The sequence below is a fragment of the Chryseobacterium lathyri genome, from assembly GCF_030812195.1.
GTDB classification, from domain to species: Bacteria; Bacteroidota; Bacteroidia; order Flavobacteriales; family Weeksellaceae; genus Chryseobacterium; species Chryseobacterium lathyri_A.
The window spans coordinates 1672471-1787813 of the sequence record NZ_JAUSSF010000001.1 but is presented as its reverse complement, the minus strand read 5'-3'; the positions used below and the strand labels follow the sequence as shown (position 1 = coordinate 1787813).

Below are 115343 nucleotides of genomic sequence, written 5' to 3'. Positions count from 1 at the left end.
CCGTATAGCCATACAGTCAAGCGGGCAGCATAAGGCAAAAATGGGTAAGCCCGATATCTATTTTGATGACCTTAATTTTGATAAAGGATATAACAAATATGTGGCTTATACTCAAAAGCAAGCTGGCAAACCTATTATTTGCGTATGAATTAGACAGACAACTGAAGTCCAATAACATAGATATAACTGTTGTTTCTGCACATCCTGGATATACAAAAACAAATCTTGTAAGGCACTCAGGTTTTTTTGTTCAGTCCATCATTACCAATATACTTGCGCAAAGTGTTGAAATGGGGACATTACCCATATTGAGAGCAGCAACAGATATAAATGCTGCAAGCAGTGAATATTTTGGACCTACGAAAATGAATGACATGCGAGGATATCCTGAAGTGGTGAGGTCAAGTGACAAATCCTATGATAAGGATTTAGCCGGAAAACTTTGGAAAGTTTCTGAAAAACTAACCCAAATTATTTATAATTTTACATGACCATGAGTCCGATAGAAAATAAATTTGTAAAAATAAATTCTGTTTCGGAGCTGCATAAACTCATGCGGCTTCCGAAGCCTAAACATCCATTGGTCAGCCTGATCAACTACAACGATGTTCAATATGATGCTATTGATAGCTCGGTAAAAGCAATACTCAACTTCTACACCGTTTCCATAAAGCATAACGCTGATTGCAAGTTCAACTATGGCCAAAATTATTATGATTTTGATGAAGGTGTCCTGGCATTTATGGAACCGGGACAGATCGCATCAGGCACCCAGGAGGGAAATATTAAGGCAGATGGGTGGCTATTGGTTTTTCATCCAGACCTTATCAGGAATTACCCTATAGGTAAAAATATAAAGAATTATGGTTTTTTTTCATATGCAATAAACGAGGCATTGCACCTGTCTGAGTCTGAAGAGACGATGCTTGGAGAGATTTTCAAAAATATTGAGAAAGAATACAATCATTCGATAGACCAGTTCAGCCAGGATGTTATGGTTTCACAGATTGAGCTGTTACTTAATTATTCCAACCGGTTTTACAACAGACAATTCATTACCCGCAAAACAGCCAGCAGTGACTTACTGACAAAAATGGAAAATTTGCTTGATGAATATTTCGAAAGCGATAAAATAGTTGAATCAGGACTTCCAACCGTTCATTTTTTTGCAGAGAAATTAAACTTATCGCCCAATTATTTGAGTGATATGTTGAGAACTATTACAGGTCAAAGCACGCAACAGCATATCCATAACAAATTAATCGAAAAAGCGAAAGAGGCATTGGCAACTACAAATCTTTCCGTCAGCGAAATTGCCTATCAATTAGGATTTGAGCATCCGCAATCGTTCAGCAAATTATTTAAGACCAAAATGAATGTTTCGCCAATTGAGTATCGGGCATCTTTTAATTAATGAACAAAAAGCCATAACAAAATCTACCGCACTGGAAAAGCATTTTAATGACTTAGCTAATGGTGAAATGAAAGATTTTATAAAAATGATTCCTTTAAATCGTAGGTAAGACAAATGGTTTAAAGAGATTCAGTCTATTCCGAACAATAAAATAACTGTTACCGAGCAAAATTCTTTATAAATCGAAGGATAAGCATAGACTTTTTACGGTGTTTCAGAAAAGTAATTCCCTCCAAATTTCAGAGGGAATTTTGTTTCTAATACCTAACCCTAAACCAGACCTGAGCTAAAATAAAAAAGTCTCTACATTACTGTAAAGACTTGATTATCAATAAGTGAGCGCGAAAGGATTCGAACCTTTGACCGTCTGCTTAGAAGGCAGATGCTCTATCCAGCTGAGCTACGCACCCATTAAATAATTTTGAGAAAAATTACTAAAACAGTCGGGGCGGCAGGATTCGAACCTGCGACCTCCTGGTCCCAAACCAGGCGCGATGACCGGACTACGCTACGCCCCGAGAAATATAGTTAGTAAGAAAAAAATGCGGAGGGTAAGGGATTCGAACCCTTGCGACGCTTGCACGTCGACAGTTTAGCAAACTGCTCCATTAACCACTCTGGCAACCCTCCTTTTTTCTTATTTTTTAATGATCGTTGTTCCGATATTGCGAGTGCAAATATAGAATAGATTTCTTTATTTACCAAATAAAATTCAAGAAAAATTTGTGTATTTTTGAGGAGATAAATGATTAAAAAATTAAACTGATGCGTAAGACATTATATATCATCGGATTAAGTACTTTTGTTTTTTCATGTACTTCCCAACAAAATATTAAGAAAAATACTTACAAGCCAAAAGCCCCGGTATCACAGGCAAAACCTGCAGTTAAAGCTCCGGTAGCCACGACTACAAAACCTAAAATTACCAATGAGCGCGGAGTAGAATTTTTTACAACCAATCTTGCTGATCCTACAAAAAATGACAATACGGCAAGTTACGGTTCCATCGTTTCAGCAAAACCGGCAGGATATAAAGTCGTAAAGACCTATTTCCCTGCCATAGCACAGAATTTTAGACAGCGTTACCTTATATTACATTATACAGCGTTGCCTGATGATAAATCTATTACAGTGCTTACCCAGCAGGGCGTAAGTGCCCATTACCTGGTCAATAATACCGGGGACAATGAGATCTATCAGCTGGTTGACGAAAACAAACGTTCTTATCATGCCGGAGTAAGTAACTGGAGAAATGATAAAAACCTTAACGATACTTCAATAGGAATTGAGATCGTTAATACCGGATATACATCAGAAGCTGAAGGAAAAAAAATATTTGCAGCATTCAGTGATGAGCAGGTAAAAAAAGTGGCCGCTTTGGCTAAGGATATTGTCAACAGATATCAGATTCCGGCAACCAATGTTTTGGCCCATTCAGATATTGCTCCAACAAGAAAGCAGGATCCCGGGCCTATGTTCCCGTGGAAAAAGTTGTATGATGAATACCAGCTTGGAATGTGGTACGATGAACCCACAAAACAGAATTTCTTAGCTCTGGCACAGGAAGAGGTGCCCTTAAAGTATAATGATCCTTCCTTTATCTTTGCCATCCAAACAGCATTGCAGAAATTCGGATATTACCTGGATTTGAGCGGAAAGTGGGATGATGCAACAAAAAGAACCATCGAAGCTTTGCAGTACCATTTCCGTCCGCAGAATTACGATGGAATCATGGATGCCGAAACATGGGCAATTCTTCAGGCTTTAAATCAAAAATATCCAGCGAAATAACTATTAAAACGCATCGGTGAAGGTGCGTTTTTGCTATATTTAAAAATAAAAACAGCTAAAATATCTGTAATGGAAAATTTCAGAAAAGAAAGTGATCTGCTAGGCGAACTCAATGTGCCTGCAGATGCATATTATGGAGTGCAGACGCAAAGAGCGATTGATAACTTCAAAATCTCAGGACAGCTTCTTTCCTCCTATCCGGATTTTATCAAAGGGCTGGCTTTTGTAAAAAAAGCAGCAGCAAAAACCAATTATGAATTAGGGCTGCTTGATGAAAACCTCTATTTCAAAATAGCGGAAGCATGCGATGAAATTGTAGCCGGAAAATATCATGAGCAGTTTCCTGTAGATATGATTCAAGGAGGAGCCGGAACTTCGATCAATATGAATGCGAATGAAGTGATTGCCAACATCGTTTTAGAAAAATTAGGAAAAAATAAAGGTGAGTACGAATTCTGTTCGCCGAATGACCATATCAATCTTTCACAGTCCACCAACGATGCCTATCCTACAGCCATCAAGATGGGTTTGCTACATATGAATATCGGACTTGTTGAAAGACTTGAAAAAATCGTTGAAGCTTTCCGTGCCAAAGGAAAAGAATTTCATGACGTAATCAAAATGGGCCGTACCCAGCTTCAGGATGCTGTTCCAATGACGTTAGGACAGGAGTTTGAAGCCTATGCAGCCACTCTGGAAGAAGATATTTCTAAATTAAACAACAATGCCAGCCTTTTTGTGGAAGTGAATATGGGAGCAACAGCTATCGGTACAGGACTGAATGCTCCGGTAGGCTATGCAACCCTTTGTGCGAAAAATCTCGCTCAGATCACTGGTTTTCCGGTTATTTCTGCACCGGATCTTGTTGAAGCAACACCGGACACTGGTTCTTATGTGATTTATTCTTCCGCTACAAAACGTCTTGCTGTGAAGCTTTCAAAAATCTGTAATGATCTGAGACTGCTTTCTTCAGGTCCAAGAGCGGGATTATTTGAGATCAATCTTCCTCCGATGCAGCCAGGATCATCCATTATGCCAGGAAAAGTGAACCCTGTTATTCCGGAAGTGGTAAATCAGGTTTGTTTTAAAGTATTTGGAAATGATCTTACCGTAACCTTTGCTGCAGAAGCAGGACAGTTGCAGCTTAATGTAATGGAGCCTGTACTTTCCCATGCAATTATGGAAAACATCAATTTCCTTTGCAACGCTTTGGATACGCTTCGCGAAAAATGTATTGTAGGAATTACCGCGAACAAGGAAATCTGCCTGAATATGGTAAAGCACAGCATCGGTATTGTAACAGCACTTAATCCATATATCGGATACAAAAAATCTACGGAGATTGCGAAAGAAGCTCTCGAAACCGGAAACAGCGTTTATAATCTTGTTTTGGAAAAAGGAATTCTTTCCCAGGAAAAACTGGATGAAATCCTGGATCCGAAAAACATGCTGAAACCGCACAACAAATAAAATAATATAAGCGATAACGGGTGGTAAAATGAAATCATCAGTTATCGCTTATTATCCATCTCTATAAATTTAAAGGCTTGAGGTTTTTAATCATAATTCCTGCACATAACGAAGAAGGAAATCTTTCATTCACACTGGATTCTTTACAGCAGCAGAGCTTTAAGGATTTCAAAACGGTGGTGGTTAATGACGGTTCTACAGACGGAACGGACAAAGTGATCAGGCAATATACAGAAAATGATTCCCGTTTTGAAACGGTGAATCTTCAGAAATCTGCCCATCAGCCGGGGTCTAAAGTGGTGAGTGCCTTCAAAAACGGATTAAAGACTCAAAATATAGATGAATTTGATATTATCTGTAAATTTGATGCTGATATTATCCTTCCCGCAAATTATCTGGAAACACTACAATATGCGTTTAAAAACAATCCTGAATATGGGCTTGTTGGTGGTTTATTATACGTGGAAAAAGATGGAATCTGGGTGTACGAAGGAAATTCAAATAAGCATCATGTAAGAGGTCCTATGAAAGCGTATCGCAAAGAATGTTTCGTTCAGATCGGAGGATTGAGGGAAACACTGGGCTGGGACAATATTGATTCCATTCTTTTGGAAAACCTGGGCTGGAAAGAGATCGTGCTTCCAGAATTACAGGTAAAGCTGATCAAGGTAAAAGGTGCGGATTACACGATAAGGCCCGCAGATTATTATGGCAGATATTTTTACTTTCTAGGTCTGAACAGGTTTCTTGCCTACATCGCTTCTTCAAAGGAAGCTGCAAGGAGCAAATCTGTTTCTTTTTTCTTTAAGATCATCAAAGCTTACGAAGCCTGCAAAACAGCCAAGCTGGAGTTGAAGATCTCCAAAGACGAACAGAAAGTCATCAACGATAAACGATGGACAATGCTGAAGAAAAAATGGCTGAAAATGTAATTTACAATCTTATAACTGAAGATAAATTGACATCAATTCAATATTTTACCTTTGCTAATCTCTAATCTCTAATCTCTAATCTCTAATCTCTAATCTCTAATCTCTAATTGAAAAAAATAGCTTATATAGAAATAGATACCCATGCAGAGATTGCACAGGCTTTCATGGATATTATGAAAGATTCTTCAGAATTTAGTGTAGATTATTATTTTTCGAAAAAGATCAAAGATTTGGTTGTGGAGGACGGGGAAGCTATATTTTTATCTGACAGTTCCATGATCATGGAGCAGTTGAAATTAAAAAAATACGATCTGATCATCATTGGAACGGTTCACCGGTATTTCAATACCTTTCATGCATTGGTTCAGAAATATAATGTATCTGTTATTGTTCATAATATGAATTTTGCGGTGGCTTCAAAAAGTGCTTTGATGAAAAGTATTTTCAAGAGAGATATTATCTACCGGTTGAAGCTTTGGTGGAAAGAAGGTCTTTTTTATGCCTCGAAAGCGTACAGAAATGCCCAAAATCTATTGGTATTGGATGAAGAGCTTTCAACAGGTGTATATAAGTTCTTACCTCTTTTTTACAGCAAGGATTTTGAAAACCAGGAAAACCGTGATCTTATCATCGTAATTCCGGGAGGTGTTTCACAAGAAAGAAGAGATTACCATCACGTTTTTAAAACCATTCAAAATTTAAAAGCTGAAGAGAAATGTGAATTCATATTTCTTGGAAAAGCTAAAGGCAATGAACTGAAGCATTTGGAAAAACTGTCCCAAAAACTTCCGGAAAATATTTCTGTACAGTATTTTTCAGACCGGGTTTCCCATCATGATTTTGAAAGTCGGATGCAGAATGCAGACGTTTTATGGTGCCCGATTCAGCAGAAAACAGAATTTTTCAGCGGGGAAGAAATTTATGGGCTGACAAAAATGACGGGAAATCTTGGTGATGCTATCAAATATGGCAAAACAGCTGTTTTTCCTAAAGATTATCCTGCGAAATTAGAATTCATTGTTCCCGAGGCAGACAATATTCTGAAGCAATTTAAAGCTCTTAAAAATACGCGTTTTGATTTTCAGAAAAATTACAGCAAAAAGTTAGTCCTGAAAAAATTGGAAGATGTTCTTTCTGGCCTGATTTCTATTTAAATTTAAAAATACTTTTAATAAATCTTGCATTCAGGTAATCATCGAGCGGAAATACTTTGGTGAAATAATTTCCGATGTAGATCAATATCAGAACAACAGCTGGTTTGTACATCAAGTTGATGAAATTATTTTGGAAGGTTGGTAAAACAATCGCAACCGTAATCGCTAAAGTACAGATAATGGAAACAAAAATCATTTCAATTGTCAGTGGAGAAACTTTAAAAACAAAATAATTGAAAGCGATCTTGATAACATTGTAAGTCGTCAGTGAAATAGCTGTAGATAAGGCGATCCCGATTAGTTTCAGATCTGTATTTTTAATGAAATAATAGTTCAGTCCAACCGTAAGTCCGGCCAGAAGAAGCATGATCAGGATATTGAATCTGTAATATTTGGAAAGCGAGATGATATTCCCATTAAAGCCTGTCGCCAGATCAATTAAAACCGCAGAGCCCCAGATCCATACCACGGGCTCATATTCTCTCAGCATCGTTCCGTTTTTAGGCATGAATTCCGTCAGATAAGGAAAACCTACCATGATGCAGGAAAACAAAACCGCGCCTAAAAAATATAAAGATAATGATGTTTTTTTATGAAACCTGTCAAGTTCCTCCATATCGCCCTCAACCAGTGTTTTGTTGATGATCGGGGCAGAAATGTTGAACAGTCCCAGCTGTGGAATCGAGATCAGAGAGATCAGAGCATAAAGAACAGAATAGATTCCTACTTCTTCCATTCCCATAAACTCACCAATCATAAAGCTGTTGATCGCCAGGTAATTTCCAAAAGTTCCGAGGAATCCGAAAAAGCTGTAATTGAAAAACTCTTTCCAGAAATGGTCTTTCCTGAAATAGTCCGTATTAAAGTTCAGCCTTATCTTTTCAAGCTTGTTCGTGTAGTAAATGTACCCGAAGAGCATCAAGGCAAACATTCCGAAAAAGAAGGCAAACGCTACTTTCTGCGACAGTAAAAAATAAGCAAACAGGCAGAAAGCTCCCAGGTTGGCTATTTTTGGGAAAAGATTGTCAAAAATATTAGACACTACAATTCTCTTATAGTTGGAGGTGTATTTATTAAAAATGGCACAGAAAGAAAGGATGAGAATCAGCGGAAGAATCATTTCCTTTAATTTCCATGCTTCGGAATGTCTGAATTTTGGAAAAAAATAGGGGAGTACAAAAAATACACCTGTAAAAATAATAAAATTAACAAATACTGTAAGCAGGGACAGTGAGAGCATATTCTGTTTCTTGCCGTCTTTTTCAACCCTGTGGAAAAACTTCACGTTGGAGTAAGAGATTCCCAATACTACAATAGGAACCAGCATTTCAGCAGTAGGGAGGATATAGCGGAGCTTCCCGTAAAATTCAAAATTGTACGGAAAAATAAAAATGGCGGATATGGTACCCAGCAGAAAACCAATATAACCTATGATGGAATATTTGAAGCCCTGTCTCGCTACTACACTCATAATGTTTTTTTAATGGTTTTTTGGCGTAAAAATAATGTTGTTTATATAGCTGGTCTTGTTTTTTTCATCGTTGGTGTTGAGTATTAAGATCTCTTCCGTCAGGAGTTCCAGCTTAAAACTGTCACGGTTAAGATACTGTGCTTCATATCCCCAGCTTTTTACTTCGGAAATGTCATTCCAGATCGGGGTTTTGTGGTGTCTCTGTTCCATTTCTACCATCAGTGTCGGAAGGAATCGCTGAATGATTTTTTTGGCGCCACACAAGGTTTTCATTTCATTTCCTTCTACATCTATCTTAATGAAATCCAGTCTGTCAAAATGCTCTATAGCAGCCCATTCGTCCAGTTTGATCACTTTTACTTTTTCCGTATAGCTTTTCTCTTCACCTTTTTCTTTGTAAGATGTATTTAAAGTTCCCCGGGAAGCAATCAGTTTGCCGTTAATCACAGGAACCTTAAATTCAGCTGTTGTATTTTCGTCAGAAAGAGCTAAAGGAAATATTCTCATTCTTGGAAAAAGTCTTTTCAGGCGGCGGTAAAGCTTTTTGTTCGGTTCAAAGCCATAAATATGCTCATGATTCAGCTTATGTTCCAACTGATAAAGAAAAGTACCGACATTGGCCCCGATGTCCAGTATTACAGCATTTTTTGGAAGGTATTCCTTAATCCATACCAGTTCCGGTTCTACATTCCGTGCCGAAAAATTGTCCTTAGTAAGATTGTTTAAATTCTTAAAATATCTTTTTTTATAAAAATCCGGACTTATATATTGTAGTTTTTCTGCAATTTTTTGGTATAAAGACATCCTTAGTTATTTGACGAAAAGCAAAGATAAAAAAAAATGTTAAACTAATGTTAAAAAAAAATAAATATAACCAATTGATTATCAATTTGTAACTTTTTTTAATGTCGTTTATAAAAAATTGAACTTTAACAGGTTGACATTGCTGCTATTAATAGAATTTTGTTTTTGCGTATAAGTAAAGCTGGCCGTTCAAGTTTTTTTAAATTGTTGCTTTTCTGGTTTTCAGTGCTTCTTTTTTTGTGTACAAGTATATTTTAGTATTTCAATTGATTTTTCAAATTTTCTTCCGTTTTCCAATGTGGTTTTTGCTGTTTTAAATTTTATGATATGTATTTTGTAAATACTGCATGTTTTTTTGCGGATAATGAAATGAATTACAATCAGATTTTGAAAATTTTCGACTTATTAGAATGTTAAAATTTACATATTGTTATAATGTTTTTTAAAATATTGATGTTTTGATAAAATTTTGGCAGATGTTTTGATATTGAAACAATACTTATCGATAAGAACATACAAAACTAATAATCACTGATTTTAACAGTTTAAATATTTAATAGTGATGAAACACCTAAACCAAAATCAGGAATTTCGTTTTAACGAAGTTCTTTTTGAGCACCGCAACAAAGAATACGGTGCCTATGTATTAAGAAATGAATCAGATAGATTACTAACCAAAGCGCTTTTTGTGGGTGTAAGTTTATTGGCTGCAATTTCAGTGACGCCGTTTGTAGTTTCTGCATTTGAAACAACAGAAAAGGTTATTATAAATGAACCGATTTATCGTCCGATTGATATAATACCTAATGATCCGCCAAAAGAAAATCCGCCAGTACAAATCCAAAAGCCAGAAAATCCGCCAGAAAAAGTTAAAACTTATGATGCGAGCTTGGGTGAGCCAAAAGCAAATGTTACTAACGAAAAAGTTATAGAAAAAATTGAAGGTGCTGTTGCAGGACCGGAAAATAATAAGGATGGAATAATTGCAACAACAAACTATCATCCTGTGCCTCCTCAGGCAGGAACAGGACCGGCAGTACCTTACATCCTGCCTACACCGCCGGAAAAAGTTTCTGACAATCATATTGCAAGCGGTGATGAACTTGCTTCTGAAGCCATATTTACCGGAGGAATTGATTCATTCAGAAATAAAGTCATTAACAATTTTGACGGTTCGGGATTTGTAGGCAATGGAGACACTATGAAAACAGTGGTAACCTTTATCGTAGAAAAAGACGGAACAATTTCCGGATTAAAGGCGAATGGTAAGGATGTTGAATTTAATAATGAAGCCATCAGAACCATTAAAAATGTTAAGGGATTATGGAAGCCTGCTAAAAATAAACAAGGTGAAGCTGTGAGAAGTTATTTCAAATTTCCAATCACAATGAACTTTGAATAATTGATATAAAAAACAAATCTTAAAATAGTTATCCACAAAGAATTTTTTTTGTGGATAATTTTTTTAATTGTTAAACTGTTTATTAACAATACTTTAACTCAATTTTGAATTTCGCCATTCATACAGAGCAAAGAAAAAAGTGTATTTTTGAAATCTAAAGTTCTAATAATGGCAAAAATCATAGGTATCGCTAATCAAAAAGGAGGAGTAGGAAAAACTACCACAGCTGTAAATCTGGCGGCAGCATTAGGGGTATTGGAAAAAAGAATATTGATCATTGATGCTGATCCACAGGCTAATGCAACCTCAGGGCTTGGTGTGGAAGATGTTCAGTACTCTACATATAACCTATTGGAGCACAGTGCAGATACAAGAACTTGTATCAAAAGGACTGCTTCTCCTAATCTGGATATTATTCCATCACATATTGACCTGGTGGCAGCGGAAATTGAGCTCGTGGATAAAGAAAGCCGTGAGTATATGCTGAAAAAAGCATTGGCAGAAGTGAGAAATGATTATGATTATATCATTATAGACTGCGCGCCGAGTTTAGGACTTATTACAGTTAATGCCCTTACTGCAGCAGATTCTGTGATCATTCCGATTCAGTGCGAATATTTTGCATTGGAAGGACTGGGTAAACTTTTGAACACTATTAAAAATGTACAGAAGATCCATAATAAAGATCTTGGTATTGAAGGCCTTCTTCTTACGATGTACGACAGCAGATTAAGATTATCCAATCAGGTTGTTGAAGAAGTGAATTCACATTTTCCTGACATGGTTTTTGAAACGATCATCAGCAGGAACGTAAGATTGAGTGAAGCGCCAAGTTTTGGAGAAAGTATCCTCAATTATGATGCAGAAAGTAAAGGTGCTATCCAATACATTCAGCTGGCAGAAGAAGTTTTGCTGAAAAATGAAAATTTAGTAAAAAATTAATAGCAGTAAATAGTCAATACATCAATGGTGAAATAGTCAAAACCGATTGTTATCAATTGAATGGCTGATTATCCATTTGTAACTTAGAATTTAAGCCATCATTATCAAATATATTTATGAAGGACAAAAAAAGAGCTATGGGACGTGGTTTGGGCGCTATTTTGAGCGCAGAGTCCAAAGCGAGTATCAACTCCGCTACCGATGAAGGAGCAGATAAGTTTGTGGGGAATATCGTAGAGGTTGCCCTTGAAGATATTTATCCGAATCCGACCCAGCCGAGAACTTATTTTGATGAAAAAGCATTAAACGAACTTGCCCTGTCAATTAAAAACTTAGGAGTGATTCAGCCGATTACTTTAAGGAAAGACGGAGAAAAATTCGAAATCATATCAGGGGAAAGACGTTACCGTGCAAGTAAAATTGCCGGACTTCCGACCGTTCCTGCCTATATCCGTTTGGTAAATGATCAGGAGCTTCTGGAAATGGCTCTTGTTGAAAATATCCAGAGGGAAGATCTTGATGCGATTGAGATCGCTTTGACCTATCAGAGACTTTTGGATGAAATCGGTCTTACCCAGGAAAACCTGAGCCAGAGAGTAGGAAAGGACAGAAGTACCATTACCAATTCCATCAGACTTCTAAGATTGAATCCTGATATTCAGAATGCGATCAGAAGCGGAGAAATCTCTGCAGGACACGGAAGAGCGATCATCAGCCTTGAAAGTGAAGAACATCAGCAAATTTTATTTGATCTGATCATTAAAGAAAAACTCAATGTACGTCAGGCTGAACAGGCTGCTACCGCATTGAAAAACCCTAAATCACCTGCAGCGAAAAAAGTCAATACTGAGCTTTCCAACAATTATAAAAGAGCACAGAAGACAATCGCCGATATTTTGGATGTAAAAGTAGAAATCAAAACCTCCGGAAACGGAAAAAAAGGTAAAATTCTCCTGGACTTCAAAAATGAAGAAGAACTGGAGTATATTTTATCTCATATTAAATAAATGAAGAAATTATTTTTCACATTCTTTTTGGGCATTTTTGCTTTCGCTTACTCGCAGGTGACTCCCAGCGACACAGTTCGTGTAGACCCTCTTCCGAAAGACAGTGTGGTTGTAACTCAAACTGTAAAACCCACAAGAACCGTAAAAACAGAAGCCAAGATCATTGAGGATCTTGAGAACGCAAACGGACCTACAAAGAAAACGATTAAACTGAATCCTACAAGAGCCGGACTGTATTCTGCAGTTCTTCCTGGACTAGGACAGTATTATAATAAAAAATACATCAAAATCCCTATTGTCTGGGGAGCCGTAGGAGCCGGTATAGGATATACAATCTGGAGTAATAACCAGTACAAAAAATACCGGGAATATTATATAGCTAAGCTTAACGGAACACCTAATGAATTTGTAGACAGTCATCCATGGCTTGATAAAAGAGCTTTTGGAAATGCTCAGGACAGATATAAAAGACAAAGAGATTACGCTATCGCCATCACAGGTCTGATTTACATTCTGAACATTGTAGATGCCGTGGTAGATGCGCATCTTTACGAAAGCCGTCACGATCCGGATCTTAGTTTTAATCCTACGGTAATTCAGGATCAGTATGGATTTTCAAACCCAAAAACAGGCTTAAGTTTAAGCTATAGATTTTAAATATAATTTTGAATAACGCTCTTTTGAATTGTAAAGTTCATGGAGATCATAATAAATAAGATATCATGAGAATAGCATTAGTTGGATACGGTAAAATGGGGAAGATCATTGATGAGATTGCACAGAAGAGAGGTCATGAAATAGTGGCCCGCCTCAAAGAAACTCCAACAGCTGAAAATCTTAATAATCCGGACGTAGCCATCGAATTTTCATTACCCGAAGCGGCATATCATAATATCAAAGCCTGTCTTGAAAATAAAGTTCCGGTAATCTGCGGTACGACAGGTTGGCTGGAAAAGAAAGAAGAAATTGAAAAAATAGCTGTAGACAACGATAGCGCATTCTTATATGGGTCCAATTTTAGCTTAGGCGTGAATTTATTTTTTGCCCTCAACGAAAAAGTAGCTGATATCATGAAAAATGTAGATGAATATTCCTGCCAGCTGGAAGAAATTCACCATATCCACAAAAAAGATGCCCCAAGCGGAACGGCAATTTCAATTGCTGAAGGCATCATCAGAAGTAATCCTAAATTTAACGCCTGGAAACTGGAAGAAACCCAAGGCCAGGAACTGGGTATCTTTGCAATCCGTGAAGATGAGGTTCCGGGTACCCACAGCGTATATTACAAAAGCGAAGTTGACGAAATTGAAATAAAACATACAGCCTTCAACAGAAACGGGTTCGCACTCGGAGCTGTAGTTGCTGCGGAATGGATTAAAGATAAAAAAGGAAACTTCACCATGAAAGATGTTTTAGGACTTTAATTTGTAACAAATTCTTTAAATTGCATACCAATAAAATAAGGAATGATGAATAGTAAATTATAAATAGCAGAACGCTGTGATCATTTATTACTCATCATTTATCATTTATCTACTTAGAATAGGCACAAAAAAACTATGAATTATTTTTTAACTTATACAGTATACGTTCTCATTTTGTCTGTATTGATGGGGATTTCCACTTGGAAGCTGTTCAAAAAAATGGGGTATAATCCATTATTGGCATTTATACCTTTCTATAATTACTTCATTATATTAAAAGAAACAAAACACCCGAAATGGTGGGCTATCCTGTCCTATCTTCCAATAGTGGGACCTATTATGATGTCTGTTTTCCATATTTATTTAATGAAAAAGTTTGGGAAAACTCTTTTTCAGCACCAATTGCTTACAGTAATCCTGCCTTTTATCTATATGGCTACAGTGAACTATTCTAAAGATGTAGAAATAGAAGATGAAAATGCTGATGACCTGTTTCTTACAGATGAAGAGAAAAATGAAAAAAAGAAAGATACCTTCCTGGGGTCCATCACTTTTGCGGTTGTTTTTGCAACCATTATTCACGTTTTTGTAACGCAGCCGTTCGGGATTCCTACAGGATCTATGGAAAGAACACTTTTAGTAGGTGATTTCCTTTTCGTGAACAAATGGAGCTATGGATACAGAATGCCGATGCGCCCTGTAGCGATACCATTCCTTCAGGGGACCATTATGGATACAGGACAGAAAGGAAATCCAAAAGATGATCCCAAATCATATGTTGATGGCATAAAACTTCCTTATACAAGAATTTTCCAGTTCAATAAGCCTCAGAAAAATGATGTAGTTGTTTTCAACTATCCTCGTGATTCCGTGCATACAGCGATCGACAGAAAAGATCCATACGTTAAAAGATGTGTAGCCGTTGCCGGAGATACCTTTGAAATGAGAGGTGGAAGACTTTTCGTGAATGGAAAGCCTGAGATGGTTTTAGGAGACCAGGAAGTACAGCACAAATATGTTGTAAGTACAGGAAGTCAGTTGGATATTCCTGCGTTGTATAAGATGTATGGATTTTTACCTGTACAGGAACAGCAAACTAATGAAGGGTTTCTTTATGGTTTTCAAGGACTTACAGATAGAATAGCGCAAGAAATTAAGCAGCTTCCTCAGGTAATTGATATGAAAGAAGATGTCAATCCTAAAGGATATGCCGCAATTGCATACAAAGATGAAGTTGCAAAGAAAATAGATACCACACAATCCATTTTCCCGGTTAACAAACCTTGGAACCAGGATTGGTATGGTCCTTTGAAAATTCCTAAAAAAGGAGATGTGGTAACACTGAATCAGGAAACCCTGCCAGAATACAAATGGATTATTTCTGAATACGAACATAACAGTCTGGAAAATAAAAACGGGAAAATTTTTATCAATGGGAAAGAAACAACCCAGTATACCATTAAACAGGATTATTACATGATGGTAGGTGACAACAGAGACGCTTCCCTAGATGCAAGGTTCTTTGGTTTCGTTCCGGAAGAAAATATTGTTGGAAAACCAATGTTCACATGGATGAGCCTTCAGGGTGCTTTCTCAGACAGTAGTTCTTCCTACCAGGCTCCATTCAAGGTTCGTTGGGACAGAATGTTTAAAGCAACAAACACCGGTGAAGCCAATAAAACTTCTTACTGGTGGATCGCTGCAATGATTCTTATCCTTTTCTTTGGATGGGAGTATTTCATGAAATTGTTCAGAAAGAAAAATACAGAAGAATAGTGTTTAAAAATAAAATATTTAATACAATACTTCTTACAGGAAGTGTCATTGTAACTCTTTTCATTATTGCAAAACTCACAGGAGTTTTGCAATATGCTTTTGTACCCGAAGCCGGAAGTGAACCGACGGTCAAAAAAAGATCATTTGTTGTGATCACTAATATCCTGCCTTATGATAAAAATAAATTGTTGATCTATTATCAGGACAATATTCATGGTAAAGGAATGTATATACAGCGGCTGGTAGGAGTGTATAAAGATAAGGTCCAGATTAAAAATGGAGAATTGTATGTTAATGACATTGCAGTAGATGCTCATTTAAACCTGAAACATTCCTATAAAATAGATCGGGCTTTTGTAAATGAATTAATGATGAAAGGATTTTCAGAAAATGACTTTTTTCCATTTGATCAAAATCATTTCGTGACCAATTTAAGCAAAAACGAGCTTGATAATAATTTTTTTCATGAAAGATTTATCAATACCGGCCCGGATCATGATATCTTCAAAGCATATGGTAAAGATTGGACTGCTGATAATTTTGGCCCTATAATTATTCCGAAAGGAAAAGTTTTTTTTCTTGGTGATAACCGGAATGCCAGTTTAGATTCCCGGTATACAGGGTTAATAAATGAAGAAGAAATAAAAGGAAGAGTTATTTATCCAAAAAATTAAAAATATGCAAAATATATTATTACCGGTATTTTATATGCCCCCGATTTCATGGTTTTCAGTGTTTTTAAATCCTGAAAATAAGATTATATTTGAACAGTTTGAAAATTTTCCGAAACAGACCTACAGAAACAGAACCAATATTTATGGGGCAAACGGGAAGCTTTCCTTAATAATTCCAATCAATCATAATGGGAAAAGAGAATTTAAAGACATTGAGATCTCTTATAGGGAAGACTGGAGAAATCTGCACTGGAAATCTATCAAAACAGCATATCAGAGTTCGCCTTATTTTGAATATTATGAAGATAAATTCAGGAAAATATATGATCTGAAAGAGAAATTTCTTTTGGATTTTAACCTGAAAGGATTAGAAGTTATACAGCAAATCCTTAAAACAGAAAAGGCACAGTCTTTGAATGAAGAATATATCAAAAACCCTGAAAATATTAATTTCAGAGAGAAATTTTCTGCGAAGCTTCCTTCAGAATTTAAGATGGAAGAATATTACCAGACCTTCTCTGATAAATTGGGTTTTTTAGAAGATTTATCGGTTTTGGATCTTATTTGTAACAAAGGCCCTGAATCTCTGACTTATATAAAAAATATTAAACAATCATACTAATATGAAATCGCTGTTAATAAATTCTATCAAGATAACCAATGAAATGGCGATTGCATATGACTTTAGAAAAAATAAATATCAACATATGAAAAAGGTATTATTAGCTGCTGTTTTTCTGGCAGGCTTTAGTTTCTCTTACGCTCAGGAAGCACAGGCTAAGAGTATTGACCCAAAAGAAGATAAAGATCTGATGACTTGGTATCATAAAGATTTTTCTGCAACAAAAGTATACGGAGTAAATACGGCAAACGCTTATAAATATTTAGAATCCAAAGGCCTTAAGCCAAAAACTGTTGTTGTAGGAGTTTTAGACAGCGGTGTTCAGGTTGATCACCCGGGTCTTGTAAAAAATGTATGGTCTAATCCTAATGAAGTTCCCGGAAACGGAAAAGATGATGACGGAAACGGATATATTGATGACATACACGGCTGGAACTTTATCGGCGGAAAAAATGGCAACATTGATATCGACAATATGGAGGTAACAAGAGTCGTTGCCAAGTATCAAACTGTTTTCGAAGGTGATGATTCTGCAAAAAATAAAGCAAACCAGGCGAAAATGCCCGAAGAGTTTGCCATGTATATGAAGTCTAAAGAACTCTTCAACAAAAAGAGTATGGAGGCAAAGCAAGGTTTACAGACCTACACCATGATCAATAGTATCATTCCAAACATGGTGAAATTGTTGGGAGGTAAGCCCGTTACTGCAGAAACTTTGCAGGGAATCAAGCCTCCTACAGATCAGAAAGATGCTATCGCTCTTAATGTTTTAGCTCAAGTTTCTCAAAGCCCTGAATTCAAAGGAAAATCTCCTGCGGATTTCGAAAAACTGATGAAAGAACAGATGAAAGAGGCTATGGATCATTTTACGCCACAGTCTAAGCAATACGATCTCAGCTATGATCCTAGAAAAGAAATTGTAGGCGATAATTATGATGATTATTCTGAGAAAAACTATGGAAATAATAACTACGAAGGTCCAGATGCAGAGCATGGAACGCACGTTGCCGGGATTATTGCCGGTCTTCCTCAAGGCAAAGAAATACAATATGGTATAGCTTCCAAAGTGGCTAAAATCATGTCCGTAAGAACCGTTCCAAACGGAGACGAAAGAGATAAGGATGTTGCAAATGCAATCAGATATGCAGTGGATAATGGAGCTCAAGTATTAAATATGAGCTTCGGAAAGCCTGTTTCACCGGGTAAAAATGTAGTATGGGATGCTTTTAAATATGCTGAGGACAAAGGAGTGCTTTTAGTAAAAGCAGCGGGTAATGAAAACGAAGATGTTGCCGAGCACCTGGCTTTCCCTACTAACTTTAAAAATGTTGCAGATGAAAAACCGTTTGTGAATAACGTATTAGTTGTAGGAGCGAGTACCAACAGAAATAACGAGCTTAGAGCTAGTTTCTCTAACTACAATAAGAAAATGGTAAATGTTTTTGCGCCGGGCGAAGAAATTTACTCTACAGTTCCTAAAAACGAATATAAATATCTTCAGGGAACTTCCATGGCATCACCTGTAGTAGCCGGGGCTGCAGCTGTATTGCTAGCTTATATGCCTAATCTGAAGCCGCATCAAGTCATTGAAGCACTTGTAAAAAGCAGCAATTCAAATGTAGACAATAAATTTCCTGAATATTCTCAGGCCGGAGGGGTTATAGATCTTCAAAAGGCTGCAGAATATGCCTATACCAATTTCTACGCAGGAAAATCTTCAGGCAACAATAAGCCTACGAAATCCGTAAAAAAGGCTGTTAAAAAATAGTATATCTTCCTGTATATAAGAAGAAAACATTTAAAGTCCGAAATTTTCGGACTTTTTTTATTTTTATTTTTCAATTTGGCACGGTTTTTTGTAACTTTATAATAACAAAATAATAAACAACAAAATGAAAAAGTTACTACTTGCAGGGATGATAGGAACATCACTTTTTGCAGTGTCTTGTTCCTCAGTGAAAAAAGCAGAAACGTCACAAAACCAGAGAGCCGAATATTTAAAGTTAAAAGGCGACTGGCAGATTGTGAGTGTAGATTATGAAAAAGGGTTTAAAATCAAGCCTTTTGATGAAGGTGCAGATGCACAGTGTTTTGTAGGAAGTCATTGGAGATTGATTCCAAATAATTACACCGGTGCCTATACTTTAAACGGAGGTGGAGCTTGCCCAAGCCTTACACGTCCAATTAAATTTGAAGTAAAAGATGGCAATACTTTCTTGTTTAAAAAAATCGCTGAGGGAACTAAAGCTAAGGAAAATACTGTAGGATACTCTTTAACGATTACTAACCAGTCTACAGATCAGTTTTCACTTGTACAGAATGTTCCTTTCGACGGAAGTACAGTACAGGTTGTTTACAACTTCCAGAGAACAGGAATTAAATAATTATCAATATAAAAGATTAAAAAATGAAATTTAATAAAACATATATAGGAGCTCTTTTCTTATCGTCAGCATTATTACTAACAAGCTGTGAAGCTGTTCAGAATTCTAACCATCAGCAAAGAGGTACAGCAGTAGGTGTTGCATCAGGAGCGGTGATCGGAGGTATTTTGGGGAATAATGTTGGAAGTGGTAAAAACTCAGCATTAGGAGCAGTATTGGGAGGTATTATCGGTGGTGTTGCCGGTAATGTTATTGGTAACAAAATGGACAAGCAAGCTAAGCAGATTAAGGAAACTTTACCTGGAGCTGAAGTAGAAAGAGTAGGAGACGGTATCAAAATTACCATGAATGAAAGCATTGTAAACTTTGCTTTTGACTCTTCCAATTTAACTTCTATTGCTCAGACTAACCTTGATAAACTGGCTACAGTTCTTGTGGATAACCCGGATACCAATATCAATATTTACGGTCATACAGACAGCAAAGGTGCAGATGCTTACAACCTATCTCTTTCTCAAAGAAGAGCAGACGCTGTAAAAGCTTATCTGTCCGGAAAAGGAATTGCTTCCAGCAGAATGTTCACAAAAGGTGAAGGGGAAGCTATGCCTGTAGCTACTAATGATACAGATGAAGGAAGAGCTAAAAACAGAAGAGTGGAATTTGCTATTACCGCTAATGAAAAAATGATTAATGAAGCCAAGCAAGGGCAGTAATTAATTTAATTATATAAATATTTTCGTAAAAGACCGCCTCGGCGGTTTTTTTTGTATTTTTATGGTGTTAAACTTTGAATTCACTATTTTTGCAACCGAAATAGCATAAATGAAGAAATATCTTAAACTCCTCCGTGTAGAGCAATGGGTCAAAAACCTGTTTGTTTTCGTTCCTCTGTTTTTTTCTGGAAACATTACAAATCTAGACCTGCTTAGTAAAAGTATCTTTGCATTTATCATTTTTTCCCTTGCAGCAAGTGTTGTTTACATCCTGAATGACTATAATGATATTGAGGCGGACAGAAAGCATCCTGAAAAGAGAAGACGGCCTCTTGCCAGCGGAATAATTTCAAAATCCAGAGCTTTGGGAATTCTTACAGGGCTGATTATTGCTGACGTTGCCCTTGTACTTCTTGCCCAGTTTTATTTTCAAGAATCCTTATGGCCATTCGCCACAGTGATCGGACTTTATATTGCAGTCAATCTTGCCTATACCTTTAAACTTAAGCATGTTCCGATTATAGATATTTTTATTATTGCTGTAGGTTTTGTGCTGAGGGTTTTAGCTGGGGGCTATATTACAGAAATAGGTATTTCCCAATGGGCCATTTTACTGACTTTTGTGCTGGCATTGGTTTTAGCGATTGGAAAAAGACGAGGAGAGCTCATTAATGCACAGGTTTCGGGAAAAACAAGGAAAGCACTGGACGGATATAATGTGCAGTTTGCAGATATTGCGCTATCCATTTCGGTTACATTAGCCATTGTCTGCTATCTCATGTTTACCCTTTCGCCTGAAGTTCAGGCACGATTTCATGAGAGGGTCTTTTATACTGTCATATTTGTAGTCTTTGCTTTTTTAAGATATCTTCAGCAGACATTAGTGTATAACAGGACAGAATCTCCCACGAAAATTGTGTACAGAGACAGATATATCCAGATAACTTTAATACTTTGGGTAGCCGCATTCTTAATCCAGATTTATTTTAAAAAATGAAGCCGAATTTCATACAAAAAGTTACAAACTGGGGCAATTTCCCGGTGGTAGAAAAAGAAATAAGATCTGAGGACAGCTTCAAGAAAATAAAGGAATTTGTACTCAATCATAACGAAATTATTGCAAGAGGGAATGGAAGATGCTATGGTGATGCGTCCCTGGGAGAAACCATATTCTCAACAAAAAAGTTAAATAAATTTATCAGTTTTGACCGTCTCAACGGTATTATAGAATGTGAATCCGGAGTATTACTTTCAGATGTACTTGAAATTTCAGTGCCGCAGGGCTATTTTCTTTATGTAACTCCCGGAACAAAATTTATTACAGTGGGAGGAGCTATTGCTTCAGATATTCATGGTAAAAACCACCATGCAGAAGGCTGTTTTTCAGAATATGTCACCGAATTTAAGTTGATGACGGAAAACGGAAACATCATTACATGCTCCAGGGAAGAAAATTCAGATAAATTTTGGGCTACCATTGGAGGCATGGGGCTTACCGGAATCATTCTTACCGTAAAGTTTAAACTTAAAAATATAGAAACTGCTTACATCCGCCAGGAAAGCATAAAAGCAGAGAATCTGGACGAAATTTTCAGGCTCTTTGAAGAAAGCGAAAACTGGACGTATACAGTAGCCTGGATCGACTGTCTTCAGAAAGGCAAAAATTTAGGAAGAAGCATTTTAATGAGAGGTGAACATGCCTTTCAACATGAGCTTCCACAAAATCTGGCAAAACAGCCACTAAGACTGAAGAAAAAACTTCAACCTACCATTCCTTTTTATTTTCCGGGCTTTGTGCTAAATGCATTAACAGTGAAGATCTTCAATCTCCTGTATTATAAAAAACAGGCAAAAAAAGAAGTTAAATCATTCATTGATTATGAAACCTTTTTCTATCCTTTGGATGCAATCAATGACTGGAATAAGATCTACGGAAAAGCAGGCTTTATCCAGTATCAGATGGTTATCCCGAAGGAAACGGGAAAAGAAGGAATGAAACAGATTCTTGAGACCATTGCAGCAAGTGGGAACGGATCGTTTCTGGCTGTTTTAAAGCTCTTTGGAAAAAATAATCCTCAGGCTTATAATTCATTTCCTGTTGAAGGTTATACGCTAGCCCTCGATTTTAAGGTTAATTCAAAGCTGAAAAAGCTTGTTGAGAAATTAGATGACATCGTGCAGCAGTTCGGAGGAAGAATTTATCTTACGAAAGACAGCATGAGCAGATCTTCACTCACAAATTACCTTAAAAATATTCAAAGTTCAAAATTTGTGTCTTTACAGCACAAACGAATCATAAACAACAATTCATAATGATAGTTCTGGGAAGTACATCTGAGGTGGCACAGGCTTTTGTTGAAAAAGCCCTGCAGGAAGGAGAAAAGTTTGAAAAAATATATCTTTTCACTTCAAATAAAGAAACCACTGAAAGATTCGCGAGACATATTGATGTAAAGTTTCTACAGCAGTCTGAAGTGGTTGAAATTGATCTGATGAAAGAGATTGATTATAATACATTTGATCATGTCAGTTCAAATGTATTATTTTGTGCCGTAGGATATCTGGGAGAGGGAACCGAAGAGGGGCTTTATGATAACAGGAATACGGAAAGGATCATTAATATCAATTATTCAAAGCTGGTTCCCGTTATAAATTACTTTGCACAGAAGTTTGAAAGCAGAAGATCAGGAACCATCATCGGACTGTCGTCAGTAGCAGGAGACCGTGGGAGACAGAGTAATTTCATCTATGGAAGTGCAAAAGCGGCTTTTACAGCGTATCTTAGTGGACTCCGTAACTATATTTTTGATAAAAAAGTACATGTTCTTACCATAAAACCGGGGTTTATGGCTACAAAAATGACAGAAGGACTGCCTTTGAATCCTAAATTAACGGCGACACCAAGACAAGCTGCGGACTGCATTTATAAAGCATTCAAAAAACAGAAGAATGTGGCATATGTTTTGCCGGTATGGAGTATTATTATGATGATTATCAGGAATATACCTGAATTTATATTCAAAAAATTAAAGCTTTAGTAAAAAATGAAAAAATTGTATTGTTTTGATTTTGACGGAACCCTGACCTATAAGGATACTATGTTTATGTATCTTAAATTCTATGATTCTACCAAATTCCGGATACAATTTTTAAGACATGTTCCTCTTTTTATCCTGTTGAAACTGAAGCTTGCCGAGACTGAAAAAGTAAAGAAAAGTTTTATAGGATCTATTCTGAAAGGACAGACACAGGAAAAGATCGAAATGAAGTCCAGACAGTTTTTTGAGGAGCATTATCCAAAGATTGTAAGAGAAAATGCTCTTGACTTTATAAAAAATATCGATAGGAATAATACACAGAGCTTATTGGTAACTGCTTCTCTGGATATATGGGTGAAACCTTTTGCCGAAGAACTGAAAATGGAGCTTGTATCCACTCGTGCTGAGTTTAAAAACGGCATTTTTACGGGCAATTTCATTGGGAAAAACTGCAACGGAAAAGAAAAGCTTCTGAGAATAAAAGCCGAAATTCACGACTCTAAATACGATAAAATAATAGCTTTTGGAGATACTTCCGGAGACCGCCAGATGCTGAAATGGGCAAATGAAGGTCATTACCAATTTTTTCACTAATTTTGGATGGTAAAAATGTAAAAAATGAAAAGGCTGCTTATTTTATGTACTGCAATCATTATGAGCTGTGCAGCAACGCCGTCTCAAAAATCATCAGATATGCAGGAAAGTACTGAACTGCTTGTTTCCGAGTCGCAGGGAGGCACGGACAAACCTGGATTTAAGATAATTAAGGATGAACAGGAATTCCGTGATGTCATCAAAGGAAGTTTCGGTTTTGTTGAGTTGGGCAAAGAACCTTCCATAAACTATCCGAAATTTCCCAAAAACAAAAAGGTGGTTCTGTATAATATGGGAAGCTTCAGATCGGGAAGCCATACTGTTGGTACGATAAAAAGTACCTCTGTGAAAAATAATATCCTTTATGTGGAGGTTCCTGAAACAGCGTCAGGTGGAATGGAAATTCAGATGCTTTCAAACCCATGGTTTATTTTCGCTGTTCCTTCAGATTATCAATTTACCTCAGTAGAATTAAAATATTCAAAATAAAAATGAACAAAATATATTTAGATAACGCGGCCACAACTCCTCTTTCAGAAGAAGTCATAGATGCCATGGTTGGCACTATGAAAATGAATTTTGGAAACCCTTCTTCTACCCACAGTTTTGGGCAGGAAGCAAAAATCCTTATCGAAAACGTGAGAAGGCAGGTTGCAGAATATCTTCATGTAACACCTGCAGAAATTATCTTTACTTCGTGTGGTACGGAATCAAACAATATGATCATTAAATCCAGTGTAGAACACATGGGAGTTGAAAGGATCATCAGTTCGCCGCTGGAACACAAATGTGTTTCGGAAAGTATTCTGGATATGAAGGGCAGAAAGGGAGTAGAGGTAAACTACATCCGTCCTGATGAAAAAGGGGATATCGATCTTAATAAACTGGAAGAGCTGTTAAAAGCTTCAGATAAAAAGACTCTGGTAAGCTTAATGCATGCCAATAATGAGATTGGAAATATTATAGATATCAAAAAAATCGCTGAGCTTTGTAAAGCGAATAATGCCCTTTTCCATTCAGATACGGTACAGACGATGGCACATATGAATCTGGACTTTTCAGATATTCTGGTGGATTTTGCCTCATGCAGCGCCCACAAATTCCATGGCCCGAAAGGAGTAGGTTTTGCTTTTATCAGAAAAGCAACCGGAATGAAGGGAATTATCACAGGAGGGCCCCAGGAAAGAAGCCTGAGAGCAGGAACAGAGAATGTAAGCGGTATCGTAGGCCTTGGTAAAGCATTGGAGCTTTCTCTGAACCATATGGAAGAATATAGCAACCATATGCAGGAGATCAAAGACTATGCGATAGAAAGGCTTTCTGCTGTGGTTCCGGATATCAAATTCAATGGAAGAAGTGCAGAGAAGGAAAACAGTCTTTATACAGTTTTAAGTGCTTTACTTCCTTATAAAAATCCTTTGATCGGGCTCCAGCTTGATATGAAAGGAATTGCAATTTCCCAGGGCAGTGCCTGTTCTTCAGGAGCATCAAAGCCTTCCATGGTAATGATGATGGTTCTTACAGAGGATGAAATGGATCATTGTACGCCATTACGTATTTCATTCAGCCATATGACGACGAAAGCAGAGATAGATGCTTTGGCAACAGCTTTGGAAGAAATTTCAAAAGATTTTGCTATAGAAAAAACAAATGTTGAGCATAGATAGTCTTATTGCTTAAATATCGTAATTTTGAATATCCAATTAAGGATAGAAATAGAAATATAATATTAATTTAAATAAAAGAAACAAAATGGCTTTAGAAATTACGGACAGCTCATTTCAGGACACGGTTTTAAAATCAGATAAGCCGGTATTGGTAGACTTCTGGGCAGTATGGTGCGGACCATGCAGAACTTTAGGACCAATCATCGAAGAAGTAGCATCAGATTTTGAAGGAAAAGCAGTGGTAGGAAAAGTTGATGTAGACAACAACCAGGAAATTTCTATGCAGTATGGCATCCGAAATATCCCTACAGTTCTGATTTTTAAGAACGGCGAAGTGGTTGATAAATTAGTAGGCGTAACTCCAAAAGAAGTAATCGCTGAAAAATTAAGCGCACACTTGTAAAAAAATAACTTTGATAATGAATGCCTTCCAGTTTTGGGAGGCTTTTTTTTTACAAATAATTTGCAGGGAATGAAAAAAGGTGTAATTTTGCAATCACAAAAAAGAAACAACGTTCTTTACAATAACAGAAAATGATCCGGTAGTTCAGCTGGTTAGAATGCCGCCCTGTCACGGCGGAGGTCGCGGGTTCGAGTCCCGTCCGGATCGCAAAAGTTTTATAATTTACTTTTAAAAAAATTAGATCCGGTAGTTCAGCTGGTTAGAATGCCGCCCTGTCACGGCGGAGGTCGCGGGTTCGAGTCCCGTCCGGATCGCAGAAGTTTTGTCAATTTCTTTTAAAAAAAATTGATCCGGTAGTTCAGCTGGTTAGAATGCCGCCCTGTCACGGCGGAGGTCGCGGGTTCGAGTCCCGTCCGGATCGCAAGATCTTTCAAACCCCCTTCAAATATTTGAAGGGGGTTTTGTTTGCATAAATTTTATAGACATAAGAAAAAAATTCTACTGAGAAACAATATATTCCACAATAGCTTCACAATGTATTTTCGTAGTATCAAAAACAGGGATTTTAAAATCATCCTGACTAATTAACAACGGGATTTCCGTGCAACCCAGAATAATACATTCTGCACCATGGCTGATAAGATCTTCCACAATGGAGATATAATTGGTTTTAGTTTCAGGATTAATAAATCCTACTCCCAGTTCTTCTTTGACAGTATGCTGAATATAATCTCTCGTTTCCTGTTGTTCCGGAACCAGTGCTTCAAGTCCGTATTCCCGAAGCTTATTTTTATAAAAGTCCATTTCCATGGTGAATTTTGTTCCAAGCAGTCCGACTTTCTTAAACCGGGCTTTACATATTGCTTTTGCTGTTTCTGTCCCAATATGGAGGATTGGCAGTTGTATGGTATCTTGAAGCTCATCTGCAAATAGGTGAGCTGTATTTGCACATAAAACAATGCTGTCGGCTCCAGTGTTTTTAAGATGTTCACAGGCTTTCAGTAATAACTCAAAGGAATTGACCCATCCTTTTGCCTGGATGTCTCCGAAATTTAAAGAATATATCATGCATTCAGCGGCATTCAGACCTCCCAATCTGGCATTGACTCCCTCATTAATGAATTTATAATAATCCAAGGTAGATACCCAGCTTATTCCGCCTACCAGGCCTATTTTTTTCATAAGATTCTGTTATTTGTAGTTGATAATAAATCCAAAGACTTTTGAGCTGTAGCTCCCCTGTCTATAAGATGCCTAAGAAAAATTAAATATTCGTTGCCGTATGCCAGTGTTTTATTATTTTTTCCCGTAGGGTAAAACATCTAAGTACGTCTTCGATAATAAAAAAAATCATGGGGCAAAATTAAGAAAAAACAGATTCGAATCTAATATTTTCCTACAATACAGTATTCAAGGGGTGCAGACATCGAAAGACTTATTTTTTATCTCTATTTTTGTTAAATAACCTATCAATTCAAAATATGATCATAGAGAACAGTAATTATCAGGATATTGAAGAGATTTTCAGACTAAAATGCAGATCCTGCAATATATATTCACTGGATCGCTACCAGTCCTGAATTTAGAGGTCAAAACTTGGTTGCTGAAATTGTAAGCTGGGCAAAAACATATTCGAAGCAAAACCACAAGCAGTTCATAAGGATGGATACTGTTGGTGAAAATACTCCACTGATTAATTATTATAAGAAATGTGGATTTGATTTTCTTGGCTTGGTCAAGCTTGGAAATACTGACGGTCTTCCTGGGCGTTATCATAACGCTGAACTCAGTTTATTTGAAATTGATTTGTCAGATAGAAATTAGTAGCATAAAATCTATAGGCTACTGTCTGGAAGAAAAGTTTTCTTATACCGTTTTTTTACGGTATTTATTATAATGTCTTTTGGAATTCAAATTAAGGTCTGATATTTGCAATGGGTAACCAAACTAAATGACCTGTTTTATTTATGAAAAACATATTTGTGAAAAAATCATTTTTATATGCTCTTTTTTGTGCTGCAATGCTGATTTCATGTAAGAAAGAAATTGAAAAAATAAGTGATACTTTTAAAGATACAGTTTCTTCTTCAGAAGTTTCTGCTGTAGAAAAAGATTCCATTAAGAAAGATTCTGTTGTGGAAAAAGAATCTGTACCGCCGGCAATGCAGGAAAACGGTTTTTATAATGCTCTTGTCCTTCCCAAAGATAAAAAGCTAAGAGATTCCATCTATGCAGAATTCAGCAAAAAATATAGTGAGAAGGAACGTTATGCAATTTTGGCATTAAACAGGCTTGATTCTAAAAATAAATGGAATGCCGATACCTTGGTAGTTCCTGCAAAAATAGACACAACGCTTATGGAATATTCACCTTTTCCAATGCAGCTTGATCTATTGAGCGGGGTGAAAAAATTCGTGATCTTTTCCTATCCTATACAGGCTTACGGAGTTTATTCCAATGGCAGCCTTGTTAAATGGGGCCCAACAAGTATGGGAAAAAAAGCTGCGCAGACCACACGCGGACTTACTTTTGCCAACTGGAAAAAGAAGCTTTCGATTTCAACGGTAAGCAGCGAGTGGAAGCTTCCTTATAATTTTAATATTCATAATATCGGAGGGATTGGATGGCATCAGTATGATCTTCCCGGTTATCCGGCTTCACATTCATGCTTGCGTTTATTGATGAAAGATGCACAGTGGCTGTATTCTTACGCAGATACCTGGATTCTGAACCCCGGAGGTGCTACAACCAAAGCAAAAGGAACGCCTGTTATGGTATTCGGAGATTACAAATGGGGTGGAAGAAAACCATGGAGAAAACTTTTGGATGATCCTAATGCAAATAATATTTCAGTGGAAGAAATGACCAAGCTTTTGGAGCCTCATATTGATAAAATGATCAAGGAACAGGACAACAGGGAAAAGGTATCAGATTCTATTAAAGCAGCTAAAGCTATGGCAGTTCCAATCCAGGATGAAAAACCTGCGGAAGTTCCTGCTAACTGATTTTCTTTTCAAACTGTGACGTAGATTCTTCGGCAAACCTTCTCAGCTTAAGCATCTCTTCTCTGCCTTTGTACTGTCCGAATCTGGCCGCTGCATAGGTAAGAAAGATACAGAACAGCATAACAAATGAAGCGCTCAGGGCCCACGGGAACTCAGCGCTTTTTATCTGATTTTCCACATAATACATCGTAAAAAAAGTCATCCAGAGAATAGAAAAGGAAAAATAAAGGAACATAAAAAAAGTCCACACAGCAGAGCTGGGGCCGAATACTCCCCGTATGGCAGTTTCATCTTCTTCAATTTCTATCCGTAAAGACAGCCTTGGTTTCCAGTAATTGTCATATTCAGTTTTCACGTAGATCGTCGCTACCTCCTTATTTATATTTCCGGAAAATTCATCCTTATGGTCTGCAAGGTATTTTTTCAGGTTTTCCTCGTACTCTTCTTTAGTAAGATGCGTAAACATCTTGAACCTTGGGCGGGTTCTTATTTTATCTATTGTGCTTTCTTCGGTTTTCATATTTTAATCTTGATAGGGTATAGGATCTTCTAATACAAAATTAAAGGTCATTTCCTTATTCTTTCTCTGGATCACCATTGTGATATTTCTTCCTTCATCAGATTTCATCAGCCCTATGATCTTTTCCATGGTCATGTCGGAAGTCCGGCTTCCGTTGATGGTGATGACGCGGTCATCTTTTTTCAGTCCTGCTATAAATGCCGGAGAATCTTTCCTGACCCCTGCAACGGAAAAGATAGGTTTCAATGTAAATTTATATTGAAAATTATTGATTACGGTAGTCTCACTGTTTGTTTCCGATAATTTTTTAGGTTCTATTTTCACCCGGTCTTCCTGCCATTCCAGCCCGTCCTGCTTAAAGTCCAGCCCGCTCATATTAAAATGAAAAGGATCATCAAAGTTTCTGTTTTTTTTCAGGTATAGTTTCTCATCTTTATAATCGAAAACGACAGAAAATCTGCGCATTATTTCGCCCCCTACAGATCCTTTTCTATCTTTTACCAGATTGACATGCTGGATAGAATATTCATCAGGCATTGCTGTAAGTGGCTTTTCAAATTTAAAATCCCCGAGATAAAAATTATGAATACGGCTTCTTTTACCATAAATGTCTCCATTGAACCCGCGGCCCAGATAATCATCAATATTGGGTCTGTTGTACACAAAATCTTTGATAAGGGTAGGAAAGAGCCAAATGGCATCACTGTTACCGAGATCAATCAGCAGTTTTGAGCTTTTCTTTTCCCGGGTCATTTCTACATCAGCATTAATGTAGGGTTTGTCCTTTTCAATACTTATGGGAAGTATATCAAACTTTCGGACTTTTTTTTTGAATGCACTGGCATCCTGGTAGACTGTTATCTTTTTTGAGGTATAATCAATCGAAATAGGATGATTTTTGAAAAAATGATACCCGATAACCCCATTCACTGGAATTCCTATATGAGATGAAATATTAAATTCTTCATCAATGACAATAAACAAAAGCATGGAAGAATTAATAATATGATCACCTATTTTTGCAATATTACGGGCGGATTTAAAACCGTCTATACTTACATTTCCTCCAAGCCCTGAAAATTTGATTTTCTCAATATTCTCCAGCTTGATCTCTTTATTGTCCAGGCTGAAAAGAATGGTTTCTGCAATTCCGGTATCAAGCATAAAGGTAAGCTCAGCACCGTTAACATTGATGGGAATGAAGATAAGATTATTGATAAGTTTGAAAGGAATGACCGCTTTTTTGACGTTCACCAGCTCAAAAGAATTTTGTGCATCTATAAAAATGCTGAAGAATAATGCCAGTAAAAAAAGCTTAAGTTTCATTTACTGAATTTACTGAAATTATCCTTAATATCAATAAAAAAACACTCCAAAAACAGGAATGTTTGTATAAACTGCAATGAAGCAGTAAGATTGATTGAAAAATTATTTTAAATAGGCTGATGTTATTTTGAGAAGAAATCCATCAGATCCATATAGTTCTTCTGATTCACACCATGCCCGCTCATATACTCTCTGAACGTAAAATAACAGCTGAGGTCATAAAGAAGATCTGCCGCTTTTCTTCCCCATTCCATCGGGATAACAGCATCATCTGTTCCGTGTGATACAAAGAAACGGAGTCTTTCCAGCTTCTTTTTGTCTTTTACGATACCATCCAGAAGCTTATCCTCAGGATAGCTGCTTAAACATGCCACATAATTGAACAGATCGGGATGCTTTAAAGCTAAGGCATAACAAAGCATTCCGCCCTGGCTGAAACCGCATAAATGCACCTTGCCTTCGGTTATTCCATAATGATTGATAATTTTCAATATACTTTCGAGTGCTCCGTCTAAGGATTCCTTAGCCTGGGAAATGTCAATAAAGTTTTCAGGATTGTTGAAATCAATGTCAAACCAGGAATATCCTTCAAACTGGGTATCTCTGGGGGCCCTGAAACTTACAATAAGCCAGTCGGCGGGAAGAGTTTCCCTGAAGCTGAAAAGATCCTGCTCATTACTGCCATAGCCATGAAGCATGAAAAGGACGGTAGTATTTTGGGTGATATGTTCCGGTTCTCTTACTATATAATCTAAATTCATACAGCAAATATAATTAATAATTCATATTGTAAATTCAAAACTTAGGTCCGGGTTTTACACTTAATAACTGAGTTCAATACACACTCAAATATAGGCTGCTACTGTAATTGTGCTTTTTATTGATTTGATATTATTTAGAAAACTTTATTGGAAATTTTTCATAAAAGTTATTTTTATATTAATAAAAAACTTATATTTGAAACATTAAAAATCTATTTGGAGAAATGAAGCAATTTTACAAATCAAAAAGTTTACTTAGACTTTCTTTTTTATTCGTTTTATTATTTTCGGTAATTACTGTAGTGAATTCTTGTAAAAAGGATGACGACGACGAAGAATTCAAAGATCATGTTGTCCAGTTTGAAGTGAAAACAACTACCGGAGGAGTTATTAAAGCTATCGTAACACAGGTAGGAACATCTAAAACCGATATTTTCGATCCTGTAGGAACTGTTTGGACTAGTGGTGAATTTTTTGTGAATTCCAGCCAGGCACAGTTAAATCTTGATGCCAAAGCCGATCTTCCGGATGCTGATTCAGAATTGGTTGTAAATCTTTGGATAGATGGCGAAATCGTAAAAACCGATAAAAAAGTAGGAGCAGGGCCTATGGTAGCTTCCATTGATTACAGCTTCTTAGAATTGTAAGATATTTACTTATTATATAAATAGAAACCGCTTTTTAAGCGGTTTTTTTTATTTACTGTTTTCAATCATATTTTGTTGAATAGCAAGGCTGATGAGCTCGGTAGAATTTTTTGCCTGGAACTTCTGTAACAAATTTTTACGGTGAGTATCTACGGTAAGCGGGCTCAGAAAAAGTTCATCTGCAATGATCATGCTGGTTTTACCTTCAGCTACCATTTGTAAAATCTGTTTTTCTCTTTTCGTCAGTCTGGGAACCAGTAAATCATTTTGGGAAGGTTTGCTGATAATTTGCTTAGTCTCATTGCAGAAAACGATATTTCCGGAATAGGCCCCCTCAATACATACCACTAGCTCATTTATAGACGTGTTTTTAAGAATATAGCCGCTGGCACCGTTTTGTATAGACTGCATGATAATACTTCTTTCAGAACGGTTACTGAACATGATTACTGAAGTATCCGGCGATATTTTTTTTATTTCCCTGCAAAGTTCTGTACCGTTGGCATCGGGCAGGGTAATATCCAAAAGGATAATATCCACCCTATGGTTCATAATAAAATCAATGATCTCCGAGCCCGAAGTAAAACTTCCGGAAACAGTGAACCCAAGCTGGCTGTTGAGCATCATTTTTAACCCTTCGATGACAATAGGGTGGTCATCTACAATGACAATATTTATTTTATGAGACTGCATGGGTATTTAATTCAATATTAATAGTTGTTCCTTCATCATCCGAATTGATCTCCATTTTGCCTTTAAGATAATCTACTCTGTTCTTAAGATTATGAAGGCCCATACTTTGAGATTTCCTGTAATCTTCTTCTTTAAATCCTTTTCCGTTATCTTCTACGGTGATCATGAAGTTCTCATCAGATTGTGAGCATTGCAGCAGTATATTGGTAGCTCCCGAATGTTTAACGGAGTTGGCCAATAATTCCTGCGCAATTCTGTAAATATTAAGCTGTATGGATAAAGGAGTATTTTTGCTAATGTTAATAGGCTGAAAATCTACCTTAAGATCTTTTCGGATGTAGAACTCGCATAGATCTTTAAGGGCGGTTTCCAGCCCGAAGCTCAAAAGGGATTCCGGCATCAGGTTTCTGGCCACATGCCTCAGTTCGGTAACTGAATTATCCAGTTGGTTTAAAATTTTGTAGAAATCTTTATGCCGGTCTGCTTCAAGATGGGTTGAAGACCATGTTGAAAAATTTATTTTAACTCCGGCGAGCATTCCGCCGAGGCCGTCATGAAGATCTTTGGCAATACGGGCTCTTTCTCTTTCTTCTCCTTCCAAAATAGCTTTTGTAAGGGCTAGTTCTTCCCTTTGCTGAATTTCTTTTATTTCCTGCTGAAGATTTACTTCGCGCTGTTCCGAAATTTTTTTATTCTTTTTGAAATTTAAAAAACCTAAAATAATAAAGCCTGCTGATAACAGGGAAGCAAGTCCCAGAATCCACATGTATTTGTTTTTTTTGCTGATCTCCAGCTGCTTTTGTACTAATTCTTTATCCCTTTCAGATTTTCTGTATTTTGCTTCAAGAACAGCAATATTTTTATGAATAGAAACAGTATTGAGACTGTCAAAGGAATTTATATATCGTTCAGCATACAGGTTGGCTTTAGTGGTATCTTTTAGTGCGATGTAGTTTTTGGAAAGTTCTTTTAAAACCTCTTGCTTGTTTTTCTGATAGGGAGTACTGGCATAAACTTCTTTAAAAATCTTATTGGATTTGCTATAGTTTTTCAGTTCATTGTTAAGCTGTCCTTCAAACAGCTTTATTCTTTCTGCAATAACTGTATTTTTATATTTTTCGGCATTGCTTAATCCTTTGGCAAAAAGCTTTACCGCCTCCGGATAATTTTTTTGCTTCATGTGGTAATACCCTAAAGTGCAGTAATAGAGTGAATAAAAATTGGATTCCGGATAGTCTTTTATGATGGCATAGGTTTTCTCTAATTCTGCATTTGCCTGAGACATTTTGTTTTCTCTCATCAGAGCATCTGCCTTAAACAAAACAACTTCTCCCTTAATAGCTTTGGACTGTGCTGTTTGTCTTTTCAGTTTATTGATAGAATTTTCAGCTAAGTTCATATATTCTATTGCTTTGGGATAGTCCTTTGAGTTATAGAACAAGATGCCTATACTTTTGTATAAAGCCCCTGTAAGCTCATAATCTTTCAGGGATTTGGCTAGCGGGATTGCTTTATTCGTGATGATGTTCATAGACTCTACTTCCTTATTCTGAATCATCTTGAATAATGCTTTATTCTGAAACATGATGATCCTTATTTTTTTGGCTTCATTACTGTTATATTTTTTCAGAAGTGATTCTATGTTTGTGAAATCTTTTTCAAGAAGATTGACGGCATCGGGCTTTGCATAGTTTATAATGGACTGATAATAAAGCCCTATATCCCTGTACACAGGACTGTTATACGAATTTTCCAGGCCTTGTTTCAGGTATTTTTGATAATTTTCAATATCCTGTTTGGTAAAATAAGTTGCGGCAATCTGATAGGACTTAATGGCTTTTACCGTATCAACAGTTTCATTATTGGCAGCCAGGACCAAACTATCAAAATTATTATTCTTTTTCTCCAGAGAATAAAAATAAAGAGATTGTGCCTCAATATTGAGTATGCCGAAAAACGAGATTAATAATACGAGTAATTCTTTTTTCATGCTTTTTGTGTAATCATGATTTATATTATAAATATTTTATGAATTTATTAAAAAAAACAATATGTGTCTGTAATGTACTTCATTTTTTTAAAGTAGCTATTGGGTGATAAGTGTGAAATACCTAAAAATAGGTAGATCTAAATACTGTTTTCTATGTATTGTTCCTTCCGGGCATACAGGGTAGTTTTGTAATACACATCCGAATAAACTTTGAAGAGTGGAATGGGTGAAATAAAAAAATAAAAACATTGCAAAATTTGATGAAAAAATATAGAAATAAAATGCAGATAAGAATTAGTTTATAAATTAATAATATGAGAATTATGAAAAAAATCAGTTTACACGGAACACTCAGAAATGCAGTTGCTTTTTTAATGACAGCGCTTCTTTTGGGCTTTGTATCTTCATGCAGCAAAGATGATGACGATGGTGATGCAGGAGGAGGAGCTGTAAGTGAGGGCGCCAATTATAAAATAACTGTTACTTTGAATGGGGTAAATTCTACCGATGATTATGTTTCGGTAGTTGCTTCAGGAAGTGATCATCAAAATAACAGTTCCATATGGAAAATTAATGGGACTGTTCAAAACGGACAAACAGCTGTAGGATTAAACGACAATAGTTTTGCCGGTTCTACCCAAACCTATATTATTGAGACCAATTCCCCTATTGCAGCCTTGTCAGCTTCAATTCAGGTTGTCAACTTCAATTCTTCTATTACAGGAACGTATAAAATAGAAAAGAACGGCACAACAGTAGTTAATGAAAACATTAATTTAACGACCAACGGGGCCGATTTTACAAAGCAGTATTCATTCAATTAAATGATTATTTATATACAGTAAGGCTTTAATAATTTTTATCTTTATTTGTTTTCAAAGATGAAGTAACCTTTTCAGATTGAAAATTTTGTATTAAAAAGAGCGGCTTTGGTTCCAAAGCCGCTCTTTTTAAATATTATTTAAAGATTTTTACTGTACTTTCACAATAAAGTAACTTTTCTTACCTTTTTGAAGCAGTAAGAACTTACCGTCGATAAGATCGCCTTCATTGGCTGTATAAGTATCATTTACCTTTTCTTTGTTTACAGAAATTGCATTCCCTTTGATCTCTCTTTGAGCCTCACTTTTAGACTTTAAGAATCCTGATTTCTCTGAAAGAAGATCAACAATACTCATTCCCAGAACATCAGCTTTTGCAATTTCTTTTTGCGGAACACCATCAAAAACCTCCAGGAACGTTTCCTCGTCAAGACTTACAAGGTCTTCAGCTGTAGAACGTCCGAAAAGAATTTCTGAAGCTTTAACCGCTTTTTCATACTCATCTCTTCCGTGTACCCATACCGTTACTTCTTCAGCTAGTCTCTTTTGAAGTTTTCTTTCGTGAGGAACTGTTTTATGTTCTTCAATTAAAGCTTCAATTTCTTCCCTTCCAATGAATGTGTAGAATTTAATAAATCTTTCTGCATCTTCATCCGTAGCATTCAACCAGAACTGGTAGAATTTGTATGGTGATGTTTTCTTTTTGTCCAGCCAATAATTTTCTCCGCTTTCAGACTTCCCGAATTTAGAACCGTCAGCCTTAGTAATTAAAGGGACCGTTAATGCAAACGCTTCTCCCTGGGCTTTTCTTCGGATGAGTTCAGTACCTGTTGTGATGTTTCCCCACTGGTCAGAACCTCCCATCTGAAGCTTCACATTATTATTTTGGTACAGATGAAGGAAGTCATATCCCTGGATAAGCTGGTAAGTGAATTCAGTAAAACTCATGCCGTCTGCTCCGCCATCTCCTGAAAATCTTTTCTTTACAGAGTCCTTCGCCATCATATAATTAACGGTGATGTTCTTTCCTACGTTTTTAGCAAAATCAAGGAAAGAAATATTCTTCATCCAGTCGTAATTGTTGACTAATTCCGCTTTAGTGGGACCATTGCCGTCAAAATCTAAAAATCTTGAAAGCTGGTTCTTTAAACAGTCCACATAATGAAGAAGAGTGGCTTCATCCAGCAGGTTTCTCTCTGCAGATTTCCCTGAAGGATCTCCGATCATTCCTGTAGCACCACCCACCAAAGCGATTGGTTTGTGTCCGTGCTGCTGGAAATGTGCTAAAATTTTGATCTGGATAAGGCTTCCGATATGCAAAGAATCAGCAGTCGGGTCGAAACCAATATATGCAGTAGTTACCTCTTTATTCAGTTGTTCATCGGTTCCTGGCATCATATCGGCAAAAAGACCACGCCATTTTAGTTCTTCTATAAAGGAATTCATCTATAATTTTCTTTAAAATTTTACGATGCAAAGATAGTAAATTCAGGAGTATAGAGAATAGATGTCAGAACGTAAAAAAATTCAAGGATAAAAAGGCCTGTCTGCACCTTTGTGCTTTCACTTAAAAAAATTATATTTGTTAATAATGAACGACGAACAGCTATTTCTGCTTATTCAAAAGGCAAAAGAGAAGGACCAGAAGGCCCAGACAAGACTCATCAATGTATTTTGGGTGGATGTTTTTTCTTTTGTTATGAAAAAAGTGAAAGATGAAAATGATGCAGATGAGATTACGGTGAATGTTTTTTCCAAAGTGCTGTCGAAGCTGGATATGTATGATCCTCATTTTCAGTTTAAAACTTGGATATTAACGATTGCCCAGAATACAGTCATCGATTTCTGGAGAAAAAGAAGCCGTGAAAACCAGGATCCTACCGAAAATCTTGATGAGGTTAAAAATCAGTTTGCAAAATCTCCGGAAGAGCTGATGATCTCCAATGAAGAGCAGAAAAAAATCATCAAGACCATTGAGTCGCTGGATGCCAATTACCAGGACATTATCAAACTAAGATTCTTCGAAGAAAAAAGCATCAAAGAAATTGCAGAAGAGCTCGGAATTTCCGTTGCCAATACCAAAGTAAGGGTGATGCGCGCCAAGAAAGTTCTTGCTGAGCTGCTGAAAAATAATGAATTTGATGATAATTAGTAAGGGATTGGCTCTTCAAACTTAAATTGAAGCTCAAATCTTAATCTTTACAAATAAACTTCCTCCTTTGTTTTAGGAAGAATAATTTTCCTTGGTTCCTTTTGATTCCTGTTCTGCAGATCTATTTTCAATCCTTTTTTAATATAGGTTTCCTGTTTGGATTTACCATATTCAGCAGTATTTTCAACCTCTTTTTTATAATTGAGCTGCCCTGTGGAAAGATTAAAGTCTATATCTGTCCAATAATCTCCCGGTCTTCCATATGTTGAAGAATGGCCAATCAGTTCAAAATGCCCGTTCTGAAATCTGTATTTGTCTGTGTAGTCCCATTTCCAGCTGCTTCCGCCTGCCTGGGTGATATTCAGGATTCCCTTTTCAATAGTTGTTCCCTGGTAGGGATCACCCATCATTCCTCCACCGGCACTTTCAAGAATGGCATTTCTTGATTTACTCAGGATCATCCATGTTCCGCCACTTTTTTTCTGAATCTGGATTTCACGGATCTTACCCAATTCACCTTCATCTGCTGTTGTATAAATAACCACTCTTTCAGGAATTTTATCACCGTCCAGATCGCCTTCCACAGTTTCAATAATCTCTGAGCCGGCAGGCTGAAGTTCTTTCTGAGCAAAGCAAAACGTACTGATAATAACGGATAGAGTAAATAGGATCTTTTTCATGGCTTAAATTTGGTGTTTAAAATTACAATTATATTTTGAATTATCTGTTCCATCAATATTTCCAGTAGATGGTTTCCATTAAAAATTCCTTAACTTTGAGCTTCAATTTTAGAGATGGAAAATTTAGTTCAAGATACTACCGTTCAAAAACCAAAGTGGATCCGCGTAAAACTTCCTACCGGAAAGAATTACAGAGAGCTTAGGACTTTGGTCGACAAATATAAATTAAATACCATATGCCAGAGCGGAAGCTGTCCGAATATGGGAGAATGCTGGGGAGAAGGAACGGCAACGTTCATGATCTTAGGAAATATCTGTACAAGAAGCTGCGGATTCTGTGGTGTAAAAACAGGAAAGCCGCTTGATGTTAATTGGGATGAGCCAGAAAAAGTGGCACGTTCTATTAAATTAATGAAGATCAAGCATGCTGTTCTTACCTCTGTAGACCGTGATGATCTGAAAGACATGGGTTCTATTCTTTGGGCTGAAACGGTAAATGCGGTAAGAAGAATTTCTCCAGGAACCACCATGGAAACACTTATTCCGGACTTCCAGGGGCTTACCAAACATATTGACAGGCTGGTAGATGTAGCTCCTGAAGTGATCTCTCACAATATGGAAACTGTAAAACGCCTGACAAGAGAAGTTAGGATTCAGGCTAAATATGAGAGAAGCTTAGAAGTATTGAGATACTTAAAAGAAGCTGGCCAGAGAAGAACAAAAACAGGTGTAATGCTTGGTTTGGGTGAGACTAAAGATGAAGTTTTTCAGACCATTGAGGATATCAGAAATGCCAACGTAGATGTCATTACGCTTGGTCAGTATCTTCAGCCTACTAAAAAACATCTGCCGGTAAAAAAATTCATTACACCGGAAGAGTTTGATGAACTTGGAGATTTTGCAAGAAGCTTAGGCTTCAGACATGTGGAAAGCTCACCATTGGTAAGAAGTTCCTACCATGCTGAAAAACATATTCATTAAAAATATAACCGCTTCAGAAATGAGGCGGTTTTTTTATCTTTCTAATTAAAATATTAAAATTTCAGCACAAAAAAATCTGTGCTATTCGTGCAATCAGTGTGAATAAAATATTAAATATGAAACGCATATTAGTTTCTCACCTCGATATTCTTCAAATGCTTTTTCCTGAATTCTGACGGTGTTTCACCTGTATGCTGCTTGAAAAGCTTATTAAAATAGGACAGGCTCTCAAAACCTACCTGGAAACAAACCTCTGTTACTGAATAATCCTTTAGCAGAAATATCTTAGCCTGATTGATCCTGTAATTATTAACAAAATCCGTGAACGTCATATTCGTCTGCTTTTTAAAATAACGGCAGAAAGCAGGAGTGCTAAGGCCTACAATCTTTGCAATTTCGTTGACATTCGGTTTTTTATCATAATTTCCGTGGATGTAATCGTAGATAGTTCCCATTCTGATCTTGTCATTAAGAAACCATTTTATCCTGGTATCTTCCTTATTCAGTTCTTTTACTTCATCTGAGTCAGCAAGGATTTGCAGAATTTCAATCAGTCTTATGAGTGAATCAAAAGAGTTTTTATCTTTGATCTCATGAAGTTTTTCGACAACCTTTTTTTTTGTTTCTCCGGAAAATGAAAGCCCTAAATAAGACTTTTCCAGAAGTTTCTTAATGGTATCAAACTCAGGAACGTGAACAATGATATCCTGAAGAAAATTCTCTCTCATCTGAAGCACCAATTGTCTGCATTCCGTCTGGATACCATAATCAAAATTAAGATGAGGGACATTGGACCCTATCAGAAGCAGATCGCTTTCTGTAAAAACAGAAATATCTCGTCCCACATGGCGGATCCCATTAATAGCTTCTACATAAACAAGTTCTATTTCCGGGTGATGGTGCCAGAAAAAACAGTTCTTTAAAGACGGTGAAAAAAGCTTAAAAGACTTCCCGCTTTCAAATTCTATGACTTCTTTCTGGATTTTCATCTTGTTCTTATTTGATTGATTCTGATTTTAAATTTACGTAAAAAGGTTAATATGGAGCAAATTTTTATCATTTCAAGAGAAGTGAAAGCCGATATTTCTTGCGAATTTTGCACTTTCAAAGTAAAGATGGCAAGCTGTTTTTATTTTTCAGAAAAAATCATTTAAAATTAATTCGAAAAAGAAGTTTACTGACAATGAAGATTGATAAAAGAATAATACCGTTAGCCATAGGCGGCCTGGGGATAGGGACTACGGAATTTACCGTAATGGGACTGCTCCCTGATATTGCCAACACCTTAAAAATTACCATTCCCGAAGCAGGGCACCTCATCTCGGCCTATGCGATGGGAGTGGTGATTGGGGCTCCGATCCTGATTGGGTATTCCGTGAAATTTCCGCCTAAAAAAGTGCTGATGGTTTTAATGATCCTTTTCACATTATTTAACGGACTTTCCGCGGTGGCTCCTGATTATACGAGTATGCTGATCATTAGATTTATGTCTGGACTTCCTCATGGTGCGTTCTTCGGAGTAGGAACGGTAGTAGCATCCCGTATGGCAGGGAAAGGGAAGGAGGCATTTTATATATCCTTAATGTTTACAGGGCTTACAGTAGCAAATTTGATTATGGTTCCGCTGGTCACTTATATCGGACATGTTTACCATTGGAAACTGTATTTTGCAATTGTAGCATTAATAGGCCTTTTTGCCATATTATTCCTGAAATTATGGCTTCCTGCCATAGAATCCAATCAGGATACCCACTTTCTGGAAGAATTGAAATTTCTTAAAAATAAGCAATCATGGCTGGTTTTAGGAATTACAGCGATTGGATTTGGAGGGCTTTTCACATGGCTCAGTTATATTACTCCTTTAATGACGATAGTGGCGGGAATCCAAAGCAATCAGATGGCGTATGTGATGATCCTTGCCGGTGCCGGAATGGTTGTTGGAAACCTTGCCGGAGGATTTATTTCCGACAGGCTCGGGCCTGAAAAAACATGTGCATTACTGATCTTTCTGATGATGATTTCTTTGGGAGGGGTATTTTTCTTTGCAGATAACCAGAATATAGCATTAGTACTGACATTCATCTGCGGAGCACTGTCGATGTCCGTTGCCGCACCTATTAATATCATGATGATGAAAGCGGCTCCAAAAAGTGAAATGATGGCTGCGGCATTTATGCAGGCTGCGTTTAATATTGCCAATGCGATGGGAGCATTTCTGGGTGGAATTCCTTTGGAATATGGGTTTTCCTTCAAATATCCTTCGTTAGTAGGAGTTGGAATGACATTCATTGGTCTGCTAATAAGCTTGAGATACAGATATCTGTATGGTAAAGAAGCTCCTAATGATGAAACAGTGATAGAATGTGTGCCTTGTGAAAAGTAAATATTAACTGAGATTAAGTTTCATTAAAATTACTTAAGATTCACATCAAAAAATGTGTAAATAAAGCATTTTACAGATTTAGATCAACTGTATATATACAAAAGAGGCTTTGTTCAGCAGCTGAACAAAGCCTCTTTTTCTTTATCAATAATGCTAAACTTCTACTTCATTACCGTTCTTACACCAGTAAAGTGCATTATATAAGTTTTCTTTAGGGAAAGATTTAAATTCTCCCGGCATCAGAACACTGAAAATTTCCGTGAAATTCTGTACCCCCTCTTTGTCTGTAACAATAGCTGTACGGTTCCATTTTGTAAGATTTTTTAATCCTAAAAATGCGTCTTGAAGCCATGCACCCATGGTAAAATTATCCAGATCAGTATCCAAATACAGTAAGTAATTCAGCTCGCCAAACTGATCTACCTTTTCTTTTACATGAGGAATGACAAGGTTTTCAAAATCTTCTTTCGTCACATCTCCGGTTGCACTGAATGCTGCAACATTTTCCGGAGCTTCTGGAATAATTGTTATCATAGTAATTATTTTAAGTGGTTGGATTTTAAAACTGGGTACAATAATTGCACCATAAATTGATAAAAAATCGTTAAAATACTTATAAATATTATTGTTTTAAATGTAATATTCAATTATGGATCTAAAATCAAATGAACCTTTCTGGCTTTTAAAAAATGGATTAACAGCTTCATATCCATCCCTGAAATCAAATGAAGATTGTGATGTATTAATTGTAGGAGGTGGAATTACCGGAAGTCTTATTGCTCATCAAATGATCAGTGACGGCCATAAAACGATCCTGATTGACAAACGTGAACTCTGTAACGGAAGTACCTCTGCAACCACTTCCATGCTGCAGTATGAGATAGATGTTCCTCTTTTTGAGCTGGAAAAAATGATTGGTAAGAAAGGAGCTGTAGACAGTTACAAAGCATGTTCGGATGCGATAGATACTCTTGAAAAGCTTTCAAAACAAATAAGATCTGATGCAGGTTTTAAACGGAAGAAATCCTTGTATTTTGCATCAAAAAAGAAAGATGTCAGTTGGCTTAAAAATGAATATACTGCAAGAAAAAATGCAGGATTTAATGTAAAATGGCTGGAGGCGGATCAGGTTTTGGAACAGTTTGGGTTTGAAAAGACTTATGGTGCTATTCTCTCTAAACAGGGAGCTAGTATTGATGCTTTCAGGTTTGCTCATGAGTTATTTCAGCACAACATAAAAAAGGGACTGAAAATCTTTGATAAAACCGAAATGAAGAAGGTGGAATACCATAAAGGTTTTAATCTTGTGAGCGTAGACAGCGGTTTTCAGATTAAAACTAAAAAAGTGATCTACTGTATTGGTTATGAAAGCAAAAACCTGCTGAAGGAAAATTTTGTTGATTTAAAAAGCACTTATGCAATCGTTTCAGAAATTGATGACGATAAATTCAAAAATATCAGCAATACTTTGATCTGGAATACAGATACCCCTTATATTTATATGAGGGCAACGGCTGATGGCCGGCTCCTGATTGGGGGCGGTGATGAAGATTTCTACAGTGCTGAAAAACGTGATGCCATTCTGGATAAAAAGGAAAAAGAGATTCTGAGCAACCTAAAAAAAATAAAACCTGATTATCATTTTTATACAGATTTTGTATGGGCAGGAACTTTTGGGGAAACCAAAGACGGATTGCCTTATATCGGAGAACATAAAAAATTCAAGAACTCTTATTTTGTACTGGGTTTCGGAGGAAATGGAATTACTTTTTCTGTGACAGGTATGGAAATGGCTTCCCGGTTTATGAAAAAGAAGAAACACCCGCTGTCAAGGTATTTTAAGTTTGGAAGATAGAACCGGTGGCTTCGAGTGCCTTAGCCGCCGGATGTAGATGAAGACTAAAACTGAACTAAGCTAATGCTGAACATAGGCACTCGAAGTCACAGCTGTACAGATTTTTAAACCATTATTTAAAAGTATAGCCGCTTGCTTTTGCCTGCTCCAGAATGGATCTTTCAATTGCTTTCCCAAGGTCATCAGAATCTGCACTGCTCTGTTTTTTGATGTTGGCATCAATGTACTCCTGGCGTTTTCTGGATAATTCGTCAATTTCCTTCTGGATTTTCCCGCGTTCTGCAGATTTTGCTGCGACAACTTTTTTGATCTCTTCCTTACTTTTGCCTTTCAGCTCAGCTGGCAGAGCATCATCTTTTACTGTAGCGATAAATCCTGCATCATTTTCAGCTTTGTCCACCAAATCCCAGTGATCGTTTTTATAAGCATTCTTTTTAGATTTGGCTACGGTTCTTTCTACGTAATTGGAAACCGACTGAACTTCTGCATTTCTGTCCTGAGTAACCTGTTTAAGCTTATATTCAGAACCATGACTTCCATAATAAATGTAGGTGTCATTCAGTTTTGTATTACATTCTGAGATTTTTATATCATAAGGTGTTTCGATATAAATTACTTTTCTGTCGCTGTCGATATTGAAATATTTACCGCCGCCCACTACTGCTCCGTTCTGCCAGAAGGTTTGCATTCCTTCTTCTCTGTTTCCGCAGAAAATAGTATTGGTGTAGATATTTTTGTTTTTAGCTTTGGAAATAACTTCCTTGTAATTCACCTTTCCCTGATCAAACGGTTCATTGCCGGCAATATAGATCAGTTTCATGCTTTTTTCGTTGCTGTCCCAGTTCAGATTCATCGAGGCGTCGCGGATTACAGCACCGCAATATTCACTTCCTCCGTTGGTTCTTAAGGCAAATAATTTTTCGGAAACCAGATCCAGGTCCTGAGTAAGCGGAGTAACCTGGCGGATATAATTTTCATCGCGGATACCATCATTTCCATATTCATAAAGGGCAATTTCGATTTGAGGGGCCTGTCCGTTATATTTAAGAGTGGTTAAAGTATTCACAATATTCCAAAGTCTCGATTTAGCCTGATCGATCAGACCATCCATACTGTTCGAAGTATCCAGTAGGAGGGCAACCTGGATTTTATTATCCTTTGATGTTACCGTAATCGGTGCTACCGAAGCATTTTGAACCAACGCCTCTCTGCCTGTATTGCTGTTTGAACAGCGGATGTCTGAAAAGCTGCCGGAGCTTAAAAAAGTGGTAACAGCTGTCATTGCTGCGATTTTTAAAGTTGTCATAATACTATTTTTTTATTGGTTATTTGCTGTGATATTGAATCTGTATTTTCCTTCGGATATTTCACCTCATAAGAAACTGATTTTGTCTGAATTACCGATGTTGCTGTTCCAAAGGATGTTTCAGTAATCGATAGCTTTTTCATGGTTTATTGTTTTAATTCCTGAAGTAAAATTATCTATATTTAAGGCTGAAAATCAGGAGACTTGGTGAAACCCGACTTTCACTTGGTGAACTTTAAAAACTGGTTTAAAACAAAAAAAACAGCCCTTTCGGACTGTCTTTAAATCTGTTAATGTTAGAGGATTTCGTATCTCGTTTTGATGCTGTATTTTATTTTTATATTCTCAATATTGTCAAAAGAAAAATCTACCGCAGCATCTGCTGCTTCCAGCTGGATATTTCTACCGCTGCTTTTATAGGCTACGGGAAGAACGGTATCGCTGGTGTAATCTTCAATTTCGATGATTTCGATAGGAGCTCCGGTCTTTTTGCCCATACTTTCCAAAAGATAATCTGCCTTTTCTTTTGCGGCTTTTAAAGCATTGATCTTAACGGTTTTCCTGAAATCTGCAATTTTGGTATTTTTCACCTCCGCAACATTCAGATTGCTTACCCATTTCTGGTTGAGCTCTTCGAATATTTTGCTGATATCTGCTTTTGTATTGGCTTTAAACTGGTAGCTTTTAGTAAATTTTCCATTTTTAGCATATACATTCTGATACATGGATTTAAACTTGATGTCTTCGTTCTTAACTCCGGCATTCTTTAACGTTTCAAACAGCTTCTGTTCGTTGCCTGCTAGCTCATTCTTATTATCTGCTTTGATGCCGATGCTGAAGATGATCTCATCCGGCTCTACTTCCATTTCTGCAATACCTGTAACTTCAATTGCATTTTTCTTCATTTCCTGTGCATTTGTAAAGCTCCCCAGGGTAAAGATTCCGATCAGTAAAAAATGTCTCAATTTCATAATTTCTTGTTTTAAATTCTGAAGTAAAATTACTGCGATCCGAAACCGGAAACTTAAAGACTTGGTGAAATGAGGTTTTCACTTGGTGGATAGGGTGAAAAAAGCGATCCATGTAGGGACTATAAGAAATGGTATTGTTAGTCTAATCTATTCCTGAAGTCTCAGGTAAAAAAATGAAATGTTCTGATTCTTTGATCAGTGAACTTGATGAAATAGAGTTTTGACTTGGTAAAGAATAGAAAAGGATACCTAAAGTTTTACTTACTTTGCATTCAAGATCCGAAATCTGTGAAATTAATTTTTAAAATACTGTTTATATTTATTCTTGCTGCAGGAAGTTTCTGTGCAGCACAGGACTCCACACGGGTTACCCAAGCCTATAAATCTGCGATAAGGCTGAAAAAAGCAGTAGACAATAATGATAATAAAGGCGTTGCCGATACGTATGTAGGAATTGCCAATGATTACTACAATCAGGGGAATTATGCCAAAAGCGAAGAATTTTTAGTCAAAGCCAGAAACATTTATAAAACCCTTAACGATAAAAAAAATCTTGAATCGGTCATCCGGAAAATTGCCCAGTCCCAGGAAAAACAGAATAAAATAACTCCAGCTATCAGCAATTACAGTAAGGCTGCCGAAATGAGGTACACTGAAAAAAGCAGTGCTATTAATACCAACGATGCTGCCAGGCTTTCATCTCCTACAGTTGAGCAGAAGGCGGAAGCTATTCAGGATAATATCAATATAAACCTGAAGAGTAAAGATAAAGGAGATCTTGCTGCAAGCTACAGCCAGATGGCAGACGTAAATATAGAGCAAAAAGATATTCCCAAAGCAGAGGAAAACCTGAACAATGCCTATGTGCTTTCCAAAAAAGAAGCTCCTCAGCAGGCTTTGGAGATCAATCAGAAGCTGACCAATTTTTATGTTGATAACAAGGACTTTGAAAAAGCCATTGAAGCCAAAAAGAAAGTTCTGAAAGAAGACTTTGTTAAAGAGAATTCACAGGAAAAAGTCAATCAGATCCAGGAACTGGCTGATATTTATATTAAGAAAAATGATCCCGAAGAGGCCGTAGTATTATTAAAAAATGCCTATGGAATCGCTGTGGAAAAAGGACATACACTCGAAGCACAGAAAAGCGTAAAAAGACTGGACAGCCTGTATAGTATAACAGGAAATACAGATGCCTCAGTTTCGTTGTACCGTGATTTCCTTGGGAAACTTCCGGATATTGTGTCCAAAGACCGAAGCCTGGTTGATAATAAAATACTGGAAGATACCGAGCAGAGGATCTCACAGCTTGAAAAAGAAAAAGAATTGAAAGACCAGCTTATCCGCAGAAAAAATATTTTTAATTACAGCTTGATTGGAGCTCTGCTTCTGTTAACCGGACTCGTTATCTTTATTTTTCGGATGCTGAAAAAAGTTCAGACCAAAAATAAAAAGATCGCCCTGCAGTCGTTACGGCGTGAAATGAATCCGCATTTTATCTTTAACAGCTTAAATAGTGTCAACCATTTTATTGCGACAAATAACGAGCTGGAAGCCAACCAGTATCTGACGAAGTTCTCAAAATTAATGCGTGGCGTTATGGAAAATTCCACCGAAGATTTCATTCCTTTCCAGCAGGAACTGGACCTGCTTCAGAATTATCTTGCTCTTGAAAAGACACGTTTTGCCGATAAATTCGATTATGAAATTGAAGTTGATGAAAGTCTGAATATGCAAAGCCTGAAAGTTCCCGGAATGCTTGTCCAGCCATTCCTTGAAAATGCGGTGTGGCACGGGCTGCGTTACAGAAGAGAAAAAGGATTTTTGAAATTGAGTTTTGAAAAAGAGGCGCAGCATTTAAAGATTACCATTGAAGACAATGGAATAGGGATTCAGGAAAGCAAGAAACAGAAAACCCAGCACCAGAAAACCAGAGAAGGCCGTGGAATGAAAAATACACTGGAAAGAATCAGGCTGCTGAATGATCTCTACAAAAAAGAGATTATGTGTACTATAAAAGATAAAGAACATAACAGCGGTGTTTTAGTGAATATAAAAATAAACCTTGCATAAATATGGAAGAAATGAAGAAGCATTTATTCATAGGGATACTGATGTTTTCATTTGTAAGAATCTTCGGACAGGAAATCAATGATACCCGGTTTGAAAATATCGTGAACAATCTAAAGCTTGATAAAGCTGCAATTAGAGAAGAATTCTGCACGGAAAAGAAAATGCCAAATGTGGAAGATTCATACATCGCTGTTCTGCCTATCCTGCAGGGCAAAAGCGAAGAAGATTTTTTCGTGGTCCGAAACTATATTGTGATCACTGATGAAAACGGTGGAATTAAAAATCAGTATCTTGATCCGGAAGAAATCACTTCAGATGCCATCATGCTGAAAAGTATAACCATTGATACAGGATTATATAACATCAGCAGCAGTATTCGTGCTTTTGGTATAAAAATAAGTGTTGCAAACGGCAGTCAGCCCAATCCCTATTCTTCAGAAACCATTTCACTCTATTATCCTGTAGAGAAGACTCTAAAAAAAGTTTTGAATGATTTGGAATTAAGCCGTTACGGTGCAGAATGGGATACCCGATGTACCGGTGAATCTGAAGGTAACAGTTCCGTAATTATGATGGATAAAACGAAAACCAATAATTTCACTGACCTTAAAATTAAAACCATTTCTGTAAAAACAATAAGCAAAGAAGCACAGGGAGACTGTAAAGAAAATAAAATCTCAAAAACCTTCTGCCGCATCTTAAAATTTAAAGACGGAAAATACCAATAAATCCATTCTAGCACCTGCTATTATTTGCAACCTCTAACCTGGAAAAAATGAAAATACAATCCGTAATCGTAGACGATGAGATCATTGCAAGAGAAGTTCTCAGAAATTATATCACAAAATACTGTCCACAGATAGAAATTGTAGGAGAGGCGGAAAATATAAAGGAAGCCGTACCACTGATTGCTGAAAAACGACCGCAATTGGTCTTTTTGGATGTAGAAATGCCTTTCGGGAATGCCTTTGATGTGCTGGAAGCCACCAAAGAATTTTCCTACGAAACCATCTTTATCACAGCCTTTTCTCAATATTCGTTGCAGGCACTTAATAAATCGGCCAGTTATTATATTTTAAAGCCGATAGATATTCAGGAGCTTATTCTGGCAGTGAATAAAGTAGCGGAAAGCCTTGAAAATAAAGAAGAACTCAGCCGTAATAAAGTTCTTCTTGAAAATTTAAAATTAAAACCTGAAAAACAGCAGCTCATTCTCCCAACACTTCAGGGATTTGATGTCGTAAAAACTGAAGATATCCTAAGGCTGCAGGCAGATGGAAATTTCACACAGGTTTACCTTACCGATGGCTCAAAAAAGATGGTCTGCCGTTTTCTGAAACATTTCGATGATCTTCTGGAAAATCCTTTTGTAAGGGTTCATCGTTCCCATATCATCAATGCAGGATTTGTAAAATCTTACCATAAAAGTGGAACTGTGATGCTTTCAGATGATACAGAAATTGAGGTTTCAGGTAGTTTTAAAGATAATTTCCTGAAAGTATTTTCTTAGATTTTATTGTTCCTTAACAGTTTAAAGGCATTATTTTTGAAGTTTTCACTGCAATCACGTAAAATATTCCAATTATGAAAACTTTTCAGAAAATTGCTGTTCCTGTCACGTTAGGTGTTCTGGGACTGATTATTTACCGTTCCTGTTCTGCCGGAATTCCCAAAGGAGCAGTGGCGGTCAACAATTTTGATGCTAAAAAATATCTCGGAAGATGGTACGAAGTTGCCCGTTTTGATTACAGGTTCGAGAAAAATATGGATAATGTCACTGCCGAATATTCTGAAAATCCCAACGGTTCTATCCGTGTTGTTAATAAAGGCTACGACTACGTTAAAAAAGAATGGAAAGAATCTGTAGGAGAAGCCCAATTTGTAAAAAACAAAACCGAAGCCCGTCTTAAGGTTTCATTTTTCAAACCGGTCTGGGCTGGCTATAATGTTATTGATATTGACGAAGATTACCAATATACCCTGGTTGCAGGAAGCAGTTTAAAATACTTATGGATCCTTTCCCGTACAACAACCATTCCTGAAAGCATGAGGCAGCGTTTCATTGAAAAAGCTAAAAAGATTGGCTATAATACAGATGAACTTATTTGGGTAAAGCATAATCAGTAATGTGAGAGCTAGGAATCAAGAAACAGGACACTATATTCAAGAACCAAGGTTTTAGGCGAAACTCTCAAGCCAGTAACCTGAAATTTAGCTTCCGGAAAACTCCTTCCATTCCTCAAAACGCTGGTCAATAACAGGTTTTATAAGATCATAGTTTTCATACGTGTTTTCTACATGATAGAAAGACTCATATTCAAAATCATTTTCTTCCGCTTTTTTGTCAAAAGTTTCCGAATAATCATCTGTAAACGAATTGAATTTCTTCCCAAAAACCGTGTCATCATTATAATAAGCCTGTGCAAAACCATTACCAGGATCATTCAGATCATATTCGCTGAATTTTTCATCACATACATCAATCAGGAATTCTGCTCCTGTCATCTCCCGTCTTTTTACGCTTTGTATTTCGTCCCGGGAATCTTCAGTCAGCTCTTCCGATAAAAGATCGTTGTTGATGCACCAGGTCAGAAACATTCCAATGTGAGTAGCTGCATTTTCATCAGGTAAATTTTCCGGATATTCTCCGCCATAGTGCCAGGAAGCATCATCATATTTTGCCATCGTCGAATAATTATAGCTTTAAACAGTATCAGCCAAAGATAGAAAAAATCATTTTATGTTGTCGCAGCCATAGATTTTTACGTCATTTGCAGGACATTTTCTTTCAAGAATTATATATGGAAAAAGCTGTTCTGATTACTATCGGTGATGAAATCCTTTCCGGAAACACCGTTGATACCAATTCTAATTTTATTGCCACAGAGCTTAAAAATATAGGCATACAGGTTACACAGATCTTCACAATATCAGATGAAATTGATATCATTAAAAATACTTTAAGCGCTGCTTTCGAACTTGGCGATCTGATTATCACTACAGGTGGTTTGGGGCCGACAAGAGATGATAAGACAAAAAAGGCACTGACGGAATTTTTCAATGACGAAATTGCTTTGGATGAGGTCACGTTCAACCACCTTAAAAATTATATGGAAAGGCGCGGGCGTCTGGATATCCTTGAAAGAAACAAAGAGCAGGCTTTTGTTCCCTCAAAATCTGTTGTTTTTCAAAACCACTTTGGAACTGCACCATGTATGATGATGGAGCAGGACGGGAAATTATGTTTCAGCCTTCCGGGTGTTCCTTATGAAGTAAAGCCGTTGATCAGGGATCAAATTGTACCTTATTTAAAAGAAAAGTTCAATCTTTACTATATCCATACAAGAATAGTTTCTGTGGTGGGAATCCCCGAGAGCATTCTTGCAGATATTATTGAAGACTGGGAACTTTCCCTTCCTACAAATATCGCATTGTCTTATCTGCCGGTAGGGACGCGTGTAAAACTGAGACTGACTGCCTCAGGAGATAATGAAGCGGCCTTGAAACAGCAGGCAGAAGACGAAATCCAGAAACTTCTTCCTTTGGTAGAAGGCCATGTGATTGCAGTAACGGAAGATAAAATAGAAAAGATCCTGGCAGAAATCCTTACAGAAAGAAAACTGACGATTTCCACAGCAGAAAGCTGCACCGGAGGTGAATTAGCAAAAATGATCACATCCAATTCCGGAAGCTCTAAATATTTTCTTGGCGGAATTGTACCCTACGCTACAGAAAAGAAAATAGAGATTTTAAAAATTTCTAAAGAAACCGTAGATCAGTTTACAGTTGTAAGTGAACAGGTGGCCAGTGAAATGGCAGCAGGTTGCCAAAAATTATTTGGTGCTAATATTTCCCTGTCAACAACAGGGGTTGCAGGTCCGGACAGAGGAGAGGACGGTAAAGAAGTAGGAACAGTTTTTTATACCATACGGATCAATGAAAAAGAAGTCACTTCAAAACTCTACATGCCTCATCTGGATAGGCTTGATTTCATGAATTTCGTTTCCCAGAAGATCATCCAGGATCTGGTGAGCTTATTAATTTCGGAATAATTTTTAATTATCCGGAAGGAAAAGAATCAATATTTATAAGTGCCAATTTTTTATTGAAAAGAATTGTAACGGATTATGAAAATAACAGACATATACTATAAATTGCTATCATAATGAAAAAACTAACGCTATCTTTGTTTTTACTGACCGGGATTTGTTCGTTAAATACAGTGAACGGACAGGCAAAAGCCGTAAAAACAGTGGTTAACAGCACAGATAAAGGCTTGGACATTAGTCTTATGGATACTTCCGTACGTCCACAGGATGATTTTTATAACTACGTAAGCGGAACTTGGATGAAAACAGCCAAAATTCCGTCTGATAAGCCAACCTGGGGAAGCTTCAACAAACTGGCTGAAGATACAGACAATAACTCAATGACTATTCTGAACTCTCTTCTGAAAGATAAATTTGCTGACGGAAGCGAAGGTAAGAAGATCCAGGATCTGTATGCTACCTATATGAATATGGAGAAGAGAAATGCAGATGGAATCAAGCCTATTCAAGATAATCTGAATAAAATTGACGCGATCAAAAATCTGGCTGACCTTCAGAACTACCTGACTTCTGTAACTAAAGACGGAGAAAATACTTTGTACGGATGGGGTGTTGATGCAGATCTTAAAGATTCTAAAATGAATGGGGTTTACTTAGGTAATGCTTCTTTGGGACTAGGAAGAGATTATTATCAGAAAGTAAACGAAAAAAATACAGAAGCTCTTGCTGAATATCATAAATATGTAGCTTCCATGCTTAAGGAGTTAGGTTATAAAAATGCTGATGCAGCGGCAAAAGGAATCGTTGATTATGAAAAAAGCATTGCAAAAACTTATCTTACCAACGAACAGAGCCGTGATAATACACTGCAGTATAACCCAAAAACAATGGCTGAGCTTTCAACATTGGTAAAAGGTGTTGATATCCCTGCTTACCTTAAAAAAGTAGGAGTAACTACAGATAAAGTAATCATCGGAGAAATAGGATATTACAAAGAATTTGATAAATTGGTGACTGCTCAGAACCTTCCTGTGATCAAGGATTATTTAAAATTCCACATGATCCACGGAAGCGCGGCTTACTTAAGTGAAAAATTAGGTAACATGAGATTTGACTTCTATGGTAAATACCTAAGAGGTCAGCAGGAGCAGAGAGCATTGAACAAAAGAGGTTTCGAATTGATCAATGGTACGCTTGGTGAAGCTTTCGGTAAATTATATGTTGAAAAATACTTCCCGGCTGAAGCAAAAGCACAGATGGTAGAATTGATCGACTATTTGAAGAAAAGCTTTGCAGTTCACATCAACAATTTAGCGTGGATGTCTACTACAACGAAGGAAAAAGCAATGAACAAACTGAACAAGTTTACCGTAAAAGTTGCTTACCCGGATAAATGGAAAGACTATTCAAAATTAGATATCGTTTCTGAAGCTAAAGGTGGGAATCTATATAGCAATCTTCAGAATATTACCGAATGGCAGTATAATAAAGATTTAGCAAAAATCGGTAAAGCTGTGGATAAAACAGAATGGGGTATGACGCCGCAAACGGTAAATGCTTACTATAACCCGGTTAACAACGAGATCGTTTTCCCTGCTGCAATCCTTCAGCCGCCTTTCTTCAATCCTAAAGCTGATGCTGCCGTTAACTTCGGAGGTATCGGTGCTGTTATCGGTCATGAAATGAGCCATGGGTTTGATGATTCAGGAGCACAGTTTGATGCGGACGGAAACCTGGTAGACTGGTGGACACCGGCAGATAAAGCAAACTTCGAGAAAGCAACAAAAGCTCTTGCTGCGCAGTATGACAAATATGAGCCGGTAAAAGGAACTTTCGTAAACGGTACTTTCACAAACGGTGAAAATATCGCTGACTTAGGAGGAGTAAATATCGCTTACGATGCCCTTCAGATGTATTTAAAAGATAAAGGAAATCCAGGGAAAATCAGCGGATTCAGCCAGGATCAGAGGTTCTTCCTGAGCTGGGCAACTGTTTGGAGAACTTTATCCAGTGAAAAATATATGGTGAACCAGGTAAAAACTGACCCGCATTCTCCGGGATATTTCAGAAGCTTCGGTCCACTCATCAATGTTGATGCCTTCTACAATGCATTTGACGTGAAAAAAGGAGACAAGCTTTATAAAGAACCTGCAGACAGAATCAAAATCTGGTAAAAAACACCAAAAAATAGTAAAACCGCTCAGCAATGAGCGGTTTTTGTTTTAAAAAAGGCTATATCATATAGTTTATTACACGACGTGTTCTGTCGCTACACTCTTATATCTTTGATTTCAGAAGTTCTTGCAAGAATATTGTTTAATGTTACTAATTAAAATTTAACAAAAATGAATACAATTGAAATTAATGATCCTTACATAGGGGAGTGGACAACTTTTATAGAAACGGATAGAACATATAATGGCGATGCTATTACGGATGCATATTGTGATGATATTCTTTATAAAAAGGTAGGAAATGTTTATTACAGAAGAGTTTTGGAAGACAGCCGGGTAGATATAAGATGGTTTGGAGCGCTACCGGATGGTATCACAGATTGCTCAGATGCAATTCAGCAGGCTTTTATTTCAGCAGATCAATTTAAATTATCAGTTACTTCAGGTAAAGGCACTTATCTTATCACTAAAACAATTTATATTCCACAGAACCCTGATTTGGCTTTTTTGTCTAAAACGTATGATTTTAACGAATCTGTGTTTTTGATACAATCTGATTTTACTGTGTTTGAGTCAGGATATTATGATCAGGGAGAATTGGTCAGTGCAATAGGGGAACCTAATGATACTAATAATTGTTTTGGTATTAAATTTGGAAATTTTTCCTTGTTGACAACTTTGTATAATGTTACTTCTCCGGCTTTGGTTATAAAAGACTGGCATCAGGGCTGTGAATTATCTAATATTTCCTCTCAAAAATTTTCAACTTTGCTGAAATCGATCAATAACTATTATACAGTTTTTGACGATTTAAGGACAACTCACCAAAATGAAGCAAGAATAGGCGAACGTTTTATCTTTTTAGGAGATATTAACTTAAATGTTTTCCGTGCATTGGTGGCTGCAAATTCTTTAGTTGGTTATAAGTTTGACGGACCCTTAAGAGCTTGCCATTTTGATGCAATTTCTGTAGAAGGAGTTACAACAGGTATTCAGTTTAATTCTGAAGTTAATAACTGTTCAATTGTTAATTCATACATAGAAGGTTTTGAAAAAGCATTTGAATTTAAAAGTTATATAGATAATTTTACCATAGATAATAATTATATTAATTTTCTAAGTAGACCAGCTTCTAAACTTATAAGCTACGTTGGTCTACCTATAAATAATATTCACTTACTTCCAAGCAATATTTTTGTTCATATGTTAGGGTATAATCAATTATTCGAAAATACTGAAAATGATTATGGCTATGGAATAGAAATTGGGTTGAATACAAGCTATGGAAGTTCCATAAATAATTTTTTATTAAATGACTTTGGGGCTAATTATAATTTAAATGGTAAAATAAGATTTCCAACCTACTTAGCCAATATTCAAAATGCAAAAGGGTTGATTTCGGGAAACTACTCAGGACAGTATACCCGCGGATATGATGGAGCCTCTGGCTTTGAAGTAAACTCGTCACAACCTAATTTAGTACACCTTAAAACTAAAATTAAGCATACATGGACTCAAATTGTATATGTCAATTTACAAGTATATGTAGGTTCAGTGGTAAAGTATTATAGGGGATTTTTTATAGGAAATGTATTCTATGAATTTGGAAGTAGTGGAATATCTGTTACCACAGGACTGGAATCTATTGTTAATTCTGATGGCTTTATTGATATACAAGGAGGCAGCTATGAAAGTGGAGATATCATTAGTGTAAAAGGTGAAGTACGTTTAATTTAAAGGATATTATATTAAGTCAATTAAACCTGGGTAAAATAGTTATTCAGGTTTATTTATTTGATAATCATATATTAAAAGTGTTGAAATAAACTAAATAAGGATTGACATAATTTCGTATATTTGGTAAGTTTGTGACCATCAAAAATTATCTTTAATGAAAAAGCTAAATATTGGAATACTTGCCCTTTCCGGCATTGTATTTTTAAACTCATGCGGAACGGCTAAAACTGCCGGAACGGAAACCAAAAATGAAACTACGGTTGCCGTTGCAGAATCTGTGAAAGAAGAAGTAAAAGAAGAGGGAATCAATTTATCTTATATGGATAAAAGTGTTCGCCCGCAGGATGACTTTTTTAGCTATGTGAACGGAAATTGGGTGAAAACTACCCAGATTCCTTCAGATAAAGCGAGCTGGGGTTCTTTCAATGCGTTGAGGGAAAATGTAGATGATGCTTCTCTGGATATCTTAAATAAAATTTTATCCGAAACTTATTCCGAAGGATCCGAAGGACAGAAGATCCAGAATTTGTACGCGTCTTTCATGGATGTAAGCAAAAGAAATGCAGATGGATTAACCCCTATTAAAGGAGATCTGGCAAAAATTGAGGCGATCAAAAATCTTAATGATCTGCAGAAATACCTTCTTGAAGCTACAAAATTAGGCGATAATTCTTTCTATGGATGGAGAGTAGGTGCAGATATGAAGAATTCTAAAATGAATGCCGTATATCTTGGCGGTCCCGATCTTGGACTAGGAAGAGACTACTATCAGAAAGTAAATGAGGCCAATACTAAAACTTTGGCAGAATATCAGACTTATGTAGGAAAATTATTCGGAGTTTTAGGAAATAAAAATGCAGATCAGGCTGCGCAGAATGTAGTGACATTTGAAAAACAGCTTGCCAATTATCTACTGACTCTGGAGCAGAACAGAGATGCCAATCTGAGATACAATCCAAAAAATGTGACTGAGCTTTCAGGACTGGTAAAAAACGTTAACTTGGCTAAATACCTGAAAGATGCAGGGGTAAATACAGATAAAGTAATCATTGGAGAGCTGAAATATTACCAGAACATGGATCAGTTCATTACCGAAAAGAATCTTCCTCTGCTAAAAGATTACCTGAAATATCACCTGATTAACGGTAATGCAAGCAATCTTGATGATAAGCTTGAGCAGATCAGATTTGATTTCTATTCAAAATATCTTCAGGGCCAGAAAGAACAGCGTCCAATGGACAAAAGAGGGCTTAGTCTTGTGAATGGAGTTCTTGGTGAAGCTTTTGGAAAATTATATGTTGAAAAATATTTTACTCCTGAAGCAAAAGCCCAGATGGAGATGTATATTGATTATATTTTAAAATCATTCAAAACCCATATCAATGATATGGACTGGATGTCTCCTGCAACTAAAGTGAAAGCTCAGGAGAAATTATCTAAATTCACTGTAAAGATCGCTTATCCGGATAAATGGAAAGATTATACCCAATTGAAAGTAGAATCTCCAAAACAGGGGGCAACCCTATATTCCAATCTTCAGAATGTATCTGCATGGCAGTATCAGAGAAGTCTTGATAAAGTAGGAAAACCGGTTGACAAAACAGAATGGGGGATGTCTCCCCAAACTGTAAATGCTTATTACAGCGGATCAAACAACGAGATCGTTTTCCCTGCGGCTATTCTTCAGCCTCCTTTCTATAATCCAAAAGCTGATGCTGCAGTAAACTTTGGCGGTATCGGAGCTGTTATCGGGCACGAGATCTCTCACGGATTTGATGACAGCGGTTCACGTTTTGACGGTGACGGAAACCTTAACAACTGGTGGACAGATGAAGACCGTAAGAACTTTGATGCAAAAGTAGGGCAGCTAGCTACTCAGTACAGCGCTTACGAACCGGTAAAAGGAAGCTTTGTGAACGGTAAATTTACAAGCGGTGAAAATATCGGTGACCTTGGTGGAGTAGCAGTAGCTTACGATGCTCTTCAGATGTATCTTAAAGACAAAGGAAATCCTGGAAAAATAAGTGGATTTACACAGGATCAGAGATTCTTCATGAGCTGGGCAACCGTGTGGAGAACGAAATCTACCGACCAGTATATGATCAACCAGGTAAAAACCGATCCGCATTCTCCTGGAGTGTTCAGGGCATTTGGGCCGCTGGTCAATCAGGATGCATTCCATAAGGCATTTGATATAAAACCTGGGGACAAAATGTATAAAGCGCCTCAGGACAGAATAAAAATTTGGTAGAATAACCAAAAATTGTTAGAAAAGAAAGAATCCATCCCATTAAACGTGGGGTGGGTTCTCTTTTTTAATAGGCTTTCTTATGATTCCGGAGAACAAAATTTATTCCGGTTTCAATAATGTCTCCCATGGTTTTACAATACTTGAAATTTACATCATAGGTAAGTTTTTGCAAAGCTGTTTTAAGCTCTATCACATTGGCTTCCGGTGCAATATCTTCTTGCTTCATAATAGAAATAAGTTCACTGAATCTGTTTTTGCTGCTGGTCACTCTTTTTACAATTTGTGAACGTACTTCTTTACGATACTGTTCTATAGAATTAGGCTTCAGTTTTTCCAATACCATGTTAACCATTGCGCTGTTTTCTTTGAAATACTGGGGAAGGTAGACTTTCAAATTTCCTTCATAGCTTTGCTGATCAAAATCGATGGGACGAATTCTGTAAATAACCTGATCGAAATCGTGAATAGGAATAATAACATAATTATAAGAGCGCATGTCACCCAGTAGCCCAATGAGGCAACGTTCATTGAATTTTACAAATTCCTTGGAAATCTGTGCTTTTTCCAATTCTGTACAGTTGAATAAATGTTTCTGGATAAAAATATCTCCGGGAATTCCTAAGATATGCTCTTCTATCAAAGTGTTTTTATAAATTAGAAAATTAACTCGGTTGGGAGAAAGCAGGTCTTCAATTTCCAGCCCATATATACGTGAAGCATCAGCCTGTTTAATATAAAAATTAGTATGATTGTCGTTTAGGATATTTCTCACCCGAATTCGAAAAGGTTTAGAGTTTCCGAAGGTGCAAAAATCGATGGTATCCACTTTCAGATAAGGTAAAGTAGCCTCGTCTCCATCGGAATGAAGAAGGGTGTAAATCTTATTTAAATTAGCCTCTATTTCTTTAAATTCATGTTCAGGATACAGTACACCAAGCCACAAGGTATCTTTCCCTTCCTTATCCAGAATATTTACACTGTCGCTGAATCTCAGCAGGTCTTCATATAAAAACTGAATCTTAGTCGTTCTGTTATGTTTTTCCAAATACTGATTCAATGCTTCCGAAACCGGATATATTGGTTTTCTAAACGCGATCTTTACATCTTTCATTACTCTGTTACTTTGTTTAAATATAAAGAATATTTTATCCTCACATTGGAGGAATTCTTATTTTAACATGTAGTTGATACTTTTTTATAAATGCAGAGCATACAAAGATTTATTTTCATCTTCCCATAGCTTATTTTATTTATTTTTCATAGTTTAGTGATATCGTAAAGTAATGATTTTACGTTATATATAAATTAGGTTAAATTAAATATTTCAAGAAAAATCTTTACAAAATTTTGTATGTTACAGTTTTTTTTTAAATTTAAACATTGGATTGGTAATTTATTTGATTCATCAGTAAATTACTCAAAGACAGATCCAAACCAAAATCAGAAATCTCAAAATAACAATAATATGGCAATGTTTAATTATGGTGTTGGCGGCAACGAGGTAAAAGTAGACGCTAATGAAGCTATTCAGGAAATACAGGAAAACAAATCGCTGATAGTGAGCCAGCTTACTACAGAAGAATCTTATACCCCTGAAATTGTAACAGGATTAAAAACCGTGGACGACGTCTTCAGACATTTTCAACCATCCGTAGCTGTACAGCACGAAACGGAAGATGGTAGTGTAGTAGAAGAGGAATTCCGTTTTCAGAATCTTGCAGACTTTACACCCAAAAATCTTACTCAAAAATCAGACTATTTACAGCAGCTTAGCATGGAACAGGAGCAGTACAATAAGATTGTACGCCAGCTGAAGACCAATAAAATTCTGCGTAATATGCTTGAGAATGACCAGACCAGAGCTGCATTCATCGAAGTATTGAAAGATGTGGCACAAGAACTTGAAAAATAATTATTTACACTAAATCAAATCATGGATAGCAAATTACAGGCACAAGAAAGCCAACAGCAGGGTCAGCAACAACACTCAGGGCAGCCGAAAGGCAACCCGCTTGCAGAGCTTAATAAAATAGGAGGTTTTGGCTTTGTTGAATCCGTTGTAGACGGTATCGCCAATATGAACCCGACAAGAAAAGCCAGAAAAGAAATTTTCCTGACAGACAACAATAAATCAGACGAAAGAAAAGAGCTCCTTCAAAAAATAAACCTTTGGGTGAGTCTTTTGGAAGGAAACGAATCTGCAGATCAAATGGCAGACACCTGCAAAACCAAAGCGCAGGCTGCAGACCAGAATTTAAAGACCAATCTGAAAAATACACTTGATGCAGTACGTCTGTTGGAAACCAATTACAGAACCGTAGCCCAGTTCTATAAAAATACAGAGTTGGATAAAGTGGATAACGTAAGCATCGTTAATGCAAGCCTTGAGCAGGTTTCAGATCTGGATAATCCTTTGTTCATCGATGCTATTTCCGAAGAATTCAAAAACTATTACGACCGTTTAGATCTTAGAGATAACTATTCTATCCTGGCAATTCCCGGATATTTAGGTTCCAATAAAGTCATTGAAAAATGGGCAAAGATCTGTAACGAAAACAAAGTAATGATGGTAACTGACTTCGCCAACCTGGATAAGCCGGATGACGTAGTAGACTTATTCCACTCTGCAAACCTTACCGGTGGCGAGCTTCACAGAAGTAACGTTATTATGACATGCAACTGGCTTGTAGGTAGAGGAAAAGCTGAAGAAGTAGGAGAAGAGGAGAATGTAGAACTTCCGCCTTCCACTTCACTGGCTGGAAAAATCCACAAAACTTTAATGTCTCAGGTGGCAGCAGGTAAAAAGCATGGTAATATCAATGAAGTAGATGCCGTAAAATTCGAATTGAAGAAAAGTGAAATTTCTCAGTTAGAAAAAATGGGTCTTGTTCCAATGGTGAACGAATATGGTAAGATCATGGCATTCTCTGCAAAAACACTGTTTACAGGAGATAATATTGGTCTTCAGACCTATTCAGTAGTTCGTGTATTCGACTATGTAACTAAAGTTTTACTGGACTTCCTGAACAGAAGAGCTTTTGAAAATTGGAATGCCAAGAATGAAGACGATTTGAGAAGACAGATCGTAACATTCCTTGATAACATCAAAGGACCGGACAAATTGATTGAAAAATTCAAAATTGTTCGTTTCGAGCAGGACAGAGTTAATAAAGACAGAGTATGGCTGGATATCCGTATGACCCCTTATTTTCCTACAAAAAGTTTCGTTATTAAACTGGACGGACACAAAGGAGATGATGGCAATGAATGGGATGCACAATATACTCAGGAATAATAACAACCCAATTTTAAATAACAAAACCGATGCATTTTACATCGGTTTTTTACTGCCAATTCATATGAAAACTAATGTGATCAAAAATAGTTTAAGCTTCTTTCTTCCTGTATTCCTGCTGATTGTATTATCAGGGTGTGAAAAAAAATATCAGGCACCGGATCATTATGCTGTGGATCTTTTTAAAGATGAACGGCAGCAGGGAAAAGCTTATATCATGAATGAAGAAGAGTGCTTTGACGGCAGCGAGCTGGTTATTGCAAGCTCCAATGTCAAACTTGCGGACAGTTCGAAAGGTAGAGGAAAAACATTCTTTCTTTATAAAGTAAGATCCGGAAAAGTATTGAAAACAATAAGAGATTCAGTGATGGATTATCCGTTCATGTTTCTTTCTGATCAAAAACTGAAACTTAAACCAGATTCAGTCTACCTTTACCTGAAAAAGCTTGAAGGCTACCGGTTTATTGCTGCAGAAAGAAATCTAAAATATCAATGGCTGAAAGCAGCTCCCGTATACTCTGTTAAAAAGGATAAATAATTTTATCTTTGCAGGACGGAAATTTTATCTGTTACATTTATAATCAATAGAATAATTATAAAATAGTTGCAGCTAAAAACTCCTTCAAATCATTTTTAAACAGCAACGGTTTTTGGAAAAAGATAATAAAAGTTCAGAATTTCGTCATATTGGAAATAAATTACTGAACTGGTACAGTAAAAATGCAAGAGATCTGCCTTTCAGACAGACAAAAGATCCTTATAAAATCTGGATCTGCGAAATTGTTTTTCAGCAGACAAGGATCAGCCAGGGACTCAATCATTACAATAACTTCATTAAAAGATTTCCGGATGTAAAGACCTTGGCTGATGCGGAAGAAAATGAAGTGCTGCTCTATTGGAAAGGACTCGGGTATTATTCAAGGGCCATTAATATCCATAAGGCTTCACAACAGATCATGAACGATTATCATGGTATTTTCCCCGCAGATTATGAAGAAATTTTAAAATTAAAAGGAGTAGGGAAGTACACTGCGGCGGCGGTATCTAGCATCTGCTTTGGTGGTAAAACGCCGGCTGTAGACGGTAATTTTTACAGAGTTTTGAGCCGTATTTTTGCGGACGATTTTGATATTTCCAATTCAAGAGCCTTTGCTTATTTCTCCCAGCTTGCGGCATTGGTGATGCCCGAAAATGTAGGCGATTTTAACCAGGCTATGATGGACCTCGGGTCAGAAATCTGTAAGCCTAAAAATCCTCTCTGTGGTGAATGTCCTGTAAATGATGACTGTCTTGCGTTTTCCATGCAAAAAATATCAGATTATCCTGTAAAAACAAAAAAGACCAAAACAGAAGATCTTGCCCTGAAATATTATTTTGTGCACAGAAACGGACAGTTCCTGATCCGGCAGAGAAAAGACGATTTCATCTGGAAAAAATTATTTGAATTTCCACCGGTAATTTCTGCAGAACTGGAACCCTTTATCAGGAATGTAAAAACCATCGCCCATAAGCTTACCCATAAGAATCTCACCATTGAAATTTCAAGTGTTGAGGTTGATTCAGAAGTGGTTTGGAATAGTTTTATAGCCGAAAATCAGTACATCATTACAGACTTTGAAGCGTCTCATGATAAATCTTTTCCCAAGCCTTTGGAAAACTACATCCAAAACTCACTGAAAGACTGAAATTTGTCCCCCAAAATCTAAAATCTAATTTGTACTTTTGCAAAATGATAAAAAACGTCATTTTTATTTTTGTATCACTGCTTTTAATTTCATGCGGAAAGGATCATGTTCCAAAACCTTACGGAGAACTTCGTCTCGAGTATCCGGCGCCGAAATATCAGAAGTTTGAGAATAACTGTGCCTATACTTTCGAATATTCAGACTTTGCATCGATTTCTGATGCTAAAAAGCCGTGTTGGTATTATATCAATTACCCCAAAATGAAGGCCAAGATCTTTGTGACCTACTATCCGATACAGAATGACTTTGCCGATCATATCAAAGAAGCTGAAAAAATGGTCTATGAGCATACCATTAAAGCAAGTTCCATAGAAACCAAATCATTCGAATATCCGGGAAAAAAAGTATACGGAAATTTCTATGAACTGAAGGGACAGAGCGCTTCCAATCTTCAATTTTACATTACAGACAGCACAAAACATTTTGTGACTGCTTACTTATACTTTAATACAAGGCCGAAACCTGATTCTTTGGCCCCGGCAGTGAACTATATCAAAAATGATATGAAACACCTGCTCGACACTTTTGAATGGAAAAATAATTGACTTTAAAATACATTGAAAAATATATGAAACTTTTAGTTGTAGGAAGCGTTGCATTTGATGCAATCGAAACGCCATTTGGTAAAACTGATAAAATCTTAGGAGGTGCAGCTACTTATATTAGCATCACTTCATCTGTTTTAGGCGTTAAATCTGGTATTGTTTCCGTTGTCGGAGGAGATTTCCCACAGGAACACCTTGATATGTTCACAGACAGAGATATAAATATTGAAGGAATTGAGATTGTAAAAGAAGGAAAAACATTCTTCTGGTCCGGGAAATATCATAATGATCTGAATACCAGAGATACTTTGGCTACAGAAGTGAATGTTTTGGAGAACTTTGATCCGAAAATTCCGGATTCTATGCAGGATGCAGAGATTCTTCTGCTTGGGAACCTACACCCTGGCGTTCAGCTGTCCGTATTGGAAAAAATGAACAAGCGTCCAAAACTTGTTATTCTTGATACCATGAACTTCTGGATGGATTCAGCATGGGATATTCTGATGGATATGATTGCTAAAACAGATGTTATTACCATCAATGATGAAGAGGCAAGACAGCTTTCAGGAGAATATTCTTTAGTAAAAGCTGCTAAAAAGATCCATACCATGGGCCCTGACTATGTAATCATTAAAAAAGGAGAGCACGGAGCTTTACTTTTCCACGACAATAAAGTATTCGCTATTCCTGCGCTTCCGCTGGAAGAGGTTTTCGATCCAACCGGAGCCGGAGACACTTTTGCAGGTGGTTTTGCAGCTTATCTTGCTAAAAAAGGGAAGTTTGATTTCGAGACCATGAAGTCTGCTTTGATCGTAGGTTCAGCTATGGCTTCCTTCACTGTTGAGAAATTCGGAACAGAAAGAATTCAGGAAGTAAATGAAGCGGATATGTTCAGCAGATTGAGACAATTCAAAGAATTAACGACATTCGATGTCGAACTGCAATAAATAAGTCTTTTTAAGAAATATTTATAATAAAAAATTTAGACTAATTCGTTAAGTATTCTAAATTTGCAACTTGTTTAAAATAGTAAAATGACAAATAAACTAAAAATCACTTTTCTTCTTGGGATTTTCATGATGATATTCTCTTCAAACATGAATGCTCAGCTAAAACCCGGAGAATTAGTGGATGGTATTGCTGCTGTTATCGGGGATGAAATTGTATTGGAATCGGATGTGAATGAGCAGATGAACTATGCCAAACAACAGGGAGCCTCTGAAACTGACAAATGTGACTTCCTTGAAAACCTCATCAGCAACAAGCTTCTTGTATACGAAGCTAAAAAGGATACATTAATTGAAAACCGTTCTGCTGCCATTAAAGAGCAGGCCAATGCAAAATACCGTCAATTGCTTTCCCAGTTTCCGGACGAAAAAACAATGCTTGCAGCCTATAAGTTCAGAAATGGGTATGAAATGAAAAACGCTATTGAAAAGATTGATGTAGACCAATACTACGGACAGGCAAAATATCAGCGTATCACAGAAAAGGCGGACGTAACTCCAAATGAGGTTACAGACTTCTATAACCTGTACAAAATGCAGCTTCCAGAAGTAAAGGATGAGATCTCTTTAGCGCAGATCATGGTATATCCTAAACTTACAGAAGCACATAAAGAGGACCTTATCAAAAGATTAAATAAAATCAAGCAGGATATTGCTGCCGGAGAAACTTTTGAAAGCCAGGCAAGAATTTACTCTGAAGACGAGGGATCTGCTGCGAATGGTGGACTTTATAAAAATATATCCAAAGGCCAGATGGTAAAGCCGTTTGAAGCAGCTGCACTGAACCTTCAGGAAAATGAGATTTCGGAACCTATTGAATCTGAGTTCGGATACCATATTATACAGTTGATCAAAAAATCAGGGAAAGTATATGATGCAAGACACATCCTTTTAAAAGCTACCCCTACTGACGATGAGATGAAAACAGCAAAAGCAAGATTAGACAGTATCAAAGGTCTTATTATTGCCGGAAAAATAACATTTAAGGATGCTGCATTTAAATTTTCAGAAGATAAAAAAACGAAATTCAACGCAGGAATTATTTCAGGGGCAGACGGTTCTGATAAAATTGAAAGAGAAAGTATTCCCGGATCTATCACTTATGAATTGGCAGGTTTGAACAAAGGAGATATTACCAACCCTTTTGAAGATGAAGACAATAAGAGAAAAGTAATAAAGATCATCAAATTAGAAGATGTTATTCCTGCCCACCAGATCACACTGGAAACAGATTATAACAGAATCAAGCAGATGGCGCTCAATAAAAAGCGTAATGAAATGATTGAGAAGTTTGTTAACTCTAAACTGCCGACAACCTTTATATCAATTGACGGACGTTATGATACCTGTAAATTCAAAGCCAACTGGAAAAAAGAATCGATCAAAAAATAAATACAAAGCCTTCAGAATTTCTGAAGGTTTTTTTATACCGAAAAGTCAAGATATTTCCTTTAGAAACCACGTTTTTTATTATTTTTACGCATGAGCAATTTTATAGATTTCAATTCAGCAAAAAAGCTTCAGGAAATGAAGACAGATCAAAATAGAATTACAGAGCTTTTTAATATACAATATCCTATTATTCAGGCAGGAATGATCTGGCATTCAGGATGGAGATTGGCTTCGGCAGTTTCCAACTGTGGCGGGTTAGGCATCATAGGAGCGGGAAGCATGTACCCTGATATCCTGAGAGAAAATATTCAGAAATGTAAATTGGCTACAGATAAGCCTTTTGGCGTTAATGTGCCTATGCTGTATCCCAACCTTGAAGAGATCATTCAGATCATTCTGGAAGAGGGTGTAAAGATTGTTTTTACTTCAGCTGGAAATCCTAAAACCTATACAGAGACCCTTCAAAAAGAAGGAATAAAAGTTGCCCACGTTGTTTCATCTACCAAATTTGCTGTAAAATGCGAAGAAGCAGGAGTAGATGCTGTGGTGGCCGAAGGCTTTGAGGCAGGAGGGCATAACGGAAGAGACGAGACCACGACTTTCTGTCTGATTCCGAACGTAAAGAGACATATTTCCAAACCATTGATTGCTGCAGGAGGAATTGCACTGGGGTCCCAGATGAAAGCTGCCATGATCCTTGGTGCAGACGGTGTACAGATTGGTTCCCGGTTCGCTGCTACCGTCGAGGCAAGTGCCCATGAAAGCTGGAAAAAGAAAATTACAGAACTGAATGAAGGCGATACTCATCTTACTTTGAAAGAGCTGGCACCTGTAAGGATGGTGAAAAACAAATTTTTTGATGAGCTTGAAGAAATCTACCAGTCAGGAAGAGATAAAGAAGCTTTAATAGCTTCATTGGGACGTGCAAGAGCAAAACGAGGAATGTTTGAAGGAGATATGGAAGACGGAGAGCTGGAAATAGGGCAGGTTTCTGCTTTAATCAATGATATATTGCCGGTAGAAACTGTTTTCAGGAATTTATTGAAAGAGTTTGAAGATGCAAAAGTGCCAAGTTTATAGAATCTTAATGAATGGAAGAAAGAATAATTGAAGTAAGAAATCAGAAACTTTATATAACATACAACAATGCATTCGAGGGGAAACCTTTTATCATTTTCCTTCACGATTCCTTAGGCTGTACCCAACTTTGGCGAGATTTACCCACCAAAATATCTGAAATTACAACCTGCAATGTTCTGGTGTATGACAGATTGGGTTATGGAAAATCCGGACCAATGCTTACTTATGAAAGGCCGGTTAATTATATGGAACTTGAAGCAGATCTGTTGAACGATTTGCTGACAGAGCTTAATATAAAAAATGCTGTTCTATTCGGACACAGTGACGGTGGGACAATTGCGCTGATCACTGCTGCTAAATATCCGGAAAAAATACAGGCTGTAATCTGTGAAGCAGGTCACATTTTTGTAGAAGATGCTACATTAAAGGGTGTTTATGACGCTTGGGAAGCATACAAGACAACCAATCTTGCCGAACGTCTTGCCAAATATCATGGAGACAAGGTAGAAATGCTTTTCAGGGCCTGGACAGAAACCTGGACCCGTGAATACTTTAGAAGCTGGAATATTGAATATCTTTTAAAAGACATTCAATGCCCCTTACTTTTCATTCAAGGGGATGCTGACGAATATGGTACTCTGGAGCAGGTGGAAAAAACAGTTTCTCAGGTAAGTGGCCTGGCAGAGAAATATATCATTCCGGGAATTGGGCATACGCCGCATAAAGACGTTCCGGAACTTGTTTTGAGTAAGGTATCAGAATTTATAGAAAAAATATAACTGTAAGCATAATCAGTAATAAGAGCATCTTGTGTTACAAGGTGCTTTTTTATATTCAATCAGGTAATTAAACAATATCTGAATTTAAATTGACTTTCTATATTTCCTGTACAAATAATTTTCCATGTGTATAAAAATATACATATTTCGACAGGTCTGAATTTATTTTCAACTGTTTTTGAGGTAGCTTGTATATTAATATATGTACACGTTTTAACGAAAATAAAAAATTGAATAATTTAATTCCGGATAAATTTTAAATCCATTATTTTAAAATTATTAACCTTTTTAATTTTGATTTTCCTGAATATTAAGGCTGGTTCCGTTCTGCTTTTCAATAAAAAAATTACATAAAGATTACAAATAAAATCACATATTCGTGATATTTTATTTCTATTTTTAAATATCAAACAGCGATACAGAAGTTTCAGAAAATAAAATTTGATAAAAGAATCCCTAACAAGGAAATTCAGAATTTCCCCTTTGTTATTAGGATGGATGAGTTGTGTTTGAATGAATGGTTTAATGTTGGAGATACGGCAAAGCCGCATCTCCTTTATTTATAACAGCTGAATTTCTGCTGCGATGTTTTCTCTTGCCTGCTGCTCATATTTGCCCCTGAAATGTTCCGTTTTGAAAATATTTTCAAGTTCCAGGAAATGTTTCAATACCTTTTTTCTCCCCGGTTTGTAGAGAAGATCGGGATATAAAGCATATTCTTTTCTGATTTTCCGGGTATAATCAAAATAGGTCGCAGAGTCTTTTCCCAGAATAGAAAGATCTGCATCCAGAAGATAATCCGTATCCGGAGCATTTGATTTTTCATGAGATTTTGTTGCTAAAATCTGAGCTTCTATCTTTGAAATCATATCTTTATCTATACTCATTTTTTGAAGCTGTTCAACAGCGTATGAGGCACTTTTCTCTTCATTGTATTTTGAAGATGCATCATAAATAACATCGTGGTAAAAAACAGAGAACGAAATGATACTATAATTTTGAATATGTTCTTTGACACTTTCCAGTTCCAGAAACATATTTTCCAGATGCATAAGATTATGATAATGCCTGCTTTTTCCGGAATATTTTTTTTCAATTTCCTGCCACAGATTTTGAATAAGAACAGGGTCTGCTGTAAAATGAAGGCAAAGATCTGAGAATTTTTCTTTCAGGTTCATGGATCAAGATATAAAAAAAGGAACTTTAAAAAGTTCCTTGATTTGCTTCCAATACGGCTTTCAGTTCAGCCCAGCCTCCGCCGTTATAACCGTTCTTCAGGCCTTGACCATTAAGATATTCTAATGCTTTTCCGCTTCTGTTACCACTTCTGCAGAATAAAATCACAGGTTTTTCGATAGACAAGATTTCTTCTTTCCTGTCTTCTACTTCACCAAGAGGAATATTTTTGGCTCCGTCTATATTTCCGTCCATCTCAAGCTCCATTGGCTCACGAACATCAATTAATTCATAATTCCCAGACTGTATAACTTCTATTAAAGACATAATTATGTAATTTAGATTAAAAATAAGAACGAAAATACGCAATTTTTTCCTGAAAAAACTCTTTATCAAAACTTAAATTTTTCCAAAAATGCTTAAAACTTAAGGTTTATCCACTTCTTCAAGAGACGCAGGATTCATAAATTAATCTTAATTTTGCAGAATGGAAATCCTGAATTCCGGTGCCGAAAAACATTCCCAACTTATCAAATCCAAAGCAGAACATTTTGGGTTTCAAAGCTGTGGTATTTCGAAAGCAGGATTTTTAGAAGAAGATGCTCCGAATCTTGAAAAATGGCTTCAAAATAATTTCCATGGTGAAATGAAGTATATGGAGAACCATTTCGACAAAAGGTTGGATCCCAGGCTACTTGTGGAAGGTTCAAAGTCTGTTATTTCACTCTCCTACAATTATTTTCCAAAAGAAGAGATTTCGGCGCTGGAAAATTACAAGATCTCAAAGTATGCTTATGCAGAGGATTACCACGAAGTCGTAAAAGAAATTCTCCGTGAGATGGTTTCAGAACTGCAGGAGGAGATCGGAGAGTTCGGGTTCCGGGTTTTTGTGGATTCTGCACCCGTTCTGGAAAGAAGCTGGGCGAGAAAGTCAGGAATTGGATGGGTAGGAAAAAATGCCAATCTCATTACAAAGCAGAGTGGTTCCTTTTATTTTCTGGCTGAAATTATCTGTGATCTTGAATTAATTCCGGATCATGCCACTGCAGACCATTGTGGGACCTGCAGGAAATGTATTGATGCCTGTCCTACAGATGCTATAGTTTCAGAAAAGATCATCGACGGAAGCCGTTGCATCTCTTATGCAACTATAGAGCTTAAAAACGAAATTCCCGATCATTTTAAAGACAAAATGGAAGATTGGATGTTCGGATGCGATATCTGCCAGGATGTATGTCCCTGGAACAGATTTTCTTCACCCAATCTTCAGAGCAGGTTTGTCCCGAATGAATCTCTTAAAAATTTTAAAAAAGAAGAGTGGAGAGAAATTACCCAGGAAATATTCTCTGAAATCTTCAGGAAATCTCCTGTAAAGAGAACCAAATTTGCAGGTCTGAAACGAAATATTGAATTTTTAGAACGTTCTTCAGATAAGGTTTAGGATAAATTTTTGGTGACAAATCCTTATTTGGAATTCTGATGTTCCAAAGATGAGGAAGATAAATGACCATTCCTTAAGCTGTCAGTCTCAAGGAGGTTAAAGATTTAATTCAGTAAGAATCTCTGAAAAACTTTTCCTAAAAGAAAAATTGACTTTCAGGAGACGAATGTCCCACAGAAAATCAACGTTTTTTTTGTATTCTTTTTGGAGCTGTTTTTACCCGTACTTTAAATCTTTTTTGTGATTTTGTATTTTTACGCATATTTGTGAATATTTCGTAACTAAATTTAATCATTTTTTCGATTAAAACAAATACTTTTACAGAAAATTGAGGATTAAATTTTATTAAAACATGAGTGTGAAAATTGTATTAGTGTATCTCCTGAAAATCCTAGGAATTATTTTGGGAATTGTTGCTCTGTATGTTATCCTGGGACTTTTGCTGCCGCTTATAGAGATTTCTGCGGATAATGATGGACAGACGAAAGATATCCCGATTTATATTTATACCAACGGTGTGCATACAGATATTGTAATGCCTGTAAAAAATGATTTTCAGGATTGGGGAGCAAAAGTTCCGTTTTCCAATACAAGATCAAAAAGCACAGATTACAACTATATAGGAATTGGGTGGGGTGATAAAGGTTTTTATCTGGATACCCCGACATGGGCTGATTTGAAGTTCTCTACTGCATTTAAAGCTGCATTCTGGCTCAGTGATTCCGCCATGCACTGTTCCTATTACAAAACCATGAAAGAAGGCGAAGACTGCAAAATGATCATGATCAGCAGTGATCAATACAGGAATCTCGTGAGATTTATAGAAGATAAATTCGACAGGGATCAGAATGGAAATTTTATCCTGATTCCTACTAATGCTGTTTATGATGTCAACGATGCCTTTTATGATGCCAAAGGAAAATACAGTTTCCTGAATACCTGCAATACCTGGGCAAACGATGCACTGAAAGCTGCGGGACAGAAAGCTGCGTTATGGACACCTTCCGATTTTGGAATTTTCAGACATTATAAATAATTTTTAATGAAGATTTTTGCCGTACTTCTTGCTGTACACCTTGTATTTTCATGTACTAACGAATCTAAAGGAAATCGTCCCGTTGTAGCAGATTCTTCCGTTAAAGAAGAGGACAGGCCCGAAGCGGATCTTTCCAAAATTACAGTTAAAGCCGAAGAAGCTTTGAAATTCTGTGTTTCAAAAAAACTAAATACAGATTTTTGTATTCTGATTGATATGAGCCTTCATTCGGGGATTAAAAGGTTTTTTGTCTGGGATTTTAAAACGAAATCGGTTGTCAAAAGATATCTTGTGGGGCATGGCTGTGGGGCAAATCCCTGGAGTGCTGATGGCTCAAAAGACAATCCGCAGTTCAGCAATGAAGACGGAAGCCATCTTTCATCTTTAGGGAAGTATAAGTTGCAGGGAAGAGGTCACAGCGAATGGGGAATTCATGTAAAGTATCTCATGCATGGTCTGGAAGAAACGAACAGCAACGCTTTGAAAAGATTCATCGTTTTTCATTCGTGGGATCAGATGAATGATAATGAAGTTTTCCCAAAAGGTTCTCCAGAGGGCTGGGGCTGTCCCACGGTTTCCAACAATGCCATGAAAGAAATGGATCCTATGATCCAAAAATCTAGGAAACCTGTTCTAATGTGGATCTATGAGTAATGTTTTAGGAAATTATTTTATTGAGAATAGGAAAAGAGCCGAAAGGGAATTCGGCTCCTGTGCTTTTCATCTTTTTCGTTTTGTGTTTTTAGAATTTCATATAAAGAATCTTATTTGCACTAATATTTAGAATATTCAGCAGTATAGTACAAGTTGGAATATATGCCGTTTGCAATATTATTACTTAAAGTTATCGTGAATCCTGGAGCAGAAGTAACATCAACAGACATTGTTCCACCTGCAGGATTGCTTGTCGTGCAAATATTAGTTCCGAATCCTCCTATACCACTACAAGCTAATACTTGGTTTTGCTTCACCAATATCCCCGTAATAGCAGCCTTCCCCTGTGCATTAAATAAAGATACGGTTACACTTTTTAAATAAGGATACCCGGCAGGTGCTAGTGTTGCCGGAACAGTCTGTACTTGATGCCAATGAGCTCCAAGGATTTCTCCTCTCACAACAATGGCGGTACTTTCTGATGCTGGAACCTTAACCACATTACCATTTGAATCCACTCCTATTTGATCAATCCCAGGAGATCCTACAGGAACATTTCGTACACGAAGATCTCCATTAATATCTAATTTTCTAGTGGGTGCATTTATTCCAATTCCCACATCTCCTGAAGAAGTAATCCGAAGTCGTTCCAAGTATCCCCCACCAAGAGAATTTCCCATATAAAAGTCTTCAGCTGTGCTTGTACGTATACTTCCAATTCCCCAATTTGCACCTCCTGATGTCGGACCATTATTTGTAAAACCTAGAAGGGAAAAATTTCCGGTGGCCAATGGAGCTGTATTTCTTAATGCCATAATGGTAAGGTTATTACCACCAGCCGGAGCATCAATTAAAGTATACCTGTTTAAATTAGCCGTGGTGCTCACTATATGCATCTTAGTGGTAGGAACGGTAATACCTACACCTAAGTCTCCGGTGTTGGTTACAACCATATCATTAGCCTGCTGAATAACGGAAGGGATTCCTGTAGCCGGATTATCCTTAGCCCCATCAATGTGAAAAGTACCTTGAGGATTTGGTGTATTGATTCCGACCTGAGAGAATAGAAACAATGAACTAGACATTGCTAATAGAATAATAAATTTGTTTTTCATTTATTGTGTTTAAAATTAAATTTTTGCAAACTTATTGCATTCATCTTTTTTTACGGGAAAAACCAAGTGTTACATAGATGCCACATGTTTTAATTGGTTGATTTATAGTATAAAAAAGGCATATTTGTCTTTGCTTACGAATCTTAATCGTATTAAACACGATATTCAGTATTGATATTCTCTTGAAAATGTAATATACTTGAATTATAAAATTTTTAGGGATAAGGTTAAATGTATTGATCAATTTTATCTCAAAAGCCAGAATGTTTTAATTGTCCTCGTATTTATTTCATGAAATTTGTACTGTAGAATTTTAAAAGGCTGATGTACAGCATTACTACAATAAATACATTTAAACCAAATATAATGAAACACCGCCTTGTCCGAGAACAGCAGCTCAGCTCCAGTATAGAAACAGCCTGGAATTTTTTTTCCTCCGCCAATAATCTTTCCGAAATCACCCCGAAAGACATGAGTTTTATTGTATTAACTGCAATGGAAAATGATGAAATTTATGAAGGAATGCTCATCGATTATTATGTTTCGCCAGTGTTGGGAATCAAGATGAAATGGCAGACAGAGATCATTAAGGTGGATTTTCAAAAAAGTTTTATAGATTTCCAGAAGAAAGGACCTTATAAATTATGGCACCATCATCATGAATTCATTCCCAATGAAAAAGGAGTGCTCATGAAAGATACGGTGGATTATGAGCTTCCAATGGGATTTTTGGGTGAAATAGCCCATATGCTTTTCGTTAAAAAGAAACTGGAACATATATTCGACTACCGGTATGCTGTACTGGAGAAAATGTTCAATAAATAAAGGTTGTAAATATATAATAAAAGCCGCTTTGTATAGCGGCTTTATTTATTGTCTCACGGATCTGCATTAAGAAGCAGCCCCGTTATTTATTTAACCAATTGGATATTAACTGCTGAGAATCCTTTCGGGGATTTTTCTTTCTCGAAAGATACCTTGTTTCCCTTTTTTACAGGGTGTGCACAGCTGTTGTTGTGAAAGAAAACGTTTTCCTTGCTGTTGTCTTCTGTAATGAAGCCATAGCCTTTCTCACTGTGGAAAGTAATGATTCCCGTCTTTCTGATGTCTTCTGCAATAATAGGAGCTGCACCAAGCTGGATCTCATCAATGTTTATTTCCTGTCTTTCTCTGTCTTCAGGAGGTGTAGACGTAAGTCTTCCGAATTCATCTACATACATGAAAACATCTTCTGCACCTTTGTTGTTGTTCGTCTTACGATCTTCGCGTCTCAGCGCTTTTTCTTTTTGCTTTTGAATTTTTTTCTTGAAATTTTCTTTTTTAGAAAAAGAGTCTGCCATAAATTATTCTAGTATTTAATTTTAAATTGTATGTTGTTAACCTGATCTGCACAGTACTTGTAAAGTTGCAGTCATCCGTTTATTCTTCTTTATAAACCTGAATGGCGAAAGCGGCTTGCTTTTAGCTATTCATCAATGAAAGAAGTGGTTTTAAAAAATGAGGCATCTGAAAAGCGGGAACTGAAAAGAAAGAATTTCTATACTATAACAGAGGGCAAAGGCAGCGGCCTATTAATTAATATACAAATGTACGATAATAAACTGAATAAACCTATTTTAAATCATTGATTATCAAAAATGTATTTTCCATTAATAAAGTGCAGTATTCCATTTCTTTACTCTGCTTATAATAAAAAAATCCTCAGCGTACTGAGGATTGTGGAAAATAATATATTATAAAAATGAAGTGGTGTATAATATAATTCAGTTCATAAGGCAGCAAATGCTGTGCCTAAAACTCACGTATTTTGGATTTTTTTTACACAGAAGTTGATTTTTAGGGCTTTTTCGAGGTGTATCCGGCTGATAGGTAGCGGAATATATCCTCGATGTGATATGTCAAAAAATATAAATTTTTAATTTCAGCTCATATTTTGCCATCATGGGCAGAGAGAATCCGGAATTTATTACGGCGCTCATCTTTGATATACGTTTGCAGGACTTTGATATACGGGGACTGCCATTCTTTTTTGTGATTCTTTAATTTAGATTCATGAAAAATAACTTCTTTCTCCGTTCGGCTTTGTCAGTTATTTTGCTGATGCACAGTGTGGTATCTATTTTCAGTGGGGATGTCAATGATTTCGGACGTCTTTATCTTGATACCGTAGGTTTCAGCCCTTTCGGTCTTTATCTGGCGTGGGCTGTTAAGCTTATCCATCTTTTCTCGGTATTTCTGATCTGGTCAGACCGGTATGTAAAGGCAGTTTCTGTCTGTCATATATTCATCCTGGTTTTCGGAATTTATTTTGTCCATTGGCAAAATGGATGGTATGTTGTAGGCGGCGGCACCAATGGAATTGAATTCAATATTCTTTTAATTTGTTGTTTTTTGCAGCTTATTTTTACCGGAAAGAAAGGAAGCGGCAGTTCATAGACAATTACTGTAGATTAGTCGTTATATTTTTATTTTCCACTGAAAGATGGTATTTTGCATAGTAAATCCTATTACACTCGATGCCAGGCAGAAAATCAAAATTATATGTCCATCTGCTTTTTTGGATACTGTATTATATTCTGGAAGTTTACCTGGACTTTTACTGGTCAAGGTATCAGTTTCCTGATGCAGAATGGCAGATAAGGCTTCAGAATACTGTTATTCTGGAACTCGGATATCTTCTGGTTAAAATTCCGCTGGCTTATGCTCTTCTGTATATGTACGAAAGATCCGACATCAAAAGATTTCTTACCTGTATTCTCTCTGTCATTATTTTTGTTGTCGCGGTCCTTGCTCACAGATTTTTTACCCATTACATCATTTATCCCCATATTTACGGAATTGTTGAAACATTGGATGGAAAACAGCCTTCAGGATTTATCAACGGGCTTGTGGCTTTTAATTCCTTTATGGATCTGATCTTTATGGCAGGCCTTATATTCGGCATTGAAATTACCAGGCAAAAAAACCTGTTGAAAGAACAGATCTCAAAGCTGAAATCAGAAAAGCTGGATCAGGAGCTTACCATGCTGAAAGCCCAGATCAATCCCCATTTTTTGTTCAATACACTGAATAATATTTACGGAATGGCCCTTAAAAAAGCTGATGAAACACCTGATGTAATCTTACAGCTTTCCAAAGTGATGCGGTATAATATTTATGAGGCGGCCGAACGGTATATCTCCATAGATAAAGATGTAGAAAATATCAAGGATTTCCTCCAGATCCAGAAGATCCGGCACCATGACCTTGTGATTCGTTTTAATGAGAATATTGATAATCCTTCCCAGGAAATATCACCGCTTATTTTGATTCAATTTGTTGAAAACGCTTTTAAACATGGTGTTTCAGAAACCTTTGGACAAAGCTTTATTCATATAGATATTCAGCTTAATAACGGCGTTCTTCATTATCATATTGAAAATTCAAAAGAAGAAAAACCCCATGGAAATTCTACAAAAATAGGACTGAAAAATATCCGCAGACAGCTTGAACTGCTTTATCCAAAGCATATTCTCACCGTTGAAACCACCAATGAACGGTATATCGTAACCTTAATTATTGACCTCAATGACCCATTCCGCTTCTAAAAAGTACAGCTGCATTATCGTAGAGGACGAACCGATAGCCGCAGAAATCCTGGAGAATTTTGTTTTAAAGGATGAAGATCTTCATCTGGTGGCAAAGTGTTCCGATGCTGTTTATGCCGGAAGTCTTTTAAACAGACATGATATCGATCTGATGTTTCTGGACCTTCATCTTCCGGTTGTAAAAGGCTTTGATTTCCTGAAAAAACTGAAAAATCCACCTCTTGTTATCGTGACTACCGCTTATCACCAATATGCAGTAGAAGGCTATGAGCTTGATATTGTGGATTATCTGATGAAGCCTATTCCTTACGACAGGTTTACCAAAGCGGTTGAAAAATTTAAATACCTGATGAATGCAGAGGAAGCTTTATTGGAGGCAGCGGACCGCGAACATATTTTTATCAGCAGTGGGAAAAAGCAAATTAAAATTGTTCTTCATGACATTTTTTTTATTGAAAGCCTTCGGGAATATATTCACATTCACACCAAAGCGGGAACGATCACGGTGAAAATGCCGATTAGCAGGATCGAGGAAAGCCTGGATCCTAAAATATTCGTGAGGATTCACAAATCTTACATTATTTCGAAACCTAAAATTGAAGTACGCTCTGCCAGCATGATGCAGGTGATGGGCAAAAAACTTCCGATTGGCAGGACTTATAAGCCGTTTATTGGATTGTAGGACTTCATAGACCAGAAGACTTATTTGATAGCTGTTTCTTTTATTTTTCTTCAATTTTAAGCAACTTTGAACTGTTAAATAAATCGCAGGAACTTACAGCAGTAAATACAGAAGGTTTGAAAGAGGAAATGACCGATTACAGTAATTAGAATATATGTGGATGTTAGTATTCCGAGGAATACGGATTGGCTTAATCATCTTAAGCCAATTTTTATTTGATATAAGCAATCTAAAAAAAACTCCGGTATCAAAATTGATATCGGAGTTTTTTTGCTATATTTTGGGACTATGAAACTTTTATTTCTCTTTTGTCCCAGATACTTTTAATAATAAAGAACAGTCCTAAAAACAGAAACGGGATGCTTAAAATTTGCCCCATATTCAGGCTCATTCCCTTTTCAAAATCAACCTGATCCACTTTTATAAATTCTACAAAGAACCTGACAATAAAGATCAATAGAGTAGTGAGGCCAAAGTAAAAACCTTTTCCAACCTTAAAGGTGTTTTTGGTATAAATAAAATACACCACAAGGAAGACCATCAGATAACAGATTGCCTCATACAGCTGGGCAGGATGTCTCGGAATATTGTCTATCTGTCTGAATATAAATGCCCATGGCGCATTAGACGGTGTTCCTATAATTTCAGAGTTCATGAGATTGCCTAATCTGATAAACGCTCCGGCCAGAGGAGTGGCAATAGCAATTACATCCAGAACGGTCATAAACTTAATGGAGAACTTTCTGGCGTACACCAGAAGCATAATAATAAGTCCGATTCCGCCGCCGTGGCTTGCCAGTCCTGCGTATCCTGAAAAATGGTAGGCTCCGTCAGTCCCTTTTTGGATGGGCAGGAATATTTCAATAGGATGCTGGGAATAATAATCGAAATCGTAAAAAAAGCAGTGCCCTAATCTTGCACCTACTAAAATCCCTATGAAAGCATAAGAAAAAAGGGCTTCATGGGCCTGCTGGCTTAGATTTTCTTTTTTATAGATGGTTTTTAGGATGGTGTAGCACAGAATAAGTCCGGCCAGAAACAGCATCCCATAATATTTAAGGGGGAATCCGGCAATATTGAAGATTTCAGGACTTACATCCCAGTTAACGTACAGTAAATTCATTGATGATGGTTGTAGAATTATTTTTAGGGGACAAATATAGCAGGATATAGCCGTTTTTAAGGAACATAAGCTAAACTTTAGGATATTTTTGGGAAATATATCATGTTTTACAGAGAGAAAGAATAAGCTTTTAATATGAATTTAAGCAGAGATTCTTTAACTGAAGATACAGATTTATTCAAATTTATTCAAACAAAAAACCTCTCACATCAAGTAAGAGGTTTGGAACGGACATCGAATGAAAGGTATTGCTACTTATCAGTCAATGTTCGTTTAAACGTTATATTCAAATTATGCTAACTTTACGTTAACTGCATTTAAACCTTTATCGCTTTTTTGTACTTCGAAAACTACTTTATCGTTTTCACGGATAGATCTTGTATCTAATCCTGAAGAGTGTACAAAAATGTCTTTACCTCCGTCTGCTGGAGAAATAAATCCGAAGCCTTTTGCTTCATTGAAAAATTTTACGGTGCCTTCTTGCATTGTAATAGTATTAAAAATTGTTGTATTAATTATCTTGCGGACTATTTTCTAAAACTTATCAGAAAAGTTGTCCATTTATTTTGTGATTTAATGAATATATTGAAATTTTTCTACGGGCATTATAAATCCTATCAGCTTCTGAATATTGGTTAAGTCAGAACGTTCTCCTTCGTCACAGAAAGAAACGGCGGTTCCTTGGATTCCTGCTCTTCCGGTCCTTCCGATACGGTGAACATAAATTTCAGGTACATCCGGAAGTTCATAATTGACCACATAAGGAAGCTCCTCAATATCAATTCCTCTTGCTGCAATATCGGTGGCGACCAGAACACGGATTTTACTGTTTCTGAAATCTTCCACGGCCTGCTGTCTTGCCATCTGAGACTTGTTTCCATGGATGGCTGCTGCAAAAATTCCTGTACGTTCCAATTGTTTCACCAATCTGTCGGCACCCTGTTTGGTACGTGTAAAAACCAGTGAGCGTAAAATAGATACATCCTGCAGTATATTGATAAGCAGATCAGTTTTCTTAGTCTTTTCAACGAAGTAAACGGACTGGTTAATGGTATGCATTGGTGATGGAGCAGGATTTACTGTGATTTCTATAGGGTTCTTTAGCATGGCATCTGCAAATTTTTGGACGTCCGGCGGCAGGGTTGCGGAAAAAAATAAGGTTTGTCTTTTTTGTGAAACTAGTTTCAGGATCTTCTTTACATCGTCTGCAAATCCCATATCAAGCATTCTGTCAGCTTCATCCAGGACTAGTATTTCAATTTTAGAGAGATCAATATATCTTTGGCTTACCAGATCCAGCAGTCTTTCGGGAGTTGCAATGAGGATATCCACTCTTTTTCTCAGAGCAGCCAGTTGGCTTCCTGATAATACACCTCCAAAGATGGAAAGCTGCGACAGTGGTAAATATTTGCTGTAAACCTTAAAGCTTTCTTCCAGCTGCAGGACCAATTCCCGGGTTGGCGTTAAGATTAAAGTCCGTATTTCTTTATGATCTGGTGTATTTCTTTTTAATAACTGGAGAATAGGCATGGCATAGGCTGCTGTTTTTCCAGTGCCGGAGTGGGCATGTCCTATAATGTCCCTTCCTGCTAAAATGTGGGGAACAGCAATGTACTGTATCTCTGTAGGTTTGGAATATCCGGCTTCTGTAACGGCACGGACTATAGGGTTTATTAAATTTAAATTTCTAAAACTCATCATATTCTACCGGACATCCGGTTCTGAGTGGCCAAATCGGTTAAGATCTGAATTGTTGTCTTGTATCAAAATAATGAATATCAATCCTGATAAGCACTATCTTTAATTATTATTTTACTTTGCGTTAACTTTGGCAATAAATTCAGTTGGAATATATTAGCTGAGCTTTGCAATATCATATCGTTCTCATTCTCAGAGTAGGGTTTTATAAATCCATACTGTGCTGAGCTTTATAACTACTTTTAACCTGAAAACCGAGGAAGCAGTATTAAAAATTATTAAAAAATAAATTTTAATTGGGCAGCTGAAAAAGCAAAACTGAAAGAGAAAAATGAAGATTTTAAACTATTACAGAGTAGCAAAAGGCAGAGGCCTGTTTTTATAAATGCTTTGCAAAAATACAATAAAGAAACTGAATAATAGTTAGTTTAAATAATTGATTATCAAAAAATTATTCGTAGATTTCGCACGTTAACTGAATTGTTTGCACCCAGCGGATGATTTTTAAATCCGTACTTATGCAGATTTCTGTTCCTACAACCAGCCCCCAACCTCAAACTTTAGAGTCACACTCTGATCGACATGTGAGAATTGCTTACTTCATTATGATACACCATAAGCCGGAGGTCTTTAAGGCTATGTTTCAGAAAATTTATACGAGAGACCAGTTTTATCTTATTCATATCGACCGGAAAACCAAAGAGGAGATAACCGATGAGATCCAGACCTATCTCGTAAAGTTTCCGAACGTCTATATTTTGGAAAGTATCAATATTGTTTCTGGGGGATTCAGTATGATCCAGGCTGAACTTGATGCTATGGAATTTCTGCTTAATGTCAGCCAGGAATGGGATTATTTTGTTAATTTAAGTGGTGAAGATTATCCTTTGAAGTCGCAGAACATCATCAGGAAATTTCTTACAGCCAACAACGGAAGGAATTATCTTTTCTATTATGATCAGAAATTTTACCGTCCGGATACCCTTCAGAGAATACAGAATCATTTTACAGAACTGTCTTATAAGATTTCGTCCCTCATGTATAAAAGGGAATTTATGAAAGGTGTTACCCCCTACATAGGTGGGAAGTGGGTTATTTTTACCAGGGATACCTGCGCTTTTCTTGCCAATAATAAAAGGGTAATGAATTTTGAAGATTATTATCTCCATACATTTCTGCCTGCGGAGTCATTTTTTCAGACTGTTCTTATGAATACTTCTTTTAACGATCTTATTGTAAATGATGATAAAAGAGCTGTCATTGAAAAATCGATATTCGGTAAGAAGCAGACATCAGATGAGCTTATTCTTTTTTTAAAAGCTACCAATCACCTTTTCATCAGGAAAATAAATGAGAAAACAGAAGAAGAAGTTCTGAAATATATTGCAGAAAGCTATGATCTTCCTTTACCGAATGTAGATGAAGTAGAAAGAGAGCTGAAGATAGATAGAAGGCAGGATAATTAGCTTCTGTATTTACTCAGAATATTAATATAGGTCTTAGGTTTCGCTGCCATTCTGCTTTTCAAGGGTTATAGCGAAGGCCTGTGCTTTCGGGATATGGCAAGAGCTGTTTTTGCTGTTTTTTTCTTCAGTGTACACTCCGGCACTTACTGGTTTTCCGTCTGCAATTGCCCAAAGCTGATACTGCATTCCTTCCGGAGCTTTCACGTTGGGATAGACTTCTTTTGTTTTTTTGTCCCAAACTCAGGTTATTTAATCTTGATTTATAGGAAATATTACCCAAAAGTGTAATTGACTTATTTTGTTTTTATCACCAGTTTTACTCTGAAATTAATAAGTGATAAAACAGTGAACCGAGGCATTGAAGCCGGAATTCTACTGTACAAATTGGATTTGTAATATTTAATAATTACTGCTAATAAAAACAAAATTACCATGAAAACAACACCACATTTAAAAAATTTGAAGACTGTTGTAAGCTTTTTCCTGCTCGTTCTGTTTACCGGTCTCTATTCACAGCCTCCGGCTCCTGTTGGCCGTATCTATGACCAGGCACACCAGCAGAGCTTTGTTTTGTATAGTGACGGGATGATGGTACAGGACGGAAATCCTATGAATAGGGGAATAGCATATCGTGATCCGTCCGGAATGATGTACCTAAGGCTGCCGGCTGCCAATCCGTACCAAAAAGCTTTTTTTCTGGATTACAGCAGGAACTTGATTGAGATTGATTATATCCAGGGAGCTAGGATCATTGGTTATTCAGACATCCAGCCACCTCCTAATCCGATGGTTAAGTATGTTCCGCCGGTATACAATCCTAATGTTGGTATTCAGACAGCGAACGGTTTTCAGCCTTTACCGGATCAGATTATAGACATGAACAATCCCTATGGTAATCTGATGATCACAAACGAGCAGACCGCTAAAAGCTGTTACGATCGGTCACTTGGTTTTAATGGCGCATTGGATAAGCAAAAATTTGGCGACTGCATGATTGAAAATATGGCCGGAAAAAAAGAGAATGAAATTTATAACTGTGTTAAAAATGCTTCGACCCCGGAAGAACAGGCCTTATGTCTGGTCGGAACTATGGGAGGCACCAATGAAAGAAGAATATCTTCATCTCTGCTGAAATGTTATAAGCAGTATGGAAATGACTATAGTAAATATCCGTTATGTCTGGCAGGTGAATCTTCGGATCCTGAGCTTCAAAAGCTGCTTTCCTGCGTGCAGCAGCAGGGCAATTTTGGACAGGTAAACTTTATGAATACAGCAATATGCTATGGAGCAAGCAGACTTAATATGAATACGGAATCTCAGATCGTAGTGCAGTGTGCTGTAACTTCAGGCGGACAGCCTTATGTTTTTGCCGGCTGTGCCGGTGGGCAGCTGATGTCCCGAGAACTGGATAAATGCCTTACCAATGGAGTAGGCGGAGATTCAGGCTGTTTTGGTAAAAATAATGACATTATAAAAGGTTTAAATAAAATTGGTTCAGAGCTGCAAAACCAGTTTGGCCCTGGCAATGACATCGTGAAAACATGGAATAATACAATTCATGACATTCAGTATGGACCGGGTAAAAATCATGAAGCCGTAAAGGTCTTTACGAATGTTGGGAACGAGCTTGGAAAAGCAGGAAATAATATTGGGAAAGAAATAAAAAAAGTACTGCCGAAAATCAAATGGTAGTTTCCGGATGAATCTGTCTCTTTAATAGAAAAAGCCTTGATATCAATGGTTTCAGGGCTTTTGTTTTTAAATACAGATTACTCTAAAAGTATTTTATAAGGTTGAAGCTCTGTAGACAAGCTCTGCATCCGTCAAAATAGTTCTGCTTGGTATCGAACTGTCTTTAATTTTTTCCAGCATTAATCCGGCTGCAGCTTCGCCCATGTTGATAAGGCCTGGCAGTGCTACAGGAAAGGGATCAACTATAGATAGGTTTATTCTTTTTATCTGAACTAAGAAAGCACACCCAAATATGGATGGAGAGATTATAACAACGGATGTATAGAATTACTTCTACAACTGACAAGAATAAATTATACGCATTATATATCAGCTAGTTACGTAAATGAAATATCTTTGTCTTATAGTTTTATTTTTCGGTTCCCTACGATAATAGAATTTTCACATCGCTTCTGAAAGCACAAAATTTTGATTAGTTTCCTTGACTGTGGGCTCTTCTTCTCAATAGAAGAAGAGAACTAGTCACAGAGAAAGCAACCATTTGAAAGGTGATAAATCAAAAGAAGTTTTTTAATATTTAAGCGATTATGATGATTAAACACAGTAAAAAAAATAATAAAAAAAGCAAAGATTATGAAAAAAAATGTTTCGTCACTGATACTTATCCTATCAGGTTTCTTATCAGTTAGCAATGCTCAAGTTGGCATAAGTACATCAAACCCTCAGGGTACTTTTCACATTGATGGAGCTAAGGATAACCCGGCTACGGGAATTCCTTCCGTTATTCAGCAGGCTAATGACATGGTAGTAACCAACACCGGAGACTTAGGTGTAGGTATTACCGTTCCTACCACTAAGATGCATATAGTGAGCACTACGGCTAATTTAAACAGGTATACTTTAATTGATGCTCCGACTGGTGGTAATAACCTTACTATTATGGCATTAAGAAATACAGCTCCATTGGCCACCGGAAATTTTTCCCTTCTAGGTTTTACAAATAATGGTCCGACATCAGGAGGTGCAAATTGGGGAATTGGAAGTATACGTACAAGCACAGCTGAAGACTTTTATATGGGAAATTCTCTTGGTGGGGGATACTTGGAACGACTTCGGATTACTTCTTCAGGAGATGTGGGAATTGGCACCTCTTCACCAACAGAATTATTGGATGTAGCAGGTCATACAAGAATTAGAACAATGGATATTGCTGCGGGTACAAATGCTGTAACTCCTGTTTATACTGATTTTAATGGAGTATTGGTTAAAGCTTCCCCTTCAACAACTTTCGGAGCTATTCTCTCATCTCCTCTCAATAATCTTGCAAGCGGAGCTACTGCACAATTGATTACAGGTTTATCTGATGGCGGTTTTTATAAAGCTGTAGTCATAGTTGGGGATGGTTGTGGTAATGTAGCCATTGCAGAATATTACGTAATAAATAGCACTGCAAGCAGCCTATATTCGATCAACGGATTAGGAGGGAATCAAGGGAGTGGTAATACTGCAAAGTCGCCTATTTTTAATCAGATCAGCAGATACAGCATCTCAACTGCCTGGACAGATGTAGTTGGCTGTGCTGATGGTGGAAACCCGAGTGGTTTAAACTATACCCTAACAATGCCATCGGCAGGGACAATAAATATTACTAATAATGGAAATGTAACGAGAGGTTATAAGATAATTCTTACGAGATATTAAAATCTAAACATAATTATCCTCTAAATAGGTCTGCTAAATATGGCAGACTTATTTTTGATTCTTAATTGTTGACCATTAAGTATTGCATTTCGAACCGCTTAAAGCGTATATTTTTTTTTCCATTTAGCAACGGAATTTCTACTTAATTTAAAACGAATTGCGAGCTGAGTATTATTCAATTTATTAACGTGTTGATGGGTCAGCATATCGATGATAGCGTTTTTATCGTATGATTTATGTTGTTGATTAAATCTTGATATCTCTTTATCTGTAGTCGTGAAAATGATTTCATTAAGATTAATAATATCCAGAGTTGTAAGTTCTGCTTTAGCTAAAATAAATGAGCATTCTTTCCATTTTTTAGGATTTTTATAGCTAATAATATCTGTATATAGTTTTTTATAGTTGGGCATAAGGTTTATCTTTTATATTTTTTGATCCAGGTATAGAAGGTAGCTTTTGGGATATCATAATCATCCATTATCTCCTGTTTCGTTTTCTCTCCCTTTTCAGTCATTTCCAGTATGAAGTCAATTATTTCTTTTGTGTAAATGTTTTTTCTAAACTGAGGCATTGCCGTTTTTTTATTTTCTATTACTTTATTTAAAGATTTGGAAGGAGAATATAAAATTAAATGTTGGGAGTAAACCCTAAAGAAGTCATATTTTAAGAGCTTTGACCATCTCAGGAGAACTTCCGAATCTAAGGATTTGCTGAGATACATATTTTCTACCTCTTCTTGTGTACATTTCAGAAAATTGCATATCCGAGATATTTCTACGTTTGTTTCTTTTACTTTTTGTTGGACTAATATACCAATGTTAAGTTGCTTGAAGTTATTTGTTGTTGTCTCCATAAATTCTGGTAAATTAATTATTACTTTCATTGGTGAATTTGCCATGAACCAGTTAACAAAGATATTTTTTGTGAAGAACTTTCCTGAAAATTTATCTTGTGAATTTCTCTTATTGTATGTAGAACATATTCTACAAAATTGTACTATATAATACACTAATTTTGCAGAACTACTAATTGTACTATGAGAGTATCTATATTGATTATTTTATTGTTTTACTATCAGCAATTATATAGTCAGCATGTTTCTTCATGGTATAATACAGAAAATGGTCTTCCACAGAATAGTGTTAAAGCTATTGCCAAGGATAAATATGGTTTTATATGGCTTTCTACAGACAATGGAATAGTGGGATATGATGGCTCAGTATTTACAATATATAATAAATTAGAGGTTACCAACTTACATTTTGAAAATTTTTATGGAAATGTCTTGAATGATAGTATTATAATTTATAACAATAATGATGAGAATAAAATTCTTATAAGAAAAAGAAAAATTCAGTCTATTACAAAAAATACTTTCTCAAAAACATTTACTAAAGAGAAGTTTAATTTTTTAAAAAGAATATCAAAAAATTCTCCGGAAACAAAATACAGTTCCAATACTAAATATTATATAAAGACGATCTCTGGAAGATATAGTTTTTATAATAACAGAATTATATATACGGATGAAAAAAACGGGCAGACAAAAGTTCCAATCGCTGCTGTCGATTTATCTACTATGTTTCTTTATAAAGAAGCTCTTTTTCTAACCGATCCGAAAAACAGGAAAACTTATCGAATTTATAAAGGAAAACCAACGGTTCTTACGAAGGCTGCCCTCTTTAATGATCCTGAAACGAAAATATACTGGCAGCAGATTACCGGCCAGACTTTTATCATAAATAAGAATAACATCTATCTGCTTAATGGCTACAAAAATGATGATTTACAACTGAAATTTTTGATAACCTATAAGAATTTTGGAAACCAGTTTTTTAATTCCATATTATATGATAAGGATTTTAAAAGATTATATCTGGGAAGTGTAACCAAAGGTTTAAACATCGTTCAACTAACTCAGTTTTTCACAGCACAGAAAAAAATTCATTTTGTGGATGAAGTAAGCAGTTCTTCTTTACCATTTAATAAAAATACAATTATAGATCCCTATGGATATGAAGTTAATAAATATGGGCTTGTAAAGAATCATCACTTCGGTATTAATGACAAACATTTTATGTTTTATGATAATTCAGGCAATATTTTGTACAAAAATGATGATTCTGTCGTTAAAAGATATAAATCCTCTCAATATACTACCAGCCATACGATTCATTTTCCGGGTTTACACGGTTTTTTTAAAAGTGAAAACCAGTTTGCTGTTTCTACAACAGACCTTACCAATTCCTACTTACATTTGTTTGAAAACCAAGAGCTAAAGACTATAAATGCTACGTTTAAGTTTACTGGATTGGTGAATTCATTTCTACAATATAACAACGATGAATTATTAATTGGATGCAGTGATGGTTTGTATTTAGTAGGACTAAAAAAGAAAATTACTGCCCAAGTAGCTAAAGGGATAAATGTAAAAAATATTATCAAAACCTCAGACGGACAGATATGGATAACCACCAACAAAGATGGTTTCTTTTTGTTTCGAGATAAGAAACTTTTCAAAATGCCTTTAGACCAGAATTTATATTTAAATTCTGCACACTACATTCTGGGGGATTCACATGGATATTACTGGATATCTTCCAATAATGGGTTGTTCAGGGTTGCTAAAAAGCAGCTTTTAAAATATTCTGAAAACAATAAAACCCCTGTGTTTTATTATCGTTTTACAAAAAATGACGGCTTATTAACCGCTGAATTTAACGGAGGCTCTATGCCTGAGGCTTATTCCTTGAAAAATGGCGAATTTGTATTTCCGTCAATGGAAGGGTTTGTATTTTTCGATTCGGAAAATATCAAAGCGTATTATCCCGATAAGAAAAGAATATATGTTGAAAGAGTGAGAATTAATGATTCAGATATTACTTATTTTTCAAAGGATCTTATTTTGGAGAATAATTATAAGCATGCAGATATTTTTATTGATATTCCTTACTATTCAAATTCCTATAACTTAAGAGTCGAAGCAAAGATAGAAGGGCAGAATGTTGATTGGCATCAAATTGAAATTAAAAATGAAAGAAAATATACAATAAGCAATCTAAATCATGGAAATTATATTCTACAATTAAGAGTTCAGATCTCTCCGGATGGCAGTTATGAATACAGAACCGTAAAAATTAAAATCAAACCACTTTTTTACCAAACTACAGCTTTTAAATTAATAGTGACCATTTTACTATTATTCATATTTATAGCTATCATCTACACAAGAACTAAATTTTTACAGATAAGAAACAGGTTGTTGAAAAAAAGGGTTTCCAGTATTAAAATAGCACTTAAAGAAAGTGCACAACACCTTGAAGCCGTAAAGAATGATATGCAGAAAGAATCGGAATATCAAAAAAAGCTGATAGAAGCTATCAGCCATGATATTAGTACTCCTGTGAAGTTTATTGCTATGATGTCACAAAAATTAATTGATGTTCATGAAGTTGATCTTCAGAAAGAATATTTCGATAGCATTCATCAATCTTCAGAGGAGCTATATAACTTTACGATTCATCTTAAAGAATACAGTGACTTATTTGGAACTTACGATGTATACGAAAAAGATGAATATCCTATTAATGAGATATTGATTACCAAACAAAAATTATTTAACGAAATTAGTAAGTCACAGAATAGTAGAATTGAAATTATTGAAAAGAGCAGCATTTATTGTCAGTTTAACAAAAGTATTTTATCATGTATTGTCCATAATCTGGTTGATAATGCTGTGAAAAATACATCTGAGGGCATAATTAATATTATTGTTGAAGACAATCAAGAGAAAATCACTCTGAAAATAGCGGATACCGGCAAAGGGATGTCGCAGGAGCAGTTGACGTATTATAACGGATTGTACCAAATGTCAATGAATGATGATATTATAAAATTTAGAAATTACGGTCTTGGTCTGCATATGGTTATTTATCTTGTAAAAAAAATGTATGCAGATATATCATTTTATGAAAATTATCCTGGTGGAACTACTGTTGAAGTAAATATCTACAAAAACAAAATGAATGGAAAAACGAATTTTAATAGCTGATGACCACTCTGTAGTAAGGGCCGGAACAGCCTTAATTTTAAGGTCGGCATATCCGAAACTTACAATAGATTCAGCCGAAAACTATGGAAAGGTGAAAGAATTTCTCAAAACTAATCATTATGATCTTCTGGTTTTAGATATTGGTATGCCAGGAACAAAATATACGGAAATGATTTCTGAGCTAAAAAATATTCAGAACGATCTTAAGATTTTAATATTTTCTGCTTACGATCAAAACATTGCGATACAGTATATTCGCAAAGGAGCGGAAGGTTACCTAAATAAGTCGGGAACAGAAGATGAGATAAAAAATTCTATAAAAATTATTTTAGAAACCGGATATTTCTACCCGCCTGAGCTGATTCCTTTCATAATAAAGAATTTTGATGAGGGAAGTAATAGAAAAGAACTTTCCTCCCGCGAATATCAGGTATTTGAACTGCTAGCTAAGGGAAATGGAAATTTAGAAATTTCGAACCATTTAAGCCTGCGAATAAACACAATAAGCACTTTTAAAAAAAGAATTTTTCAAAAACTAAAAATCAATAATATTGCAGAGCTAATAGAATTATATAAAAATTTACATTAGATGTAGCCTATTTGTTATTTTCACAACAATTTAAAATCCTTATGATCTCCCAAAATAAAATCTATAATTTATATTATAGATTTTTGCTTTTCCAGCCTGCGCTCGGTGACGTAAAGTTCTGCCAGTTTGTAGATTTAGTTCTATAAATAAGCAGAACAAGCTGTATGTGTTATATTTCAGTACGCTGTATAAATCAGATACCTTTACGATATAAAAATTGTAATCTTTACAGCACAAAGCCCCTAAAAAAACAAATCTTTACAACTTTAAGATGGAGTACTTTCTACTGATGGAGAGGGAATTTACTATGATGTAAGAGCATATAATTAAGAAATAAATATTAGACACTAAAACGAAGTAATGATAAAAGTATTAACTAATCCCATGAACGATGAAAAAAATTAAGCACTATTGTTATGCCTTTGCTTTCATAACAGGAACTGCCGTACAGGGTCAGATAGGAGTTGGTACAGCTACTCCTGATCCGTCAGCCTTGCTGGATTTAAATGCTTCCAACAAAGGGTTGCTGTTGCCGAGGGTCACACTAACATCTACATCAGACATTACAACGGTTCCCAATCCTGCAAAAGGCCTGCTTGTGTATGCCACTCAAAATTTTGGAACAGGTATTACAGCGATACAGAAAGATACGCTGTATAAGTTTGACGGGACCCAATGGAAACCCCTTACAACACGAGAGAAATTTATCTCCAATGAGTTGCCTAAGATTGTTGCTGTAGGAAGAAAGACCTCAACAACAGATACCTGTAACGGGCTTACCGGTGGTTGGTTTGCTTTAAATTATAGAAGTAATCCGGCTTTACTAACTGCAACAGGGGCTTTTACCGCTCCTCAGGCCGGATATTATATGTTTTCTGTAAGAGCAGTGCAGCTTATGCCTGCGGCGGGGCAGGATTTTGAGATTGGTCCGTACATCAAAGCCCAAGACCTGGTTACTTTTGCTTTTAAATATAGGGGAGCAGGGCTTACCACTCAAAAAATTTCCGTACTGGGAACTGTGTATTTAACACAGGGACAATCCACCACAGGTTTTCAATGGTTTTTGGGGCAAAATACATGTGGGACAACTGGCCGAATTCAGGAACAGGAAGTGATCTGGGAATATCTGGGAAATCCTATATAAACTTAATTTGATAAAAAAATGATAAAAATATATTTTTCAGCACTATGTTTTTTCCTTTCTAGTGGGCGGCTAATAAGCCAGATTGGTATAGGAACTGCTACCCCTGCACAATCATCGATCCTAGAAATGACTTCTGTAAATAAAGGTTTTTTAATGACCAGAATACCTTTGACATCAAATACAGATATAACTACGGTTGCCAACCCATCCATAGGTATGTTGGTTTTGGCATCACAAAACGCAGGATCCGGTGAAAACGCAATATATGAAGGACGGATGTATAAATTCAATGGAGCCACGTGGGATGAAATGGTGGAAGAGGGAGAAATAGCTTCGGGAAGTTTATATCCTGAACTGGTAGCAGTAGGGAAGAAAACCGCTAATACGACTTGTACAAATGCCACTATGGGTAACTTTCAGTTAACAACTCTTACAAATATTAAGACGACGATCAAAGCCGACGGTTCGATAATGGCCCATAAAAAGGGGTATTACATCTGGAGTGTCAGTATAAAGCAATTTATGCTTAAGTCAGCTTACAGTCCATTTTTGCTTCCGGGAATGCTCAATTATGGATTCCGGGATGGCACAGCAACAGTAAGAGCCTGGCAGACTACGGTATTTACAGGATCTGTTTATCTGCAGCAGGGAGACCTCTCAGAACCTTTCCAATGGCATTTGGGAGGAACCTGCGTGGCACAAGACCTGATAGGAGCACAATTAGTTACCTGGCAATATATAGGAGAATAGATAATAATAGATTACAATGAAAAAACAGATATTTTGTTTACTAATAGGTTTTATTACCACAACAATTGATGGGCAAATGGGAATAGGAACTGCTACACCTGATCCGTCTTCAATATTGGAATTATCATCACCCGACAAAGCATTGTTGCTTCCTAGAATATCGCTTACCTCGACTGCGGATATTACTACAGTGGCAAATCCAGTGAAGGGGTTGTTGGTGTATAATCTTTCAGACTCTGGTACCGGGGCAGGCAGGGTATATAAGGATTTAATTTATTTATATGATGGGATCTTGTGGCAAGCATTGATGGATTATAAACTGGCTGCTAATACCATCAATCTACCTGTTCTATATTCAAGAGGGCGGAAAACGACGAGCACATCCTGTACGGGATTAGCAACAGATAATTTTAATCTTGATACGAGGGATCCCAATATGGGAGTATCTGGAATAATTACAGCGGATAAAGCTGGATATTATAAATTTACAGCACGTATTGTTCAGTATTTTCAATTGGAATTTGGACCTTTGTTAGCTACCCCTTCTAGTTTTTTTAGCTATGATTTTAGGGGAGCTACAGGATACCAGGATAGAATAACAACGACCTCTGGGGTTATATATTTACAAAAAGGACAATCTAGTTCTGCTTTTGGTTGGGGATTAGGGGGAAGTAATATATGCAACACTACCCACAGAATTAAAGAGCAGGAAGTTATCTGGACCTATCTGGGAGATTTATAAGGTAGATAATCAATGTCCGCCGTTCTGCAAAAAGATTTGGATCACAAGAGAATTACAAACTCCCAATTCATCTTACTGATGCCATGTTGCAGAGAATTATCAGTTAAAAACAGCAGGGGTCTGGGTTTCTGATTCTACCTCGTGCTGGAGTCATATGTAAGTGATTTGAAATTAATATATTTTAATCTACGAACAATTGATGTTTATAAAATTGGTTCAGGATCTTATTAAATCTCTTTTTTGCCTAAAAGGACTACTAAAGTAAATCGTACATTAAAGTATATCGTCACCTAGAAATTCACTAATATTGTTTAAAATATTCAGAATGCACATTGTATGTGTTTTTTGAGTTAATGGTAATTTTAAGACCTGACATTTATACCAAATCAAAAAAGATGAAATCCATAATAATATCTCTATTTATTAACTTTTTTTCAATAACATTAGTTTTCTCGCAGACTTCTGAAAGAAAATTTGTATCGATTAACGATAAGCAAATGGCATATAAAATTTTTGGACTTGATGAAAGAAAAGCTAATGAACCAATAGTAATCTTTGAAAGTGGTCTCGGTTCAGGAGGTGGAAGCTATGAAAGTTTGTTTCCTTTCATTCAGAAAAGTTTTGCAGGGATAGTTTATGACCGAAATGGAATTGGAGAGTCAGAAATTGATACTTCCATAAAAAAAGATGAAGATGTTATCAAAAGACTTCACGATATGTTAGTAGCTTTAAAAATAAATCCGCCTTATCTGTTAGTGGGACACTCTATAGGCGGACCTTTTATACGCTTGTACGCCTCAATGTATCCAAATGAAATTTGCGGTCTATTTTTCATAGATCCGACAGATTTTATGCTTACAGAAGACGAAGACAATAAAGTGAAAATTAATACATCAAGCTCTACAGGCTATAGGGAATTATTTGTAATAAACCTTAAAAATATTATAAATGATACCTCAACATCAGATGGTTTTCGAAATGAGGCAAAGAGAGAGCTGAACGAAAGTTCACCGGAATTCTTTAAAAATTACAAATCCTTATCACCTCTTAAGGACATTCCTGTAACCGTAATGATTTCATACAACAAGCATATTGAACATTATGAAACAGAAATGAACGGAAATCTGAAATTAGGGATCAATTTAATTCCGTGGTGGAAGGAGTTGGATGAATTAAGAATAAACCATTATGCAGAGATGATAAAAAATAATAGCAATAGCCGGCTTATCTTGTTACCGCGCTACAGCCATGGAATACACCAACAAGATCCCAAAAGTGTAGCAGAGGCTTTAATGTATACATACAAAAACTGTCTGACTTCCTTAAAGAGCAAGTAGAAGGAATTATCATCAACATACGTTTTGCAGCAGATGCACTGCTCTTTTTTATCGAATGCAGATTACTTCTTAAAAAATTACGCAAATATTCCTTATTTGAAAACGAAGATTGATTTCTTATGCTCTAAAATTTATTTAGGACAGTACGGCTACTATATTTGAAAAGTCTCTTAACTTTGTCGCCCACAGGTAAAATAAATTCAGTCCATAATAATATAGAGATAATGCTATGCTTTCCAGAGAAAAAGAATATTTTGAAATAATTAATCAGATTTACCAAAAAGTTATTCATGAAGAAAACGTAGGAGAAACAGCCAGCTATATTCCCGAATTATCAAAAATAGATGGTGAAAAGTTTGGAGTTTCAATATTGTTAACGGATCAGCTTCAGTTTGGATTTGGAGATTATCAAGAAAAATTCTCCATCCAAAGTATTTCAAAAGTTTTACTTTTAGCTTTGGTGTATGGGGAAATTGGAGAGAAAATTTGGGAAAGAGTAGATGTGGAACCATCAGGGACTCCTTTCAATTCGTTATTACAATTGGAATCTGACAAAGGAATTCCTAGAAATCCATTCATTAATTCCGGAGCATTAGTTGTTTGTGATATATTAATTGGTATTTGCGATAATCCCAAAGAATATTTTTTAAATTATATACGAAAAGTATCCGGAAATAATGTAATTCAATATTCAGATAAGATTGCAAAAAGTGAGTTTACAACCGCTTACAGAAATGCTGCGTTAACGAATTTTTTAAAATCTTTAGGAAATATACATCATTCCCCTGATGAAGTACTGGAATTATATGTTCATATTTGTTCAATAGAAATGACCTGCTTAGAATTGAGCAAGACTTTCTCTTTTTTAGCCAATAAAGGAAAAAACTTATTTGATGATCAGGAAATTTTGTCAAACAGTCAAACCAAGAGAATCAATGCTATTATGCAAACATGTGGGTTTTACGACGAGTCGGGAGAATTCGCCTTTCGTGTTGGTTTACCCGGAAAAAGTGGTGTAGGCGGAGGAATTGTTGCTATAATGCCCAAACATTACATTGTTTCTGTATGGAGTCCAAAATTAAATTCTAAAGGAAATTCTTACAGAGGAATGAAATTCTTGGAAGAATTTACAACAGCGACAGAAGATTCTATTTTCTAAATTTAATTATCTCCAGTATCTTGTATTTTAGGATCTGCTGTTCGGAATTTTACAAAGCTGATAACTTTTCTAAAACTTTTTTCCCATTTTCATTTTCCGGATTTAATTCAATGGATCTTCTGTACATCTCGATGCCTTTATCTTTATCTCCCATTTTCAAAAGAATTTCTCCATAGCTGTCATAGGCGTTCCAGCTTTTAGGAAACAAATAAACGTTGAGTTTGAAAATTTCCAAAGCCTCTTCTTTTTGATCGTTGGCCATCATTCGATATGCCCAATTGTTAATTTCATCTTCTTTTGGTTTGAATTCTGGATTTACGGTTTGCTCTTTTTTTACAAAATCGATTGCTTTGTCAAATCCTGTTTTCCTTAGGTTTTTCCTTAAATAGGTCAATGGGTCTGCCTTAACTATATCCGGATCATAGCATCCTGCAATTTCTTCAATAAAGTCTTCAGGAGCACTTCCTGCCAGGTTGGTCAATACAATGATTGCCAAATTATCATCAGGATAAACCATGATTACGGATCTGTTTCCGCCGGACATCCCAACTGCTTTATGTTTTTTTCTGAATTTAGTAATTCCCCAACCTCGTGCCCAGCTGGTAGGTGTTCCGTTATTGAATGTACTTGGAGTCCACATCATATTTAATGTCGAAGACTTTTGAAATAATCGACCACTTTGCAAAGCGATGAGCCAATTTGCTATGTCTTCAGCGGTGCTGTTAAGACCTGCCCCTGTTCTGGTGAAATCCGGAAATTCTGTATAAGTGTTGGTAAGTTTCATTACCCCTTTTTTGCCGTCAAAAAAACGATTATACCTATACGAAGGGGCATAGTTTGGTATAACATCTCTGGAATCTCCAAATATGGTGTTCTTCAGATTAGCGATCGTAAACTGATTATCATTAAAATCAGCTGTGAAAGGTTTTTCTGTAAGTTTTTCAATGATTTTGCCCAGCAGATAATAGTTTGTCTGGTTGTAACTGAACTGTTCTCCTGCTTTAAATTCCAAAGGAAGTGTTTTGAGCTTTTCCCAAATAGCTGCCTCAGTTTTTAAGGGACCGATATTTCCTGTCATTGGATCGAAAAGTTTCAGGATTTCAGGTAATCCGAAATATGGGTCAACAATTGGTCGACGGTTATTTTTTGCCATTCAGCAGGCAGATCATCCAAGTACTTACCGATAGAATCATCAAGCCTAATCTTATTCTGCTCTACAAGCTGCATCACGGCAACCCCTGTGAAAACCTTTGTATTGGAATTTATTGGAAAAATGCTACTATTACTTACAGGAATATTATAGTGCAGATTGGCAATACCATAAGATTGGCTCAGAATGATCTTCCCATTTTGTACAACTGCAAGTTGTAACCCGGGAATTTTTCTTTCTTTCATTTCCCTGTGAATAATCTCATCAACATTTTTTTTAGAGTGCTGAGCGGAAAGCTGTAAGGCAATTAATAATAATAAAAAATAGATCCTCATACTATTAAGACAACTCTCTGTGATATTTGTTACATCGGAGAAAAAATAAATTTTGGGTTTTGGTACTTTATATATGATCTTGATCATTTCCGAAAGCCAAAACTGAATTGAATTTTATATCTTAAAAATTCATAGTCAATATTGTCAAAGGCTACTGAGAACTTAATTACAATATCTTACCCAAATTTTTATATTCCTGAAATGCTAATGATAGGAAGTGATTTGAAACTAATTTTAGTATTTCTTCTGTTGACTAGCGAGTTTGGATCAGAAAAAAACCGGAGAAAAAGTGAATTGTCACCTTTCTCCGGTCTTGTACCCAGGACCGGGATCGAACCGGTACTCCTAAGAACTGGTGTTTGAGACCAGCGCGTCTACCAATTCCGCCACCTGGGCATGTGTTAAATTGGTGTGCAAATATATAAACTTTTTTTAATGTTCAAAAGCTTTTTGAGAGAAAAATTTTAAAATTCTATCTCTAAACCATCGTAGGCCAGATGCATTCCTTCCGGAAGATCCTTATCTTCAATATCATGCAATCCGAGATGATGGCTGATGTGTGTTAAGAATAATTTTTTAGGCTTAAGTTCTTTAAACAAGGCAATCACATCAGGAAGAACAAAATGGGCAGGATGCGGATCGAATTTTCTGATACAGTTTAAAACCAGTACATCCAGGTTCTGCAGCTTCTCTTTTTCTATATCCGAAATAAAATTGGCATCTGTGATGTATGCAAGGTTTTTAAATTTATATCCAAAGACCGTAATTTCATAATGTATCACTTCAATGGGTGTGATTTCGGTATCTAAAACATGGAAAGGTTTATTTTCAATTTCATGAAGATCAAAAGCTGGAGCTCCCGGATATCGTATATCGGAGAAAGCGTAAGGAAAGCGGTTTTTAATCTCATGTCCAACCCTTTGGTAGCAATAGATTGGCATATTTTTCCCACTTTTAAAGATTAACGGACGCATATCGTCGAGTCCAATTACATGATCATTATGTTCATGAGTGAGAAGAGTAATATCTACTGTGTTTTCGTGGTTGAGAAGCATCTGCTCCCTGAAATCCGGACCACAGTCGATGAGTATTTTTTTACTTTCCTCAGTAGTAATCATTACTGAGGATCGGAAACGCCTGTCTTTGGGATTTTCGGAAGTACATACTTCGCATGTACAGCCTATAACGGGCACACCCTGGGAAGTACCGGTTCCTAAAAATTTCAACTTCATTTTCTTTTGAGGTTGGTTTAATTTTGGTAAATTTACGAAAAATTTCACGTCCTAATGTATCAGAAACTAACTCCTAAACAAAAAGCATTAACAATTAATCTAGATCCTACTATTTATGGTACTTTCGCAGAAATTGGAGCAGGGCAGGAGACTGTTCGTCACTTTTTTAGAGCAGGAGGGGCTTCTGGTACAATTGCTAAGGCGATGTCCGCTTATGACAAAGATTTTAGTGATGCCATTTACGGAAAAGAAGCAAAAAACAGGTATGTTACTCAGAACAGACTTCGCAAAATGCTCCGTTATGAAGTTGCTTTAATTGAAGAAAGGATTTCAAGAGAAAATAATCCTAACAGAAAATTTTTCTCTTATGCGAATACGGTAACTACCATTAATTTCGACAAAACGCTTAAGGGTCACGGATGGGTAGGAATCCGTTTTCAGACAAAGGAAAACGAAGATTATAATGAGATCGTGATTCACGTAAAATTTAAGGAAAATGATGCTACCTTACAGCAGGAAACTTTAGGGAATCTTGGAGTAAACCTTATCTTCGGAGCTTTCCACTACTACGACAATCCACGAAATTTAATCGAATCTTTATACGATGATATTGCGAAAGACGGCCTTGAAATTGATATGATTGATTTCAGCGGTCCTGCTTTTGGCTATGTTGATAACCGATTAATGTCGCTGCAGCTTGTGAAGCATGGAATGACAGACGCGGTGATCTTCAATTCCCAGGGAAGCAATATGCTGCCTGCCGATGTTTTATACAAGAAAAATATATTCGCGGTAAGAGGAAGTTTCAGGCCGGTAACAAAAGTGAATATCGATATGCTTAAAAACGGGCTTGAGATGTTCCAGAAAGATGCAACCTGTACCCATGAAGAAACAGAAGTGCTTATTGAGATCACTATTTCAAACCTTAGGGCGGATGGAGATATTGATGAGAGAGATTTCATGGACAGGGTGGATATTCTCGGTAAATTGGGGTATACCGTTATTATTTCCAACTTCTCGGAATACTACAGGCTGATCGATTATTTTGCTTCCTATACGAGTGGGGATATCGGTGTTGCAATGGGTGTGAATAATCTTCTGATGGTATTTGATGAAAAATATTACAAAGACCTTTCGGGTGGAATTCTTGAAGCATTCGGAAAGTTCTTCAGAAACGGAATGAGGGTGTATCTTTATCCTTATAAAGATCCTGAGACCCATGAATTGCTGGATTCTTCAAACCTTAAAGTAGAAGAAAACCTAAAAGAACTCTACAAATATTTCAAGCACAATAACCGTATTGTAGATATCACCAATCATAATCCGGAGTTCCTGGAAATTTATTCCAGGGAAATCTTAAGAAAAATTGCATGCTGTATTAAAGGCTGGGAAAACCAGGTCCCTGAAGGTGTGGCAGAAATGATAAAAGAACGTGGAATGTTCGGATATAAAGAAGAACTTTCCTTCAAACAATTTTCCTAAACATAAAATAAAATGTCAGAAATAAAAAAAAGACTTTCTTCCATTCTTGAAAGCCCGAAGCATAATACAGAAGAAAAACTTCAGAAGGTATGTCACCTGCTGGATCAGGAGATTTCTTACTTTAACTGGACCGGATTCTACTTTAAGAACGGAGATAAGAATGAGCTGAAATTGGGCCCTTATGTGGGGGCACCTACTGATCATACCATTATTCCTTACGGGAAGGGGATTTGCGGACAGGTTGCTGTTTCCAATGAAACATTTGTAGTTCCGGATGTTCACCAGGAAAGTAATTATCTAAGCTGCTCTATTGATACAAAAGCTGAGATCGTAGTCCCGATTTTCAAAGACGGTCAGAATGTTGGTCAGATTGATATTGATTCCCATACTGTAAATCCGTTTACAGCTGAGGACCGGGAACTTTTGGAATGGCTTTGTAATGAAGTGTCCAAGATTTTGTAATTGAAATTTTATTTCGAAATATAAATATCAGCTCCGGGGTAAATCGGAGCTTTTTGTTTACATTTAAATTCAATTAGTAGCTGAGGCGCTCGAAGTCACCAGTTGGTTGGTTCAAGAAATTGCTGAGAAATATGAAACATTTTTTTTTGAAAAAATGGACCTAAGCATCAACGCTGTATGGCGTGAATTTCAGCCAGTAATCCTGTGAAATAATCTCCACACTTTGCAATGTGCGTTCCGTACCATGAAAATGCCTCTCCATCTACGATCATGATCTTTTTATCAGGGTAAAAAGCTTTCATCTCCTCAATATGTTTTTCTTTGAATGGGAAAGGTTCCGAAGAAAGCATAATGACTTCCGCTTCAACAAGGTCTTCCATTTGAATCTCAGGGTAACGGGTTCTGTTCTTAAAAATATTTTCAAAACCAATCTCTGACAGGACTCTGTGAATAAAAGTGTCTGAACCAATCGTCATATAAGGGCTTTTCCAGATGAGGTAAGCTACTTTTACTGTTGAATCAAGCTTTGCCTGCTCTAAAACCTCATAGATCTTGAGATTGAACTGTTGTGCCCTTTCTTCTTTATTAAAGAGATTTCCGAGTGTTTTAAGAAGGTAATAATTGTCTTCAATGGTCTCGATATTGGTTACGATGACTTTGAAATCGTTCATCAGTGCTTCTACCTGCTCTTTGATATTTTCCTCTTTATTGGCGAGAATAAGATCTGGCCTCAAAGCTCTGATCTTGTCAATATTAATATTTTTTGTCCCGCCGATAACAGGAATGGTTTTTACTTTACTTTCAGGATGGATGCAGAATTTAGTTCTCCCGACGACTTCGTTTTCGCTAAGCCCCAAATCAAATAAAGCTTCTGTAACGGATGGTACCAATGAAATAACTCTCATATTAAATTTAGAAATGATTTGCTGTTTATTCCAAATTTAAAAATAAAAAGATAAAACTCCCCATTTATCAGCTAAATCTTCAGAGGTTATTTAATTTTATAGCAGCTGTTTTACTCTTTCTGCTGAAAACAAATCTTTCCCTGAGGTTGGTTGTTGGTACTTCAAAGAACTTATAAAGCATGATTGAAAATACAATCGTAAGTGCCCAATACAGAAAATAGAAGACAGGTAATATAATGTGATAATTGGTTGTAAAATCTGTCCATGGAATACTCTTTAAAATAATTCCTTTGATAAGGGTCATATGTGTTAAATACATCGAGTAGGAAATCAGGCTGATGATGGTGATAAGGTTTCCTATTTTATATTTCGATTTCTTCAAATTGGAAAGAAAGGGAAGTAATATTAAGGTTGCTATTGAGGTCAGGCTGTATTCAAAAACAATGTTATAAAGATGTAACGGGTCAGGACATATGCCTGACACAAAGATGAATTTTTGAATTAGAAATATGGATATACCGACGATCAGTAAAATAAGTGGAATAGATTTCCATAGTTTGGAGTAATAATAGCTGAGATAGGCACCGATAACACCATACATAATGCTGTCAAGCCTGTAAAGTACCTGGTGATTAAAAGACAATGCTCTTTGAAGATCTTTTTCAGCATAAATATTATATCTTAAAAAGCTTATAAAAAACAGAACGGCAAGGGCTGTAATCAGTACCGAAGTCTTAGGTTTGAATTTAAATACGGCAGCCAGAATAAAAATCAAAAGCGGAACTGTGAGATAAAACCATTCCTCTACACTTAGGCTCCATGATTCTTCAAAATAACCAGGAGTTGGATAATAAAGATTCTGGCAGAAAAAATAGTATTTCTTTATAATCCCCAAAGAGAATGCAGGGTCTGCAAAACTGTAGTAAATAGTGAGAATTGTTAAAATTAAAAAATAAACAGGTAAGGTACGGAACCATCTTTTTACCCAGAAATCCAGCAGTAATGAAAATCTGAGGGTATTGTTTTCTAACTGCTTAATCAAAATACCTCCGATCAGAAATCCACTTAATACAAAAAAAATAGTAACGCCGTCAAATATTATATATTTAAAATAATCATCTATTTTTTCAGGAAATATAAATCGTCCGTGTGCAATAATTACTGTAGTAATCGCAAAAAATCTTAGTATGTCTAGCCCGAAAATTCTGTTGTGGCTTAATTCTTTCGAGAATAACCGATACAGATTATCCAGTTTAATTGTGTCAAAAAACTTTTTCATTCATTTGTGTTTGCAGATTATTGGGAAATAATTTGCAAATAAACCAAATTTCTGATAAATGTTTATTTGATTGCGTTAGGTATTAATTGATTATAAATGTTTATTTTCTTTGTTATATTCGTAATTATTGATTATGGTTGTTGAATTGTGTATTATATAGATAATTGTATGATGATTTAACAATTATTTAAGTCTATAAAAGTTTTCCGGTTAAGAAAAGCCCGGCAACTGAAAAATAAATAATAAGTCCGGTAACGTCTACCAGCGTGGCTACAAATGGAGCAGAAGAAGTAGCAGGGTCAAGATTCAGTTTTTTGAGAATGAAAGGGACCATAGAGCCTGAGAGGGTCCCCCAGAGAACGATCATAACAAGAGAAACTCCCACACTTAGACCTACGTAAGGCCAGTACATTCCATAATTGAAGAATCCTGCTTCATGCCACACCATAATCCTTAAAAAGCCGATGACACCAAGAATGCTACCCAGAGCGAGCCCGGTAAAGATTTCTTTTTTCATTACATACCACCAGTCTTTCAGACCAATTTCCTGAAGTGCCATAGCCCGGATAATAAGGGTTGCTGCCTGGGAACCGGAATTTCCTCCACTGGAAATAATTAGAGGTACAAATAAGGCAAGCACTACAGCTTTCTGAATTTCATCCTCAAAATAGCCCATCGCAGAGGCAGTCAGCATTTCCGAAAAGAAAAGAATGATCAGCCATGTACCCCTCTTTTTGATCATTTCCATCAGTGAAGTCTGTGTATAAGGATCATCTAACGCTTCAAGACCTCCGAATTTCTGAATATCTTCCGTATTCTGCTGTTCGATTTGGTCAAGGATATCATCAATAGTTACAATACCTACAAGAACACCGGCTTCTGTAATGATGGGAAGGGCAGTCCGGTCATATTTTTCAAAATAAGTTACCGCATCCTCCTTTGAGGTGGTTGTCATTATTGCGACGAAATGATTGTCGGTCATATCCGAAATTAAGGTATCTTCTTCTGCCAACAGAAGGCTTCCTAAAGCAATATCATCGATCAGGCGGTTCCTTTCATCCACTACATAAAGATGGTTCATGGTTTCCACTCTTTTTCCTACCTTTTTGATTTGCTGAAGACATCTTTTTACTGTCCATTCCTTACGGATCTGGATGTAGTAAGGGGTCATCAGACGGGCAATAGAATCTGAGTTATAACCAAGAAGCTTAAGAGCGATCCTTCTTTCCTGAGGATTAAGATGATTGATGGAATACTTGATCAGCTCATCCGGAAAGTCCTCAAAAAGAGAAGTTCTGTCATCCGGAGTCATTCCGTTCAGGATCTCGGAAACTTCCTCGCTTCCGATACTTCTGATTGTTTCTTCCTGGAAATCAGGATCAAGATGGGAAAAAACCTCCGCTTTATATTCTTTCGGAACTTTTAAAAATGCCAAAAGCCTCTCATCAGCAGGAAGATTGCTAAGAGTCTCGGCGATATCGGCAGGATTAAAGATAAGTTCGTCTCTGGAATTCAAAACGTGAATTTTTTGGATATGCAAAAATAATCCAAAAAATTAAGACTATGAAGGAAAGACGCAAAATTAAGATTAATAAAACATTAAAATGAAGCAGAACATCTTTTGGAAACAAAAAACACCCGCCGGAGCGGATGTTCAATAATTAAATTTAATTCATAAATACCTATATTATTCAAGAATAGGTCCGCATAAAGGATATGGAGAAGGCATACACATGCCTCCGTCACAGCATTCCCCAAATCCACACTGGGCGTGGTCCTGGCATTTTTTGCCCAGTCCACTACCATTGATCGTCAGCTGTTCTTTTCTGGTGAGTTTTTTTATATTTTTCATGGATATTTTGTATTAAGTAAAAAACTGATTTATTCTTCAATACAGTCATATTCCATACACACTCCCCGGCAGCAGAAACCAATAAAACATGGTCTGGTTGCGCTGCATCTTTCAATAGCTCCACCATTGATCTGTCTCTGTTGCTCTCTGTTGAGTTTCTTTAATTTTTTCATATTATATAAGTTTTAATTTGTAAAACTAAAATAATAAAAAATATTTAATTATTCATCATCTGGTGAAAATATTTATCTAGTAATCAGTTTGTTCTGGATGTTTTTCAATTTCATGAAAGAAATTATAGATAGAAGATGATTTGTGGGAAGTGAATTATGGATAGGCAATTGTCAATTTACCAACAGTGATAAATTAACTAATGGCAATTAAATGGTGTTGAATAGTGAATAGTGAGTAGTGAATAGTGAATGGTGAGTAGTGAGTTTACTACTTAGCTCACCAATTGACCATTGATTTGCGCAACAGGGTTACTATTCAGCCTTTATAACTCCGCTCCGGTTGAAGACTTCAGCTTTCTAAGTTTTTTCAGAATGCCTTTTATTGCACCGTCAGTTCCTATTTTAATAGAATTTGCAGTGGAACCTAAAAGACGCATATTTTTCCGGTAAGTATCATAGTCGGTTTCCGTAACCAGATTTCCTCCTGCATCAAAAAGCTTCATGCTTACTACAACCTGGTTAGAAAATATATATTTGCCGATTCCTACTTTAAAATATCTCACTTTGGGAACAACAGCGAAATCAGCATCGTTATTGATGCAGTAATCAGTGATGGTCTGTTTTTCAACACTGTCGAAAGGAATTTGTACCTCTGCTCTGAGTATTTTATTCTTCCTTCCGCTGAAATTATCGGAAACAGCACTGAAGAAGGCCAGGTTCGTGGGCTCTTTGATTTCCTCAATATCAGGTTCTACCTCGGGATTGAAGTATAGAATTTTTTTTGTCTTGTTGTCGGTATTTTTCTGTGCTTTTACCGAAATAACACCGATCAGTAAAAAAGTTCCAATAGCTGTAAAGAATATAATTTTTCTCATTGTGTAATTCGTATGCAAAATTACTGCCTTTTCACCGGATGACATACAATTTATTAAGAAATTTTTAACATTTTTTTCTATCAATTTTGATATATGAAATCAATAATGTTTTGCTGAATAAAAAAATAGTTGTAATTTTGCAGCCGTTACATAATAATCATTAAACAATATTGGAATGTACTTAACAACAGAAAAAAAGCAGGAAATTTTCGCAAAACATGGAAAATCTGCAACAGACACAGGAAGTGCTGAAGGACAAGTAGCTCTTTTCACTTTCAGAATCAATCACTTATCTCAGCATTTAAAGGCTAACCGTCACGATTTCAATACAGAGAGATCTCTAGTGAAATTGGTAGGTAAGAGAAAAAGTTTATTAGATTACCTTAAAAAGAAAGATATCGCAAGATACAGAGCAATTATTGCTGAACTAGGTTTAAGAAAATAATCTATAAAGATTTCAAAATAAAAGCAACTTCGAAAGAAGTTGCTTTTTTTATATCCTATTTTTTGCCTTTCCCAATCTTTCCCAAATGCGTATTCTGAAAACTGTCTGGATATTTCAATCCGTAGCCCAGTATTCTGTCGAATGCTGAGTGTGCAAACAGTATGGCTCCCGCCATCTGGAGATAGGGAAGAGAAAGGGCTGTTCCAGCAAGGTAGATGATGACGGCCACTGCAAAATGATGGAATAGATTATAGAAAAATGCTCCTGTTTTATTATTGAAAACATACCCTAGCATGGAAATGTCTGGAGCTAGGAATAGTCCGGCAAACCACCACCAGGAAAGCTCTGTCTGGTTAAAAGCAAACATTCCCAGTAATAAAAAGGCAAAATATTCCAGCTGTAATTGAATTTTCATAAGAATAAAGGTGTTGATTATCTGATAAGTGTGCTATTCAGTATAAAAGTTACTCCTTATTGGCTTTAAAAACAAAAGTGAGACGTTTAAATATCCCACTTTAATTAAATTTCGTATAAAAATAATTTTCTAGTGTCCCGATTTTGCTTCAGCACTTTCCACATGCCCTAAATATTTGCTGCAATATGCTCCAAAGATAAGAATCACAAGATAACAGAATACAGGAATAATGAAAGAATGCTGTACTCCCACCTGATCGGCAAGATATCCCTGGAAAATAGGAACAATAGCACCTCCCAATATAGCCATTACCACTAAAGAAGATCCCTGGCTGGTATATTTACCCAAACCTGAAATGGCCAGAGTATAAATATTGGAAAACATAATTGAGTTAAAGATCCCGATTCCTAAAATGCTGTACATCGCCAGTTCACCGTGATTAACCATTGCAGAAATAAGAAGGACAACATTCACTGCTGCAAAAATAGATAATGTTCTTGCCGGAGCTGCTTTGCCGATAAAGAAAGCAATAAAATTAAGGACAATAAATGCAAGGAAAAAGCTGGTCTGGGCAAAGCTCAGGTCTACGATACTGAAAATAACCAGAAAGACAGCGGCTGCTGCCCCCAGCATATAAACTGCTTTTTTTCCCTGGCTTAATGACTGGTTTAAAGAAATAGCTCCAAGAAAACGTCCGATCATCGCACCACCCCAATAAAGTGAAAGATAATTTTTGCTGATAATTTCATTAAAACCCATGATTTGAGGCTGCTCCAGAAAGCTGATGATAAAGCTTCCTACCGCTACTTCTCCACCTACATAGCAGAACATGGCAAAAACTCCAAATTTCAGGTGGCTGAACTGAAGGGCTCCCCAACCTTTTACGATCTCTTCTTCCTGGGTTTGGAAAGAAGGCAATTTCACCCTGGAAATCAGTAATGCAACCAATAAAAGAATGCCTGCAAAGATCAGATAAGGAATTCTGGTTGCCACAGCACTGAATGAACCATCAGGAGCTGAGAAAAATTCAAAAATCAGATGTCCTCCAAGAACCGGTGCAATCGTTGTTCCGAAGGCATTGAAGGCCTGAGTCATATTCAGACGGCTGGAAGCAGATTCTTCGCTGCCGAGTAATGAAACGTATGCATTAGCTGTGATCTGAAGCACAGTAAAGCCCAGTCCCAGAATAAATAAAGCCCCCAGAAATAAAGGATAATAAGAAAAAGTTGCTGCAGGATAAAATAAGACACACCCAAAGGCAGCCAGAAAAATACCGAACATAATTCCTTTCTTATAACCTGCTTTGTTAATAGGATCTCCTTTTGAGATAGAGATCAGGAAATAGATCAGTGAACCGATAAAATACGCTCCGAAAAAACAGAACTGTACCAGCATTGATTCGAAAAAAGTGAGTTTGAAAAGCTGCTTCAGATAAGGGATCAGGATATCATTCATACAGGTAATGAATCCCCACATAAAAAAGAGCAGGGTGATCGTAATTAAAGGAATGGTGTAGTTCCTGCTCTGTGTTTTTACTTCTTTATTGGTCATAAACATTTATTTATTTGAAAAAGAACGATTAAGTTCTTTTCAGTTATTTCGTCTGCTGCATATATATTTTGAGAAGCATGGCAAATATAAGACAGTGAACTGTTTTTCTGCAACTTTTCAGATGACTTTTTCTTTTGGTATAATGTATCTAATATGCTGTAAAATATTATTTGCACTTTTTGAGACAATAATACGAAAACAACAGGATTTAATAATCAATTTACTTTAAAAAAAACGTTTTTTATCATTCTGAATAATGAACAGGCTAAACATGCCGTCAGTAATTTTTACATCTTTGATAAAAAAGGAGGGGAAATCTTACGATTCTGAGTAGTATTTCTGAGACTGAAAATTTAATATCTCATTATTATATGGTATATTTGCAGACGAAAATTTAGACGAAATATCAATAATTAAAGCACTCAATACGGAGTGCAACACAAACAATTTATGAGTATACCTCAAGCAATTACAGAAACGATTATTCTTGCAGACGGCAGAGAAATCACAATTGAAACAGGAAAATTAGCAAAACAGGCTGATGGTTCGGTAGTCGTAAAAATGGGCGGAACAATGCTTTTAGCAACTGTTGTAGCCAGCAAAGAAGCAAAAGACGGAGTAGATTTTCTACCCTTAACTGTAGATTACAGAGAAAAATTCTACGCAGGAGGAAAAATTCCTGGAAACTTTTTTAGAAGAGAAGCCAGGCCATCAGATCAGGAGATCCTGACAATGCGTTTGGTAGACAGAGTTCTTAGACCATTATTCCCTGAAGATTTCCATGCTGAAGTTCAGGTAATGATTTCATTAATTTCTTATGACGGACAGTCAATTCCTGATGATTTAGCAGGTCTTGCAGCTTCTGCAGCCATTGCTATTACAGATATCCCTTTCAACGGGCCAATGTCTGAAGTAAGAGTCGTAAGAATCAACGGTGAATTATCTATCAACCCTAAATTTGAAGATCTTAAAATTGCTGACCTTGATATCATGGTGGGAGCAACTAAAGATTCTATCGTAATGGTAGAAGGGGAGATGAAAGAAATCTCTGAGCAGGAAATGCTTGAAGCGATCCAGTTCGCTCATGTAGAAATCAAAAAACAAGTTGAGGCTCAGGAAAGATTAGCCGAAAAGGTAGGTAAATCTTTACCGAAAAGAGAATACAGCCACGAAAATCACGATGAAGCTATCCGTGAGAAAGTGTGGAAAGAAACATACGATAAAGTATATGAAGTAGCGAAAACTCCTTCAGGAAAAGAAGAAAGAGGTGAAAAATTCAAAGCTGTTCTGGATGAGTTTTTAGCTCAATATGTAGATAATGCTGAAGAATTAGAAAGAGTAACCCCTTTCGCTAAAGTATATTACCACGATGTAGAGAAAGAAGCGATGCGTCAGATGATTTTGAATGATAAAATCCGTCTTGATGGTCGTGATCCCGAAACCATTCGTCCAATCTGGAGCGAAATTGATTATTTACCGGGAGCTCACGGTTCTGCAATCTTTACAAGAGGTGAAACTCAGTCTTTAACAGCTGTAACGTTAGGTTCAGTGAAAGATGCGAACATGGTAGACAGCGTGATGGTAAACTATGACGAAAGATTTTTCTTACATTATAACTTCCCGCCGTTCTCAACTGGTGAAGCAAGACCTTTAAGAGGAACTTCAAGAAGAGAAGTAGGACATGGAAACTTGGCTCAGAGAGCTTTGGCAAACATGATTCCTGAAGAGAACCCTTATACCATCCGTATCGTTTCTGATATTTTAGAATCAAACGGTTCATCTTCTATGGCAACTGTTTGTGCCGGAACTTTAGCATTGATGGATGCTGGTATTCAGATTGCAAAACCTGTTTCTGGTATTGCAATGGGATTGGTAACAGACGTTAAAACTGGAAAATTCACTGTTCTTTCTGATATCTTAGGAGATGAAGATCACCTGGGAGATATGGACTTTAAAGTAACAGGAACTGCAGACGGTATCACCGCTTGTCAGATGGATATCAAAATCCAGGGGCTTTCTATGGATATCATGGAAAAAGCTCTCCTACAGGCAAAAAACGGAAGACTTCATATCTTAGATAAATTAAATGAAACTATTTCTGCTCCAAGAGAAGATGTGAAACCACACGCTCCGAAAATGGTAATGCTTGAGATCTCTAAAGATTTCATTGGTGCTGTGATCGGACCTGGTGGAAAAATCATTCAACAACTTCAAAAAGATACAGATACTGTTATTGCTATTGAAGAAGTAGGAGAAATCGGTAGAATTGAGATTTCTGGTGTAAGCAGAGAGAAAATCAATGCAGCGATTGCCAGAATCAACGAGATTACATTTGTACCTGTAGTAGGTGAAGTGTACCAAGGAAAAGTAGTGAAAGTAATGGATTTCGGAGCTTTCGTAGCGATTGCGAAAGGTACCGAAGGACTTCTTCACATTTCTGAAATTGAGTGGGCTCGTCTGGACAAAGTTCCTTATGCTGAAGGTGATGAAGTAGAAGTGAAGTTCATGGGGTATGATGACCGTAAAAAAATGAAACTTTCAAGAAAAGTTCTTTTACCAAGGCCTGCAAGACCTGAATCTAAACCAAGACCAGAAGGTCAAGACAGACCACAAGGTGACAGAAGACCGGAAGGACAGGGTAGACCGGACAGACCGGCAAGAAGAGAAGAGAATACAAGACCGGAAGGGGAAACACCTGCCGGAGATCAAAATCCTTCATCTGAAGCTTAAGATCAAATCTTTTAGATATAAAAAAAATCCCTCATTTTTGAGGGATTTTTTTTAGCTCGCGAATCTTAAAAAGCAGTGTGTTGCAATACTATTTAATCTCAGATAAATAGATAGAAGTATTAAATCTACTAGTTTTAATCCTGAATCTATATGGTCTTAAATAGCAGATCAACCTGTTTTTTAGTGGCTGCATCAGGGCAGACTCTATAAAATTCTCTAAGCAGCTCCAGTGAAGACGGCTTTTTAGGATATCCGTTATTCTGAAGGAAATTTTTCAAAGCCCCATTCACCTTTTCTTCCCCGATCAGTTCACTTAATTTTACCATGGCCACAGCGCCTTTGGAATAGGAAATATGAGGAGTATCCCCAATAGCCCTGTAGATCGGACGGTTTTCAGAGAGTCCTTTTTCGTTATCATAGATCTGCTGGTGCACTTTAATTCTTTCCATCATTTTTTCTTTACCATGCATGTTTTTGTACAGCATCATTTCTGTATACATAGCGAGAGTCTCAGTAAGCATTGCAGAACCTTCCCGGTCATCAGGATCGATCTGGCTGTTTCCCCACCATAAATGAGAGAGTTCATGTCCCGCCAGTTCATTAATAACATCCTGTTTCTTGTCTGCCTGAATATTGGCATGGAAAACCATATCTTCAGGCATAAAAATCGCAGATGGATATGCAGTTGCAGCAAATCCCCTGGTAAATGATGAGATTTCAGCAAAATTGACGGTTTTAAATGGATATTTCCCAAAATTCCGAATGCAGTAATCCAAGGTGATCTTTGCATTTTCAAGGAGATGATCTGTATTTTCAAAATGTTCTTTGTGATAAAACACATTTACTGTAATTCCTTTATACAGAATACTTTTCACCAGATAATCTGCAGACGAGACCGCAAACCGGAAGGGAATATTTTTGGATCTATACTGAAAATAATGGCGTCCCGACTCTTTCCATTTTTTGACCAGATCCCCTGTACCTATAGCAGTCTGGTTTCCTTCCGTAGAAATGGTCATATCTAAATTGATAAAATCTCTTCTAAAGACTTCCGGAGCTTCAGGTTTTTTCAGTTCTGCCAATTTTCCAAGATGATTTTCCTGGCGAAGCTTTTCATCCTGAATTTCTTCATCTTTCTGATATCCGATCACAGGATAATACCTGCTGATCCTCATAAAAGAACCGTTTTCTATAATAGCGTTGAAAGACTGGTGCCCGTTTACAGTATACCATTTATAGGACAGCTTGAAATCAAGATAAGCAGTACCATTGGGTTTCATAGGGTGCTTTAATTTAATTTCTGAAATAGTCTTACCCATTTTTGCTGTTTCCGGACCTGATTGAAAAACAGCGGACTCAATTTTAAGGTCAGGATGAAAATGAATGAGGATTTTATCAATGGTTTTACCCGTACCATTGGTCAGGATATATTTCCCAGTGATCTCGTATGAATTTTTTGAAGGATATAATCTGATTTCAGTAGTAACCTCTGAAATTTCAGGTTGAGGCAGATTCTCGTATCCTTTAAATTGTTTTTCATACTGAACCGCTTCCAGGACAGTCTGTTCTTTATTTTTCGGAATATAACCCTTCATGAAAAGTATTCCGGTAAAAATACTTGAAAAGAGTAAAAGAATACTGAAAATAAGGGCAGGAGTATTTTTCTTTTTTGTTCTTAAAACTCCATTGGTCATCCATAAAAATGAAATGATTCCGGCACCAAACAGAAGTCTTTCTGTGAAAGCGTAAATATAGGGGCCATACCCATTGAAATCACTGTAACTGCCTTTAAAATCTGAAAATATCCTTAAAAGAGGATAGGAAAGTATCTTACCGGAAGCAGGACCTGCCAGAGTAAATACGGCTAAAACTGAAATTCCCAAGGCAATAAATTTATTTCTGATATTATTGTTGATCAACAGGATGAATCCCGAGAAAAGCATCAACGGAAATGTATTGAAAAAAAAGACACCTAGATAAGCATTCCAATCGAGATGAAAATATTGATAGGTTACCTGAAATAAAATTCCTTCAAGGATTAAGATTCCGGTAAACAGGAAAAGAAAAATACTGATAGAAATGAAATGCCCGGTGAGTTTGCTTTTCGAAAAAAAAGCAGTGTCCTCAACAAGGGAAAATCCTGATGAATGACTCCTCCAGTACAGATCATTGATAAAATATACCACAAGCAAAAGCCCAAACAGTGGAAAATTTTCTGAAATTGTAGTGGCCATAAGGCCTGATCCGGCATATTTCTGAGGAAGGCGTATCCCTTTTTCTATCTCTGCATACATTTCCATGCCGACAAAGAAAAGCAGCAGTATGGAAACCGCAGGAATGCTGACACTCCTGAAAAGATAAAGCAGGTCAACCTTTGCAAAGGACAGGATAGACCTGAATCTGTTTTCTCTGCCGAAACTTGTTTGTGAGACTCTATAAGCGAATGTCGGGATATTGGGGATTTCAGACTCCGGAACTGCTTTCCTGACCTTTTGTTTTGAAACATTAGAGAAAGAGAATGAGTGATAGGTAAGCAGTAAGAATATGGCAGAAATTATCAGGAAAATAATTCTGTTAAGCAATAAATACCCTGTGGCAGGTACCAATAAAGTGTTTTTTTGATGGACAGAAAACATTCCTGCTTCAAAAAAGTAAGACGATAATCCGAACGGATCTAAAATAGAGGAAATCTGCTGTGTTTCCACCGACTGAGGCTGGCTTCCTGCCATAAACGGTGAATTGGAAAAGACCAAAACAACCATATACAGGACATACAGAAGCAATCCACCTACTACAACCAGCAGTTTTTTCTTAGCAGCCAATGAGATAAAAAACAGGAAGCTACATACAAAAAAACAGTTGATAAGCCCAAAGATCAGCATTGGGTACAGATAATAACCTATATTGAAGTAAGGCTGCATTTCACTTCCTGTCCGAAGAACCTGACCTAAGAGGAAACCTGTCATCAGAAAGAAAAAGCTTAAGAAAGTCTGTAGAAAATAGGTGGTGAATCTTCCACTCAGATAGGTCCATTTAGAAAATGGAAAAGAAAACAGAACAAGATCGAATTTTGAGTCCCAGTCTTTAAAAAGCAGCTGTACAGCATAGATTACGGCAATAAACAGGATGGAAAGACTCAGCATTCCGGTCATAAAACCTATGGTATAGGGTGAGTTCAGGTATATCCCGTCTCCTGCGGTAAGGTTGAACTGGTTACCGCAGAAGATACCTATGCCGGTCAGGATCAGGGCTATAAGATAAGCTGGCCAGTGCTTGGAAATGCGTCCGGCTTCGAATAAAAATAAGGCATTCATGATTAAGGTTTTTGAGTGAGTGTATGGAAATAAACGTGTTCCAGCATTGGATGTACAGCATTGAAGTCTTCAGGCTTTTCTTCTGAAAATACAGTAATGTGAAGCTCTCTTTCAATCAGCTGGCGGCTGATGATCTCATGGCTGGAGTAGTAATTTTCCAGTTCATTTTGGTGTATCGGTTTTGACCAGATCCTGTTTTCCAGCTCAGAAATTAATTCTGCTGGTTTACCCTTTCTAAGGATCTGCCCGTTGTTCATGACAGCCATTTCCGAACACAGGTTTCTGACATCCTCTACCAAATGGGTGGAAAGGATAACAATTACGTCCTGACTGATTTCGTTCAGGAGCGAATTGAAACGGTTGCGTTCCTCAGGATCGAGGCCGGCGGTAGGTTCATCCACAATAACAATTTTAGGATTTCCCAATAAGGCCTGAGCTACTCCGAAACGTTGTTTCATCCCTCCGGAAAAGGTATGTACTTCTTTCTTCCTAAAATCTGAAAGGTTGACTTTTTCAAGGAGGTTCAGGATCTGGCTTTTGCGTTCGATCCTGTTGCCAACTCCTTTTAATACTGCCATATGTTCCAGAAGATCATATGCAGAAACCTTTGGATAGACACCAAAATCCTGTGGAAGAAAACCAAGGTTCTGTTTAATATAATCGGGATCTTTGGAGACATCCGTTCCGTTGAAAATAATAGTTCCGGAGGTCGGTTTCTGCAGTCCTACAATGGTTTTCATTAGCGATGATTTTCCGGCGCCATTGGGCCCGAGAAGGCCAAATATTCCATTCGTTATTTCAAGCGATATGTCTTTAACTGCTTGGTAACCATTTTTGTAAATAAGGCTGAGATTGTTGATTGTTAAGGTATTCATAGGTTAAGATTTGGATAATAGAAGGGCAAGGCAGACCTTTACGGTTGCTTAAAAGTAAATGTCGATTTTCATCAGACATCAGATCTTGGATTGAAGATAAGATTGAGGTTAAGGCTAAAACTAAGGTTGTGGAGATTAAGTGGTTATTTAAGACTTTTTTACACTCAAACTCTCAAACTCTCAAACTCATAAACTTCGCAACCCGAACCTATTCCCTATACTCGAGAATATCGCCGGGCTGGCATTCCAGGATTTTGCAGATGGCTTCCAGAGTATCGAAACGTACTCCTTTGGCTTTGCCGGTTTTAAGAATAGAAAGGTTAACGGGAGTAATACCCAGTTTTTCTGCCAATTCTTTACTCTGCATTTTTCGCTTGGCCAGCATGACATCTAAGTTGACTATAATTGGCATTTTATATAAATAGGTCTTGTTCGTTTTGCAAATGTAGTCCTTGCTTAAAGATATTTGCAAGAAACAGACAGAAAATTCCAAGCATGAAATGGATAAAAACCAGTCCCCAGATAATACTTTCGACCTCCACAAAAAAGCTTGCCGTAATGACCACAGGCAGGGGAATGAAAATATTATACATGTAAAATCTCTTAAGCTGAAGTATATTTTCTTTTGTAAACAGTTTTGACTGGAAAAATACTTTGAAAACTATGGCCGAAAGCCAGAAAAAAATTCCGTAGGAAACTAAAACCAGTAAAAACGAAAAAATGATATACGGATAGTTATTTTCAATATTCAGAAACGGATTTTCTGTAAAAGGATAATTGATGTGAAGATATCGGCCGTCTTTGTAAGGTATAACAGCAAAACCGGTAGCCAGGCAAAAAACAGAGTAAGCGAAAGTGATCAGGTAGCCTGCCGACAATACGATGCAGATATAATGCAGGATCCTTGAAATAATTTTGGTCTGGTTCATGGCAATAATTATTTAACTATTGCAAATGTATAATTAATTATCGTAAAACAATAATTATTTTAAATAAAATTTTATTTTATAAGTTTGAAATGACGATTGGAAACGAAGAAAAATGCTTACTTCATGTATTTTTACTAAATTTAAATTATAAAATTATCTTAATGGCATACAGTATTGAACTTGCGGACAGAATCCGTGAACGGCTTTCAGAGATTCCTGATCTTGACATCAGGGAAAAGAAAATGTTCAGCGGATTATCATTTTTAGTCAATGATAAAATGTGCATTAATGTAAGC

At 36.6% G+C, this 115343-nt stretch carries 114 protein-coding genes and 7 tRNA genes (2 of these 121 only partly in view); 75 read left to right on the top strand and 46 right to left on the bottom strand.

Annotation, left to right across the window (positions count from 1 at the left end; translation table 11 throughout):
* The 3 genes in view from J2T03_RS08060 to J2T03_RS08050 are tightly spaced (at most 2 nt apart) and all read left to right on the top strand, a layout consistent with a single transcriptional unit that may run on beyond the window.
* Nucleotides 1–148 carry the 3' portion of an SDR family NAD(P)-dependent oxidoreductase gene (locus J2T03_RS08060; protein ID WP_307210534.1) on the top strand. The gene continues 437 nt to the left of window position 1, outside the view, so only the last 148 of its 585 coding nucleotides appear in the window; its start codon lies beyond the left edge, outside the window; it ends in the stop codon at nt 146–148.
* Nucleotides 99–491 (top strand): hypothetical protein, encoded by a 393-nt coding sequence (locus J2T03_RS08055; RefSeq protein WP_307210532.1) that lies wholly within the window; start codon nt 99–101, stop codon nt 489–491. The genes J2T03_RS08060 and J2T03_RS08055 overlap by 50 nt, the downstream gene beginning before the upstream one ends.
* A gap of 2 nt (nt 492–493) precedes the next feature.
* Nucleotides 494–1414: a helix-turn-helix domain-containing protein gene (locus J2T03_RS08050; protein WP_307210530.1), complete on the top strand. Its 921-nt coding sequence runs from the start codon at nt 494–496 to the stop codon at nt 1412–1414.
* A gap of 336 nt (nt 1415–1750) precedes the next feature.
* Here J2T03_RS08050 and J2T03_RS08045 read toward each other — a convergent pair.
* The 3 genes from J2T03_RS08045 to J2T03_RS08035 all read right to left on the bottom strand — a co-directional run bounded on the left by J2T03_RS08045 (nt 1751) and on the right by J2T03_RS08035 (nt 2044).
* Nucleotides 1751–1824, bottom strand: a tRNA-Arg gene (locus J2T03_RS08045).
* 33 nt (nt 1825–1857) lie between these two features.
* Nucleotides 1858–1932 (bottom strand) — tRNA-Pro (locus J2T03_RS08040).
* Nucleotides 1933–1959: 27 nt separating this feature from the next.
* Nucleotides 1960–2044: transfer RNA gene (locus J2T03_RS08035), tRNA-Ser, on the bottom strand.
* A 135-nt stretch (nt 2045–2179) separates the two neighbouring features.
* On the opposite strand from J2T03_RS08035, the gene J2T03_RS08030 reads away from it, so the two are divergent.
* The 4 genes from J2T03_RS08030 (at nt 2180) to J2T03_RS08015 (ending at nt 6761) form a co-directional block, all read left to right on the top strand.
* Nucleotides 2180–3205 carry an N-acetylmuramoyl-L-alanine amidase gene (locus J2T03_RS08030; RefSeq protein ID WP_307210527.1) on the top strand — a complete coding sequence of 342 codons (1026 nt, stop codon included), beginning with the start codon at nt 2180–2182 and terminating at the stop codon, nt 3203–3205.
* A 69-nt stretch (nt 3206–3274) separates the two neighbouring features.
* Nucleotides 3275–4675 (top strand): aspartate ammonia-lyase, encoded by a 1401-nt coding sequence (gene aspA, locus J2T03_RS08025; RefSeq protein WP_306844280.1) that lies wholly within the window; start codon nt 3275–3277, stop codon nt 4673–4675.
* Between the two features lie 77 nt (nt 4676–4752).
* The gene (locus J2T03_RS08020) at nt 4753–5607 is read left to right on the top strand and encodes a glycosyltransferase (RefSeq protein WP_307210525.1); all 855 of its coding nucleotides are present in this window, start codon (nt 4753–4755) and stop codon (nt 5605–5607) included.
* 107 nt (nt 5608–5714) lie between these two features.
* Entirely contained in the window at nt 5715–6761 is a 1047-nt protein-coding gene (locus J2T03_RS08015) for a hypothetical protein (protein ID WP_307210522.1), read from the top strand.
* Here the strand turns inward: J2T03_RS08015 and J2T03_RS08010 are convergent.
* Nucleotides 6754–8232, bottom strand: coding sequence for a lipopolysaccharide biosynthesis protein (locus J2T03_RS08010; RefSeq protein WP_306844286.1), 1479 nt, complete (start codon nt 8230–8232; stop codon nt 6754–6756). The two genes, J2T03_RS08015 and J2T03_RS08010, sit on opposite strands and share 8 nt — an antisense overlap.
* A gap of 9 nt (nt 8233–8241) precedes the next feature.
* The gene (locus tag J2T03_RS08005; RefSeq protein WP_306844288.1) at nt 8242–9036 is read right to left on the bottom strand and encodes an FkbM family methyltransferase; all 795 of its coding nucleotides are present in this window, start codon (nt 9034–9036) and stop codon (nt 8242–8244) included.
* Between the two features lie 562 nt (nt 9037–9598).
* Between J2T03_RS08005 and J2T03_RS08000 the strand changes: the two genes are divergently transcribed.
* The 21 genes from J2T03_RS08000 to J2T03_RS07900 all read left to right on the top strand — a co-directional run bounded on the left by J2T03_RS08000 (nt 9599) and on the right by J2T03_RS07900 (nt 26103).
* Entirely contained in the window at nt 9599–10438 is an 840-nt protein-coding gene (locus tag J2T03_RS08000; RefSeq protein ID WP_307210520.1) for an energy transducer TonB, read from the top strand.
* A gap of 168 nt (nt 10439–10606) precedes the next feature.
* Complete coding sequence (locus J2T03_RS07995) at nt 10607–11380, top strand: ParA family protein (RefSeq protein ID WP_306844291.1); 774 nt, start codon at nt 10607–10609, stop codon at nt 11378–11380.
* Between the two features lie 116 nt (nt 11381–11496).
* Nucleotides 11497–12387 carry a ParB/RepB/Spo0J family partition protein gene (locus J2T03_RS07990; RefSeq protein ID WP_306844292.1) on the top strand — a complete coding sequence of 297 codons (891 nt, stop codon included), beginning with the start codon at nt 11497–11499 and terminating at the stop codon, nt 12385–12387.
* Entirely contained in the window at nt 12388–13044 is a 657-nt protein-coding gene (locus J2T03_RS07985; RefSeq protein ID WP_306844294.1) for a DUF5683 domain-containing protein, read from the top strand.
* A gap of 65 nt (nt 13045–13109) precedes the next feature.
* The gene (gene dapB, locus J2T03_RS07980) at nt 13110–13811 is read left to right on the top strand and encodes a 4-hydroxy-tetrahydrodipicolinate reductase (RefSeq protein ID WP_307210518.1); all 702 of its coding nucleotides are present in this window, start codon (nt 13110–13112) and stop codon (nt 13809–13811) included.
* A gap of 135 nt (nt 13812–13946) precedes the next feature.
* A complete protein-coding gene (gene lepB, locus J2T03_RS07975; RefSeq protein ID WP_307210516.1) occupies nt 13947–15587 on the top strand; it encodes a signal peptidase I in 1641 nt (546 codons plus the stop codon).
* On the top strand, nt 15587–16261 hold the full coding sequence (gene lepB / locus J2T03_RS07970; protein WP_307210513.1) for a signal peptidase I: 675 nt from the start codon (nt 15587–15589) through the stop codon (nt 16259–16261). The genes lepB (J2T03_RS07975) and lepB (J2T03_RS07970) overlap by 1 nt, the downstream gene beginning before the upstream one ends.
* A 4-nt stretch (nt 16262–16265) precedes the next feature.
* Entirely contained in the window at nt 16266–16883 is a 618-nt protein-coding gene (locus J2T03_RS07965) for a WbqC family protein (RefSeq protein ID WP_306844299.1), read from the top strand.
* Between the two features lie 85 nt (nt 16884–16968).
* A complete protein-coding gene (locus J2T03_RS07960) occupies nt 16969–18651 on the top strand; it encodes a S8 family serine peptidase (RefSeq protein WP_307210511.1) in 1683 nt (560 codons plus the stop codon).
* A gap of 124 nt (nt 18652–18775) precedes the next feature.
* Entirely contained in the window at nt 18776–19267 is a 492-nt protein-coding gene (locus J2T03_RS07955; protein ID WP_306844304.1) for a lipocalin family protein, read from the top strand.
* A gap of 23 nt (nt 19268–19290) precedes the next feature.
* Nucleotides 19291–19980 (top strand): OmpA family protein, encoded by a 690-nt coding sequence (locus J2T03_RS07950; protein WP_306844305.1) that lies wholly within the window; start codon nt 19291–19293, stop codon nt 19978–19980.
* 109 nt (nt 19981–20089) lie between these two features.
* Nucleotides 20090–20977, top strand: a complete 888-nt coding sequence (locus J2T03_RS07945) for a decaprenyl-phosphate phosphoribosyltransferase (protein ID WP_306844306.1) — start codon at nt 20090–20092, stop codon at nt 20975–20977.
* Nucleotides 20974–22293: an FAD-binding oxidoreductase gene (locus tag J2T03_RS07940; protein WP_307210508.1), complete on the top strand. Its 1320-nt coding sequence runs from the start codon at nt 20974–20976 to the stop codon at nt 22291–22293. The genes J2T03_RS07945 and J2T03_RS07940 overlap by 4 nt, the downstream gene beginning before the upstream one ends.
* The gene (locus J2T03_RS07935; RefSeq protein WP_307210505.1) at nt 22293–23018 is read left to right on the top strand and encodes an SDR family NAD(P)-dependent oxidoreductase; all 726 of its coding nucleotides are present in this window, start codon (nt 22293–22295) and stop codon (nt 23016–23018) included. Before J2T03_RS07940 ends, J2T03_RS07935 begins: the two co-directional genes overlap by 1 nt.
* A 6-nt stretch (nt 23019–23024) precedes the next feature.
* The gene (locus tag J2T03_RS07930; RefSeq protein ID WP_306844311.1) at nt 23025–23612 is read left to right on the top strand and encodes an HAD family hydrolase; all 588 of its coding nucleotides are present in this window, start codon (nt 23025–23027) and stop codon (nt 23610–23612) included.
* 24 nt (nt 23613–23636) lie between these two features.
* Nucleotides 23637–24101, top strand: a complete 465-nt coding sequence (locus tag J2T03_RS07925) for a hypothetical protein (protein ID WP_306844313.1) — start codon at nt 23637–23639, stop codon at nt 24099–24101.
* A gap of 2 nt (nt 24102–24103) precedes the next feature.
* On the top strand, nt 24104–25279 hold the full coding sequence (locus J2T03_RS07920; RefSeq protein WP_307210502.1) for a cysteine desulfurase family protein: 1176 nt from the start codon (nt 24104–24106) through the stop codon (nt 25277–25279).
* 85 nt (nt 25280–25364) lie between these two features.
* Nucleotides 25365–25682, top strand: a complete 318-nt coding sequence (gene trxA / locus J2T03_RS07915) for a thioredoxin (RefSeq protein ID WP_047099031.1) — start codon at nt 25365–25367, stop codon at nt 25680–25682.
* 133 nt (nt 25683–25815) lie between these two features.
* Nucleotides 25816–25889, top strand: a tRNA-Asp gene (locus J2T03_RS07910).
* Nucleotides 25890–25922: 33 nt separating this feature from the next.
* Nucleotides 25923–25996 (top strand) — tRNA-Asp (locus J2T03_RS07905).
* 33 nt (nt 25997–26029) lie between these two features.
* Nucleotides 26030–26103 (top strand) — tRNA-Asp (locus tag J2T03_RS07900).
* A 77-nt stretch (nt 26104–26180) separates the two neighbouring features.
* Here the strand turns inward: J2T03_RS07900 and J2T03_RS07895 are convergent.
* Nucleotides 26181–26864, bottom strand: a complete 684-nt coding sequence (locus tag J2T03_RS07895; RefSeq protein ID WP_307210499.1) for an aspartate/glutamate racemase family protein — start codon at nt 26862–26864, stop codon at nt 26181–26183.
* Between the two features lie 366 nt (nt 26865–27230).
* On the opposite strand from J2T03_RS07895, the gene J2T03_RS07890 reads away from it, so the two are divergent.
* Both J2T03_RS07890 and J2T03_RS07885 read left to right on the top strand, forming a co-directional pair.
* Nucleotides 27231–27506 carry a GNAT family N-acetyltransferase gene (locus J2T03_RS07890; RefSeq protein ID WP_373426903.1) on the top strand — a complete coding sequence of 92 codons (276 nt, stop codon included), beginning with the start codon at nt 27231–27233 and terminating at the stop codon, nt 27504–27506.
* A gap of 143 nt (nt 27507–27649) precedes the next feature.
* Nucleotides 27650–28687 carry a L,D-transpeptidase gene (locus tag J2T03_RS07885; protein WP_306844323.1) on the top strand — a complete coding sequence of 346 codons (1038 nt, stop codon included), beginning with the start codon at nt 27650–27652 and terminating at the stop codon, nt 28685–28687.
* On the opposite strand, the gene J2T03_RS07880 is transcribed toward J2T03_RS07885, so the two are convergent.
* The 3 genes from J2T03_RS07880 to J2T03_RS07870 all read right to left on the bottom strand — a co-directional run bounded on the left by J2T03_RS07880 (nt 28680) and on the right by J2T03_RS07870 (nt 31294).
* Nucleotides 28680–29207, bottom strand: coding sequence for a hypothetical protein (locus J2T03_RS07880; RefSeq protein ID WP_307210493.1), 528 nt, complete (start codon nt 29205–29207; stop codon nt 28680–28682). The two genes, J2T03_RS07885 and J2T03_RS07880, sit on opposite strands and share 8 nt — an antisense overlap.
* A 3-nt stretch (nt 29208–29210) precedes the next feature.
* Nucleotides 29211–30533, bottom strand: coding sequence for a PDZ domain-containing protein (locus J2T03_RS07875; protein WP_307210491.1), 1323 nt, complete (start codon nt 30531–30533; stop codon nt 29211–29213).
* Between the two features lie 122 nt (nt 30534–30655).
* Nucleotides 30656–31294, bottom strand: a complete 639-nt coding sequence (locus J2T03_RS07870) for an alpha/beta hydrolase (RefSeq protein WP_307210488.1) — start codon at nt 31292–31294, stop codon at nt 30656–30658.
* 224 nt (nt 31295–31518) lie between these two features.
* On the opposite strand from J2T03_RS07870, the gene J2T03_RS07865 reads away from it, so the two are divergent.
* Complete coding sequence (locus J2T03_RS07865; RefSeq protein WP_306844330.1) at nt 31519–31941, top strand: hypothetical protein; 423 nt, start codon at nt 31519–31521, stop codon at nt 31939–31941.
* 48 nt (nt 31942–31989) lie between these two features.
* Here the strand turns inward: J2T03_RS07865 and J2T03_RS07860 are convergent, their stop codons facing one another.
* On the bottom strand, nt 31990–32634 hold the full coding sequence (locus tag J2T03_RS07860) for a response regulator transcription factor (protein ID WP_307210486.1): 645 nt from the start codon (nt 32632–32634) through the stop codon (nt 31990–31992).
* The gene (locus J2T03_RS07855) at nt 32621–34624 is read right to left on the bottom strand and encodes an ATP-binding protein (protein WP_307210484.1); all 2004 of its coding nucleotides are present in this window, start codon (nt 34622–34624) and stop codon (nt 32621–32623) included. Before J2T03_RS07855 ends, J2T03_RS07860 begins: the two co-directional genes overlap by 14 nt.
* 323 nt (nt 34625–34947) lie before the next feature.
* On the opposite strand from J2T03_RS07855, the gene J2T03_RS07850 reads away from it, so the two are divergent.
* Complete coding sequence (locus J2T03_RS07850) at nt 34948–35448, top strand: hypothetical protein (protein WP_307210480.1); 501 nt, start codon at nt 34948–34950, stop codon at nt 35446–35448.
* A gap of 147 nt (nt 35449–35595) precedes the next feature.
* Here J2T03_RS07850 and tyrS read toward each other — a convergent pair whose 3' ends face one another.
* A complete protein-coding gene (gene tyrS / locus J2T03_RS07845) occupies nt 35596–36891 on the bottom strand; it encodes a tyrosine--tRNA ligase (protein ID WP_307210477.1) in 1296 nt (431 codons plus the stop codon).
* A gap of 145 nt (nt 36892–37036) precedes the next feature.
* Between tyrS and J2T03_RS07840 the strand changes: the two genes are divergently transcribed.
* Nucleotides 37037–37597: an RNA polymerase sigma factor gene (locus tag J2T03_RS07840; protein WP_306844339.1), complete on the top strand. Its 561-nt coding sequence runs from the start codon at nt 37037–37039 to the stop codon at nt 37595–37597.
* A 47-nt stretch (nt 37598–37644) separates the two neighbouring features.
* Here the strand turns inward: J2T03_RS07840 and J2T03_RS07835 are convergent, their stop codons facing one another.
* The gene (locus J2T03_RS07835; RefSeq protein WP_306844341.1) at nt 37645–38277 is read right to left on the bottom strand and encodes a hypothetical protein; all 633 of its coding nucleotides are present in this window, start codon (nt 38275–38277) and stop codon (nt 37645–37647) included.
* Between the two features lie 114 nt (nt 38278–38391).
* Between J2T03_RS07835 and lipA the strand changes: the two genes are divergently transcribed.
* The gene (gene lipA / locus J2T03_RS07830; RefSeq protein ID WP_306844343.1) at nt 38392–39258 is read left to right on the top strand and encodes a lipoyl synthase; all 867 of its coding nucleotides are present in this window, start codon (nt 38392–38394) and stop codon (nt 39256–39258) included.
* Nucleotides 39259–39386: 128 nt separating this feature from the next.
* On the opposite strand, the gene J2T03_RS07825 is transcribed toward lipA, so the two are convergent.
* Nucleotides 39387–40247 carry an AraC family transcriptional regulator gene (locus J2T03_RS07825; RefSeq protein ID WP_307210475.1) on the bottom strand — a complete coding sequence of 287 codons (861 nt, stop codon included), beginning with the start codon at nt 40245–40247 and terminating at the stop codon, nt 39387–39389.
* Nucleotides 40248–40441: 194 nt separating this feature from the next.
* On the opposite strand from J2T03_RS07825, the gene J2T03_RS07820 reads away from it, so the two are divergent.
* Entirely contained in the window at nt 40442–41641 is a 1200-nt protein-coding gene (locus J2T03_RS07820) for an MFS transporter (protein ID WP_307210472.1), read from the top strand.
* A gap of 153 nt (nt 41642–41794) precedes the next feature.
* Here J2T03_RS07820 and J2T03_RS07815 read toward each other — a convergent pair whose 3' ends face one another.
* A complete protein-coding gene (locus J2T03_RS07815; RefSeq protein ID WP_306844349.1) occupies nt 41795–42175 on the bottom strand; it encodes an STAS/SEC14 domain-containing protein in 381 nt (126 codons plus the stop codon).
* A gap of 115 nt (nt 42176–42290) precedes the next feature.
* Between J2T03_RS07815 and J2T03_RS07810 the strand changes: the two genes are divergently transcribed.
* Nucleotides 42291–43496 (top strand): NAD(P)/FAD-dependent oxidoreductase, encoded by a 1206-nt coding sequence (locus J2T03_RS07810; RefSeq protein ID WP_307210470.1) that lies wholly within the window; start codon nt 42291–42293, stop codon nt 43494–43496.
* A 112-nt stretch (nt 43497–43608) separates the two neighbouring features.
* On the opposite strand, the gene J2T03_RS07805 is transcribed toward J2T03_RS07810, so the two are convergent.
* From J2T03_RS07805 to J2T03_RS07795, 3 genes are all read right to left on the bottom strand, one after another.
* Entirely contained in the window at nt 43609–44802 is a 1194-nt protein-coding gene (locus tag J2T03_RS07805; protein WP_307210468.1) for a vWA domain-containing protein, read from the bottom strand.
* A complete protein-coding gene (locus J2T03_RS07800) occupies nt 44799–44945 on the bottom strand; it encodes a hypothetical protein (RefSeq protein ID WP_307210466.1) in 147 nt (48 codons plus the stop codon). Before J2T03_RS07800 ends, J2T03_RS07805 begins: the two co-directional genes overlap by 4 nt.
* A 153-nt stretch (nt 44946–45098) precedes the next feature.
* The gene (locus J2T03_RS07795) at nt 45099–45773 is read right to left on the bottom strand and encodes an SIMPL domain-containing protein (RefSeq protein ID WP_307210464.1); all 675 of its coding nucleotides are present in this window, start codon (nt 45771–45773) and stop codon (nt 45099–45101) included.
* 288 nt (nt 45774–46061) lie between these two features.
* On the opposite strand from J2T03_RS07795, the gene J2T03_RS07790 reads away from it, so the two are divergent.
* From J2T03_RS07790 to J2T03_RS07775, 4 genes are all read left to right on the top strand, one after another.
* Nucleotides 46062–47843, top strand: coding sequence for a tetratricopeptide repeat-containing sensor histidine kinase (locus tag J2T03_RS07790; protein WP_307210459.1), 1782 nt, complete (start codon nt 46062–46064; stop codon nt 47841–47843).
* An 11-nt stretch (nt 47844–47854) separates the two neighbouring features.
* Nucleotides 47855–48571, top strand: a complete 717-nt coding sequence (locus tag J2T03_RS07785) for a hypothetical protein (RefSeq protein ID WP_307210456.1) — start codon at nt 47855–47857, stop codon at nt 48569–48571.
* Nucleotides 48572–48618: 47 nt separating this feature from the next.
* Nucleotides 48619–49353, top strand: a complete 735-nt coding sequence (locus J2T03_RS07780; RefSeq protein WP_306844359.1) for a LytR/AlgR family response regulator transcription factor — start codon at nt 48619–48621, stop codon at nt 49351–49353.
* Between the two features lie 74 nt (nt 49354–49427).
* Nucleotides 49428–49970, top strand: coding sequence for a lipocalin family protein (locus J2T03_RS07775; RefSeq protein ID WP_307210454.1), 543 nt, complete (start codon nt 49428–49430; stop codon nt 49968–49970).
* A gap of 84 nt (nt 49971–50054) precedes the next feature.
* Here J2T03_RS07775 and J2T03_RS07770 read toward each other — a convergent pair whose 3' ends face one another.
* Nucleotides 50055–50528 carry a DUF7832 domain-containing protein gene (locus tag J2T03_RS07770; RefSeq protein WP_307210451.1) on the bottom strand — a complete coding sequence of 158 codons (474 nt, stop codon included), beginning with the start codon at nt 50526–50528 and terminating at the stop codon, nt 50055–50057.
* A gap of 116 nt (nt 50529–50644) precedes the next feature.
* On the opposite strand from J2T03_RS07770, the gene J2T03_RS07765 reads away from it, so the two are divergent.
* The 4 genes from J2T03_RS07765 (at nt 50645) to J2T03_RS07750 (ending at nt 58054) form a co-directional block, all read left to right on the top strand.
* Nucleotides 50645–51895: a CinA family nicotinamide mononucleotide deamidase-related protein gene (locus J2T03_RS07765; RefSeq protein WP_307210450.1), complete on the top strand. Its 1251-nt coding sequence runs from the start codon at nt 50645–50647 to the stop codon at nt 51893–51895.
* Between the two features lie 113 nt (nt 51896–52008).
* The gene (locus tag J2T03_RS07760; RefSeq protein WP_307210448.1) at nt 52009–54066 is read left to right on the top strand and encodes a M13 family metallopeptidase; all 2058 of its coding nucleotides are present in this window, start codon (nt 52009–52011) and stop codon (nt 54064–54066) included.
* Nucleotides 54067–54237: 171 nt separating this feature from the next.
* On the top strand, nt 54238–55803 hold the full coding sequence (locus J2T03_RS07755; RefSeq protein WP_307210446.1) for a glycosyl hydrolase family 28-related protein: 1566 nt from the start codon (nt 54238–54240) through the stop codon (nt 55801–55803).
* A gap of 154 nt (nt 55804–55957) precedes the next feature.
* The gene (locus J2T03_RS07750) at nt 55958–58054 is read left to right on the top strand and encodes a M13 family metallopeptidase (RefSeq protein WP_307210443.1); all 2097 of its coding nucleotides are present in this window, start codon (nt 55958–55960) and stop codon (nt 58052–58054) included.
* A gap of 64 nt (nt 58055–58118) precedes the next feature.
* Here the strand turns inward: J2T03_RS07750 and J2T03_RS07745 are convergent, their stop codons facing one another.
* Nucleotides 58119–59165, bottom strand: a complete 1047-nt coding sequence (locus tag J2T03_RS07745; protein ID WP_306844372.1) for a hypothetical protein — start codon at nt 59163–59165, stop codon at nt 58119–58121.
* Between the two features lie 354 nt (nt 59166–59519).
* Between J2T03_RS07745 and J2T03_RS07740 the strand changes: the two genes are divergently transcribed.
* The 9 genes from J2T03_RS07740 to J2T03_RS07700 all read left to right on the top strand — a co-directional run bounded on the left by J2T03_RS07740 (nt 59520) and on the right by J2T03_RS07700 (nt 67897).
* Nucleotides 59520–59966: a type VI secretion system contractile sheath small subunit gene (locus tag J2T03_RS07740; protein ID WP_306844374.1), complete on the top strand. Its 447-nt coding sequence runs from the start codon at nt 59520–59522 to the stop codon at nt 59964–59966.
* Between the two features lie 21 nt (nt 59967–59987).
* Entirely contained in the window at nt 59988–61349 is a 1362-nt protein-coding gene (locus J2T03_RS07735; RefSeq protein WP_306844376.1) for a DUF5458 family protein, read from the top strand.
* 64 nt (nt 61350–61413) lie between these two features.
* Complete coding sequence (locus J2T03_RS07730) at nt 61414–61887, top strand: hypothetical protein (RefSeq protein ID WP_306844378.1); 474 nt, start codon at nt 61414–61416, stop codon at nt 61885–61887.
* 112 nt (nt 61888–61999) lie between these two features.
* Nucleotides 62000–63034: an A/G-specific adenine glycosylase gene (gene mutY, locus J2T03_RS07725; RefSeq protein WP_307210441.1), complete on the top strand. Its 1035-nt coding sequence runs from the start codon at nt 62000–62002 to the stop codon at nt 63032–63034.
* A 44-nt stretch (nt 63035–63078) separates the two neighbouring features.
* Nucleotides 63079–63639, top strand: coding sequence for a gliding motility lipoprotein GldD (gene gldD, locus J2T03_RS07720; protein WP_307210438.1), 561 nt, complete (start codon nt 63079–63081; stop codon nt 63637–63639).
* Between the two features lie 23 nt (nt 63640–63662).
* Entirely contained in the window at nt 63663–64586 is a 924-nt protein-coding gene (locus J2T03_RS07715; protein WP_306844383.1) for a PfkB family carbohydrate kinase, read from the top strand.
* Between the two features lie 87 nt (nt 64587–64673).
* Nucleotides 64674–66038, top strand: coding sequence for a peptidylprolyl isomerase (locus tag J2T03_RS07710; RefSeq protein WP_307210435.1), 1365 nt, complete (start codon nt 64674–64676; stop codon nt 66036–66038).
* A 135-nt stretch (nt 66039–66173) separates the two neighbouring features.
* Nucleotides 66174–67118, top strand: a complete 945-nt coding sequence (locus J2T03_RS07705) for an NAD(P)H-dependent flavin oxidoreductase (protein ID WP_307210432.1) — start codon at nt 66174–66176, stop codon at nt 67116–67118.
* An 11-nt stretch (nt 67119–67129) separates the two neighbouring features.
* A complete protein-coding gene (locus tag J2T03_RS07700) occupies nt 67130–67897 on the top strand; it encodes an alpha/beta fold hydrolase (protein WP_307210429.1) in 768 nt (255 codons plus the stop codon).
* 560 nt (nt 67898–68457) lie between these two features.
* Here J2T03_RS07700 and J2T03_RS07695 read toward each other — a convergent pair.
* Nucleotides 68458–69075 (bottom strand): HD domain-containing protein, encoded by a 618-nt coding sequence (locus J2T03_RS07695; RefSeq protein ID WP_307210426.1) that lies wholly within the window; start codon nt 69073–69075, stop codon nt 68458–68460.
* A gap of 25 nt (nt 69076–69100) precedes the next feature.
* The gene (locus tag J2T03_RS07690) at nt 69101–69400 is read right to left on the bottom strand and encodes a rhodanese-like domain-containing protein (RefSeq protein ID WP_306844393.1); all 300 of its coding nucleotides are present in this window, start codon (nt 69398–69400) and stop codon (nt 69101–69103) included.
* Nucleotides 69401–69560: 160 nt separating this feature from the next.
* On the opposite strand from J2T03_RS07690, the gene queG reads away from it, so the two are divergent.
* The 3 genes from queG (at nt 69561) to J2T03_RS07675 (ending at nt 72204) form a co-directional block, all read left to right on the top strand.
* Nucleotides 69561–70514, top strand: a complete 954-nt coding sequence (gene queG, locus J2T03_RS07685) for a tRNA epoxyqueuosine(34) reductase QueG (protein ID WP_307210423.1) — start codon at nt 69561–69563, stop codon at nt 70512–70514.
* Nucleotides 70515–70872: 358 nt separating this feature from the next.
* Nucleotides 70873–71550: a TIGR02117 family protein gene (locus J2T03_RS07680; RefSeq protein ID WP_373426890.1), complete on the top strand. Its 678-nt coding sequence runs from the start codon at nt 70873–70875 to the stop codon at nt 71548–71550.
* Nucleotides 71551–71556: 6 nt separating this feature from the next.
* Complete coding sequence (locus J2T03_RS07675) at nt 71557–72204, top strand: murein L,D-transpeptidase catalytic domain-containing protein (RefSeq protein WP_307210419.1); 648 nt, start codon at nt 71557–71559, stop codon at nt 72202–72204.
* A 119-nt stretch (nt 72205–72323) separates the two neighbouring features.
* On the opposite strand, the gene J2T03_RS07670 is transcribed toward J2T03_RS07675, so the two are convergent.
* Nucleotides 72324–73319 (bottom strand): hypothetical protein, encoded by a 996-nt coding sequence (locus J2T03_RS07670; protein ID WP_307210417.1) that lies wholly within the window; start codon nt 73317–73319, stop codon nt 72324–72326.
* A gap of 366 nt (nt 73320–73685) precedes the next feature.
* Here J2T03_RS07670 and J2T03_RS07665 point away from each other — a divergent pair, with 366 nt between their 5' ends.
* Complete coding sequence (locus J2T03_RS07665) at nt 73686–74144, top strand: SRPBCC family protein (protein ID WP_307210416.1); 459 nt, start codon at nt 73686–73688, stop codon at nt 74142–74144.
* A gap of 86 nt (nt 74145–74230) precedes the next feature.
* Here the strand turns inward: J2T03_RS07665 and J2T03_RS07660 are convergent, their stop codons facing one another.
* On the bottom strand, nt 74231–74659 hold the full coding sequence (locus tag J2T03_RS07660) for a cold-shock protein (protein WP_306844403.1): 429 nt from the start codon (nt 74657–74659) through the stop codon (nt 74231–74233).
* Nucleotides 74660–75371: 712 nt separating this feature from the next.
* Between J2T03_RS07660 and J2T03_RS07655 the strand changes: the two genes are divergently transcribed.
* The 3 genes from J2T03_RS07655 (at nt 75372) to J2T03_RS07645 (ending at nt 77588) form a co-directional block, all read left to right on the top strand.
* Nucleotides 75372–75755, top strand: coding sequence for a DoxX family protein (locus tag J2T03_RS07655; protein WP_306844405.1), 384 nt, complete (start codon nt 75372–75374; stop codon nt 75753–75755).
* 80 nt (nt 75756–75835) lie between these two features.
* On the top strand, nt 75836–76906 hold the full coding sequence (locus J2T03_RS07650; protein ID WP_306844407.1) for a sensor histidine kinase: 1071 nt from the start codon (nt 75836–75838) through the stop codon (nt 76904–76906).
* A complete protein-coding gene (locus J2T03_RS07645; protein WP_307210414.1) occupies nt 76887–77588 on the top strand; it encodes a LytR/AlgR family response regulator transcription factor in 702 nt (233 codons plus the stop codon). Before J2T03_RS07650 ends, J2T03_RS07645 begins: the two co-directional genes overlap by 20 nt.
* Nucleotides 77589–77874: 286 nt before the next feature.
* Here J2T03_RS07645 and lgt read toward each other — a convergent pair whose 3' ends face one another.
* The 3 genes from lgt to J2T03_RS07630 form a co-directional block, all read right to left on the bottom strand.
* Entirely contained in the window at nt 77875–78711 is an 837-nt protein-coding gene (gene lgt, locus J2T03_RS07640; RefSeq protein ID WP_306844411.1) for a prolipoprotein diacylglyceryl transferase, read from the bottom strand.
* A gap of 291 nt (nt 78712–79002) precedes the next feature.
* On the bottom strand, nt 79003–79197 hold the full coding sequence (locus tag J2T03_RS07635; protein WP_034741125.1) for a cold-shock protein: 195 nt from the start codon (nt 79195–79197) through the stop codon (nt 79003–79005).
* Between the two features lie 87 nt (nt 79198–79284).
* Entirely contained in the window at nt 79285–80409 is a 1125-nt protein-coding gene (locus J2T03_RS07630) for a DEAD/DEAH box helicase (RefSeq protein ID WP_307211086.1), read from the bottom strand.
* A gap of 518 nt (nt 80410–80927) precedes the next feature.
* Here J2T03_RS07630 and J2T03_RS07625 point away from each other — a divergent pair.
* A complete protein-coding gene (locus tag J2T03_RS07625; protein ID WP_306844414.1) occupies nt 80928–81875 on the top strand; it encodes a beta-1,6-N-acetylglucosaminyltransferase in 948 nt (315 codons plus the stop codon).
* A 33-nt stretch (nt 81876–81908) separates the two neighbouring features.
* Here the strand turns inward: J2T03_RS07625 and J2T03_RS07620 are convergent, their stop codons facing one another.
* Nucleotides 81909–82079 carry an anti-sigma factor gene (locus J2T03_RS07620; RefSeq protein WP_307210412.1) on the bottom strand — a complete coding sequence of 57 codons (171 nt, stop codon included), beginning with the start codon at nt 82077–82079 and terminating at the stop codon, nt 81909–81911.
* A gap of 228 nt (nt 82080–82307) precedes the next feature.
* Here J2T03_RS07620 and J2T03_RS07615 point away from each other — a divergent pair, with 228 nt between their 5' ends.
* Both J2T03_RS07615 and J2T03_RS07610 read left to right on the top strand, forming a co-directional pair.
* A complete protein-coding gene (locus tag J2T03_RS07615; RefSeq protein WP_307210411.1) occupies nt 82308–83567 on the top strand; it encodes a hypothetical protein in 1260 nt (419 codons plus the stop codon).
* A 633-nt stretch (nt 83568–84200) separates the two neighbouring features.
* Nucleotides 84201–85268 carry a hypothetical protein gene (locus J2T03_RS07610; protein ID WP_307210409.1) on the top strand — a complete coding sequence of 356 codons (1068 nt, stop codon included), beginning with the start codon at nt 84201–84203 and terminating at the stop codon, nt 85266–85268.
* A gap of 98 nt (nt 85269–85366) precedes the next feature.
* On the opposite strand, the gene J2T03_RS07605 is transcribed toward J2T03_RS07610, so the two are convergent.
* Both J2T03_RS07605 and J2T03_RS07600 read right to left on the bottom strand, forming a co-directional pair.
* A complete protein-coding gene (locus J2T03_RS07605) occupies nt 85367–85681 on the bottom strand; it encodes a helix-turn-helix domain-containing protein (protein ID WP_306844419.1) in 315 nt (104 codons plus the stop codon).
* Between the two features lie 5 nt (nt 85682–85686).
* Nucleotides 85687–86169, bottom strand: coding sequence for a transposase (locus tag J2T03_RS07600; protein WP_307210407.1), 483 nt, complete (start codon nt 86167–86169; stop codon nt 85687–85689).
* A 138-nt stretch (nt 86170–86307) separates the two neighbouring features.
* Between J2T03_RS07600 and J2T03_RS07595 the strand changes: the two genes are divergently transcribed.
* The 7 genes from J2T03_RS07595 (at nt 86308) to J2T03_RS07565 (ending at nt 95043) form a co-directional block, all read left to right on the top strand.
* Nucleotides 86308–89322 (top strand): sensor histidine kinase, encoded by a 3015-nt coding sequence (locus J2T03_RS07595; protein WP_307210405.1) that lies wholly within the window; start codon nt 86308–86310, stop codon nt 89320–89322.
* Nucleotides 89297–89911: a response regulator transcription factor gene (locus J2T03_RS07590; protein ID WP_306844423.1), complete on the top strand. Its 615-nt coding sequence runs from the start codon at nt 89297–89299 to the stop codon at nt 89909–89911. Before J2T03_RS07595 ends, J2T03_RS07590 begins: the two co-directional genes overlap by 26 nt.
* Before the next feature lie 391 nt (nt 89912–90302).
* Nucleotides 90303–91055, top strand: coding sequence for a hypothetical protein (locus tag J2T03_RS07585; RefSeq protein WP_307210403.1), 753 nt, complete (start codon nt 90303–90305; stop codon nt 91053–91055).
* A gap of 18 nt (nt 91056–91073) precedes the next feature.
* Nucleotides 91074–91805: a hypothetical protein gene (locus J2T03_RS07580; RefSeq protein WP_307210400.1), complete on the top strand. Its 732-nt coding sequence runs from the start codon at nt 91074–91076 to the stop codon at nt 91803–91805.
* A 16-nt stretch (nt 91806–91821) separates the two neighbouring features.
* Complete coding sequence (locus J2T03_RS07575) at nt 91822–92547, top strand: hypothetical protein (RefSeq protein ID WP_307210398.1); 726 nt, start codon at nt 91822–91824, stop codon at nt 92545–92547.
* 395 nt (nt 92548–92942) lie between these two features.
* Nucleotides 92943–93884 (top strand): alpha/beta fold hydrolase, encoded by a 942-nt coding sequence (locus tag J2T03_RS07570; protein WP_307210395.1) that lies wholly within the window; start codon nt 92943–92945, stop codon nt 93882–93884.
* Nucleotides 93885–94113: 229 nt separating this feature from the next.
* Nucleotides 94114–95043 (top strand): glutaminase, encoded by a 930-nt coding sequence (locus tag J2T03_RS07565; protein WP_307210394.1) that lies wholly within the window; start codon nt 94114–94116, stop codon nt 95041–95043.
* Nucleotides 95044–95092: 49 nt separating this feature from the next.
* Here J2T03_RS07565 and J2T03_RS07560 read toward each other — a convergent pair whose 3' ends face one another.
* The 4 genes from J2T03_RS07560 to J2T03_RS07545 form a co-directional block, all read right to left on the bottom strand.
* A complete protein-coding gene (locus J2T03_RS07560; protein WP_307210391.1) occupies nt 95093–96196 on the bottom strand; it encodes a serine hydrolase in 1104 nt (367 codons plus the stop codon).
* A complete protein-coding gene (locus J2T03_RS07555; protein ID WP_307210388.1) occupies nt 96136–96528 on the bottom strand; it encodes a serine hydrolase domain-containing protein in 393 nt (130 codons plus the stop codon). Before J2T03_RS07555 ends, J2T03_RS07560 begins: the two co-directional genes overlap by 61 nt.
* Before the next feature lie 316 nt (nt 96529–96844).
* A tRNA-Leu gene (locus tag J2T03_RS07550) sits at nt 96845–96924 on the bottom strand.
* 68 nt (nt 96925–96992) lie between these two features.
* Nucleotides 96993–97760 (bottom strand): MBL fold metallo-hydrolase, encoded by a 768-nt coding sequence (locus J2T03_RS07545; protein WP_306844435.1) that lies wholly within the window; start codon nt 97758–97760, stop codon nt 96993–96995.
* Between the two features lie 54 nt (nt 97761–97814).
* Between J2T03_RS07545 and J2T03_RS07540 the strand changes: the two genes are divergently transcribed.
* Together J2T03_RS07540 and J2T03_RS07535 are read left to right on the top strand one after the other, a co-directional pair.
* Nucleotides 97815–99242, top strand: coding sequence for a TonB-dependent receptor (locus tag J2T03_RS07540; protein WP_306844436.1), 1428 nt, complete (start codon nt 97815–97817; stop codon nt 99240–99242).
* A gap of 12 nt (nt 99243–99254) precedes the next feature.
* A complete protein-coding gene (locus J2T03_RS07535) occupies nt 99255–99704 on the top strand; it encodes a GAF domain-containing protein (RefSeq protein WP_306844437.1) in 450 nt (149 codons plus the stop codon).
* Nucleotides 99705–99871: 167 nt separating this feature from the next.
* Here J2T03_RS07535 and J2T03_RS07530 read toward each other — a convergent pair whose 3' ends face one another.
* From J2T03_RS07530 to J2T03_RS07505, 6 genes are all read right to left on the bottom strand, one after another.
* Nucleotides 99872–100609: an ABC transporter substrate-binding protein gene (locus tag J2T03_RS07530; protein ID WP_307210385.1), complete on the bottom strand. Its 738-nt coding sequence runs from the start codon at nt 100607–100609 to the stop codon at nt 99872–99874.
* A 79-nt stretch (nt 100610–100688) separates the two neighbouring features.
* Entirely contained in the window at nt 100689–101888 is a 1200-nt protein-coding gene (locus tag J2T03_RS07525) for an acyltransferase family protein (RefSeq protein ID WP_307210382.1), read from the bottom strand.
* Nucleotides 101889–102081: 193 nt separating this feature from the next.
* Nucleotides 102082–103404: a magnesium transporter gene (gene mgtE, locus J2T03_RS07520; RefSeq protein ID WP_307210379.1), complete on the bottom strand. Its 1323-nt coding sequence runs from the start codon at nt 103402–103404 to the stop codon at nt 102082–102084.
* Nucleotides 103405–103575: 171 nt separating this feature from the next.
* Nucleotides 103576–103740 carry a hypothetical protein gene (locus J2T03_RS07515; RefSeq protein WP_306844441.1) on the bottom strand — a complete coding sequence of 55 codons (165 nt, stop codon included), beginning with the start codon at nt 103738–103740 and terminating at the stop codon, nt 103576–103578.
* A 29-nt stretch (nt 103741–103769) separates the two neighbouring features.
* Nucleotides 103770–103913 carry a bacteriocin-like protein gene (locus tag J2T03_RS07510; protein ID WP_306844442.1) on the bottom strand — a complete coding sequence of 48 codons (144 nt, stop codon included), beginning with the start codon at nt 103911–103913 and terminating at the stop codon, nt 103770–103772.
* Between the two features lie 323 nt (nt 103914–104236).
* Complete coding sequence (locus J2T03_RS07505) at nt 104237–104788, bottom strand: pyruvate decarboxylase (protein ID WP_306844444.1); 552 nt, start codon at nt 104786–104788, stop codon at nt 104237–104239.
* 175 nt (nt 104789–104963) lie between these two features.
* Between J2T03_RS07505 and rpsO the strand changes: the two genes are divergently transcribed.
* Nucleotides 104964–105233 carry a 30S ribosomal protein S15 gene (rpsO, locus tag J2T03_RS07500; RefSeq protein ID WP_306844445.1) on the top strand — a complete coding sequence of 90 codons (270 nt, stop codon included), beginning with the start codon at nt 104964–104966 and terminating at the stop codon, nt 105231–105233.
* A 55-nt stretch (nt 105234–105288) separates the two neighbouring features.
* On the opposite strand, the gene J2T03_RS07495 is transcribed toward rpsO, so the two are convergent.
* A complete protein-coding gene (locus J2T03_RS07495; protein WP_306844447.1) occupies nt 105289–105648 on the bottom strand; it encodes a DUF4260 domain-containing protein in 360 nt (119 codons plus the stop codon).
* 129 nt (nt 105649–105777) lie between these two features.
* A complete protein-coding gene (locus J2T03_RS07490; protein WP_307210377.1) occupies nt 105778–107199 on the bottom strand; it encodes a sugar MFS transporter in 1422 nt (473 codons plus the stop codon).
* 450 nt (nt 107200–107649) lie between these two features.
* On the opposite strand from J2T03_RS07490, the gene J2T03_RS07485 reads away from it, so the two are divergent.
* Nucleotides 107650–109929: a polyribonucleotide nucleotidyltransferase gene (locus tag J2T03_RS07485; protein ID WP_306844449.1), complete on the top strand. Its 2280-nt coding sequence runs from the start codon at nt 107650–107652 to the stop codon at nt 109927–109929.
* Between the two features lie 146 nt (nt 109930–110075).
* Here the strand turns inward: J2T03_RS07485 and J2T03_RS07480 are convergent, their stop codons facing one another.
* The 4 genes from J2T03_RS07480 to J2T03_RS07465 all read right to left on the bottom strand — a co-directional run bounded on the left by J2T03_RS07480 (nt 110076) and on the right by J2T03_RS07465 (nt 115047).
* Entirely contained in the window at nt 110076–113243 is a 3168-nt protein-coding gene (locus tag J2T03_RS07480; protein WP_307210375.1) for an ABC transporter permease/M1 family aminopeptidase, read from the bottom strand.
* Nucleotides 113244–113245: 2 nt separating this feature from the next.
* Complete coding sequence (locus J2T03_RS07475; RefSeq protein WP_307210373.1) at nt 113246–114118, bottom strand: ABC transporter ATP-binding protein; 873 nt, start codon at nt 114116–114118, stop codon at nt 113246–113248.
* A gap of 208 nt (nt 114119–114326) precedes the next feature.
* Entirely contained in the window at nt 114327–114530 is a 204-nt protein-coding gene (locus J2T03_RS07470; protein WP_040995723.1) for a helix-turn-helix domain-containing protein, read from the bottom strand.
* A 1-nt stretch (nt 114531) separates the two neighbouring features.
* A complete protein-coding gene (locus J2T03_RS07465) occupies nt 114532–115047 on the bottom strand; it encodes a DUF2975 domain-containing protein (RefSeq protein ID WP_306844457.1) in 516 nt (171 codons plus the stop codon).
* A 161-nt stretch (nt 115048–115208) separates the two neighbouring features.
* Here J2T03_RS07465 and J2T03_RS07460 point away from each other — a divergent pair, with 161 nt between their 5' ends.
* On the top strand, nt 115209–115343 hold the beginning of the coding sequence (locus J2T03_RS07460; protein WP_306844461.1) for a TfoX/Sxy family protein. It continues 210 nt past the right edge of the window; 135 of the gene's 345 nt are visible here — the first part of the coding sequence; its start codon is at nt 115209–115211; its stop codon lies beyond the right edge, outside the window.

What these genes read in the sequence shown, in the direction of transcription:
- J2T03_RS07570 (WP_307210395.1), top strand. Translation starts at nt 92,943, where the DNA reads ATGAAATCCATAATAATATCTCTATTTATTAACTTTTTTTCAATAACA.
- J2T03_RS07585 (WP_307210403.1), top strand. Translation starts at nt 90,303, where the DNA reads ATGAAAAAAATTAAGCACTATTGTTATGCCTTTGCTTTCATAACAGGA.
- gldD (WP_307210438.1), top strand. Translation starts at nt 63,079, where the DNA reads ATGATAAAAAACGTCATTTTTATTTTTGTATCACTGCTTTTAATTTCA.
- J2T03_RS07545 (WP_306844435.1), bottom strand. Translation starts at nt 97,760, where the DNA reads ATGAAGTTGAAATTTTTAGGAACCGGTACTTCCCAGGGTGTGCCCGTT.
- rpsO (WP_306844445.1), top strand. Translation starts at nt 104,964, where the DNA reads ATGTACTTAACAACAGAAAAAAAGCAGGAAATTTTCGCAAAACATGGA.
- J2T03_RS08030 (WP_307210527.1), top strand. Translation starts at nt 2,180, where the DNA reads ATGCGTAAGACATTATATATCATCGGATTAAGTACTTTTGTTTTTTCA.
- J2T03_RS07990 (WP_306844292.1), top strand. Translation starts at nt 11,497, where the DNA reads ATGAAGGACAAAAAAAGAGCTATGGGACGTGGTTTGGGCGCTATTTTG.
- J2T03_RS07490 (WP_307210377.1), bottom strand. Translation starts at nt 107,199, where the DNA reads ATGACCAATAAAGAAGTAAAAACACAGAGCAGGAACTACACCATTCCT.
- J2T03_RS07565 (WP_307210394.1), top strand. Translation starts at nt 94,114, where the DNA reads ATGCTTTCCAGAGAAAAAGAATATTTTGAAATAATTAATCAGATTTAC.
- J2T03_RS07810 (WP_307210470.1), top strand. Translation starts at nt 42,291, where the DNA reads ATGGATCTAAAATCAAATGAACCTTTCTGGCTTTTAAAAAATGGATTA.
- J2T03_RS07555 (WP_307210388.1), bottom strand. Translation starts at nt 96,528, where the DNA reads ATGAGGATCTATTTTTTATTATTATTAATTGCCTTACAGCTTTCCGCT.
- J2T03_RS07840 (WP_306844339.1), top strand. Translation starts at nt 37,037, where the DNA reads ATGAACGACGAACAGCTATTTCTGCTTATTCAAAAGGCAAAAGAGAAG.
- queG (WP_307210423.1), top strand. Translation starts at nt 69,561, where the DNA reads ATGGAAATCCTGAATTCCGGTGCCGAAAAACATTCCCAACTTATCAAA.
- J2T03_RS07865 (WP_306844330.1), top strand. Translation starts at nt 31,519, where the DNA reads ATGAAGCAATTTTACAAATCAAAAAGTTTACTTAGACTTTCTTTTTTA.
- J2T03_RS07965 (WP_306844299.1), top strand. Translation starts at nt 16,266, where the DNA reads ATGCAAAATATATTATTACCGGTATTTTATATGCCCCCGATTTCATGG.
- lgt (WP_306844411.1), bottom strand. Translation starts at nt 78,711, where the DNA reads ATGAATTTACTGTACGTTAACTGGGATGTAAGTCCTGAAATCTTCAAT.
- J2T03_RS07815 (WP_306844349.1), bottom strand. Translation starts at nt 42,175, where the DNA reads ATGATAACAATTATTCCAGAAGCTCCGGAAAATGTTGCAGCATTCAGT.
- J2T03_RS07855 (WP_307210484.1), bottom strand. Translation starts at nt 34,624, where the DNA reads ATGAAAAAAGAATTACTCGTATTATTAATCTCGTTTTTCGGCATACTC.
- J2T03_RS07930 (WP_306844311.1), top strand. Translation starts at nt 23,025, where the DNA reads ATGAAAAAATTGTATTGTTTTGATTTTGACGGAACCCTGACCTATAAG.
- J2T03_RS07560 (WP_307210391.1), bottom strand. Translation starts at nt 96,196, where the DNA reads ATGGCAAAAAATAACCGTCGACCAATTGTTGACCCATATTTCGGATTA.
- J2T03_RS07765 (WP_307210450.1), top strand. Translation starts at nt 50,645, where the DNA reads ATGGAAAAAGCTGTTCTGATTACTATCGGTGATGAAATCCTTTCCGGA.
- dapB (WP_307210518.1), top strand. Translation starts at nt 13,110, where the DNA reads ATGAGAATAGCATTAGTTGGATACGGTAAAATGGGGAAGATCATTGAT.
- J2T03_RS07925 (WP_306844313.1), top strand. Translation starts at nt 23,637, where the DNA reads ATGAAAAGGCTGCTTATTTTATGTACTGCAATCATTATGAGCTGTGCA.
- J2T03_RS07775 (WP_307210454.1), top strand. Translation starts at nt 49,428, where the DNA reads ATGAAAACTTTTCAGAAAATTGCTGTTCCTGTCACGTTAGGTGTTCTG.
- J2T03_RS07755 (WP_307210446.1), top strand. Translation starts at nt 54,238, where the DNA reads ATGAATACAATTGAAATTAATGATCCTTACATAGGGGAGTGGACAACT.
- J2T03_RS07665 (WP_307210416.1), top strand. Translation starts at nt 73,686, where the DNA reads ATGAAACACCGCCTTGTCCGAGAACAGCAGCTCAGCTCCAGTATAGAA.
- J2T03_RS08010 (WP_306844286.1), bottom strand. Translation starts at nt 8,232, where the DNA reads ATGAGTGTAGTAGCGAGACAGGGCTTCAAATATTCCATCATAGGTTAT.
- J2T03_RS07690 (WP_306844393.1), bottom strand. Translation starts at nt 69,400, where the DNA reads ATGTCTTTAATAGAAGTTATACAGTCTGGGAATTATGAATTAATTGAT.
- J2T03_RS07645 (WP_307210414.1), top strand. Translation starts at nt 76,887, where the DNA reads ATGACCCATTCCGCTTCTAAAAAGTACAGCTGCATTATCGTAGAGGAC.
- J2T03_RS07475 (WP_307210373.1), bottom strand. Translation starts at nt 114,118, where the DNA reads ATGAATACCTTAACAATCAACAATCTCAGCCTTATTTACAAAAATGGT.
- tyrS (WP_307210477.1), bottom strand. Translation starts at nt 36,891, where the DNA reads ATGAATTCCTTTATAGAAGAACTAAAATGGCGTGGTCTTTTTGCCGAT.
- J2T03_RS07470 (WP_040995723.1), bottom strand. Translation starts at nt 114,530, where the DNA reads ATGCCAATTATAGTCAACTTAGATGTCATGCTGGCCAAGCGAAAAATG.
- J2T03_RS07875 (WP_307210491.1), bottom strand. Translation starts at nt 30,533, where the DNA reads ATGAAACTTAAGCTTTTTTTACTGGCATTATTCTTCAGCATTTTTATA.
- J2T03_RS07760 (WP_307210448.1), top strand. Translation starts at nt 52,009, where the DNA reads ATGAAAAAACTAACGCTATCTTTGTTTTTACTGACCGGGATTTGTTCG.
- J2T03_RS08005 (WP_306844288.1), bottom strand. Translation starts at nt 9,036, where the DNA reads ATGTCTTTATACCAAAAAATTGCAGAAAAACTACAATATATAAGTCCG.
- J2T03_RS07535 (WP_306844437.1), top strand. Translation starts at nt 99,255, where the DNA reads ATGTCAGAAATAAAAAAAAGACTTTCTTCCATTCTTGAAAGCCCGAAG.
- J2T03_RS07950 (WP_306844305.1), top strand. Translation starts at nt 19,291, where the DNA reads ATGAAATTTAATAAAACATATATAGGAGCTCTTTTCTTATCGTCAGCA.
- J2T03_RS07670 (WP_307210417.1), bottom strand. Translation starts at nt 73,319, where the DNA reads ATGAAAAACAAATTTATTATTCTATTAGCAATGTCTAGTTCATTGTTT.
- lipA (WP_306844343.1), top strand. Translation starts at nt 38,392, where the DNA reads ATGGAAAATTTAGTTCAAGATACTACCGTTCAAAAACCAAAGTGGATC.
- J2T03_RS07540 (WP_306844436.1), top strand. Translation starts at nt 97,815, where the DNA reads ATGTATCAGAAACTAACTCCTAAACAAAAAGCATTAACAATTAATCTA.
- J2T03_RS07590 (WP_306844423.1), top strand. Translation starts at nt 89,297, where the DNA reads ATGGAAAAACGAATTTTAATAGCTGATGACCACTCTGTAGTAAGGGCC.
- J2T03_RS07530 (WP_307210385.1), bottom strand. Translation starts at nt 100,609, where the DNA reads ATGAGAGTTATTTCATTGGTACCATCCGTTACAGAAGCTTTATTTGAT.
- J2T03_RS07740 (WP_306844374.1), top strand. Translation starts at nt 59,520, where the DNA reads ATGGCAATGTTTAATTATGGTGTTGGCGGCAACGAGGTAAAAGTAGAC.
- J2T03_RS07710 (WP_307210435.1), top strand. Translation starts at nt 64,674, where the DNA reads ATGACAAATAAACTAAAAATCACTTTTCTTCTTGGGATTTTCATGATG.
- J2T03_RS07615 (WP_307210411.1), top strand. Translation starts at nt 82,308, where the DNA reads ATGAAAACAACACCACATTTAAAAAATTTGAAGACTGTTGTAAGCTTT.
- J2T03_RS07895 (WP_307210499.1), bottom strand. Translation starts at nt 26,864, where the DNA reads ATGAAAAAAATAGGCCTGGTAGGCGGAATAAGCTGGGTATCTACCTTG.
- J2T03_RS07785 (WP_307210456.1), top strand. Translation starts at nt 47,855, where the DNA reads ATGAAGAAGCATTTATTCATAGGGATACTGATGTTTTCATTTGTAAGA.
- J2T03_RS07595 (WP_307210405.1), top strand. Translation starts at nt 86,308, where the DNA reads ATGAGAGTATCTATATTGATTATTTTATTGTTTTACTATCAGCAATTA.
- J2T03_RS08050 (WP_307210530.1), top strand. Translation starts at nt 494, where the DNA reads ATGAGTCCGATAGAAAATAAATTTGTAAAAATAAATTCTGTTTCGGAG.
- J2T03_RS07630 (WP_307211086.1), bottom strand. Translation starts at nt 80,409, where the DNA reads ATGAGTTTTAGAAATTTAAATTTAATAAACCCTATAGTCCGTGCCGTT.
- J2T03_RS07525 (WP_307210382.1), bottom strand. Translation starts at nt 101,888, where the DNA reads ATGAAAAAGTTTTTTGACACAATTAAACTGGATAATCTGTATCGGTTA.
- J2T03_RS07650 (WP_306844407.1), top strand. Translation starts at nt 75,836, where the DNA reads ATGCCAGGCAGAAAATCAAAATTATATGTCCATCTGCTTTTTTGGATA.
- lepB (WP_307210516.1), top strand. Translation starts at nt 13,947, where the DNA reads ATGAATTATTTTTTAACTTATACAGTATACGTTCTCATTTTGTCTGTA.
- J2T03_RS07610 (WP_307210409.1), top strand. Translation starts at nt 84,201, where the DNA reads ATGAAAAAAAATGTTTCGTCACTGATACTTATCCTATCAGGTTTCTTA.
- J2T03_RS07995 (WP_306844291.1), top strand. Translation starts at nt 10,607, where the DNA reads ATGGCAAAAATCATAGGTATCGCTAATCAAAAAGGAGGAGTAGGAAAA.
- J2T03_RS07705 (WP_307210432.1), top strand. Translation starts at nt 66,174, where the DNA reads ATGAAGACAGATCAAAATAGAATTACAGAGCTTTTTAATATACAATAT.
- J2T03_RS07935 (WP_307210505.1), top strand. Translation starts at nt 22,293, where the DNA reads ATGATAGTTCTGGGAAGTACATCTGAGGTGGCACAGGCTTTTGTTGAA.
- J2T03_RS07735 (WP_306844376.1), top strand. Translation starts at nt 59,988, where the DNA reads ATGGATAGCAAATTACAGGCACAAGAAAGCCAACAGCAGGGTCAGCAA.
- J2T03_RS07770 (WP_307210451.1), bottom strand. Translation starts at nt 50,528, where the DNA reads ATGGCAAAATATGATGATGCTTCCTGGCACTATGGCGGAGAATATCCG.
- J2T03_RS07955 (WP_306844304.1), top strand. Translation starts at nt 18,776, where the DNA reads ATGAAAAAGTTACTACTTGCAGGGATGATAGGAACATCACTTTTTGCA.
- J2T03_RS07960 (WP_307210511.1), top strand. Translation starts at nt 16,969, where the DNA reads ATGAAAAAGGTATTATTAGCTGCTGTTTTTCTGGCAGGCTTTAGTTTC.
- J2T03_RS07745 (WP_306844372.1), bottom strand. Translation starts at nt 59,165, where the DNA reads ATGAAAGATGTAAAGATCGCGTTTAGAAAACCAATATATCCGGTTTCG.
- J2T03_RS07945 (WP_306844306.1), top strand. Translation starts at nt 20,090, where the DNA reads ATGAAGAAATATCTTAAACTCCTCCGTGTAGAGCAATGGGTCAAAAAC.
- J2T03_RS07480 (WP_307210375.1), bottom strand. Translation starts at nt 113,243, where the DNA reads ATGAATGCCTTATTTTTATTCGAAGCCGGACGCATTTCCAAGCACTGG.
- J2T03_RS07860 (WP_307210486.1), bottom strand. Translation starts at nt 32,634, where the DNA reads ATGCAGTCTCATAAAATAAATATTGTCATTGTAGATGACCACCCTATT.
- J2T03_RS07635 (WP_034741125.1), bottom strand. Translation starts at nt 79,197, where the DNA reads ATGCAAGAAGGCACCGTAAAATTTTTCAATGAAGCAAAAGGCTTCGGA.
- J2T03_RS07675 (WP_307210419.1), top strand. Translation starts at nt 71,557, where the DNA reads ATGAAGATTTTTGCCGTACTTCTTGCTGTACACCTTGTATTTTCATGT.
- J2T03_RS07575 (WP_307210398.1), top strand. Translation starts at nt 91,822, where the DNA reads ATGAAAAAACAGATATTTTGTTTACTAATAGGTTTTATTACCACAACA.
- J2T03_RS07695 (WP_307210426.1), bottom strand. Translation starts at nt 69,075, where the DNA reads ATGAACCTGAAAGAAAAATTCTCAGATCTTTGCCTTCATTTTACAGCA.
- J2T03_RS07505 (WP_306844444.1), bottom strand. Translation starts at nt 104,788, where the DNA reads ATGAGAAAAATTATATTCTTTACAGCTATTGGAACTTTTTTACTGATC.
- J2T03_RS07510 (WP_306844442.1), bottom strand. Translation starts at nt 103,913, where the DNA reads ATGAAAAAATTAAAGAAACTCAACAGAGAGCAACAGAGACAGATCAAT.
- J2T03_RS07700 (WP_307210429.1), top strand. Translation starts at nt 67,130, where the DNA reads ATGGAAGAAAGAATAATTGAAGTAAGAAATCAGAAACTTTATATAACA.
- J2T03_RS07580 (WP_307210400.1), top strand. Translation starts at nt 91,074, where the DNA reads ATGATAAAAATATATTTTTCAGCACTATGTTTTTTCCTTTCTAGTGGG.
- J2T03_RS07600 (WP_307210407.1), bottom strand. Translation starts at nt 86,169, where the DNA reads ATGGCAAATTCACCAATGAAAGTAATAATTAATTTACCAGAATTTATG.
- J2T03_RS07985 (WP_306844294.1), top strand. Translation starts at nt 12,388, where the DNA reads ATGAAGAAATTATTTTTCACATTCTTTTTGGGCATTTTTGCTTTCGCT.
- J2T03_RS07795 (WP_307210464.1), bottom strand. Translation starts at nt 45,773, where the DNA reads ATGAAATTGAGACATTTTTTACTGATCGGAATCTTTACCCTGGGGAGC.
- J2T03_RS08055 (WP_307210532.1), top strand. Translation starts at nt 99, where the DNA reads ATGTGGCTTATACTCAAAAGCAAGCTGGCAAACCTATTATTTGCGTAT.
- J2T03_RS08000 (WP_307210520.1), top strand. Translation starts at nt 9,599, where the DNA reads ATGAAACACCTAAACCAAAATCAGGAATTTCGTTTTAACGAAGTTCTT.
- J2T03_RS07825 (WP_307210475.1), bottom strand. Translation starts at nt 40,247, where the DNA reads ATGAAAATCCAGAAAGAAGTCATAGAATTTGAAAGCGGGAAGTCTTTT.
- J2T03_RS07730 (WP_306844378.1), top strand. Translation starts at nt 61,414, where the DNA reads ATGAAAACTAATGTGATCAAAAATAGTTTAAGCTTCTTTCTTCCTGTA.
- J2T03_RS07885 (WP_306844323.1), top strand. Translation starts at nt 27,650, where the DNA reads ATGAAAAACATATTTGTGAAAAAATCATTTTTATATGCTCTTTTTTGT.
- J2T03_RS07515 (WP_306844441.1), bottom strand. Translation starts at nt 103,740, where the DNA reads ATGAAAAATATAAAAAAACTCACCAGAAAAGAACAGCTGACGATCAAT.
- trxA (WP_047099031.1), top strand. Translation starts at nt 25,365, where the DNA reads ATGGCTTTAGAAATTACGGACAGCTCATTTCAGGACACGGTTTTAAAA.
- J2T03_RS07605 (WP_306844419.1), bottom strand. Translation starts at nt 85,681, where the DNA reads ATGCCCAACTATAAAAAACTATATACAGATATTATTAGCTATAAAAAT.
- J2T03_RS07625 (WP_306844414.1), top strand. Translation starts at nt 80,928, where the DNA reads ATGCAGATTTCTGTTCCTACAACCAGCCCCCAACCTCAAACTTTAGAG.
- J2T03_RS07820 (WP_307210472.1), top strand. Translation starts at nt 40,442, where the DNA reads ATGAAGATTGATAAAAGAATAATACCGTTAGCCATAGGCGGCCTGGGG.
- J2T03_RS07920 (WP_307210502.1), top strand. Translation starts at nt 24,104, where the DNA reads ATGAACAAAATATATTTAGATAACGCGGCCACAACTCCTCTTTCAGAA.
- J2T03_RS07835 (WP_306844341.1), bottom strand. Translation starts at nt 38,277, where the DNA reads ATGAAAAAGATCCTATTTACTCTATCCGTTATTATCAGTACGTTTTGC.
- J2T03_RS07465 (WP_306844457.1), bottom strand. Translation starts at nt 115,047, where the DNA reads ATGAACCAGACCAAAATTATTTCAAGGATCCTGCATTATATCTGCATC.
- J2T03_RS07715 (WP_306844383.1), top strand. Translation starts at nt 63,663, where the DNA reads ATGAAACTTTTAGTTGTAGGAAGCGTTGCATTTGATGCAATCGAAACG.
- J2T03_RS07655 (WP_306844405.1), top strand. Translation starts at nt 75,372, where the DNA reads ATGAAAAATAACTTCTTTCTCCGTTCGGCTTTGTCAGTTATTTTGCTG.
- J2T03_RS07750 (WP_307210443.1), top strand. Translation starts at nt 55,958, where the DNA reads ATGAAAAAGCTAAATATTGGAATACTTGCCCTTTCCGGCATTGTATTT.
- J2T03_RS07485 (WP_306844449.1), top strand. Translation starts at nt 107,650, where the DNA reads ATGAGTATACCTCAAGCAATTACAGAAACGATTATTCTTGCAGACGGC.
- J2T03_RS07940 (WP_307210508.1), top strand. Translation starts at nt 20,974, where the DNA reads ATGAAGCCGAATTTCATACAAAAAGTTACAAACTGGGGCAATTTCCCG.
- J2T03_RS07805 (WP_307210468.1), bottom strand. Translation starts at nt 44,802, where the DNA reads ATGACAACTTTAAAAATCGCAGCAATGACAGCTGTTACCACTTTTTTA.
- J2T03_RS07780 (WP_306844359.1), top strand. Translation starts at nt 48,619, where the DNA reads ATGAAAATACAATCCGTAATCGTAGACGATGAGATCATTGCAAGAGAA.
- J2T03_RS07870 (WP_307210488.1), bottom strand. Translation starts at nt 31,294, where the DNA reads ATGAATTTAGATTATATAGTAAGAGAACCGGAACATATCACCCAAAAT.
- J2T03_RS07660 (WP_306844403.1), bottom strand. Translation starts at nt 74,659, where the DNA reads ATGGCAGACTCTTTTTCTAAAAAAGAAAATTTCAAGAAAAAAATTCAA.
- J2T03_RS07800 (WP_307210466.1), bottom strand. Translation starts at nt 44,945, where the DNA reads ATGAAAAAGCTATCGATTACTGAAACATCCTTTGGAACAGCAACATCG.
- J2T03_RS07495 (WP_306844447.1), bottom strand. Translation starts at nt 105,648, where the DNA reads ATGAAAATTCAATTACAGCTGGAATATTTTGCCTTTTTATTACTGGGA.
- aspA (WP_306844280.1), top strand. Translation starts at nt 3,275, where the DNA reads ATGGAAAATTTCAGAAAAGAAAGTGATCTGCTAGGCGAACTCAATGTG.
- J2T03_RS07880 (WP_307210493.1), bottom strand. Translation starts at nt 29,207, where the DNA reads ATGAAAACCGAAGAAAGCACAATAGATAAAATAAGAACCCGCCCAAGG.
- J2T03_RS07850 (WP_307210480.1), top strand. Translation starts at nt 34,948, where the DNA reads ATGAAAAAAATCAGTTTACACGGAACACTCAGAAATGCAGTTGCTTTT.